The sequence below is a fragment of the Mycobacterium sp. Panama NTM2 genome (assembly GCF_054355555.1).
Genome location: NZ_CM135953.1, coordinates 3,931,971 through 4,045,296 on the forward strand (window position 1 = coordinate 3,931,971; position 113,326 = coordinate 4,045,296).

A 113,326-nucleotide genomic window follows, 5' to 3' on the forward strand; every position below is an offset into this window, starting at 1 on the left:
GGTGCGGGGCCGTCTCGTCGACGTCGACCACCAGTACATGACCCGGCTTCGGCTCGACGTCGTCGAAGTTGGTCACCTCGGGCGACCCCGAGTACCAGATGCGGCCGGACGACCCGACGTCGAACACAGAGTGCTTGTCGCCCAACGCCACATAGTGCACCGCACCGCGTGCGATCGCGCTCTCCACCGGTGCCAGCGCGATCAACGACGGCCGGTCTTTGTCCGGCACCAGGATGTCGACCGCGCCGTGCCCGACGACGATGCGTGTCACCCCGTCGGCGGGCAGCCCGTCGAGCACCTGGCCGACGAGGTCGGTGGTGGGGAACTTCGAGGACCACGGCGCGGCGACCAGCTCCAGACCCGGCCGCACCTCGTGCACCCCGGGGCGATCGAGCACGATGACGTTGTCGGGGCGTTCTGCGGTGAACAGCGCGCTGGTGTACACCGACGCCGCATCGAGCGGATCATGGTTGCCGGGAAGCAGATAGACCGGCACACCGATGCCGCGCATGGCCTCCAGCGACTGGCTGACCTCACGCGGCGCGAGCTGGTTGTGTTCGAACACGTCGCCGGCGACCACCACGAACTCGGCACCGGTCTCGGCCGCCAGCGGCCCCAGCGCGGTGACCGCTGCCCGGCGGGCCGCCGAGTAGCGGGGCTGCGCCTCACCGCTGAGGAAGTGCCGCGTCATGCCGAGCTGCCAGTCAGCGGTGTGCAGGAATCGCATGCGGATGACCGTCCTTTCCTCGTTTCCGGCGGGCTCGTGGCGAGTGCATCGGAAGTCTAGGGCGGGCCGCCGACAAGTCCGGGGATGCGCACCGAGATGGCCTACGGTTATCTCCCATGAGCGACAGAACGCGCACGCTGGTGCTGATGCGGCACGCCAAATCGGACTATCCCGACGGGGTGTCGGATCACCGGCGGCCGCTGGCGCCCCGCGGGCAACGCGAGGCGGAGCTGGCAGGGGAATGGCTCCGCGGCAACGTCGGAGCGGTCGACGCGGTGTTGTGTTCGTCGGCGACGAGGACTCGCCAGACGCTGGAGCGCAGCGGCATCACCGCGCCGGCGACGTTCTCCGATCGGCTCTACGAAGCGAGCCCGGGCATCGTCATCGAGGAGATCAACGGGGTCTCCGGCGACATCGCGACGCTGCTGGTGGTCGGACACGAGCCGGTGATGTCATCGCTGGCACTGAGCCTGGCCACCGAGGAGAGCGCCAACGGCGAAGCCGGGCAGAGGATCTCGGCGAAGTACCCTACGTCGGCGATCGCGGTGCTGCGCGTCGCCGGGCCGTGGGTGGAGCTCGAGGTGGGCGGCGCGGAGCTGGCCGACTTCCACATTCCGCGGTAGCCGCGCCGAGATGGACGAAATGGTTACGTCTACTCGCACTTTCCCGCCCGAACGTCGGTTTGGGCGTACTGAAAGTCAGGCGCGGGTGGCGAGTGTGAGCTCCATCAGCTTGATCGCCATGCCACACGCGTCGATGCCGGGCGCCTGCGGATTGATCCACCAGCCCACCACACCCGCGGCGTCACTGGCCACGCCGCAGGCGCCGTTGGGGTCGTTGGGCCGCATCACGAAGGACTGGATGCCCGCGATCGACCGGTTCTCGATCTGGTAGTTGAGCTGCTGGGCGGTCTTGCGTTCGTTCTCCAGATCACCCTGCTCGTACCAGAACCGCGTGATGTCCACCAGCCCTGCGGGATTGGCCGCCTGCCAGCGGCACACCGCGCCGACGAACGTGCTCTGGATGTCGAGCGGGTCGGCACCGACCGTCTGGGCCAGGATGTCCTGGGTCAGCACGTCGCACTCTTTGAGCAGGTTGGGGTACTGGCGCTCAGAGTTGTTGTTACGGGGCACATCGCCGGCACCCGACTTGGCCGCCGTGCCCTCGACCGTCTGCGTGCACCCGGTCAGCAACACCAGCGCTGTCATACCGGCTACGGCCGCTGTTCGTCCCCGTCGAACGCTCATTTGGAGTTCACAATCGATTGGCGGGTGAGTTCCTTGGCGACATCACACGGGTCCGGGAACGGCTTCTGCGCGTAGCTGATCGACCACTCGATGAAGTCGTCGTCGAAGCCGATGCCGATCTCGCACAGGTTGACACCCAGGATCGGATCCTCGTTGGAGGCGATGAACCCGTCGTGACCCTCGATGTTGATGTCCTCGACGCTGGTGCGCGAGAGCTCCTCGGTCTTGCGCTCGCGCCCGATCGGGCTGCCCCGGAACCACGTGAAGGAGAAGTGCGGGCCGACGATGCTGCCGTTCATCAACCACTGACAGCCCGCGGAGTTCGTCGCGGTGTTGACCAGACCGGGGACCTGTGTCTGCTTCATGATCTCTTCGTCGCTGATGCCTGCGCACTGCGGGAAGAACGGGCCGTGTTTGGCGGCCGCGGACGGCGCATCCGTCGACGGCACCGTCGGCGAGGTGGGCTGGTCTTGCGAACACCCGGCCAGCACCGGAAGCACGGCCGCGGCAGCAACGGCGAGCGCTTTCGCGGGCCGTCGGATTCTGCGGGGGCTGCGGGTCACGCCATGCACTGTAGCGGCAGGGTTTGGGGTCAACCACCGACAGGCCGACTGACCTGGGAATTCACAGTATTCTCAGGTACCGCGCCGGACAGGGGCCCCGATCGCGGGGTGTGCGACAGTAGCGGGATGCTCTGGGGCCTGCTCCGCCGGCACACCCGGCCGTACCGCCCGCTCCTCGCGGTGGTGGCAGCCCTCCAGCTCGTCAGCACCGTGGCCACGCTGTATCTGCCGACGATCAATGCCGCGATCATCGACGACGGGGTCGCCCGGGGGAACCTGCGTCGCATCGTCGAGCTGGGGATGGTGATGCTCGGGGTGACCGCCGGCCAGGTGGTGTGCGCCGTCGGCGCCGTCTACTTCGGGTCACGCGCGAGCATGGGCGTCGGCCGCGATCTGCGGTCGGTGGTCTTCGGCCACGTCACCGGGTTCTCCGCCGAGCAGACCGCGCGGTTCGGCGCACCGTCGCTGCTGACCCGCACCACCAACGACGTCCAGCAAATCCAGCTGTTGGTGCAGCTGACCGCGACGATGCTCATCACCGCGCCGATCATGTGCATCGGCGGCATCGCGATGGCCGTCCACCAGAACGCGGGGCTGTCCTGGCTGCTGCTCATCAGCGTCCCGGTGCTGGCGCTGGCCAACTATTGGATCGTCTCGCATTTGCTGCCCATCTTCCGCCGGCTGCAACGCCTCATCGACGGGATCAACCGGGTGATGCGGGAACAGCTGACGGGTCTGCGGGTGGTGCGCGCGTTCGCGCGCGAGCCCTACGAGCGCACCAGATTCGCCGCGGCCAACACGGCGCTGGCCGACGCCGCACTCGAAGCCGGCCGGTGGCAGGCGTTGATGCTGCCGGTCACCACGCTCGTGATCAACGTCTCGAGCGTGGCGTTGATCTGGTTCGGCGGCCATCGAATCGATGCCGGCCAGATGCAGGTCGGCTCTTTGATCGCGTTCCTGTCGTACTTCATGCAGATCCTCGTCGCGGTGTTGATGGCGACGTTCATCCTGGTGATCATCCCCCGCGCCTCCGCGTGTGCCGAACGCATCACCGAGGTGCTCGCGACACAGCCGACCATCGTCAGCCCGGCCCGGCCGGTGACGCCCGAGCGCATCCGCGGGGAGGTCCGTTTCGAAGGCGCCACCTTCTGCTACGACGGCGCCGACCGCCCGGTGCTGCAGGACATCTCGTTGACAGCCCGGCGGGGGGCGACGACCGCGATCGTCGGCTCGACGGGATCGGGAAAGTCGACGCTGATCTCCCTGGTCTGCCGGCTCTACGACGTGACCGACGGGGCGGTCCTGGTCGACGGTGTCGACGTTCGCGACATGGACATCGAAACACTGTGGGCGGCGATCGGATTGGTGCCGCAGCGCGGGTACCTGTTCGCCGGCACGATCGCCGAGAACCTGCGCTTCGGGCGCTCCGACGCGACCGACGACCAGATGTGGGCGGCGTTGCGCGTCGCGGCCGCCGAGGACTTCGTCGCCGCGCACCCCGACGGTCTGGAGCAGCGCGTCGCCCAGGGCGGCATGAACTTCTCCGGAGGCCAGCGTCAGAGGCTGGCGATCGCGCGCGCCGTCATCCGCGACCCGGCGATCTACCTGTTCGACGACGCGTTCTCTGCGCTCGACGTGCACACCGACGCCACGGTGCGCGCGCGGCTGCGCGAGGTGTCCGTCGACGCCACGGTGATCGTTGTCGCACAACGTATCTCGACGATCGCCGAAGCCGACCACATCGTCGTGGTCGACGACGGCCGCGTCGTCGGCGCCGGCACCCACGACGACCTGATCGCCGGGTGCACGGCCTACCGCGAGTTCGCGGATTCACAGTCGGTCGGGACGCCGTGAGCGGACCGCTGGGCCGCTCGATGCGGATGAACGAACCCCCGCAGGCCCGTTCGAGGAACTTCCGCGCGTCGGCCCTGCGGTTGCTCTCGAGGTTGACGCCTCAGCGGGGCCTGACCGTAGCGGTGATCCTGCTCGGGATCGGCGGCATCGCGGTCGGCGTCGTCGGGCCGCGCATCCTCGGCCACGCCACCGATCTGCTGTTCAACGGTGTGGTGGGCCGGGGGTTGCCCGCCGGGTCGACCAAGGAGCAGGCGATCGACGCGGCCCGCGCGCGTGGTGACACCACCTTCGCCGACCTGCTGTCCGGGATGAACGTGGTCCCGGGCCAGGGCGTCGATTTCGGTGCGGTGGCCCGCACTCTGGCGCTGGCTTTGAGCCTGTACCTGGTTGCGGCGCTGATGGTCTGGCTCCAGGCGCTGCTGCTCAACATCGTGGTGCAGAAGACGATGGTGGCGTTGCGCGCCGACGTGGAGGACAAGATCCACCGGCTGCCGCTGCGATACTTCGACACCCGGCAGCGCGGGGAAGTGCTCAGCCGGGTCACCAACGACATCGACAACCTCGCCCAGTCGTTGTCGATGTCGATCACCCAGTTGCTCACCTCGGTGCTGACCGTGTTCGCCGTGCTGGTAATGATGCTGACGATCTCACCGCTGCTGACGCTGTTCACGGTGGTGACCGTGCCGCTGTCGCTGTGGATCACCCGGTCGATCGCGGGGCGATCCCGGCGCCTGTTCATCGCTCAGTGGACCAACACCGGAAAGCTGAACGCCCACATCGAGGAGACCTACAGCGGCTTCACGGTCGTCACCACCTACGGCCACCGCGCCGCGGCTCAGAGGCAGTTCGCCGAGCTCAACGACGACGTCTACCACGCGAGCTTCGGGGCGCAGTTCCTCTCCGGCCTGGTGTCTCCTGCGACGGTTTTCGTCGGCAACCTCAGCTATGTGGCCGTCGCGGTGGTGGGCGGAATCCAGGTCGCCACCGGCCAGATCACTCTCGGCGGGATCCAGGCGTTCATCCAGTACGTGCGGCAGTTCAACCAGCCGCTGACCCAGATCGCCGGCATGTACAACACACTGCAGTCGGGGATCGCCAGCGCCGAGCGGGTTTTCGAGCTGCTCGACGCCGACGAGGAGCCGCAGGCGCCGGACCGGGAACTGCCGGCCGCGGGATCTCGTAGCGGCCGCGTCGAGTTCCGCGACGTCCGATTCGGTTACCGGCCCGACGCGCCGGTGATCGAGGACCTGAGTCTGGTCGTGGAGCCGGGCACCACGGTCGCGATCGTGGGACCCACCGGGGCCGGCAAGACCACGATGGTGAACCTGCTGATGCGGTTCTACGACGTCGACGCGGGACAGATCCTGCTCGACGGTGTCGACATCACCACCGTCAGCAGGTCCGCGTTGCGCGCCCGCATCGGCATGGTGCTGCAGGACACCTGGCTGTTCGCCGGCACGGTGTACGACAACATCGCCTACGGACGGCCCGATGCCGACCGCGACGAGGTGATCGAGGCCGCCACCGCGGCCTACGTGGACCGCTTTGTCCACACACTGCCCGACGGCTACGAGACCCGCATCGCCGACGGTGGCACGAACATCAGTGCCGGTGAGCGCCAACTGATCACGATCGCGCGGGCAGTCCTGGCCCAGCCTCGGCTCCTCATTCTCGACGAGGCGACGAGCTCGGTGGACACCCGCACCGAAGTGCTGATCCAGCACGCCATGACGTCACTACGCCGGGGTCGCACGAGTTTCCTGATCGCGCATCGACTGTCGACGATCCGTGACGCCGACCTGATCCTGGTGATAGACGCGGGCCGCATCGTCGAGCAGGGCACGCACGACGAGCTGATGGCTCGCCGCGGCGCCTACTGGACGATGATCTCGGCCTAGTCGGTCTGGGTGACCTGCGGCCCCTGCGCCCGCAGGTCGTCGACCTCACGCATCGCGTCGCGCAGCTTGCCGAGCCACTCGTCGGCGTGCTCGCCGACCAGGCGCACCGACCAGGCCAGCGCGTCGGAACGCGACCGTGCCACGCCCGCGTCGACCAGCGTGTCGAGCACCTGGCGCTCGCTTTGACGCAGCCGCGTCATCACCGGAACCGCCATGTGGGTGAAGAGGATTCGCTCGTCACCGACGGTCACACCCCAGGACACCTTGCGCGCGTAGCGCGCCTCGGCTTCGTCGGCGATGTGCATGCGTTCCGCGCGGGTCTGCTCGCGGAAACGTGCGGCCCGTCCGGAGGCGCGGGCCTCGCTCTCGGGGTTGTCGCCGTCGACGTCGGGAAGACGTCCGATGACGGTGATCTCTTCGCGGTCGACGATGACCTCGGGGTCACCGGCGAACCACTCCTCGGGCAGTCGTCCGGCGAACCATTCGGCGGCGTCGCGGGCATCGGGTTGATCGGCCTGTTGCCAGCCTCCGGAGCGGCCGGCTCTCTTGTGTGGATGGTGTCTCATGATTACATAATTACACCGTTACGACCTCACAGGAACGGGGTTCACCGTCGGCGAACGGCACTAGGGTGAGGCGCATGAGCGCACCCGGACCCGGCACGTGGCAGCCCGATCCCGAGGGTCGGTACGACTATCGGTGGCACGACGGGCAGCAGTGGACCGACCAGGTGTCGGCGGGCGGGCAGGTGATGCGGGCGCCGCTCGGCCAGCAGCCACCGCAGGCGCAGGCCCAGATGCAGGCCCAGCCCGTCGGTGACGGCGGATTCGCCGGCATCAGTGGCGATCTCGTCGACGGACGGTTCAGCGAGAAGGAAGCGAAGGCGATCGGCAACCAGAACGCCAAACTGTTGCGCGTTCGCCTGGGCGAGCCGTTCATGGCACGGCAAGGCTCGATGGTCGCCTATCAGGGCAACGTCGACTTCTCGTTCGAAGGCGGCGGCGCCTCCCGCTTCATCAAGAAGGCGCTGACCGGCGAGGGCCTGCCGCTGATGCGCTGCGCCGGGCAGGGCGATGTCTTCCTCGCCGAGCGCGCCTACGACGTCCACCTGCTGAACCTGACGAACTCGGGCCTGTCCATCAGCGGGAAGAATGTGTTGGCGTTCTCGTCGAGCCTCGACTGGAACATCGAACGCGTCAAAGGCGGCAGCATCGCGACCGGCGGCCTGTTCAACACCACGTTGCGCGGAACCGGGTGGGTCGCGCTGACCACCGACGGACCGCCGGTGGTGCTCAACGCCGCAGAAGCGCCCACGTTCGCCGACACCAACGCCGTCGTCGCCTGGTCGGCCAATCTGCAGACCCAGCTGAAGACGAGCTTCAAGGCCGGCGCGCTGATCGGGCGAGGCTCGGGCGAAGCCGTGCAGGTCTCGTTCTACGGCAACGGATTCGTGATCGTGCAGCCGTCGGAAGGGGTGCAGGTCACCACCGCGCAGTGACTGCTCTACAGCTCCAGCATCACGGTGACGGGGCCGTCGTTGACGAGTTCGACGGACATGTCGGCGCCGAACGCACCGGTCTGAACTTCTGCGCCTCCAGCGCGCAGCGCGTCGCAGAACGCATCGACCAGCGGCTCGGCGACCGCACCCGGTGCCGCCGCGTTCCACGTCGGCCGGCGGCCCTTGGTGGTGTTGCCGTACAGCGTGAATTGACTGACGACCAAGATCGGTGCGCCGATGTCGGCCGCAGATCTCTCGTCGTCGAGAATCCGCATTTGCCACAGCTTTTCGGCCAGTTTGACGGCGGTAGCGGCATCGTCGTCGTGGGTGATCCCGACCAGCGCGAGCAACCCCTGCGTCGCGGGTGTGATCTCGCCGACGACCTCCCCCGCGACCGTGACGCGCGCCGAGGTCACCCGCTGGACGAGCACACGCATGCCTAGAGCGATCCGAGGATTTGTTTCATCGTCGCGATCTCGCGCTGCTGGGTGTCGATGATGCTCTGTGCCAGCTGCTTGGCGTCTGCCGCCTCACCGTCGTCGAGTTCCGTCTGCGCCATCCGCACCGCGCCTTCGTGGTGGGCGATCATGCCGGTGAGGAACTGGCGCGCCGCATCGGTGCCCTGAGCCTGCCGCAGCTGGTCGAGCTGCTGGTCGGTCATCATGCCCATGCTGGTCATGTCGTGGCCCTCGTGGTTCATCGGCGGGGCACCCCACTGGGTGAGCCACTGCTGCATGGTCGCGATCTCGGGGCCCTGGGCGGCTTTGATCTGGTTGGCCAGCTCGACGACGCGGGCATCGATGCCCTGCTTACCCAGGATGATGTCGCTCATGACGATCGCCTGCTCGTGGTGGGGCACCATGCCGGCGGCGAAGGACACGTCGGCGTCGTTGTGGTCGGCGGCGGGATCGGCGGCGGGATCGGCGCTGTGCGTCATCGAGCCGTGGTCGTGGCCGTCGTCGCCGTGTGCGCTGGTCGTCGGGCCGGCACTGTCCTGGCCCGTATCGCTACATCCGCTCAGCAGCAGCATCAGCGCAGTCCCGGCGGCCGCCGCCGCGGCCCTGTAGGTCGACATCGTCATGGCTCCCATCAGCGTCGTTGAATACCCTAGGGGGGTATGGTACACATGTCGGGTAGGCGCGTCACACCGCCCCGGAAAGGATTCCCATGAGCACCACCACGATCACTGTCGAGGGTATGACGTGCAGCGGGTGCGCCTCCTCGGTGCGCGCCGAGCTCTCGCAGCTGCCCGGTGTGGCCGACGTCAGCATCGACCTCGCCGGTGGCACGGTGACCATCGCCAGCACCCGGCCCGTTGACCCCGACGCCGTGCGCGCCGCCGTGGAAGAGGCCGGCTACCAGCTGGCGAGCTGATTCGTCATGCCCCCAATGACCTCGCTGGAGCTGTCGATCGACGGCATGACGTGCGCCTCCTGCGCAGCCCGCGTAGAGAAGAAGCTGAACAAGCTCGACGGGGTCGCCGCGACGGTCAACTTCGCGACCGAGAAAGCGCGCGTCACCTACGACGGCCACATCACCACCGACCAACTCCTCGCCGCCGTGGAGGCCGCCGGCTATCACGCGTCGCTCCCCCAGCAGACGCCGGTCGACTCGCAGACGGCGGACCCCGCCGCCGAGCTGCGTCGCCGCCTGCTCATCTGCGTGGCACTCACGGTGCCGGTGATCGCGCTGGCGATGGTGCCGGCCTGGCAGTTCACGTACTGGCAGTGGCTCTCGCTGACGCTGGCCGCACCCGTGGTGATCTGGGGCGGCTGGCCGTTCCACGTCGCGACCTGGACGAATCTGCGGCACCGCGCCGCAACCATGGACACACTGATCTCGATCGGCACGCTCTCGGCGTTCGGGTGGTCGATCTACGCACTGTTCTGGGGCCACGCCGGCATGCCGGGGATGACCCACCCGTTCGAGCTCACGATCGCGCGCACCGACGGCTCGTCGAACATCTACCTGGAGGCGGCGGCCGGCGTGACCACCTTCCTGGTCGCGGGGCGCTACCTCGAGGCCAGAGCCAAACGACAGGCGGGTGCGGCGCTGCGCGCCCTACTCGACATGGGCGCCAAAGACGTGTCGGTCCGAAGAGACGGCGCCGAACAACGCATCCCGATCGAGCGACTCCGGGCGGGCGACGAGTTCGTGGTGCGGCCCGGCGAGAAGATCGCCGCGGATGGCGTGGTGCTGGAAGGTGATTCCGCCGTCGACGCCTCGATGCTGACCGGTGAATCGGTGCCGGTGGACGTTCATCCCGGTGACGAGGTGGTCGGGGCGACGGTCAACGTCGACGGGCTGCTGGTGGTACGGGCCCGACGAGTCGGCGCCGATACGCAGCTCGCGCAGATGGCCCGACTCGTCGAGAACGCACAGAACGGCAAGGCCTCGGCACAGCGGTTGGCCGACCGCATCTCCGCGGTGTTCGTGCCCGTCGTGATCGGATTGGCCGTCGCGACACTGGGATTCTGGCTGGCCGTGGGGGCGCCGGCCGCTGCCGCCTTCACCGCTGCGGTGTCCGTGCTGATCATCGCGTGCCCGTGCGCGCTGGGGTTGGCGACGCCGACCGCGCTGATGGTCGGCACGGGACGCGGTGCGCAGTTGGGCATCCTGATCAAGGGTCCCGAGGTGCTGGAGTCGACGCGGCGGGTCGACACGGTGATCGTCGACAAGACCGGGACGGTCACGACGGGGACGATGGCGATGACGGGTGTCATCGCTTTCGAGGGCGAGCAACCGGACGAGGTCTTGCTGACCGCCGGAGCCGTCGAAGCCGCATCGGAGCATCCGATCGCGCGGGCGATCAGCGGCGGTGCCCACGACAAACTGGGAGACCTGCCGCCGGTCACGTCCTTCGAGAATCTGCGCGGCCTCGGCGTGCGGGGCGTCGTCGGCGATCGGACCGTGCTGCTCGGCCGGCCGCGGCTCTTCGACGAGCAGGGCTTCGCGGTCGCGGCGGATGTCAGGGTTGCCGTCCAGCGGGCCGAGAGTGACGGCCACACCGCGGTGATCGTCGGATGGGATCGTCGGGCGCGTGGCGTGGTGACTGTGGCCGACACAGTGAAAGCAACGTCCGCTGAAGCGGTTTCGCTTCTCGAACAGCTCGGCCTGACGCCGATCATGGTGACCGGCGACAACGAAGCGGTCGCGCGCGCGGTGGCTGCCGAGGTCGGCATCGAGCAGGTGGTGGCGGGCGTCGTGCCGCAGGAGAAGGTCGACACCGTGATCCGGCTGCAGCGCGAGGGCAAGGTCGTCGCGATGGTGGGCGACGGCGTCAACGACGCGGCCGCACTGGCGCAGGCCGATCTCGGCTTGGCCATGGGTAGCGGCACCGACGTCGCGATCGAGGCCAGCGATCTGACGCTGGTGCGCGACGACCTGCGGGCCGTGCCCGACGCGATTCGCCTGTCCCGCCGCACTCTGAGCATCATCAAGGGCAACCTGTGCTGGGCATTCGCCTACAACGTCGCGGCGCTGCCGCTCGCCGCAGCCGGCCTGCTGAATCCGATGATCGCCGGGGCGGCAATGGCTTTCAGCTCGGTGTTCGTGGTGACCAACAGCCTGCGGCTGCGGGGGTTCACTCCCGCGCGCTGATCACGGCCCCTGGTCGTCTTCGGGCAGAAGGTAGCGCTCGGGGTGGTGGTAGCCGTTCACGCGCCGTCGGCCGGTGTCCAGGTCAGGTGGGGGAAGCCATTCGGTCCGGCCGCGATCGTTGATGCGGGTGGTCCAGCCGGTCTGCTCGATCATCCGATTATCCGGCCCACACGCGAGCGTGAGGTTCGTGATGTCGGTGGTGCCGCCGTCTTTCCAGTCCCGGACGTGATGCACCTGCGCCCAGTATCCGGGCACGGTACAGCCTGGCCGGGTGCAGCCCCGCGCTGAGGAATGCAGGATGATCCGCTGGGCTGCCGATGCGAGTCGTTTGGTGCGGCCGAGGTAGAGCGGCTTGTTGGTGTGCTGATCGAACACCGCCAGATAGTGGTGCGCGTGGGCGGCCATCCGGATCAGATCACCCATCGGCAACAACGAGCCGCCGCCGGTGACCGCCGCCCCAGCTGACTTCTCCAATTCCTGCAGTGTCGTCGACACGATCACCGTGACCGGTAACCCGTTGTGCGACCCCAGCTCTCCCGACGTCAACGCCATGCGGCCGACGGCCAGCCAGGCGTCGTGAGTGCGTTGCGCGGCGGTCCGCGTGTCGCGACGCTTCTGCTCGGGGTCGGGGTTGCCGTCGACGCAAGGTGTCTCGTCATCAGGGTTGCACATGCCCGGCGCGGCCAACTTGGCCTGGATCGCTTCGTAGTGGGCCCGGAACTCCGGGGTGATCCAGCCGGTCAACCGGCTCATGCCGTCGGGCTGCTGCTCACCCAGGCAGATGCCGCGCCGCCGCGCCCGATCGGCATCCGACGGTTCGGGCCCGTCAGCGTCGATCATCGCAGCCAACCGGTCCGCAGTCTTCTTCAACTCGTTCGGGGTCAACCCCGCACCCAGCTCAGCGAGCTGCCGATCCGCGGCAGCGCGGGTGTCGACATCCACCCACACCGGCAGCCCGTCATGAAACGCGCTGATGACCGCGACGTGCTCCCCATCCAACGCTCCCGCGGCCTGGGCAGCAGCAGTGGCTTCCCACTGCGGCGGCAACGGCTCCCCGGTCAGCGCTTGCCGCGGCCCCAACGCGGCGGCGTCAGCCAGGCGGCGCTTGGCGTCGCGCTCGGAGACCCGCAGCGCGGTGGTCAGCACCTTCTTCCACGATGCTTCCCCCAACCGGCGCGGCTCCGTCTCCGCGGTGAGCCGCGCGATGATGTGGTGCTCCAACGCCGGCACGCTACGGACCAGCGTCGTGACCTCCGACATCAGCGACACCAGCTCGCGATGGGTCAGCGTGTCGCAGGCGTCGTGCAGGATCGCGAGCCGAGCCCGCATCCCCTCCACTGCCTCCGCGACCACATCCATGTATCGAACACTAGTGCGAAGGTCTGACAAAAATGGCGCCGCTGACTACTCCCCGTCCGGCTCCGCCCGGCGGGCGCGGAACAACTTCACGTCGGCCTTGAAACCCTTCAGATGCCGCGCGCCCGCGAACGACCACGTGAACCGCTCGTCGTCGCCGATCGCCTCGCGGGCACTCTCGGATACCAACACCGATCCCGGTCGAGCCGCGCTGGTGACGCGGGCCGCGAGATTCACCGGACTGCCGAACCAGTCCCCCTCGCGACTCACCGCCATCCCTGTCGCCAGTCCGACGCGCAGGCGCGGGAAATCCCCGTCGTCGTCAGTTGCGTCGACCAGTCGGAGCACCGCCTCCAGCAGCGCTACCGGCTCCGGACTGACCAGCATCACCTCGTCACCGATTGTCTTGATGAAGCGGACCGGCGCGACCGCGACCTCACGCGTCATATCGGCCAGCCGCTGCGCCAACCTTTCGAGATCCTCTGGCGGTAGTGCCTCACCGAGCTTGGTGAATCCGACCAGATCGGCGAACGCGATCGTGACCTCCCGCGCCCCCGGAAGATGGTGCCCCTCCGCGCGTTCGGTGGCGTTGACGGCCTCGGTCTCGATCGCGTGCCGCAACTGCAGCAGCAGCACGTCCTGGATCAGCGGTCCGAGCAGCGGCGCCAACTCCGAGACGAGCTTCTCCGATGCCTGCGCGATCTCCAGTTCCGTTGCGGCCGGCCGCAACACGGCCGCCAACGCCGCATAGCGCATCGCCTCGGCCGCGCGCGCCACTCCGTCTCCGAGCAGCCGGGTGATCTGCACCAGTTCGTCGGGATCGATACCCGCGGCCAGAAAGTCCCGAGTGGATTTGGCCGCCTCGGCGTCGGCGCGCAACAGCACCGCCGCGTCCGCATCCTCAATGCGCGGCAGGCCCATCGCCCGCTGAATCCGCTCGAACAGCGCGAGGTCGACGTCGTACTTCTCGGCCGCTTCCCGCGCCGACACGTACACGCCGTCGTCGCCGATCACCCTCCGCGAGGCGAGCAGCATGGGCGACGAGCTGGCCCGGATCTGCTCCACGCTGACCCCACGCTTCAACAGCCACGGGATCAGCTCGGCCCGCTCGGCGCGCGCATCGCCCTCCAGCCCGTCGAGCAGCCCGCTCGCCTCCACATCGACGTCATCGGCCACGCGATAAACCTACCGTGCGCTACACAGGAACCATGGCGTCTCCGATCGTGCACAGCTTTCCACCGCTCGTCGGGGACCGTCCGAAGGTCGTCATCCTCGGAAACATGCCCGGTGCCGTATCTCTGGAACAGCACCGGTACTACGCCCATCCGCGCAACGCGTTCTGGCGAATCACCGCCGCCCTCTTCGGATTCGACGCACACGCACCCTACGACGAGCGCGTCCGTCGACTCACCGACGCCGGTGTGGCCGTGTGGGATGTACTCGCGTCGTGTCGCCGGCCCGGCAGCCTCGACGCGTCCGTCGAGCCGGCCAGCATGGTGCCCAACGATTTCGACGCGTTCTTCGCCGCACACCCCCGCATCGATCGCGTGTACTTCAACGGGGCGGCCGCGGCGAAGAACTACCAGCGCCTCGTCCGTACGACGAAGTCATTGCCCGCCGTGCGGCTGCCGTCCACCAGCCCCGCGCACACCGCACCGTTCGAGACCAAGCTGGCTGCCTGGCGCCAGATCATCGAGCCAAAGGCACAGTCGCTACCGTGAGGCAATGTCCTGCGTCTTCTGCGCCATCGTCGCCGGTGAGGCCCCGGCCATCACGATCCACGAGGACGACGACCTTCTAGCGATCCTCGACATCCGCCCGTTCACCCGTGGCCACACCCTGGTGATCCCGAAACGGCACACCGTCGACCTGACCGACACCCCGCCCGCGACGGTGGCCGCGATGGCGACGCTGGGTCAGCGCATCGCCAGGGCGGCGCGGGCGTCCGGCCTGCACGCCGACGGCAACAACATCGCGATCAACGACGGCAAGGCCGCCTTTCAGACGGTGTTTCACATCCATCTGCACGTGGTCCCGCGCCGCGACGGCGACAAGCTGTCGTTCGCGAAGGGCATGCTGGTGCGCCGCGACGGCGACCGGGAAGAGACCGGACGACTCCTGCGCGAGGCACTGGCGCAGATCGACGCCGCCGAGTTGGATTGACCAGATGAACATCTCCCAGTGGGTCGAGCAGAACGTCGGCATCCGGCTGTTGATGCTGCACGATTCCCTTTACAAGCGCACCAATGGTCGTATCGGCCATCGCATTCCGCTGCCCGGTGTCCCGCCGAGCCTGCTTCTGCACACCGTGGGCGCCAAGACCGGTAAGCACCGCACCAACACGCTGTCGTACTTCCCCGACGGAGGGCATTACTACGTCGTGGCTTCCAAGGGTGGCGATCCCCGCGCGCCCGGCTGGTATCACAACCTCAAAGCGAACCCCGACATCGAGATCAACCTCGGGCCGAAGAAGCTGGCCGTGACGGCGACACCGGTGCTCGCCGACGACCCGGACTACCCGCGACTGTGGGAACTGGTCAACCGCGACAACAGCAACCGCTACAACGGCTACCAGCGCCGCACCAGCCGCAAGATCCCCCTGGTCCGACTAACGCCGAAGAGCTAGAACAGCTCTTTGGCGAGCAGTTCCAGCGTGGCCTCCCGCGCCGGCGAGGTGGCTGGGTCCACGCCGCGGTGTGCGGAAGCGACGGGGTGAACCATCACCTCGTCGACGTCGAACGCGGACGCGAGCTCGCGGACCTGCGCGGCGGCCTCCGAAGGGCTTCCTACAACCGCTTGCCGTAGACCGTGGTCGATGACGGACTGGGCGCGCGGACCCAGATCGACCGCCTCGGCGTCCTCCACCAGATCGACGGCCGCCAGCGGTGCCCCGGTGCGCAACCGCGCCATCATCTGCAGGTTTGGCAACACCAATCGCAGTGCCTCATCGCGGGTTTCGGCCACCACCGCGTTGACGGTCAGGAACGTGACCGGCTCGGGCGTCAACTCGCTGGGCCGGAACTCGTCGCGATAGGTCTGCAGCGCCTCCGCGGTGCCCTGGCCGGAGAAGTGGTGCGCGAACACATAGGGCAGACCCTTCGCCGCGGCGAGGTGCGCCGAGTACATCGATGAGCCCAGCAGCCACAACCTGGGCTCCGATGCGGCCGCCGGCGTGGCTTTGAGGATGTAGTTGTCCCTCATCAGGTCGCGCGGCAGAGCGACGCGCACTCCCTTACGGCCCATCAGCGCGACGACATCGTCGAGGTACTCGGGGAATGCCTCGATGTCGCGGTCGTCGCGACCCGCGGCACCACGCAGCGCCATCGACGTGACGGGATCGGAGCCCGGGGCGCGGCCGATGCCCAGGTCGATGCGGCCGGGGTGAGCGGCCTCGAGCAGCGCGAACTGCTCGGCCACCGCCAGCGGCGCATGGTTGGGCAGCATCACCCCGCCCGAGCCCAGCCGCAGCGCCGACGTGTGCGCAGCCAGGTGTGCCAGCAGGACCGGGGGGCTGGTCGCCGCGACCGACGGCATGTTGTGGTGTTCGGCCACCCAGTACCGGGTGTAGCCGAGGCGATCGGCGGCCTGGGCCAGGCGCGTCGTCGCGGCCAGCGCATCCGAGGTGGTCTGGTCGGAGCGGACGGGGACGAGGTCGAGGACAGAGAGACGCATTGAACATGTAACGCCTCAGGGCCCCGCGACGTTCCCTTCTGTGCGGGCGCGGATGAAGATCTCGTCCATCATCGCCGGGGTCAACCGGCCGGTGAAGGTGTTCTGCTGGCTGGGGTGATAGCAGCCCAGCAGCACGATCTCGCCCTGCGGGGGGTGCAGGGCCGCCGTCAAGCCGTGCCCGAACTTGGGGGCGGGAGTTCCGACGGTGGCGCCCGCGCGACGGATCATCGCCAGCGCCGCCTGCCACGCGATGCCACCGAGTGCGACGATCACCCGGACGTAGGGGCCGACCAGGCGCCACTCCGCGTCCAGCCACGGCGCGCACGTGTTGCGCTCGACCGGGGTGGGCGCGTTGCCCGGGGGCGCGCACCGGACCGCAGCGGCGACGCGAATAGCGTTGAGCGACAGCCCGTCTCCGCTGTCGACGGCCACCGGCTGATTCGCCAGCCCGGTGCGGTGCATGGACGCGAACAGGAAGTCGCCGGATCGGTCACCGGTGAAGACGCGGCCGGTGCGGTTGGCGCCGTTGGCCGCGGGGGCGAGCCCCACGACCAGGATGGCCGGCCGCGTCGAACCGAACCCGGGCGCGGGCCTGCCCCAGTACGGCTCCTCGGCGAACGACTTCCGCTTGACCACCGCCACCTCTTCGCGCCACGCCACCAGGCGGGGGCACGCCCGACACACCGACACCCCGGCATCCACCTGCTTCACCGTCGTGGCTGCGGACGCGAGTGCGGCCACCTCCGCCGGCGACCCGGCCACCGGCGTGCCCGTTGTCGCGGGATCTCCCGGCCATCCCGAGCCAGGGCGCACCGGCGACTCGAACGGTCGGCCCGTGCGGGGGTGAGGCAACCTCACCGGTCGACCAGTTCGTTACCAGAAAGCACAGTTCATCGTTACCACGAAACACCGTTTACCTCATCTGTCCGGCGGGCAGTACGGCTCACCATGGATCGCCTAAGAACCCGAGCGAGGTGGGGAGAATCATGCGACGAGCGAAAGCGGCCGTCATCGGCATCTGCATCCTGGTGACGGGGTGCGGTGCGACCGTCAGCAACGCCGAGTCGCCCGCGCCCAGAACGATGATCCCGCGCCCGTTGACCGAACGGGAGCTCCCCAAATTGTTGCTGACCCCCGAACAGGTGGCGCACACAATGGCGTCGCCCCCGATGACGGTGACCGAGTCGCAGTCGGCGATGTCGGACAACAGCGCGATCATGGCACCGCCGGAGTGCCTCGCGCTCGACGGTGCCGCCGAGGCGGCCGTCTATTCGGCCAGCGGCTTCACCGCCGAGCGGGATCAGAGCCTCAACGACGGCGACGCGTTCAAGCACTACACCAAGCAGGCCGTGGTGCTGTTCCCCTACCTCGAGAAGGCCGCCGAGTTCTTCGACGCGTCGGTCCAGCAGTGGCCGGCCTGCCATCAGTACACGCACACCCAGAGCGGAACGACGTGGACGGTGGGCGAGATCCGCAACGCCGACCACGTCCTGAGCACGGTGTCGACCCTCCAGGAGGCCGCCGCGCCGGGCTGGGGATGCGGACGGGCGCTCGCCCAGGCCAACAACGTGATCGTCGACGTCAACACCTGCAGCGCGAATCCGGCCGATACCGCGGTCGCGATCGCCCAGCAGATCGCGGCCAACGTCGCCGCGACGTGGTAGCCGACGAGGAGCTTGCTACCGTGCGGCGATGAGCCGGCGCGGCCCCCTGCTGCTGATCTTGTTCGCCGCATTGATGGCGGGCGCAGGCAACGGCATCTCGCTGGTCGCGTTCCCGTGGCTGGTGCTGCAGCGCACCGGCTCCGCGCTGGACGCCTCGGTCGTCGCGATGGCGGGGACGCTGCCGCTGCTGGCCGCGACGCTGATCGCCGGCGCCGCCGTCGACTTCCTGGGCCGCCGCCGCGTGTCGATGATCTCCGACGCCCTGTCCGCGCTCTCGGTGGCCGCGGTCCCGGTGCTCGCTCTGCTCTTCGGGGTGCAATCGATCAGCGTTGCTGTTCTTGCGGGATTGGCCGCTCTCGGTGCGCTTTTCGACCCGGCGGGGATGACGGCGCGCGAGACCATGCTCCCCGAAGCGGCGCAGCGGGCCGGCTGGACCCTCGATCACGCCAACTCGTTCTACGAGGCGGTGTTCAACCTGGCCTACATCGTCGGGCCCGGCATCGGCGGTCTGCTCATCGCCACGCTGGGCGGGATCAACACGATGTGGGTGACCGCCGGCGCCTTCGTGCTGTCGATCGCCGCGATCGCGGTGCTGCGGCTGGAGGGGGCGGGCCCACCGGATCCGTCGGCGCGCGAAGGCGGAGTGTGGGCCGGCATCGTCGAGGGGCTGCGCTTCGTGTGGCGTCACCGGGTGCTGCGCACGCTGGCGTTCGTCGATCTCGCGGCGACGGGGCTCTACATGCCGATGGAGAGTGTGCTGTTCCCGAAGTACTTCACCGACCGCGACGAGCCCGCGCAGCTGGGCTGGGTGCTGATGGCGCTCAGTATCGGTGGACTGGTCGGGGCGCTGAGTTACGCGGTGCTGTCGCGGTTCACCCGGCGCCGCACCGTGATGATGGTCGCGGTGCTGACCCTGGGGGTCGCCATGACGATCATCGCGTTCCTGCCGCCGCTGCCGTTGATCCTGGCGCTGTGCGCCGTCGTGGGTTTCGTGTACGGCCCGATCGCCCCGATCTACAACTACGTCATGCAGACCCAGGCGCCGCCTCATCTGCGCGGGCGCGTCGTAGGCGTGATGGGGTCGCTCGCCTACGCCGCGGGCCCTGTCGGTCTGATCGTGGCCGGACCGCTGGCCGATTCGGCCGGGTTGCACGCCACGTTCCTGGCGCTGTCATTGCCGATGCTCGTGCTCGGCGTGGCCACGGTGTTTCTGCGGCCGTTACGTGAGCTCGATCGCGGGCCGCAGCCCGGGCGAAGCTCGTAGCATCGAGCAGGTGACTTCCGACGTGCTCGACGACCTGACCGCCTCGCTGCCCGAGGGCACCGTCGTCACCGACCCCGACATCGTGGCGTCGTACCGGCAGGACCGTGCCGCGGACCCGAGCGCCGGCACACCGATGGCCGTCGTGCGGCCGCAACGCACCGAGGAAGTGCAGACCGTACTGCGCTGGGCCAGCGCCCATCGGATCGCCGTCGTCCCCCGCGGCATGGGTACCGGATTGTCCGGCGGCGCAACGGCTCTCGACGGTGGCATCGTGCTGTCGACCGAGAAGATGCGCGACATCTCGATCGACCCGGTCACCCGCACTGCCGTCGTCCAGCCCGGGTTGCTCAACGCCGAGGTCAAGAAGGCCGTCGCCGAGTACGGCCTGTGGTATCCGCCCGACCCGTCGTCGTACGAGATCTGCAGCATCGGCGGGAACATCGCCACCAACGCCGGCGGCCTGTGCTGCGTCAAGTACGGCGTGACGACCGACTACGTGCTCGGGATGCAGGTGGTGCTGGCCGACGGGACCGCTGTGCGACTCGGCGGTCCGCGGTTGAAAGACGTTGCGGGACTGTCGTTGACGAAGCTCTTCGTGGGCAGCGAAGGCACCCTTGGCGTAGTCACCGAGGTGACGCTGAAGCTGCTGCCCGCCCAGCACGGCGCGTGCACGGTGGTGGCGACCTTCGATTCGGTCGAGGCTGCGGCGCGTGCCGTCGTCACGATCACCGGCACGATCCGGCCGTCCATGCTCGAGTTCATGGACGCCGTGGCGATCAACGCCGTGGAGGACAAACTGCGGATGGGCCTGGACCGCAACGCCGCCGCGATGATGGTCGCCGCGAGCGACGATCGCGGACCGGCGGGCGCGCGGGATGCCGAGTACATGGCCGAGGTGTTCACCGAACACGGTGCGACAGAGGTGTTCTCGACCTCCGACCCCGAGGAGGGCGAGGCCTTTGTCGCCGCCCGGCGGTTCGCGATCCCCGCGGTCGAAGCCCGGGGGTCGCTGCTGCTCGAAGACGTCGGCGTGCCGCTGCCCGCGCTGGCCGATCTGGTCGGCGGGGTGGAGAAGATCGCCGCCAATCACGACCTCATGATCTCGGTGATCGCCCACGCCGGCGACGGCAACACCCACCCGCTGATCGTCTTCGATCCCGCCGATGCGGCGATGGAGCAGCGCGCTCAGCAGGCGTTCGGCGAGATCATGGACCTCGCGGTCTCGCTGGGCGGCACGATCACCGGCGAGCACGGCGTGGGCCGACTCAAGCGGCCGTGGCTGGCGGGCCAGCTCGGGCCCGAGGTGATGGACCTGAATCGGCGGATCAAGACCGCGCTGGATCCTCACGGCATCCTCAATCCGGGCGCTGCGTTCTGAGCGTTAATTACATAAGCAGAGCTATATAGAACTACCTGTGTGCGAACTGAACGACCTACTCACCAGGCCAGTCTTCGCAACTACATAACAGTAGTGATATATATACCGAGTGCCCGACCGCGCCGCTCCCGCCGTCGTCGACAGCATCGGTCTTCTCGTCGACCATGCTGCCGACCTCTTGATCCGCCACCTCAGCGACCGTGCCGACATGACCGCGTCGGCGGCATTCCTCCTGAACCGGCTCCACCGTGAGGGTCCGTCGCGGCTGACCCGGCTGGCCGCCCAGGAGGGGGTGAGCCAACCGTCGATGACGCAGCTGGTGCAACGGCTCGAACGACGCGGGCTCGTGGCCAAGGTCGCCGATCCCGGCGACGGCCGCGCTGCGCTGATCGGGGTCACCGAGGACGGAATCGCGCTGATGGATCAGCGCGCGGCCGCCCGACGTGACCGACTGGGCCAACTCCTCGATGTACTCAGCGACGAGGACCGCGACGCACTGGCCCTGGCTGCCCGGGTCGCGCTGCCGGTCCTGCAAGCGATGGCGACGACGGCCGATTCCTTCTGCCCGGGCGCCGCACCCGACGAACGGGAGCTGCCGTGAGATTCGTGCGGCGAGGACTCAAGAAAGTGTGGATTCCGCTCGTGCTGATCGTGGTGCTCGCCGTGTCGGGGCTGGTGGTGTCGCGGCTGCACCGGCAGTTCGCGTCACAAGACCTGAACGCCAACGCCGGGGCGGGCATCGAGATCGTGCAGTTCAACCCGAAGGTGATGGTGTACGAGGTGTTCGGCGTGCCGGGGACGACGGCCTTGATCAGTTATTTCGATCCCGACGCCAACGTGCACACGCTGAACGCGACGCTGCCCTGGACCGTCACGCTGTCGACGACGCTGCCCACGGTCAGCGCCAACCTGATGGCCCGCGCCGACAGCGAATCGATCGGCTGCCGCGTCACCGTCAACGGTGTCGTCCGCGACGAACGTCAGTCCGACGGCGTCGACGCCCAGACCTACTGCCTGGTGAAGTCCGCATGAGCACGCACAGCAAGCGCTTCGCGCACCGCCCGGAAATGCACGCCAAGGGACACCCGGTGGCCCACGGACTACGCATCATGTCGGTCCCGATCATCCTGGCGTGGATCGCCATCGCCGTCCTGGTGAACGTCATCGCCCCTCAACTCGAGGTGGTGGGCGAAGAGCATTCGGCACCGATGACGCCCAACGATGCCCCATCGGTGCAGGCCATGAAGGAGATGGGGGCGAACTTCAAAGAGTTCGACTCCAACAGCACCGTCATGGTGGTCGTCGAGGGCCAGCAGCCGCTCGGACCCGACGCCCATCGGTACTACGACGACATCATCAAGAAGCTTCGGGAGGACCCGGAACACGTCCAGCACATCCAGGACTTCTGGGGTGACACGCTGACCGCAGCCGGCGCCCAGAGTGCCGATGGTAAAGCCGCCTACGTGATGCTCAACCTCGCCGGCGAGCAGGGGCAGACACTCTCCAACACGGGTGTCGAGCACGTCAGGGAAGCCATCGCGGACACCCCGGCACCGCCAGGCGTACAGGCCTACGTCGCCGGCCCGGCCGCCTTGACCGACGACATGCACGTCATCGGCAACGCGAGCCTCGGCCAGATCACTGCCTACACCCTGCTCGCGATCTTCTTCATGCTGCTCGTGGTGTACCGGTCGCTCGTCACCACGCTGGTGCAGCTGTTCCTCACCGCGATCGGGTTGCTCACCTCCCGCGGCGTGGTCTCGGTACTCGCCGACAACGGCGCCTTCGGACTCACCACCTTCGCCGGCAACATCCTGACCATGCTCGCGATCGCGGCGGCCACCGACTACGGCATCTTCCTGTTCGGCCGCTACCGTGAAGCACGCAGCGCGGGTGAAGATCGGGAAACGGCGTACCACACCACTTTCCGCTCCGTGACGCCCGTGATCATCGGCTCGGGCCTGACCATCGCCGGCGCCACCTACTGTCTGTCGTTCGCCCGGCTGCCGTACTTCTCCACCATGGGCGAGCCGGTGGCGATCGGCATGGTCGTCGTGGTCGCCTCCGCGGTGACGCTCGGCCCCGCCGTATTGTTCCTGGGTAGCAAAATCGGCCTGTTCGAGTCCAAACGCGATGCACGCAGCCGCTTTTGGCGCCGGGTCGGCACCGCGGTGGTGCGCTGGCCCGGTCCGATCCTGGTGGCCAGCTCGTTCATCGTTCTCATCGGACTGGTCGCGATACCCGGTTACAAGCCTGCCTACAACGATCGCTACTACCTGCCCGACAATGCGCCCACCAATGTTGGATTCGCCGCGGCCGACCGCCATTTCAGCCAGGCCCGGATGAACCCGGACATCATCATGGTCGAAGCCGACCACGACATGCGCAATCCCGGTGACATGCTCGTGTTGAACGCGATCGGCCGCAACGTGATGCAGGCGCGAGGGATCGCGATGGTGCAGAGCATCACCCGTCCGCTGGGCATCCCGATCCAGCACAGCTCGATTCCGTTCCAGACCAGCGTGTCCGGTCAGGTGCAGAACGAGAATCTGCCGTTTCAGCGCGCTCAACTCGACGACATGAAGAAGATGGCCGAGGCCACCCAGGCCAACATCGACATCATGGAGAAGCAGTACCAGCTCTCGCTCAAACAGACTCAGCTGACCCAGGATTCGGCGCAGAAGTCCAAGGAGCTCCTGCAGATCACCGAGCAGGTACGCGACAACATCGCCAATTTCGACGACCAGTTCCGGCCGCTGCGCAACTACTTCTACTGGGAACCGCACTGCTACGACATCCCGATGTGTGCGGCGATCAGGTCGCTGTTCGACTCCCTCGACGGCATCAACGAGCTGACCGACGCCCAGGGGGCGGTGCAGGGCAACACCGATCAGCTCGCCAGTCTGGCGCCGCAACTGACCGCGCTGCTGCCGCAGACCATCGCGACGATGAAGCAGACATTGGCACTGACGTGGGCGTCGTACAACTCGCAGAAGACGCTGCTGGATCAGATGGGCGCGATGAACGACACCGCGCTGGCAATGGGGGCGGCGTTCGACGACGCGAAGAACGACGACCTGTTCTTCCTGCCCCCAGAAGCGTTCAGCAATCCGGACTTTCAGCGTGGCCTGAAGATGTTCATGTCCCCCGACGGGAAATCGGCGCGCATGTTCATCACCCACGAGAGCGATCCCGCGACCGTGGAGGGCATCTCGCGCGTCGACTCCGAGCGTGAGGCCGCGCAGAACGCGATCAAGATGACCTCGCTGTCGAACGCGAAGATCCTCATCGGCGGAACCGCCGCCACGTACAAGGACATGTCCGACGGGGCGAAATACGATCTGCTGATCGCCGTCGTGTCCGCGCTCACGCTGATCTTCATGATCATGCTGATCCTGACCCGCAGCGTCGTGGCCGCTGCCACGATCGTCGGCACGGCAGGCAGTTCGATCGCCGCGTCGTTCGGCATCTCCGTGCTGATCTGGCAGGACCTGTTCGGCATCCAAATTCACTGGCTGGTGATGCTGATGTCGGTCATCATCCTGCTGGCCGTCGGCGCGGACTACAACCTGCTTCTGGTGCACCGGTTCCGCGAGGAGATCCACGCCGGCCTCAAGACCGGCATCATCCGGTCGATGGCGGGCACGGGCGGGGTCGTCACCTCGGCGGGCCTGGTGTTCGCGGCGACGATGGCGGCGATGCTGGGCAGCAGCCTGACAGTGTTGGCGCAGATGGGGTCGACGATCGCGATCGGCCTGCTGGTCGACACCCTGGTGGTGCGGTCGTTCCTGATGCCGTCCATTGCAACGCTGCTCGGCCGGTGGTTCTGGTGGCCGCAGGTGGTCTTTCCGCGCGGGGACAATCACTTCCTGCCGCCGAAGCCGCCCGCCCGGGACGCCGACACCGCTCCGGTACCGGTCGGAGGCTGATCTCCGCCCGCGTGGCACCACCGATATCAGGAGTCCCACGGTTAACATCACGCCGTGCCTGATCTGCCCGACGTGAGGCGCACCCGAGCGGTGTCGCGCCGCGACGCGGTGCGCTTCGCCGCTGCCGCATCCGCCGGCCTGGGCGCCGCCGCCCTCGGAGTCGGCGCGCCCACGGCGTCGGCGGCAGCCCCCACGTTGATCGACTTCGCCGCCGCGCAGATTCCCGCCGAGGCCATCCGCGCCGCCGGCCACGCCGGCGTCGTCAACTACGTGTCGCTGTCGCGGCCGGGATCGAACTTCGGCGCCAAGCCGATCACGTTGCCCTACGCGCGCTCGCTGAACGCTCAGGGCCTCGTCATCGTCAGCAACTATCAATACGGAAAGCCTGGCGGCACAGCACCATCGGACTTCACCCGCGGGTTCGCCGGCGGGGTCGCCGACGCCAAGACCGGCTGGGGACTGCACACCGCCGCCGGTGGCGGACGCAGCGCGCCGATCTTCTTCACGATCGACGAGGACATCAGCCGCGACGCCTGGAACACGGTGGCGCTGCCGTGGTTTCGCGGCATCAACTCGGTGATCGGGGTCCAGCGCACCGGCATCTACGGGGGCATCGACGCGTGCCAGTGGGCGATCGCCGACGGTGTGGTCGGGGCGTCCAGCGTGCCCGGCTATCGGTGGGCCTGGCAGACGAAGGCGTGGTCGGGCAATCGCATCCATCCGCAGGCCGTGCTCTACCAGCGCATCGTGGACACGGCGTCGAACCCGGGCCCGCTGGTCGGCGGCATGCGGGTGGACGTCAACGACGTGATGGCCCGCGATGTCGGGCAGTGGAATCTGCATCAGTGAGCCACGGGACGCTCTGACCCGACTCGTCGATCGGCAGTTGGTTGACGTATTGACACTGGATCGAATCTGTCGTATTTCTGAGACATGTCGGCTGATTTGTCTCACTCGTCCCCGGTGGCGTTCCACCTGCCCACCGCAGCCACCTGGGCCGCCCCCTGGCCGATGTACCGCGCACTGCGCGACCACGACCCCGTCCACCACGTCGTCCCCGTCGACCGGCCCGACCACGACTACTACGTGCTCTCCCGGCACGCCGACATCTGGTCTGCCGCGCGCGACCACCAGACGTTTTCGTCGGCACAGGGCCTGACCGTCAACTACGGCGAACTCGAGATGATCGGCCTGGCCGACAATCCGCCGATGGTGATGCAGGATCCCCCGACGCACACCGAGTTCCGCAAGCTCGTGTCTCGCGGTTTCACCCCGCGCCAGGTCGAGGCGATCGAGCCCACGGTGCGCCAATTCGTCGTCGAACGTATCGAGAGGTTGCGCACCAACGGCGGCGGGGACATCGTCGCCGAACTGTTCAAACCGCTGCCGTCGATGGTCGTCGCCCACTATCTCGGCGTACCCGAGGCCGACCGCGGCAAGTTCGACGGCTGGACCGAGGCGATCGTCGCGGCCAACACCGCCGACGGTGGCATCGGCGGAGCCCTCGACGGGCTCGGTGACGCACTCGGCGAGATGATGGCCTACTTCACCGCCCTGATCGAGCGCCGTCGCGTCGACCCGGCCGATGACACCGTCTCACACCTGGTGGCCGCCGGCGTCGGCGCCGACGGAGACATCGCCGGCGTGCTGTCGATCCTCGCGTTCACGTTCACGATGGTCACCGGCGGCAACGACACCACCACGGGCATGCTCGGCGGCTCGGTGCAGCTACTGCACCGACGCCCCGATCAACGCCGACTCCTGGTCGACGATCCCGCCCTGATCCCCGGCGCCGTCGACGAATTCCTGCGACTCACCTCCCCGGTACAGGGCCTGGCCCGCACCACCACCCGCGACGTCACGATCGGCGACCGCACCATCCCCGCAGGCCGTAAGGTCCTGTTCCTCTACGGCTCGGCCAATCGCGACGAACGCGAATACGGCTCCGATGCAGGGGAACTCGACGTAACCCGCAATCCGCGCAACATCCTCACGTTCAGCCACGGCGCGCACTTCTGCCTGGGCTCGGCTGCTGCCCGTATGCAGTCCCGGGTCGCGCTGTCCGAACTCCTGGCCCGGATCCCCGACTTCGACGTCGACGAAGACGGCATCGTCTGGGCCGGTGGCAGTTACGTGCGCAGGCCGCTGTCGGTGCCGATCACGGTGACCCGGTGAGCGGCAGGGATTGGCTGGCCGCCCAGCGGATCGAGGTCGCCGCCGAACGCATCCTCGACGCCGCAGGCGAGCTGTTCGCCGACAAGCCCGCCGCGACCATCGGAATGAACGACATCGCCGCGGCCGCGGGCTGTTCCAGAGCCACGCTGTACCGCTACTTCGAGAACCGCGATGCGCTGCACACCGCGTACGTCCACCGGGAGACCCACCGGATCTACCGCGAGCTGACCGATCAGATCGCCGCGATCACCGATCCGGAAGAGCGCCTCGTGCGGGGCATGCTCGGATGCCTGTGCATGGTCCGCGAGAATCCCGCGCTGGCATCCTGGTTCACGGCCACTGCCCGACCACTCGGCGGGGAGATGGCCGAGCAGTCACCGCTGATCGCCGCGGTGACCGAGACATTCGTCGGCTCGCTCGGAGACGACGGCCGCGTCGAAGCGCGGGCCCGTTGGCTGGTGCGGATCCTGACCTCGCTGCTGCTGTTTCCCGGCCGCGATGACGCCGACGAAGCCGAGATGCTCGCCGAATTCGTCGTGCCGCGCGTCATCGCACGCGGGTGAACCGGTGCAGCAGCCACGCCAGCGGCACCGTGACCACCATCGTGCCCAGGAACAGCAGCCACACCGAACCGTTGTAGATCGGATACCGCAGGATCTCGACCATCACGACTTCCATCGTCACCAGATGGATCAAGAAGATCTCGTAGGAGATCTCACCGAGGAACACCATCGGCCGGCTCGCGAGGAGCTTCGCGTAGAGGCCCGTGTTGCCCAGCGCCAACGGGGCCACGACCAGCGTGGCGATCACCGCGTAGAACGCGCTCTTGGCCAACGCTTCCCACAGCAGCGCCGGCGACGTCGTCGGCTCCCCGCCGATGGGTGTGGACACGATGAGGTAGCTGATCACCGCCACCGGCAGGCAGGCCATCGCATACGCTCGCACCCGCATCGCCGCCAGCACCGCGAGCACCATGCCGCCGACGAACCAGGACAGATACCCGGGCAGCCACAGGCGCGCTCCGTCGGGCAGGAACGCCGTGGTGTGAACCAGCGTGAGCCACGCCGGTGACAGCGCCGCGAACGCGGCCAGTCCGGCCAGCAGCAGCCACGGCCGCCAGCGCCGACGACACAGCACGACCAGCAGTAGGTAGGCCATCGGTGGCAGCGCGACGTAGAACGCTGCCTCCACCGCCAAGCTCCACATCTGCGTAAGGCCCTGGTGCAGATAGGAGTACAGATAGTTGTCGGTGTAGATCTGGGTCAGGGTCAGGTTGCGTACCAGGCCCTCCCAGGTGTGGCCGGGGTTCGGCCCGGCTGTCCGGAAGTGGTAGACCACGTAGGCCGCCAAGACGGTGACCACATACGCGGGCATGATGCGGCGCACCCGATGCCACGCATAGCGTGTCACCGATGGGGCAGCCGTACCTTCGGCGCAGGCGTTCACCCACGGCGCGAACAGCAGGAAGCCCGACAGCACGAAGAAGATCGGCACCCCGATCTCCATGCGGGAGAACACCAGCCCGACGTAACCCTGCCCGTAGTGGCCGGTGGTGTAGGCCGCGTGCGTCAGCACCACCAGAAGTGCCGCCACGGCGCGGATGCCGGTCAGCGAATCCACCCGGCCGGTCGGGGTCACCGACTCGAGGCCGCCCTGCGCGTCGGCGTCTCGTGACAGCGTCATGGGGCGCTAGTGCGTCTTGCGGCGTGCCTTCGGCCCGCGATCGGGTTCCAGATTGATCAGCTGACCCTGGATCCTGGTGTTCTCCAGCTTCTTCAGCGTCTCCCGCGAGAGGTTGGCCGGCAGCTCCACCAGCGAGTAGTCCAGCTTGATCGCGATGTGACCGAAATCGCTGCGATGCAGACCGCCCTCGTTGGCGATGGCGCCGACGATCGCACCCGGCATCGCCTTGTGCCGCTTGCCCACCGCGATGCGGTAGGTGGCCAGATCGCTGCGCCGCTCCCGCTGCTTGCGCGGGCCGCGATCGTCGCGGTCTGAACGGTCAGGTCGGTCCTTCTTGTCGCGGCGCTTCTCCGGCGGCGGCTCGGTCATCAGGAACGCTTCGCCGTCGCGGCTCTGCAGCGCCAGCGCGGCGGCGATGTCGGCCATCGGCACGTCGTGGTCACGTTCGTAGTTCTCGATCAGCGTCCGGAACAATTCGATGCCCGGCGCGGCGAGCGCCTCGGTGATCGAATCGCGGAACTTCTGCACCCGCCGCTCGTTGACGTCCTCGACCGACGGCAGCTCGATCTCGACCAGCTTCTGCCGCGTCACCCGCTCGATGGCACCGAGCAGGTGCCGTTCGCGCGGCGTCACGAACAGCAGCGCGGTGCCCGACCGGCCCGCCCGGCCGGTGCGCCCGATCCGGTGCACATAGGACTCGGGGTCGTGCGGGATGTCGAAGTTCACCACGTGCGAGATGCGCTCGACGTCCAAACCGCGGGCGGCGACGTCGGTGGCGACCAGGATGTCGATGGAGCCGTCCTTGAGGGCGTTGATCGTCCGCTCACGGACCGCCTGCGGGATGTCGCCGTTGATCGCGGCCGCCGCGAAGCCGCGGGCCTTGAGCTTCTCGGCGACCTCCTCGGTGGCCTGCTTGGTGCGGACGAAGACGATCATCGCGTCGCCCTGCTCGGTCTCGAGTAGCCGGGTCAGCGCGTCCATCTTGCGGGGGTAGGACACCTGCAGGTAGCGCTGGGTGATGTTCTCGGCGGTCTGGGTCTTCGACTTGACCGTGACCTCGACCGGGTCGTGCAGGTACTTGTTGGTGATCTTCTTGATCGCCGGCGGCATGGTCGCCGAGAACAGCGCGACCTGCTTGTACTCGGGGGTGTCGGCGAGGATTCGTTCGACGTCCTCGGCGAAGCCCATCTGCAGCATCTCGTCGGCCTCGTCGAGCACCATGTAGTCGAGGTGGCTGACGTCGAGGGTGCCCTTCTCCAGATGGTCGATCACCCGGCCCGGGGTGCCGACGACGATCTGGGCGCCCCGCTTGAGGCCGGCCAGCTGCGGTCCGTAGGAGCTGCCGCCGTACACGGGCAGCACGTTGACGTTCAGGTGGGCGCCGTACCGGCTGAACGCCTCGGCCACCTGCAGCGCGAGCTCGCGCGTCGGAGCCAGCACCAGCGCCTGCGTGGCGCGGCTCGAGGTGTCGATCTTGCTCAGGATCGGGATGGCGAACGCCGCGGTCTTGCCGGTTCCGGTCTGGGCCAGCCCGACGACGTCGGAGCCGGCCAGCATCGCCGGGATCGTCGCCGCCTGGATCGGCGACGGCGATTCGTAGCCGACGTCGTTGACCGCCTGCAGCACAGAGGGGTGGATGTGCAGGTCGGCGAAGGTCGTGTCGCCTGACACATCCGTGCTGGCGGGGGTCACATCCGAGGAGGTCATCGTGGTGGCAGTCTAGTGCCCTTTTGGGCTTCCTCCCGCCGCGCGCCTGATGGCCGGTGTCGAGGTGGGCCCGGTACGGTCGCCTGTTGTGAAGTGGGCAGCAGTGATGGGTGCCGCAGCCCTCGTCCTCACGGGCTGCGGTTCAGGTGATTCGACCGCGTCGAAAACGCCGGGCCCGACGGTCTCGGCGACTCCGCCCGCAGCGCCGGTGCCCACCGTGGCCCCGGTCGGGCCGCCTCCAGGTCCGCCCCCCGCCGCGGACCCGTGCGCGGTCGACCTGGCCGCTCCGGAGATCGCGCGAGCGGTCTCCGAACTCCCCCGCGATCCGCGCAGCAAGCAGGGGTGGCGCCCCGCGCCGGTGGCGGGCAACTACAACGAGTGCGCGCAACTCTCGGCGGTCATCGTCACGGCCAACACCAATTCGGAGAATCCGAACACCCGCGCCGTGCTGTTCCACCGCGGCAAGTTCATCCCCACCGGGGTGCCCGACACCTACGGCTTCAACGGTCTCGACAGCACCGGCACCACCGGCGACACCGTCGCGCTGAAGTACTCGGGCGGCATGCCCGGGCTGGACAGCATCGTGAAATTCCGCTGGAACGGCAGCGGGGTGGAGCTGATCGGCAACACGCCGCGGTGACGTCTGCCGGCGTGCTCGGTCGAACGGGTGGGGCGTCGGTGGGCTGTCCTACAGTGGCGGCGTGTTCGTCATCGACGGCCGAGTGGTCTACAGCGCCTCCGATCTCGCCGCGGCCGCCCGCTGCGAGTACGCGCTGCTACGCTCCTTCGACGTCAAGCTCGGCCGCGCCACGGCGGTCACCGGGGATGACGAGATGCTTGCCCGGACATCACAATTGGGCGACGAGCACGAACAGCGGCATCTCGATGATCTGCGCGCCGATGCAGAGATCACCGTCATCGGCCGGCCGGACCACACCCTCGCCGGCCTGACCGCGGCGGCGCAGCAGACGCTGCGGGCGATCGAGCGGCGGGCACCGGTGATCTACCAGGCCGCGATGTTCGACGGCAGATTCGTGGGGTTCGCCGACTTCCTGCTGCTGGAAGAGTCCGAGCACGGCCCGCGCTATCGCCTGCGCGACACCAAGCTGGCGCGCTCGGTGAAGGTCGAGGCCCTGCTGCAGCTGGCCGCCTACGTCGACACGCTGGCCGCAGCGGGCGTGCCCGTCGCATCGGAGGTCGACCTCGTCCTCGGTGACGGCGCCACCGTCAGCTACCCCGTCGACGAGCTGTTGCCGGTGTACCGGCCCCGCCGCGCCGCGCTCCAGCACCTGCTCGACCGGCACGAAGCCGGCGGCCTCCCGGCGGCGTGGGAAGACGAGTCCGTGCGCGCCTGTTTCCGCTGCGCGGACTGCGAGGAACAGGTCCGCGCACACGACGATCTGCTGCTGGTCGCGGGCATGCGAGTCAGCCAGCGTGCCCGGTTGCTCGATGCCGGTGTCGTCACGGTGCGCGAACTGGCCGCACATGAAGGCCCCGTCGCCGACCTGTCCCCCCGCACCGTCGACGCGCTGACTGCACAGGCCCGCCTGCAACTCGCCGACCGGATCGACGGCAAGCCGCCGTACCGCGTCGTCGATGCGCAACCGCTGATGGTGCTGCCCGACGCCGACAAGGGCGATCTGTTCTTCGACTTCGAGGGTGACCCGCTGTGGACCGCCGACGGCCACGAGTGGGGCCTGGAATACCTCTGGGGTGTGCTGACCGTCGCCGACGAGTTCTCTCCGCTGTGGGCGCACACCCGTGCCGATGAACGCGCGGCGCTGATCGCCTTCCTCGACATGGTGCGTAAGAGGCGGCGACGCTACCCGCGCATGCACATCTACCACTACGCGGCGTACGAGAAGAGCACGCTGCTGCGGTTGGCGGGCCGCTACGGAGTCGGCGAACGGGATGTCGACGAGCTGCTCCGCGAGGGCGTGCTGGTGGACCTGTATCCGTTGGTGCGCAAGAGCATTCGGGTCGGTACCGAGAACTACAGCATCAAGAGCCTGGAACCGCTGTACATGGGCAACGAGTTGCGCGACGGTGAGGTGACCACGGCCACCGCGTCCATCACCGAATACGCCCGCTACTGCGAGCTACGGGATGCCGGCGACGCCGACGACGCCGCGACGGTGCTCAAGGAGATCGAGGAGTACAACCGCTACGACTGCCGCTCGACGCGCCGGTTGCGCGACTGGTTGGTGGCACGCGCCATCGAGGCCGGCGTGCCGCCGCGCGGGCCCGTGCCGGTCGACGGCGCGAGCGCTCAGACAGCCGAACCCGACGCCGTAGAACGCCGACTGCGCACATTCGCCGGCGACGGTGTGGAACCGCGCACTCCGGAGCAGACGGCCGTCGCGATGATCGCTGCCGCCAAGGGATTTCACCAGCGCGAGGACAAACCGTTCTGGTGGGGCCACTTCGACCGGGTGAACAATCCCGTGGAGGAGTGGGCCGACGCCGGCGGGGTGTTCCTGGTCGACGGCCATGACATCGTCGAGGACTGGCACACACCGCCGCGGGCTCGTAAACCTCAGCGCCGCTTGACTCTTCGGGGCGAGATCGCTACCGGTGACCTGGACCGAGAGATGTACGCGCTCTACGACCCACCCGCACCGGCGGGCCTGGCCGACGACCCCGACCGGCGGGGTTTCGGCACGGTGTCGGTGGTCGAGTGCGACAACGTCGAGGCCCCCACCGAGGTGACCGTGATCGAGCGGCAACCCAAGGACGGCGACGTCTTCACACAGGTGCCGTTCGCGTTGACTCCCGGCCCGCCGATCAGCACCAAACCGTTGGCGGAATCCATCGCCGCCACCGCGAGCGACGTCGCCGATGCGTTACCGCGGCTCCGTCCCGGAGCGATGACCGACCTGCTGCTGCGCCGCGCCCCGCGCACCCGCAGCGGCGCCGCGCTGCCCGGCACCGGTGTCGTCGTCGACGACATCACCGCCGCGCTTCTCGACCTCGACGCGTCCTACCTGGCCGTGCACGGCCCGCCCGGGACCGGCAAGACGTTCACCGCCGCCCGGGTCATCGCCAGGCTCGTCGACGACCACGGCTGGCGGATCGGGGTGGTGGCGCAGGCCCACGCCGTCGTGGAGAACCTCTTCGCCGGCATCCTGCGGGCGGGGGTCGACGGTGCCCTGGTGGCCAAGAAGAAATCGGCGGGCGCACCATGGCGGGACCTCGACGAGAAGGACTACCCGGCGTTCATCGCCGACCATGACGGCTGCGTGATCGGTGGAACTGCATGGGATTTCACCAATGACCGGCGCGTGCCGGCGGCGTCGCTGGACCTGCTCGTCGTGGAGGAGGCCGGCCAATTCAGCCTCGCCAACACGATCGCGGTGGCCCGCGCGGCACGCAACCTGCTCCTGCTCGGCGATCCGCAGCAACTACCGCAGGTCAGCCAGGGCACCCACCCGGAGCCCGTGGACGGCTCGGCGCTGGCGTGGCTGGTCGACGGCCACCACACGCTCCCGCCCGAGCGCGGCTACTTCCTGCACTGCTCCTACCGGATGCATCCGCAGGTGTGCCGCGGAGTGTCCCGGCTGTCGTACGACAACCGGCTGCAGTCCCACGAACCGGTGACTGCTGCGCGCCGGCTCGCCGGCGTCGCCCCGGGCATCCGCACCCTGGCCGTCGAGCACCACGGCAACGTCACCGACAGCCCCGAGGAAGCCGCGGCGATCGTCGCCGCGATCGGTGACCTGCTCGGCGCGGCCTGGACCGACGAGGACGGCACCCGCCCGCTCACCCAGGACGACGTCCTCGTCGTCACCCCGTACAACGCTCAAGTCGTGCAGGTGCGCCGCCATCTCGACGCAGCCGGGTTCGCCGACGTCCGCGTCGGTACCGTCGACAAGTTCCAGGGTCAGCAGGCACCGGTGGTGTTCGTGTCGATGACAGCGTCCTCGATCGACGAAGCCCCCCGCGGAATCGCGTTCCTGCTCAACAGGAACCGGCTCAACGTTGCGGTCAGCCGGGCGAAGTACCTGGCGGTGGTCGTGCGCTCGCCGCAGCTCACCGAGTACCTGCCCGGCACCCCGGATCGGCTCTTGGAGCTCGGCGCGTTCCTGTCCCTGTCCTCGTGTGATACACCGGGCCCATGACCGAAGCGCTGACCGAACGGCTCACGGCGATCGTCGGCGCCTCGCAGGTGAGCACCGACGCCGACGTGCTCGACGGCCGCAGCACCGATTACACCGGCCGCTACCGAGGCCGGGCCACGGTCTTGGTGCGCCCCGGCTCCGCCGACGAGGTCGCCGCGGTACTGACGGCGTGCCGCGGCGCAGGAGTGAACGTGACCGTGCAGGGTGGTCGGACATCCCTGGTGGCGGGCACGGTGCCCGAGCACGACGACGTCCTTCTCTCCACGGAGCGGCTGCGCGAGATCGGCGAGGTCGACACCGTGGAGCGCCGGATGCACGTCGGCGCCGGTGTGACGCTGGCAGAGGTGCAGCGGGCCGCGACAGCGGCCGGCCTGGTCTTCGGTGTCGATCTGGCGGCACGTGATTCGGCGACCGTCGGTGGGATGGCATCCACCAATGCGGGCGGGCTGCGCACCGTCAGCTACGGCAACATGGGCGAACAGGTGCTGGGCATGGACGTGGTGCTGCCCGACGGGTCGATCGTGCACCGGCACAGCCAGGTACGAAGCGACAACACCGGATACGACCTGGCGTCGCTGTTCGTCGGCGCCGAGGGCACGCTGGGAGTCATCACCGGGCTGGACCTGCGGCTGCACCCGACGCCGCGCCACCGCGTGACCGCGATCTGCGGCTTCGCCGGTCTCGACACACTGCTCGCGACCGCGCGGGTGTTCCGCGACGTCGACGGGATCGCAGCACTGGAGCTCATCGACGCCAGGGCGACCACACTCACCGCCGAGCATGCGGGCGTCGCCGCCCCGGTCGTGGGCGACTGGTTGTTGCTGATCGAACTGGCCGGTGATACCGACCTCACCGACCGGCTGGCCGACGCCCTGGCCGACGCGGAGCTGTGCGGCGAGCCCGCCGTGGGCGTCGACGCAGCAGCCCAGCAGCGGCTCTGGCAGGTCCGCGAGGCAGTCGCCGATGTACTCGGCGTCTACGGTCCCCCGCTCAAATTCGATGTCTCGCTGCCACTCTCGTCGATCGCGGCGTTCGCCGCCGACGCCGTGGCGCTGGTCGCCGAGCATGCGCCCGACGCGATCCCGGTGCTGTTCGGGCATGTCGGCGAAGGCAACCTGCACCTCAACATCGTGCGGTGCGCACTGACCGGCGAGCGCGAGCACGCGCTCTACACGGCGATGATGGCGCTGATCGCGCGCCACGACGGCAACGTCAGCTCCGAGCACGGCGTGGGCACCCGCAAGCGCGACTACGTCGCGATGTCACGCACCGAGGCCGACATCGCCGCGATGCGGGCCGTCAAGGCAGCGTTCGATCCCACGGGGTACCTGAACCCCGCGGTGCTGTTCGGCCGAGAGTCCGGTGTCCCGTAGCGTGGCGGCGATGACGAGCATCGAGGCCGACTACCTGGTGATCGGCGCAGGCGCGATGGGGATGGCGTTCGTCGACACGATGCTCACCGAGACCGATGCGACGGTCGTGCTCGTCGACGAGAACCATCAGCCGGGTGGGCACTGGAACTGGGTGTATCCGTTCGTCCGACTGCACCAGCCCTCGTCCTACTACGGCGTGAATTCGCGGGCCCTGGGCAACGACGACTGGATCGACCAATCGGGCCCCAACGAAGGGTTCTTCGAGCTGGCGACCGGCCACGAGGTGTGCGCCTACTACGACCAGGTGATGCGCCACCAGATGCAGCCGACGGGCCGGCTGTCGTACTACCCGTCCTCGCACTATCTGGGCGACAACAGGTTTCGTACGCTCGACGGAACCGAACACCAGGTGACGGTGCGGCGCCGCATGGTCGACGCCACCTACCTGCTGACCGTGGTGCAATCGATGCGCTCGGCGCCCTTCTCGGTGGCCGACGGCCTCGACGTCGTCACCCCCAACGATCTGCCCCGCCGGGCCGCCGGCCGTGAGCACTACACGATCGTCGGCGGCGGCAAGACCGGCATGGATTGCTGCCTGTGGCTGCTGCGCTCCGGTGTCTCCCCGCAGCACATTCGCTGGATCATGCCGCGGGACTCCTGGCTGATGAACCGGGCCCACATCCAGCCCGGTGGGCAGTTCGTGAAGTCCTTCCGGGAATCGATCGCCTCGCGGATGAGCGCCATCGCCGAGGCGACGTCGCTGGACGACCTGTTCGAACGCCTCGAAGCCGACGGCAACCTGTTCCGGCTGGACCCCGCCGTCACGCCCACGATGTACCACTGCGCGATCGTGTCTTCTCGCGAGCTCGAGCAGTTGCGCCTCATCGACGACGTGGTGCGGCTGGGCCACCTCGAACGCGCCGAACACGACCGGATCGTGTTGCGTGACGGCAAGATCGAGGTCTCCACCCCGTCGTTGTACGTGGACTGCACGACACAGGGCCTGCCGCGTCCGCCGTCGGTACCGGTGTTCGACGGCGAGAAGATCACGCTGCAGAGCGTGCGGGGATGCCAGCAGGTGTTCAGCTCGGCGTTCATCGCCCACGTCGAGGCCGCGTACCCTGACGACGGCGTCCGCAACGATCTGTGCGCACCCATCACGCATCCCGACGCTCCGGTGGATTGGCTGCGAATCCTGCTGGCCGACAACACAGCTCAGGTGCGATGGCTGAAAGACCCCGAGCTGATGGACTGGCTGAAGGCCGCCCGGCTGAACGTGCTGCGCGACCTCTTCCCCGATTTCGGCGACAAGGTCCGGGTGCGGGATCGCGCGTTCAGCGCTCTGACCACGGCGCTGACCAAGACCAACGAACAGCTCAGCGCGCTGATGGAGCGCGGCTAACCGCGCGCGTGCCGGCCCCCACCGCCGTCGGTCATCCGCTCCAGCACATCGGTGTCGTCGGCGTCGGGATCGTGGCTCCAGTCGACGACGTACTCGACGTAGTCATCGTCATCGACCCAGTCCTCGGACCATTCCCGGCCGTCGTCGGCGGCACGGGCATCAGTGCCGGTGTCGGCTGCAGCAGGCGCCCAGCGGCGGCCCACCGCACCGGTCAGGAACAGCGCCGCCACCACCCCGAAGAGCGCGATGAACGCCGGCAACAGCATCGCCTGCGACATGGCCGCGGAGAACGGGGCGTGCAGGAACGCGGGCAGCTGCCCAACGCCGGCCTCCGGCGAGCCCGTACCGGCGGCCGCACCCGGCATCTCCGCCGACAGCCGCGACGACAGGAACGCGGCCATGCCTGCACTGCCCAGCACGGAGCCGACCTGCCGGGTGGTGTTGTACACCCCGGAGCCGGCACCGGCCACATGCGGTGGCAGGTTCCGGGTGGCCGTCGCGGCCAGCGGCGACCAGATGAACGCCATCCCCACACCCATCAGGGTCAGCGGCACGACCAGCCGCCAGATCGGAGTCGTCGGCGTCATGTCGATCGACAACCAGGTCAGCGCGATGGCCAACACCGAGAAACCGAAACCGATCACCGGGCGGGGGTGCGCGCGATCGACGATCTTGCCGACCATCGGGGCGAGCACGCCCGTGGCGACCGCCATAGGTGCGGTCAGCAGCGCCGCACGCGTCGGCGTGAGACCGCAGACGGCCTGGGCGTAGAACATCAGCGGCAGGATCATCGACGTCGCGACGAACCCGATCGTCGCGACCCCGAGGTTGGACATCGAGAAGTCGCGGTCGCCGAAGATCGCCAGCGGGATGAGCGGTTCGCCACGGGTGACCGACTGCCACACCACGAAACAGGCCATCACCGCGATCCCCACCCCGATCGCCGCCCAGATCCACGGCGCCCAGCGATGGGCCTGGCCCTCCTGCAGAGCGAACACGATCAGGAACAGACCGACCGCCGACAGCACCACACCCAGCACGTCGATCTGTTTGCTCTGCGTGGGCAGCGCGGGCACCAGCCGCAGCGCCAGCACCAGGCCGAGCACACCCACGGGCACGTTCACGAAGAAGATCCACTGCCAGCCCAGGTGGTCGACCAGCACGCCGCCGGCCAGCGGGCCCACCAGCGTGGCCACCCCCGCCGTCGCGCCCCACACGCTCATCGCTACACCTCGCCGATCAGCGGGGAACGTCCTGGTGATCACCGACAGCGTCTGCGGGGTGAGCAGTGCGGCACCGAGGCCCTGCAGCACCCGGGCGGCCACCAGCATGCCGATGCTGTCGGCCAGCCCGCACCACAGGGAGGCCAGCGTGAAGACCGACAGACCGACCAGGTAGACGTTGCGCGGGCCATAGCGATCCCCGAGTCGACCCGACACGAGCAGCGGCACGGCGTAAGCCAGCAGGTAGGCACTGGTCACCCAGATGACGGCGTCATATCCGACGTCGAGGGCCGTCATGATCGCCGGGTTCGCCACCGCGACGATCGTTGCGTCGACGAGGATCATGAAGAAGCCGACGAGAAGCGCCCACAGCGCGTGCCAGGGGTTGGCGCCGCCGGCACGCGGCGTCACGACATCGAGCATGGTGGAAGACAATCAGCCATCAGTGGGGGTGGGGACTCGAGGTGGGACATGACCGCGCCGACGCTACGCGATGATCACGACACGTCGGGTGCCGGCGAACGGTGCGCGCCCGTCAGCAGCAGAGCCACCAGCGCGATCACCACACCGGCGGCCATCACCGCGGCCATCGCGAGCTCGTCGTTGCCCAGCACGCCGACCACCGGCGCAACCGCTGCCCCCAGGCCGAACTGGACCGCGCCGAGCAGCGCCGCGGCCGTGCCCGAGGCGTCGGGGTGCCGCGTCAGAGCCACCGCCGGTGCGTTCGGGATAACCAGGCCCATCGCCGCCAGGATCGCCCACACCGGCACGACGAAGCCGACCAGCCCGCCCACATGCGCGGCCGCCAGCGCGATGAACACGACACCGAACAGCGAGGCCGCGGCCAGCGCCCACACCATGATCTGCTGGGGGGAGAACCGGCGCAGCAGCACGACGTTGAACTGCGTCGACCCGATCAACGCGATCGCGCCGGCGCCGAAGACCAGAGCGAATGCCGTCTGATCGATGCCGTAGCGGCCCTGCAGCACGAACGAGGCGCCCGCGATGTAGGCGAACAGGCCCGACATGCCCAGAGCGGCCACCAGGACCAGGATCACGAACCGGGTGTCGCGCAACAGTTCCACATAGGTGCGTGCGATGCCGCCGACCCTCAGGGGGCGGCGGTGCGCGATCGGCAGGGTCTCGGGCAGAGCCAGCACGGCCATCACCAGAATCGCGCCCGCCAGCACCACCAGCGCGGCGAACACCCAGTGCCAGGACGCGTTGAGCAGAACCGCCGCGCCCAACGACGGGGCGAGGACCGGCGCCACGCCCAGGACCAGCATCAACCGGGACATCACCGTGGCGGCCACGTTGTCCTTGTACAGATCACCGACCACCGCGATCGCGACCACCATGGCCGCCGCGGCACCGACACCCTGCAGACCCCGCGCGATGCCCAGTAGCGCGATGTTCGGTGCGAACAGGCACAGCAGCGAGGCCACCATGTGCAGCACGATGCCGCCGATCAACGGCCTGCGGCGGCCCAGCGAGTCCGACAGCGGTCCGATGATCAGCTGCCCCAGCGCCAGACCGGCCAGCGTGCCGGTCAGCGTCAACTGCGCCACCGACGACGACACCGACAGCTCGTCGGCGATCCTCGGCAGCGCGGGCAGGTACATGTCGATGGTCAGCGGGCCCAGCGCGACCAGCAGGCCCAGCACCACGATCATCCGCAGGCGGCTCGGGGCGGTCACCGTTCCCACCGCCGGATGACGAGCCGGCCCACGGCCCATCTCGGTCTCCAGCGGTGTCACGTCCACGTCTGGGGATACTGCCATGGAATTGATTAGCGCCGCTTTCCAGTTGTTTCTTCCCCGCACAGCGAACAGTGACCGCCGTCACCTCCGGGCACCCCGCTCGGGCGGTGATTCGTTTTCCGGGTGTTTCCAGGGCTTAACCTGGGAACAGGTCCACTCGACGAAAGGCCGTTCGATGAGTGCATGGTCCCGGGCCAAGAGCAAAGAGCCCGCAGTACGCGAGGACGATCCCAGCGCAGCCGCCAAGGCGCTGAGCAACATCATCGAGCGCGGCGCCCGGGTCCAGGCACCGGCCGTACGCGCGTATGTCGCGCGCCTGCGTGAGGGCAACCCCGGCGCCGGCCCCGCCGAGATCATCACGAAGCTGGAGAAGCACTACACGGCCGCGGTGATGGCCAGCGGGGCTGCCGTCGGCTCCGCGGCCGCCTTCCCCGGCATCGGCACGCTGGTCGCGATGTCCGCGGTCGCCGGGGAGACCGTGGTGTTCCTGGAAGCCACCGCGGTGTTCGTGCTGTCCGTCGCGGAAGTGCACGGCATCCCCGCCGAGGAACGCGAGCGTCGGCGCGCGCTGGTGCTCGCCGTGCTCGTCGGCGACGACAGCAAGGGCGCGATCGCCGACCTGCTCGGCCGCGGCCGCACCAGCGGTGGCTGGTTGTCCGACGGCGCCGCCTCCCTGCCGCTGCCCGCGGTGTCGCAGCTGAACAACCGCCTGCTCAAGTACTTCGTCAAGCGCTACACCCTCAAACGGGGTGCGATGATGTTCGGCAAGATGCTGCCCGTCGGCATCGGTGCCGTCGTCGGGGGCGTCGGCAATCGGATGATGAGCCGCAAGATCGTGGCGAACGCCCGCGACGCGTTCGGAGCGCCGCCGCCGCGCTGGCCGTCACCGCTGCATCTGCTTCCCGCGCCGCCCAACTGACGGTCGGCGTTCACCCCGTGGTCATGTCCGAAATGACCACAACGACCCATACAGACGTTGCCTGGTCGCCCCGCTCGCCGAAGCGCTAGCCTTGATGCGGCGGAATTGCGGGTGACCGCACACCGGGTTCATTAAGGGGTGGCCGGCTGCCGCGGAGCACTGGCCGGAAACGAAGAATTGAGGCGAACAGCAGCCGTGAATTCACCTTCACCATTCGGTCAGAACGAGTGGTTGGTCGAAGAGATGTACCGCAAGTTCCGCGAGGATCCCTCGTCGGTGGACCCGAGTTGGCACGAGTTCCTCGTCGACTACTCCCCCGAACCCACCACCGACGCCGCCGCCAGTGCCCCTGCGCGCGCGAACGGTTCGCCGGCTCGGTCCTCCGGTCCGATGAGCCCACCCGAACCCGCCAAGGCGCCACCGCCGAAGAGCAGCAACGGCACCGCGCAGGCCGCGCCGAAGCAGAAGGCTCCCGAGCAGAAGGCTCCCGAGAAGCCCGCCGACCCGGCGCCCCCGAAGACTCCGGAGAAGAAAAAAGAGTCCGCGCCGTCCGACAAAGCCCCGGAGAAGGCTGCGCAGAGCAAAGAACCGGCAGCCAAGACGGCCGATACGGCTGCCGGCAGCGACGAGACGCAGGTGCTGCGCGGCGCCGCAGCGGCCGTCGTCAAGAACATGTCCGCATCGCTCGATGTGCCGACCGCGACCAGCGTGCGGGCCATTCCGGCGAAGGCGATGATCGACAACCGCATCGTCATCAACAACCACCTCAAGCGCACCCGCGGCGGCAAGATTTCGTTCACCCACCTGCTGGGCTACGCGATCGTGCAGGCGGTCAAGAAGTTCCCGAACATGAACCGGCACTTCGCCGAGGTCGACGGCAAGCCCAACGCGGTGACACCCGCGCACACCAACCTGGGGCTCGCGATCGACCTGCAGGGCAAGGACGGCAAGCGCGCGCTGGTCGTCGCGTCCATCAAGAACTGCGAGAGCATGCGATTCGGTCAGTTCATCGCGGCCTACGAGGACATCGTGCGCCGGGCCCGCGAGGGCAAGCTGACCGCCGAAGACTTTGCCGGCGTGACGATTTCGCTGACCAACCCGGGCACCATCGGCACCGTGCACTCGGTGCCGCGCCTCATGCAGGGCCAGGGCGCGATCATCGGCGCCGGCGCGATGGAGTACCCGGCGGAGTTCCAGGGCGCCAGCGAGGAACGCATCAACGAGGTCGGCATCGGCAAGTTGATGACGCTCACGTCGACCTACGACCACCGCATCATCCAGGGTGCCGAGTCGGGTGACTTCCTGCGCACCATCCACCAGTTGCTGCTCGACGACGAGTTCTACGACGAGATCTTCCGGGAACTCGGTATCCCCTACGAGCCGGTGCGGTGGCGCATCGACAACCCGGACTCGATCGAGGACAAGAACGCCCGCGTCATCGAGCTGATCGCCGCCTACCGCAACCGCGGCCATCTGATGGCCGACATCGACCCGCTGCGGCTGGACAACACCCGCTTCCGGAGCCACCCGGATCTCGACGTCAACACTCACGGCCTGACGCTGTGGGACCTCGACCGCGAGTTCAAGGTCAACGGCTTCGCCGGCCAGACGCACAAGAAGCTGCGCGACATCCTCGGGCTGCTGCGCGACGCGTACTGCCGCCACGTCGGTGTGGAGTACACCCACATCCTCGAGCCCGAGCAGCAGCAGTGGCTGCAGGACCGCATCGAGATCAAGCACGAGAAGCCGACGGTCGCCGAGCAGAAGTACATCTTGAGCAAGCTCAACGCCGCCGAAGCATTCGAGACGTTCCTGCAGACCAAATACGTTGGCCAGAAACGCTTCTCGTTGGAAGGCGCGGAGACCGTCATCCCGATGATGGACGCCGCGATCGACCAGGCCGCCGAGCACGGGCTGCACGAGGTCGTCATCGGCATGCCGCACCGCGGCCGGCTCAATGTGCTGGCCAACATCGTCGGCAAGCCCTACAGCCAGATCTTCACCGAGTTCGAGGGCAACCTGAACCCGTCGCAGGCACACGGCTCCGGCGACGTGAAGTACCACCTCGGCGCCACCGGCACCTACATCCAGATGTTCGGCGACAACGACATCGCGGTGTCGCTGGTCGCCAACCCCAGCCACCTCGAGGCCGTCGACCCGGTGCTCGAAGGCATCGTCCGCGCCAAGCAGGACATGCTCGAGAGCGGCGAGGTCGCCGACGGCGGCGCCGGTGACTTCACCGTCGTGCCGATGATGCTGCACGGCGACGCCGCATTCGCCGGGCAAGGTGTGGTCGCCGAGACGCTGAACCTCGCGCTGCTGCGCGGGTACCGCACCGGCGGCACGATCCACATCATCGTCAACAATCAGATCGGCTTCACCACGTCGCCATACGACTCGCGCTCGTCGGAGTACTGCACCGACGTGGCGAAGATGATCGGTGCGCCGATCTTCCACGTCAACGGCGACGACCCCGAGGCCGCGGTCTGGGTCGCGAAGCTCGCCATGGACTTCCGCCAGAAGTTCAAGAAGGACGTCGTCATCGACATGCTGTGCTACCGCCGCCGCGGGCACAACGAGGGCGACGACCCGTCGATGACGCAGCCCAACATGTACGACGTCATCGACACCAAGCGCGGGGTCCGCAAGACCTACACCGAGGCGCTGATCGGCCGCGGCGACATCTCGATGAAAGAGGCCGAGGACGCGCTGCGCGACTACCAGGGCCAGCTCGAGCGGGTGTTCAACGAGGTCCGTGAGCTCGAGAAGCACGCGGTGGAGCCCAGCCACTCGGTGGAATCCGACCAGATGGTGCCTGCGGGCATGAAAACCGCGGTCGACAAGTCGTTGCTGCAGCGCATCGGCGACGCGCACCTGGCCTTCGACGAGGACTTCAACGTGCACCCGCGCGTCAAGCCGGTGCTCGAGAAGCGCCGCGAGATGGCCTACGAGGGCAAGGTCGACTGGGCGTTCGGTGAGCTGCTGGCCCTGGGCACGTTCCTGGCCGAGGGCAAGACGATCCGGATGACCGGACAGGACACCCGCCGCGGCACGTTCACCCAGCGGCACTCGGTGATCATCGACCGCAAGACCGGCAAGGAGTTCACCCCGCTGGACCTGCTGACCGTGGACTCCGACGGCAACCCGACCGGCGGCCGGTTCATGGTCTACGACTCGGCACTCTCCGAGTACGCCGCGGTCGGCTTCGAATACGGCTACTCGGTGGGCAACCCCGACGCGCTGGTGCTGTGGGAAGCCCAGTTCGGCGACTTCGTCAACGGCGCGCAGTCGATCATCGACGAGTTCATCAGCTCCGGTGAGGCCAAATGGGGTCAGCTCTCCGACGTGGTGCTGCTGCTGCCGCACGGTCACGAGGGTCAGGGCCCCGACCACACCTCGGGCCGCATCGAGCGGTTCCTGCTGCTGTGGGCCGAGGGATCGATGACGATCGCGATGCCGTCGACGCCGGCGAACTACTTCCACCTGCTGCGCCGTCACGGCCTCGACGGCATCCACCGGCCGCTGATCGTGTTCACGCCGAAGTCGATGCTGCGCAACAAGGCGGCGGTGAGCGATCTCAAGGAGTTCACCGAGCAGAAGTTCCGGTCGGTGCTCGAGGAGCCCACCTACGACGAGGGTGACGGCGACCGGTCCAAGGTCACCCGCATCTTGTTGACCAGCGGCAAGCTGTACTACGAGCTGGCGGCGCGCAAGACGAAGGACAAGCGCGAGGACGTCGCGATCGTGCGTGTGGAGCAGCTGGCGCCGCTGCCTCGGCGTCGGCTGGCCGAGACGCTGGACCGCTACCCGAACGCCAAGGAGAAGTTCTGGGTGCAGGAGGAGCCGGCCAACCAGGGTGCGTGGCCCACGATGGGCCTGACGCTGCCCGAGCTGCTGCCCGACCACCTGGCCGGGATCAAGCGCATCTCGCGGCGGGCGATGTCCGCGCCGTCCTCGGGCTCGTCGAAGGTGCACGCTGTCGAGCAGCAGGAGATCATCGACGAGGCGTTCAGTTAGGTCCGGTTCGGCGAGCGAGCTGGGGGCACCTCCCGCGAGCGAGCGCGTTTGTACACCGACGCGCCGCGGACCGCGTGCATCTGCGCGCGTTCGCGGCGCGCCGAGCGATCACCGGATGAACGAGAACGGCACCCCGTCGGTGAGCGCGCTAACGGCACGCGGGCACATGATCTGGATGGCCAGGCCGGTGAACATCGTCGCCGGGCCGAGCGGGCGACCGAGCTCGTCGGCGACCTTCGCCGCCACGTTCGCGGCGTTCTGACCCGGCTCGGCGAGCATGGGGCACACCTGCTCGCCCACGCGGACCGCGGTGGCCGGATCGATGTCGCCCAGCCGGTAATGGTCCAGCGCGGAGAGGAAGACATCGACGCCGGTATCGGCCTGGGCTGGGGCGGCGGCGATGGTGGCGGTGGCCGGTGCAGCGACGGCGAGGGCGGCGACCAATGCGGCGAGCACGGTATTGCGAGACTTCACCTTCTGATTGTCGCAGCCGACGCCTCGAGCATTACGCCGTGCGGCGCGCAGCCGCTGACAAGCCCGTATCTACCCGGAACCGGCGGTACCGCTAGGGTGGTCTGCAATTGCACCTCGGCATGTGATGGGAGTGGGCTATGCAAGGCTTTGCCGGAAAGGTGGCCGTCGTGACCGGCGCCGGCTCGGGCATCGGTCAGGCGCTGGCCATCGAACTGGGCCGCTCCGGCGCCAGCGTGGCGATCAGCGACGTCGACACCGAAGGCCTGGCTGCCACCGAGGAGCGGCTCAAGGCCATCGGTGCGCCCGTCAAGACCGACCGGCTCAACGTCACCGAACGGGAGAGCTTCCTGCTGTACGCCGACAGCGTCGTCGAGCACTTCGGCAAGGTCAACCAGATCTACAACAACGCGGGCATCGCGTTCACCGGCGACATCGAGATCAGCCAGTTCAAGGACATGGAACGGGTGATGGACGTCGACTACTGGGGCGTCGTCAACGGCACCAAGGCCTTCCTGCCGCACCTCATCGCCTCCGGCGACGGGCACGTCGTCAACGTCTCGAGCGTGTTCGGGCTCTTCTCCGTACCCGGCCAGGCCGCCTACAACGCGGCGAAGTTCGCGGTGCGCGGGTTCACCGAAGCTCTGCGCCAGGAGATGGCGCTGGCGGGTCATCCCGTCAAGGTCAGCTGCGTGCACCCCGGGGGCATCAAGACCGCGATCGCCCGCAACGCCACTGCCGCCGAGGGTCTCGACGCCGGGGAGCTGGCCAAGAAGTTCGACAAGAACCTGGCCAAGACCAGCCCCGAACGGGCAGCGCAGATCATTCTCGATGGCGTGCGAAAGAACAAGGCGCGCATCCTCGTCGGCAACGACGCGCGGATGTTCGAGTACGTCATCCGATTCGTCGGCGCGGGCTACCAGGGGATGTTCCCGCGCGTGGTGGCGCGCCTGACGAAATAGCTCACGTCCGGCCGCCCAGGTGCTCGGCCAGGAAGTCCGACACCTTCTCGTACATCTCGATCGTGCTCTCCGGGTTGACGGCGCCGTGGCCTTCGGTGGACTGGACCAGGTAGTCGACGTCGACGCCGCGGGCGCGCAGCGCGTCGACCAGGTTGTCGGACTCCGCCTGGACGACGCGAACGTCGTTGGCGCCCTGGATCACCAACAGCGGGGTGCGGACCTGATCGACCCGGGTGATCGGCGAGCGCGCCTTCATGTCGGCCAGTTGCTCGGGATCGTCGGGATCTCCCACGTAGGCGTGCCAGTTGTTGGCCAGGTGCGGACGCGCGATGGGTGGCAGGGTGCGCATGAAGTTCGCGAGATCCGAGATGCCGACGTAATCGATGGCTGCCGCGAAAACGTCGGGGGTGAAGGTGATTCCGACGAGCGCGGCATAGCCGCCATAGGAGCCGCCGAAGATCGCGACGCGGTCGGGGTCTGCGTAACCCTCGTCGACAGCCCAGGTGACGCCGTCGATCAGATCGTCGTGCATCTTGTGAGCGAACTCTCCGATCGCAGCCTTCAGGAAGGCCTTGCCGTACCCGGTGGAGCCGCGAAAGTTGACCTGCAGCACGGCATATCCGCGATTGGCCAGCAGTTGGACACCGGCGTCGAAACCCCAGGAGTCCCGGTACCAGGGTCCGCCGTGGACGACCAGAACCAGAGGCAGGCCCCGCGGCTCGACGCCGACGGGCAGCGTCAGATAGCCGTGCAGTGTCAGGCCGTCGCGGGCGGTGAGGGTGATCGGCCGCATCGGGGCCAGGGTGGCCGGGTCCAGGTGCGGTAACGGCCGGAACAGCAGCCTGCTGCCCCCTGTCTCGTGGTCGTACAGGTAGGTGGCGCCCGGGTCGCGATCGTGATTGAAGCTGACCACCCAACGCCGGCCGCCTTCATCCGAGGATAGACGTCCGAGATCGCCATCGGAAAGCTTCTCCAGATTGGCGAGCACCTCGCCGAAAGACGGATCGAGCGCGCGAATCAGTTGCCGCTCAGCGTAATACCGCACGGCCAACAGCTCGCCGGTACGCCGATCGCAGATGAGGGGTCCCGGCAGGACAGGGCTGACCGCCGAGCGCGGATCGAGGTCGTACTCCGGGTGGCTGTCGACCTCGGTCTCGACCCCGGTCTCGAGATCGACGCGAACGAGACGGGTGCGGTCGCTGCCGCGGTTCGACCCCATCCACACCCCCGTGCCGTCAGGTGTAATGGCCAAGGGGTGGATGCCGACCGGATAGTCGCTGCCGTCGAACGTCGCGATGCACTGCAGGGCCTGCCCGTCCCAGCGCGACAACTCGAGATCGCCGTCGGGGGTCAGTGACGTGGCGAACAGCTCGCCGCTGTCATTGCTCAGCCAGCTGTTCACGTGGCCGGGGTTTTCGGCGAGCAGCGTGAGCTCTCCGGTCGCGACGTCGAGTTCGTGCACGTCGAGCAGTGTCACGTCCCGGTTGTTCATCATCACCGTCGTCGCGCCGCCTTTGACTTCACGGACCGGGAGTGCCATGACGCCGGGGAACGGTGTCAGGTCGACGGGAGGTGACCCGGGATGGTCGAGATCGACCCGGAATATGTGCCAGTTCTCGTCGCCGTCGTCGTCCTGCAGATAGATCAGCCATCGGGGGTCGTCGGTCCACTCGTAGTGCAGGACGCTGCGGTTGTCGTCGGCGGTCACGCAGCGCGGCGCGTAGTCCCCGTCGAGATCTTCGACCCAGACGTTCAGGCGATTTCGCCACGGCGCGAGGAACGCGATCCTGGTGCCGTCGGGTGAGATCGTCGCGGCGGCTCGGGTGGGCGGGCTGAGGAGGTCGGCGACGGGGATCAGGTCTGGTGCAGACATGGCTTCTCTTCCTGGTTGCGGGCGCACGAGGTCGGCCCGTCGAAATGATGCATGTTCGACGGTCAATGATGTTGTGACAGAACTGTTCTCGAATGATCCAGGGTCAGTGCGGCACAGGTCCACCCAACTGACCGTTGGTGGCGTCTTTGATCGCACGGTCGATCATCGCCAGGGCTTGCTGCTGGGTGATCTTCTCCTTCTCGACGATGGCCCGGTGGCCGACGTCCTCGTCGATGACCCGAAAGGCCGCGGTGACCGCTGCTGAGAAGAGCCGGGCTTTCAGGTCGTTCTCGTCGAGACCGAGCCGGCCGGCGATGATCGGGACGAAGGCGTGCTCCATCTCGTCATGCACCATCAGGTACGCCGTGCGTAATGCCGGTTCGGTGAGCGACAGGGTCGTGATCCGCAGAGCACTGATCTCGTCGGCGACATCCTGCGGACTCAGCGGGTGCTCGTTGTAGGTGAGCGCCATGTGCTCGGCGAGCGACAGTTCGGGCGGCCACCGGCGGGCCAGATCGATGAAGCGTTGCGCCGACAACGCCAGCACGGGCTCCACGCAACTCTCCTTGGACCGGAAGTACCGCCAGATCGTCCGCGTCGACAGCCCTGCGGCAGCAGCGATGTCGTCACCGCTGGTGGCCGACACCCCGCGCTCCCAGAACAGAGCGCACGCATGCCGGGACACCGCGAGTCGGGCGCGAGCCTGCTTGTCGTTGGCCGCGCCCGCCGGGATAGTGGCGGTCACCATCGAGCTCCTGTCACTTAGTGTCACAGCCGAGTGTGTCACTTAGTGACAGAGCGGTCAAGGCGCGTGATCTCGATCGGCGCGAGCGCGCGCTGCGTGCCAGGGATTACGGCGTGTCGGTGTGCAGACCCGCGCGCTCGCCGAACGGACCGTCAGTTGCTGGTGCCGAGGGGGTGCGCCTCGAGCCACTGCGCGGCCACCCGGCCCGGCTCGGCGCCCTCGGCGATCTCGCGTCGCATGTCGGCCAGCGATCCCGTGTCCAGCACACCGGCGATCTCGTTGAGCGCCAACACCTGCGACTCGCTCAACACGTTGCGCCGGTACAGCGGCACCAGGTTCTCGGCCCGGATCAGCGAGGTCTTGTCCGACAGCACCACCACGTCAGACGGCACGCCCGGCGCAGCCGTCGACGTCCAGGCCAGGCTCACCTCGCCGGCCACAAGCGCCGCGAACATCGTTGCCGCGTCGTCGAATTGACGTGCCCGCGGCAGCGTGCACGTACCGATCGACGTCGGCCACGACGAGCCCTTCACTGCGCCGACCGCGAGATCGGGACACCGCCGGGCCAGTGCCGAGACATCCTCACCGGCTGTTCGCGCACCCGAGGAGGTCATCGCCACGGCGGGCTTGTCCTCCGCTGCGACGGTGTAGTCACCGGCAGCCACCCCCTCCGGCAGCGCGGCCAGCAACGATCGGTACACCTGAACGTCCGAGCGCGCCGGCGCATCCGGGTCGAACCGTGCGAGGAGCCGACCGGTCCAGCCCGGCACCACGGTGGCCTCGCCGGAATCCAGGCCCGCGAGCGGATCGTCGACGACACGCACCTGGGCTGCGCTGCCGTAGAAACCCAGCGCCGAGGCATACAGGTGCGCGACGAGCTCGGCCTCGGGTCCCGCGGTGGTCGCCACCGGGATCGGCGGCGGCGCCGGTCGCCCGGCGCAGGCGGCGACGCACCACACCAGGGTCAGTGCGGCGATCAACCGCCTCGTCCTGCGCAGCAGTATCAGTCCTCGGATGCCGCGGCGACGGCTGCTGCGACCGCCGGACCCACTCGCGGATCCAGTGCGCTCGGCACGATGTGGTCGACGGCCAGATCGTCACCGACGACGGAGAAGATCGCCTCCGCAGCGGCCATCTTCATCTTCTCGGTGATCCGGCGAGCGCCCGCGTCCAGCGCGCCGCGGAACACGCCGGGGAAGGCCAACACGTTGTTGATCTGGTTGGGGAAGTCACTGCGGCCGGTGGCCACGACGGCGGCGTACCTGCGCGCCACGTCAGGGTGGATCTCCGGATCGGGGTTGGACATCGCGAACACGATGCCGCCCGGCGCCATCGTCGCGATCAGCTCTTCGGGCACCAGACCGGCCGAGACGCCCATGAACACGTCGGCACCCGCGAGCGCTTCGGCCATTCCGCCGCGTAGCTCCCGCGGGTTGGTCCGCGTCGCGAGATCGGCCTTGAACGGGTTGAGATCGTCGCGTCCGGAGGACACGATGCCTTTGCTGTCGAGCACGGTGATGTCCCGAATACCGCTGGCGAGCAGGATGTTCGCGCACGCGATGCCCGCGGCGCCCGCCCCGGAGATCACCACCTTCATGGTGTGCATGTCGCGGTCGAGCACCTTGGTCGCGCCGAACAGTGCCGCCAGCACGACGATCGCCGTGCCGTGCTGGTCGTCGTGCATCACCGGGCAGTCCAGTGCCTCGATCACCCGCTGCTCGATCTCGAAACACCGGGGCGCCGAGATGTCCTCCAGGTTCACCGCACCGAAGGTGGGCCGCAGCCGGATCAACGTCTCGACGATCTCGTCGGGGTCGTTCGTGTCGAGCACGATCGGGATCGAATCCAGCCCGCCGAAGGCCTTGAACAGCGCGCTCTTGCCCTCCATCACCGGCAGCGAGGCCGCAGGTCCGATGTCGCCGAGCCCGAGCACCGCGCTGCCGTCGCTGACCACGGCGACCAGGCGGTGCGCCCAGGTGTACCGCGCCGCCAGCGTCGCGTCGGTGGCGATGGCGCGACTGACCTGGGCCACTCCCGGGGTGTAGGCGATCGACAGGGCACGCTGGGTGTCCAGCGGCGAGCTCAGCGCCACCGAGAGTTTGCCGCCCTCGTGCGCATCGAAGATGTCGGCGTCGTCGACCACCACCTGCGGGGTGCGCGCCGGGGCGTCACGTTCTGGGGAAACCGCACTGTCCACCACGGGCGTCAGGGTAACCGACCACCGGGGCCTCACAGGAGGGAGCTGTGCGCCGGTGCGCAGAATCAATCAGCTTCTGCGCGTAGCATCCGTTGAGCCGAGCCAGGCTGATGTGCGGAGGGAGGTCGGCCGATGCCATCGTTTCGCGCGCTACCGCCGTCACTGATGCGACAGGGCGGCCGCCCGCGTCCCGATCACCCCGATGCGCGCAGTATCCATGTGCCGGTCGCTCGGGCGATGGTCGACTGCGGCGTGTACTGCGAGGGAAATCGCTTGCCCGGCAAGTACACTCACGCGGCAGCCTTGAACAAGGTGCACGAGATCGAAGCCGAGGGCCGACCGGCGTTCGTGTGGATCGGGTTGCACGAACCCGACGAGCATCAGATGCAGGCGGTGGCCGACGTCTTCGGGCTGCACGAGCTCGCGGTCGAAGACGCCGTGCACGCCCACCAGCGACCGAAACTCGAACGTTACGATGCCACGCTGTTCCTGGTGCTCAAGACGGTGACGTACGTCGACCACGAGTCCATCGCCAACGCGCGCGAGATCGTCGAAACCGGAGAGGTGATGATCTTCGTCGGTTCGGACTTCGTGGTGACGGTGCGCCACGGCGAACACGGCGGCCTGGCCGGGGTGCGCAAGCGCCTGGAGGCCTCACCTGCCGCGCTGAAGCTGGGGCCGTATGCGGTGATGCACGCGATCGCCGACAGCGTGGTCGACACCTATCTCGACGTCACCGACCTGATCGAGACCGACATCGACGCGATGGAAGAGGACATCTTCTCGCCGCGCCCGCTGACCGACATCGAGTCCATCTATCTGCTCAAACGCGAAGTCGTCGAGCTGCGTCGCGCCGTCAGCCCGTTGGTCACCGACCTGGAACGCATCGGCACCAACCACGACGATCTGGTCAACGTCGAGATCCGCCGCTACATGCGCGACGTTCTCGACCACACCATCAAGGCCGCCGACCGGATCGCCAGCTTCGACGAACTGCTCAGCTCGCTGGTGCAGGCCGCGCTGGGCAAGGTGGCGATGCAGCAGAACGTCGACATGCGAAAGATCTCGGCTTGGGTGGCCATCGCGGCAGTACCCACCGCGCTGGCGGGGATCTACGGGATGAACTTCGACCACATGCCCGAATTGCATTGGACCTGGGGCTATCCCGCTGTCCTGCTGCTGATGGCCGTGGTGTGCCTGGGGCTGCATCGCACCTTCCGGCGCAACAACTGGCTCTAGATCTCAGGCCGGGCTCGCCGCGCGGCGGCGAGGATCGGTCACATCCACCCCGTCCTGCTGCCACGCCTCCCGCATCGCGCCGGCCCCCTTCAACCGCACCCAGGCGGCCTCCGTCGGCGTGATCGGCACCGCGGACAGCATTGCCACCGGCGACGCCGGCTCGGCCAGCTCCACGTCGTCGACATCGCTGCGCCCCAGCAGAAATGCGGTGAACGGCGCCCCTTCCCATAGCGGCGTCTCCAAGTCGACCAGCGCGTCGGGCTCGAGCACCAGCCCCTCGACGGCGGGCGCCGCGGCGACCACCGCGACGGACCGGGCCAGCCCCGTGGGTGCCGGCCCCCGCAGGGCCACCACCACCTCGGCGCGGGGCCCGCGCACCGGATCGACCATCGCCGCGGCCGGATCCACCATCGGATGCGACGAACACCCCAGCGACACGTAGTGAGCAGCGCCGTCACCGCCGGCATCGAAGCGCAGCACGGCGATGCGATCGGCACCGAGAAAGGTCACCGAGGCCTCCGCCGGCTCGCCGGAGCTCGCGAAGTGTTCCAGCACCCGCGCCCGAACCGCGGCGGTGACGTCGATCATCGTCAGATCTTCAGGCGGGCGAGCAGATCTCGGCCCTGCTCGGCGTTCTGCGGGTCACACAGCACGTCGTAACGGCCCGCCACCAACTGCATCGTCGAGCTGAAGTCGCGGGTGCCGCGCGCCATCGCGTAGGGCACCGCGGAGGTGATCAGACCGAAGAACACACCGGCGATCAGACCGGTGATGAGGGATCCCCATGGGCTCGGGCTGAAGAACCCGAGGATCAGACCGATGAACAGGCCCAGCCACGCGCCGCTGAGCACGCCGCCGCCGAGCACCTTGGGCCAGGACAACCGGCCGGTGACGCGCTCGACCTGCATCAGATCCACCCCGACGATCGTGACCTGCTCGACCGGGAACTGCTGATCCGACAGGTAGTCCACGGCGCGCTGCGCCTCGGCGTAGGTGGGATAGGAACCGATCGGCCACCCCTTCGGCGGGGTGGGCAGCCCGACCGGGCGGCCACGTCCGGCAGGCGACGCGCCCGGGGTCTGGCCTGGCTGAAAAGGGCTGGTCATGTCCTTGCACTCCTGAGTCTGGCAATTCGGTCAGGGTATAACCCCGTCGCTCGATCAACGTGCCGGAGCGGGCAAAGGTGCCCGGTTCCGATGGTCCGGTCCGCCGGCGTCCCCTTAGGCTAGGTTGATTCCCATGACAAGTCAGGACGACGACGAACGCCGGTCCGACCGTTCCGACTCAGCCGGATCCGAGCCCGCGTCGGGGAGCTACGAGGCGCCGCCGATCGAGCAGTCGGGGACGCCGACGGACTATCCGCCCGCGTACAACCCGCCGCCGTCGTACCCCGCCCCGACGGACTATCCGCCGCCCCCGCCCGGTTACGGCGCGCCCTACCCGGACCCGAATGCCGGTGGCACCTATCCGGGCCAGGGCTACGGTGCGGCGGGACCTGCGTATCCACCCCCACCGCCACCTCAGTACGGCACCGCACCCGGTGGATATCCCCCGCCTCCGATGGGCTACCCCGGCGCCGACTACGGCTACGGGCCGCCCGCCCCGCAGGGCACCAACACGATGGCGATCGCCTCGCTGGTCGCCTCGATCCTCGGGGTGTGCTGCGGTATCGGGTCGATCGTCGGCATCGTCCTCGGCATCCTGGCGATCAACCAGATCAAGGAGACCCGCCAGGCCGGGCACGGGCTGGCCGTCGCCGGTATCGCCGTCGGCGCCGTCACGTTGGTGATCAACGTGGTCGTGGGCATCACCGCGCTCAACGTCTGAGCCGGCGGCCGAGCGGTCTAGCTGGCAGTGCCGGCGGGCGGGACGAACCGCTCGCCGGTGCGCCGCATTCCCGCCGCCCGACCCTTCCCGGCGATCACCAAGGCCATCTTGCGGCTGGCCTCGTCGATCATCTCCTCCCCGAGCATCACCGCGCCGCGGGCACCGCCCGCCCGAGAGGTGTGCCACTCGTAGGCCTCGAGGATCAGCTCGGCATGGTCGTAGGCCTCCTGGCGCGGGCTGAAGATCTCGTTGCCCGCGGCGATCTGGTCGGGATGCAACACCCACTTGCCGTCGAAACCCAGCGCGGCGGCGCGTCCGGCGACCCGGCGGAACGCCTCGACGTCACGGACCTTCAGATAGGGGCCGTCGATCGCGTTGATCCCGTTGGCCCGCGCGGCAATCAGAATGCGCATCAGGACGTGGTGGTAGGCGTCGCCGACGTCGTAGCCCTCGGGCTGCTCGCCCACCTCGAGCGTGCGCATGTTCAGGCTCGCCATCAGATCGGCAGGCCCGAGGACCAGTGCGTGCATCCGCGGTCCGGCGGCGATCGCATCGACGTTGGTCAGCCCGCGCGCGTCCTCGATCTGCGCCTCGATACCGATGCGCCCCACCGGCAACCCGTGTGAGGCTTCCACTTGGGACAGCAGCAGATCCAGCGCGTGCACGTGGGCGACGTCGGTCACTTTCGGCAGCACCACGACGTCCACGGCCGCGCCGGCCCTGCCGATGACCTCGATCACATCCGTGTGCGTCCACGGGGTGGTCCAGTCGTTGACCCGAACTCCGCGCAGTTGATCGCCCCACCCCGGCTCGGCCAGCGCGGCCGCTACAGCCTCGCGCGCTTGCGCTTTCGCGTCCGCGGCCACCGCGTCCTCGAGGTCGAGGAACACCTCGTCGGCGGGCAGCGTCTTGGCCTTGGCGATCATCTTCGCGCTGCTGCCCGGCACGGACAGGCATGTTCGGCGGGGTCGATACCGGTTTTGCACAACCACACTCTCTACTCTGACACTCATGGTGTCGGTCAACAGGGTCTACGCGGCCCGGCTCGCGGGAATGGTGGTGCTGGGTCCCGACGGCGAATCGATCGGCCGCGTGCGCGACGTGGTGATCAGCATCAGCCTGGTCCGCCAACAGCCCCGTGTGCTCGGACTCGTCATCGAATTGCTCTCGCGCCGAAGAATTTTCGTGCCGATTCTGCGGGTCACCGCGATCGAGCCTGGTGCGGTGACCCTGGCGACGGGCAGCGTGTCGCTACGCCGCTTCTCCCAGCGACCGGGCGAAGTGCTGGTACTCGGGCAGGTCATCGAGACCCGGGTCCGCGTCGATGACCCCGACCTGACCGAACTCGCCGGGATCGATGTCGTCGTCGTCGATCTCGGCATCGAACAGACCCGGTCGCGGGATTGGATGGTCACCAAGGTCGCGGTTCGTCCACAGCGGCGGCTCGGCCGGCGCAGCAACGTGCACACCGTGGACTGGATGCACGTGCAGGGCCTCACGCCCTCGGGGTTGGCCATGCCGGATCAGGGCGTCGCGCAGCTACTCGAGCAGTTCGTCGGGCAGCGTCCCATCGAGGTGGCCGACGCGATCCGTGAGCTGCCGGCCAAGCGCCGCTACGAGGTCGTCAACGCGCTCGACGACGAGCGACTCGCCGACGTCCTGCAGGAGCTGCCCGAAGACGAGCAGGTTTCCGTGTTGCGGCAGCTGAAGACCGATCGCGCCGCCGACGTGCTGGAGGCGATGGATCCCGACGACGCGGCCGACCTGCTGGGCACCATGACCCCGGCTGACGCCGAACAGTTCCTGCGGCGGATGGACCCCGAGGATTCCGAGGACGTGCGCCGTCTGCTCAGCCACTCCCCCAACACCGCGGGTGGCCTGATGACCTCCGAACCGGTGGTGCTCGCACCCGATACCACCGTCGCCGAAGCCCTTGCGCGCGTGCGCGATCCGGACCTCACGCCGGCGCTGGCGTCCCTGGTGTTCGTCGCTCGCCCGCCGACCGCGACGCCGACGGGCCGCTACCTGGGGTGTGTGCATCTGCAACGGCTGCTGCGCGAGCCGCCCGCGGCCTTGGTCAGCGGCATCGTCGACACCGACCTGCCCAGCCTGGGCCCGGAGGACTCCCTCGGTGCGCTCACCCGGTATTTCGCCGCCTACAACCTGGTGTGCGGACCCGTCGTCGACGACGAGAATCACCTCTTGGGTGCGGTGTCGGTCGACGACGTGCTCGACCACCTCCTGCCCGATGACTGGCGCGAGCGTGAGGCCGAACCCGTGATCATGACCGCGGAGAAGGCGACATGAGCGACTCGTCGGCACGTCAGCGGCTGGACACGCCGCGCGTCTCCCGGTCCCTGACGCCCCGACTCGACGTCGAGGCCGTCGGTCGCGTCAGCGAAAGCATCGCGCGGTTCCTCGGCACCGGGCGGTACCTGGCGATCCAGACGATCGTCGTGATCGTCTGGATCCTGCTCAACGCCGGCATGTTCGCCTGGCAGTGGGATCCGTACCCGTTCATCCTGCTGAACCTCGCGTTCTCCACCCAGGCGGCCTACGCCGCGCCCCTGATCCTGCTGGCACAGAACCGGCAGGAGAACCGGGACCGGGTGGCGCTCGAGGAGGACCGGCGACGCGCCGAGCAGACCAAGGCCGACACCGAATACCTGGCCCGCGAACTGGCCGCGCTGCGTCTGGCCGTCGGCGAAGTCGCCACCCGTGACTACCTGCGCCGCGAACTCGAGGAGATCCGCGACCTGATCGCCGAGTTGCGGCCCGCGGACGGCGTTGCCGAGCCGGAATCGAGCAAAGCCGAAGCGGGCGAGAGGCGATCCCGCAGATCCTGACGACACGGCTGTGGCCAATGCTGTAACACAGTCGTGGCCCAACCGATATGGTGACTGGGTTCACAGGCCCCCACACAGCAAGGACGGTTGCGTGCACATAGGCGGACGAGCGGCTCTCGGAGCGGCGAGATGCCGGGCGGGGCGCCTGGTCCGCATGCCGGCGTTCGGCGTTGCGGCAGTGCTGACGCCGCTCGTGCTGGCCGGCGCCGTCGGCGCCTCGGCGCCCTCTCCGACCCGCGACACCGCGGTGCTGCCGATGGCGGCGGTCGCCTCCTCGTCGAGCTCCTCGGGCGTTTCCGTCGTGGCGGTCGCGAAGACCCCGACCCCGATGAAGATCGCCGCGGCCACCGTGTCGGCCCCGCCGCCGGCAGTCGTCGTGAGCGCCCCCGGCACGCTTCGGATTCCGTCGATGGCCCTGGCGGCCTACCGCAACGCCGAAGCCAAGATGGCTGCGACCGCGCCCGGCTGCGGGGTGAGCTGGAACCTGCTGGCCGGCATCGGCCGCATCGAATCGATGCACGCCAACGGTGGCGCGACCGACGCCCGCGGCACCGCGGTGCGACCGATCTACGGCCCCAGTCTGGACGGCACACTGCCCGGCAACGAGGTGATCGTGCAGAGCCGCAGCTCCGAGCGTGTGGTCTATGCCCGCGCGCTGGGTCCGATGCAGTTCCTGCCCGGCACCTGGTCGCGCTACGCCGCCGACGGTGACGGCGACGGCAAGGCCGATGTCCAGAACGTCTTCGACGCCTCGCTGGCTGCGGCGCGCTATCTGTGCAGCGGCGGCCTCAACCTGCGTAACCAGCCCGACGTGCTGGCGGCGATCCTGCGCTACAACAATTCGATGGCCTATGCGCGCAACGTGCTGGGTTGGGCCGCGGCGTACGCGACCGGCGTGGTGCCGGTCGACCTTCCGCCGATCACGGGCGAGGTGCCTGCCCTCGGTGACAGCCATCTGGACCGTCCCGAAGGACTGGGGCCCGGGTTGCCGCTCAACGCCGCGGGTCTGCCGGCCAACGACCCGCTGGCGCTGCTGCAGCTGGGGCAACGCACCGATGTCGCCGCACTGATCAACACCAACGTCCCCGGGTTCGCCCCCGGACAGTCGCTGGGACCGCTGCCCGGTCCGGCGCCCGTGGCCGCACCGCAGCCGGTGCCCGCACCGCCGCCGGCGTGGGTACCGCCGTGGGTGACCCCGCCGCCGGCCCAGCAGCCGCAGTGCGCGGTGTTCTGCATCAATGACACTCCCGCGCCGCCGCTGATGCCGGCAGCCCAGCCCGCGCCGCCGCTGATGCCGGCCCAGCCTGCTCCCCCGCCCGCTCCCGGTCTGCCGCCGGGCCTGGGGCCGGCCCCGGGACCGGCGCCCGGGCCGGTCGGCTGACAGCTGGGATGGGCCCGCGGCCTACACTCGCGGGTGATGTCTGCCCACACCCCTGACGCGACCGGCCCCGATCTCACGAAGGCCGTACGCGCCGCCCTGACCAAGGTCGTCGACCCCGAACTCCGGCGCCCGATCACCGACGTCGGCATGGTCAAGGACGTCACCGTCGACGCCGACGCGTCCGTGCACGTCGAGATCTACCTGACCACGTCGGCGTGTCCGAAGAAGACGGAGATCTCCGAGCAGGTCACCCGAGCGGTCAGCGATGTGCCCGGCACCGGATCGGTCCGGGTGAGCCTCGACGTGATGAACGACGAGCAGCGCGCCGAGCTGCGCAAGCAGCTGCGCGGTGACTCCCGCGAACCGGTGATCCCGTTCGCCCAGCCCGGCTCGCTGACCCGGGTCTACGCGGTGGCCTCCGGCAAAGGCGGCGTCGGCAAGTCCAGCGTCACCGTGAACCTGGCAGCCGCGATGGCGGCGAAAGGGTTGTCGGTCGGGTTGCTCGACGCCGACATCTACGGCCACTCCGTCCCCCGGATGATGGGCACCACCGATCGCCCCACCCAGGTCGACTCGATGATTCTGCCGCCGGTGGCCCACGACGTGCGGGTCATCTCGATCGCGATGTTCACCCAGGGCAACACGCCCGTGGTCTGGCGCGGGCCGATGCTGCATCGGGCGCTGCAGCAGTTCCTCGCCGACGTCTACTGGGGTGATCTGGACGTGCTGCTGCTGGACCTGCCGCCCGGCACCGGCGACATCGCGATCTCGGTCTCCCAGCTGATCCCGGGTGCGGAGATCCTGGTGGTGACCACCCCGCAGCTCGCCGCGGCCGAGGTCGCCGAGCGCGCCGGCGCGATCGCCCTGCAGACCCGTCAGCGCATCGCGGGCGTCGTCGAGAACATGTCGGGACTGCTGATGCCGGACGGGTCGACGATGCAGCTGTTCGGGGAGGGCGGCGGTCGTCAGGTCGCCGAGAGCCTGACCCGATCGGTGGGGGCCGACGTGCCGCTGCTGGGTCAGGTGCCGCTGGATCCGGCCCTGGTGTCCGCAGGCGACACCGGCACGCCGCTGGTGTTGAGTGCACCGGAATCGCCGGCAGGGATCGCGTTGCGCACGATCGCCGACGCGCTGTCGAGCCGCAAACGCGGACTGGCGGGGATGTCGCTGGGCCTCGACCCGGCGGGCCGCTGACCGTCTAGGTCGCGTCCGGGTCGAACCGGGTGGCGCCGGGCTGCTGCCCGAAGGCGCCCGGGCCCGGCCCGGACTGCGGCTTCTCCGGCGGAGGCTGCGGTGTGTCAGGCGTGGTGGGCGAGTCGAATCGCCCGGTGAAGATCGAGTCGTCGCCGTCGAGCAGGTGTTTGGTGAGCGCGGCGCGCGGCGTCATCCCACGCAGCTTCTGCAGTTCCGACAGGGGCTCGCGCAGGTCGTCGAACTCGGGTCCGAGATCCTCACGCAGCTGGCTGGTCGCGCCGGAGATGTAGTCCCGCGCCTGCCGCACCGCGCCGGAGGTCCAGCGGATGGCGCCGGGCAGCCGCTCGGGCCCCAGGATCACCAGGCCGGCGATCACCAGGACCAGCATCTCGCCCCAACCCACGTTGGCGAACATCGCTGCCTAGGTGCTGTTGTCGGGGCCGGGGGTGACGGTCAGCGTGACCCGCCGTCCGTCGCGCATGACCTCGATCGGCGCGGGTTGCCCGATCGTGAGTTGCCGGACGGCGACGACGAACTCGTCGGCGTCGGCGACGTCGCGGTCACCGACCTTGACGACGACGTCGTTCTCCAGGATGCCGGCCCGCTCGGCGGGACCACCGGCGGCCACGTTGGCGATCTGGGCGCCCTTGGCGGCGTCGTTGCTGACCGAACGTGCGGTCAGGCCGAGCGTCGGATGGGCGATCTTGCCGTTCTGGATCAGGGTCTCGACGACCTGCTTGACCTCGTTCACCGGGATGGCGAAGCCGAGCCCGCTGGCACTGTCCGACAAGGACTTTCCGGCGGTGTTGATGCCGATGACCTCGGCGTTCATGTTGATCAGCGGTCCGCCGGAGTTGCCGTGGTTGATGGACGCGTCGGTCTGTACGCCGTCGATCACGGTGTCGGTGTCCGAACCGTCGCCGGAGAGCGGCACGGGCCGGTGCAGTGCGCTGATGATGCCGTGGGTGACCGTGCTCCGCAGGCCCAGAGGAGCGCCCGCGGCGATCACCTCATCGCCGACGCGCAGCTTCTCCGAGTCGCCGAGGCGGGCCACCACGAGGTTGTCGACGTTGTCGACCTTGAGGACCGCGAGGTCGGTCTTGGGGTCGCGGCCGACGAGGTTGGCCGGCACCTCCTTGCCGTCGTTGAAGACGACGGACATCTTGAACTTGCTCGGATTGGTCGCCGCCTCGGAGATCACGTGATTGTTGGTGACGATGTAGCCGCGACCGTCGACGATGACGCCGGAGCCTTGCGCGCCCTCGGTGTCGCTCTTCGCCTCGATCGTCACCACCGAGTCCGCGACCGCTGCGGCCACCCTCGCGAACTCGCCCTGCGGCGGCTCACCGTTGTTGCTGGTCTCCAGCGTCACCTTGGACGTGGTGAACGCCTCGACGACCTCGGCGGTCTTACGACCGACAACCCCGCCGGCGATACCGATCACCAGGGCCACGATCCCGAGCACGACGAGTGCGATCCAGGACACCTTGCCGCCGAAGAGAACGTCGCGCACGCCGAGCTTGCCCGCGGGAGGGCTCGCCACGGCCGGGGCGGTCTGCGTGACGGCCGGGGTGCCCAATGCGACCGGGGCGCCGGGATTGCGCCACGGATCATCGGCGTCGTCGCCCGCGCCGTCCCGCTCGGCGTCCAGTGCGCCCGCGTCGGTCGGGTGGCGCTGCAGCGAGTCACCGCCCGGGTAGGGGCGGCCGAAGGCTTCGGCCAGCACGGGGTCCGGCGGCTGATCCTTCGGGGCGTATTCGCCCTGGTCGCGGCTCTGCCCGCGACCGAGGAACGATCCGTTCACTCCGTCGGGCCGGCCGAAGGCGCGCTTGGCGGCCGGATCGACCGGAGGCCGCGACACCGGGCGCGGCTCGAGGCGCCCCCGACCGCTCTGGTCCAGATTGGTCACGCGTAGATAGCCCTTCTCGTCACCGTGTTCAGCACCTGCACATCTGCGACGCCAGCAATCACCGACGCCCGTGCCGGGACGGCGTCGTCCTCACCCTACCGACGCTTCCGGCGGGTACGCGGTACGCCGTCGGCCAGCTGCGGGGTGTCGACGGGCGCGGAATCCGGCTCGGAGTGTTGCACCGGTGCGTGCTGGGGAATCTGGGAGAGCAGGCTCAGCAAAGAGCTCGGCATCGCCACCGGGCAGGCGTCGCGCAGAACTTCCCTGGCCTGGCGTTGACTGTCGACCTCCATGGCGCATTCCGGGCACATCGACATGTGATGCGCAGCGCGCAGATGCGCGCTCATCCTCAGTTCGCCGTCGACGTAGGCAGCGACGGCCTCGGTGGACAGGTGCTCGGTGCTGCCGAATTGACGGGGCCCCACGGGTGCGTCACTCTGCGACGCCAGTTGCGTGGGAAGCCAGGAGAAGGCGCGACGGAACGCATGTCCGGGATCGAACACCACCCGACTCCTCTCCGGTCATGGACGCAGGTCTGCTTCGAATGTAGCGCGGGTTCCTGTGCATCCGCGCGCAGCGCCAGCCGACATCAGGCTGATCTGGCCGAACCCCGCATGCTCGTGGTGTCGGCCGTGACGTCGCTGTGCCGGGCCAGGTACTCGCGCAGCGCCTGGCGGCCACGGTGGATGCGGCTACGGACGGTGCCGAGCTTGACGCCCAACGTCGCACCGATCTCCTCGTAGGACAGACCCTCGATGTCGCACAGCACCACCGCGGCGCGGAACTCCGGAGCCAGCGAGTCGAGCGCAGCCTGCAGGTCGGGGCCGAGCCGCGAGTCGTGGTAGATCTGTTCCGGGTTCGGCTCGTCGGCCGGCACCCGCTCGTAGTCCTCGGGCAGCGCCTCCATGCGGATGCGGCCGCGCCGGCGGACCATGTCGAGGAACAGGTTCGTGGTGATGCGGTGCAGCCACCCCTCGAACGTGCCGGGCTGATAGTTCTGCACGGACCGGAAGACCCGGATGAACGTCTCCTGGGTCAGGTCCTCGGCGTCGTGCTGATTGCCCGACAGACGGTAGGCCAGCCGGTACACCCGATCGGCGTGCTGACGGACGAGCTCGTCCCAGCTCGGCATCGCGGCGTGGTCGCCGGTGGCGTCGAACACGGCGGTGCCGGTGAGCTCGTCGCTCGGCTCCACCCACTCGGCCTCGGTGAACTGTTCCAGGTGGGCCATGGACACCGGTGCGGAGACGGGTGCGGGGTGAGTGGTCGTCGGATCCTCCAGGTCGTGCTGATCGATGCGCGGAACGGGCCGGGGCTCGTAGCGCTCGGACGAGACAACGCGGCGCGCAGAGACATTCTTCCCGCGGTCGGCGATCCCGTCGCGGTGCGCGGCGTCTGTCATGCGAACACGTTCTCCCGTCGTGGTGAGCCAGGCATATGAGCAAACTGAACATTTCCTGAGAAACCTCGCTACCCGTTTTCGACCAGCAGAAACGCCGACGCCGCCCATGGCCGGCGGCCGTCGCGCGCGGCGGGCGTGTCGGGGTTCCCGCACCGCAGCCGACGCTCTACGCTGCGGGCATGTCGAGCACCGACGAGCCCACCGCCGGCGCCGGCGATTCCCCGGCCGCGCCGAGTGCCGCCGAGGCGATCGTCAATCACGCCGAGCACTCCATCTCCGAGGACGCGATCGTCGCTGCCGCGCGGGAAAGGGCAGTCGACATCGGAGCGGGTGCGGTCACCCCTGCCGTCGGTGCGTTGTTGTGCGTTCTCGCGAAGCTGACCAGCGCCAGGGCCGTCGTCGAGGTCGGCACCGGTGCCGGCGTCAGCGGGCTGTGGCTGCTCTCCGGCATGCGCGATGACGGCGTGCTGACCACGATCGACGTCGAACCGGAGCATCAGCGGATCGCCAAGCAGGCGTTCACCGAGGCCGGCGTCGGCCCGGGCCGCACCCGGTTGATCAGCGGGCGTGCCCAGGAGGTGCTCACCCGCCTGGCCGATGAGTCCTATGACCTGGTGTTCATCGACGCTGCTCCGAGCGACCAACCTCAGTTCGTGGCCGAGGGCGTCCGCCTGCTGCGGCCCGGCGGTGCGATCGTGCTCCACCGCGCCGCCCTCGGCGGACGGGCCGGCGACGCCACCGCCAAGGACGCCGAGGTCAGCGCCGTGCGGGAGGCGGCCCGGCTGATCGCCGAGGACGAACGGCTGACGCCGGTGCTGATCCCCCTCGGCGACGGCTTGCTCGCGGCCGCCCGCGACTGAGACGCCCCTTTTTCAGGGCGAGCAGACGCGAACTCGAGTGATTCCTCGGCGTGTCCGCTCGAGTTCACGTCTGCTCGCGGGAAAAGCCTTGACCCTCGACTAAACATGCGTTTAGCATGTTGAACATGCGTTCAGCCGATGATCTGACCGCGGTGGCCCGCATACGTGCTGCCGCCATCGACCTGTTCGGCCGCGACGGATTCCGCGTCAGCGTGCGAGCGATCGCAGCGGCCGCCGGCGTGAGCCCCGGTTTGGTCATCCACCATTTCGGGAGCAAGGACAACCTGCACCGCGCCTGCGACGACCACGTCGCCGAGACCATCCGAACCGCCAAGTCCGAGACCATCCAGGCCTCCGACCCGGCGACGTGGCTCGCCCAGATGGCCGAGATCGAGCACTACGCGCCGATGATGGCCTACCTGGTACGCAGTCTGCAGTCCGGCGGAGATCTGGCGAAGTCGTTGTGGCGCACGATGATCGACAACACCGAGCTGTACATCGAAGAGGGCGTGCGTGCGGGCACGATCAAGCCGAGCGTCGACCCCCACGCGCGCGCCCGGTTCCTGGGGATGGCCGGCGGCGGCGCGTTCCTGCTCTACCTGCAGCTCCACCCCGACCCCTCCGATCTGCGTGCGGTGCTACGCGACTACAGCGAGGAGATGGTGCTGCCGGCGCTGGAGCTCTACACCCACGGCCTGATGACCGAGTCCACGATGTACGACGCCTTCCTCGCCAGGCGCCGACAAGGCCTACCGTTGACGCAAGGAGACGCTGATGAGTGAGCATGCTGCGATCGAGGTGCGGTCCCTGACCAAGACGTTCGGTACGGTTCGAGCCCTCGACGGTCTCGACCTCTCCGTCGCCGAGGGCGAGGTGCACGGCTTCCTCGGCCCCAACGGGGCCGGCAAGTCCACCACCCTTCGCGTCCTGCTCGGCCTCGCCCGCGCCGACGCAGGAACGGTGCGCGTTCTGGGCGCTGACCCCTGGACCGACGCGGTCGACCTCCACCGCCAATTGGCCTATGTGCCGGGCGATGTCACCCTGTGGCCGACGCTCACCGGCGGCGAGACGATCGACCTGCTGGCCCGCATGCGGGGCGGCCTCGACACGAAGCGCCGCGATGAGCTCATCGAGCGGTTCAGCCTCGACCCCACGAAGAAGGCGCGGACCTATTCCAAGGGCAATCGCCAGAAGGTCTCGCTGGTCTCGGCGTTCTCCTCGCATGCGCGACTGCTGCTGCTCGACGAACCGAGCACCGGGCTGGACCCGTTGATGGAGAACGTCTTCCAGCAGTGTGTCGGCGAGGCCCGCGATCGCGGCGCCACCGTGCTGCTGTCCAGTCACATCCTCGCCGAGACCGAAGCACTGTGCGACCGCGTGACCATCATCCGAGCCGGCCGCACCGTCGAGAGCGGCACCCTGAACTCGATGCGACACCTGTCGCGCACCTCGATCACGGCTGAACTATTGCGTGCCCCAGTCGGTCTGGACTCGATCCAGGGTGTCGACGACGTCTCCATCGACGGCACGACCGTGCGGGCGCACGTCGACGGCGAGAGCCTGGCGCAGGTGATGAAAGTACTCGGCGAGGCAGGGGTGCGCAGCCTGGTGAGCCAGCCACCCACGCTCGAAGAGCTGTTCCTGCGCCACTACGACACGGACGACACCGCAGATCGGGTGCACGCATGACCACGCTGCTCGAGCGTCCCCATCCGGCGCACCAGGCACCCAGCAGGGGCACGGGCCTGACCGGCACCCTGGCCCTTCTGCGGCTCTATGCCCGCCGCGACCGAATCGTGTTGCCGCTGTGGGTGTTACTGCTCTCGCTCCCACTGTCGACGGTGTACATCGGCGCGACCGAGGCCGTGTATCCCACCGCCGCGGACCGCGCGACGCTGGCAGCGTCGATCATGGCCAGCCCCGCACAGCGCGCGCTCTACGGGCAGGTGTTCAACGACAGCCTCGGCGCAGTCGGCATCTGGAAGGCCGGCATGTTCCACACGTTGACCGCGGTCGCGGTGATCCTCACCGTGATCCGGCACACCCGCGCCGACGAGGAAGCAGGCCGCGCCGAATTGCTCGATTCCACGGCCGTCGGCCGCTACGCCGGGCTGACGGCGGCGGTGCTGCTCGCCGCGGGCGCGTCGATCGCGACCGGGGCCATCGGCGCCGCCGGCCTGCTCACCCAGAACGTACCGGCGACCGGGTCGCTGGCGTTCGGCGCGGCTCTGGCCTGCTCGGGTCTGGTGTTCACCGCGGTGGCCGCCGTGACGGCCCAGCTCTCGCCGAACGCCCGCGTCGCGCGCGGCGCCGCACTCGCCGTCCTCGGTGCAGCGTTCACGCTGCGAGCGGTGGGGGATGCCGGCAGCAGAGCGTCGCTGCTGACGTGGCTCTCGCCGGTGGGCTGGTCGCTGGAGGTCCGACCGTATGCCGGTGACAGATTCGCGGTCCTGGCACTGCACCTCACCCTGACCGTCGCGCTGCTCGCACTGGCCTACCTGCTCCTGTCCCGGCGCGACGTCGGCGCGGGCTTGCCCGCCGAACGCGCGGGGCCGCCCCGGGCATCCCGAGCGCTGGGTGGCGTGTACGGGCTGGCGTGGCGTCTCGACCGCGGAGCGCTGCTGGTGTGGACCGTGGGCTTGAGTCTCTACGGCCTGCTGATCGGCAGCATCGTGCACGGTATCGGCGAGGAGATGGGCGGCAGCCAGACCGCCCGCGACATCGTGGCACGCCTCGGCGGATCCAGCGCGATCGAACAGGCATTCCTCTCCGTGGCGTTCAGCATGCTCGGCATGATCGCCGCGGCCTTCGCGGTCTCTCTGGCCCTGCGGGCACACCAGGAGGAGGGCAGTCAGCGCGCAGAAGCGGTGCTCGCTGGTGCCGTGAGCCGAACGCGTTGGCTGACAAGCCATGTGGTGTTCGCCATCGGCGGCCCGGCCGTCGCGCTGCTGGTGGCCGGGCTCGTCACCGGGGTGACCTACGGAGCCGCCGTCGGCGACATCGGCGCCACGCTTCCCACCGTGCTCGGCACCGCGGCCGCCCAGCTACCCGCCGCGTGGCTACCCGCTACGATCGCCGTCGCGCTGTTCGGACTCGCGCCCCGCTGGGCGCCGGTCGCCTGGGGGCTGCTCGTGGCGTTCGTCGCGGTGTTCATGATGGGCTCGCTGGCCAACGCCCCGCACTGGCTGCTCGACCTCGAACCGTTCAGCCACGTCCCCCACGTCGGCACCGGGGAGTTCACCATCGTGCCGCTGGTGTGGCTTCTGTGCCTCGACGCCGCAGCGCTTGCATTGGGAGTCATCGGGTTTCGCCGACGCGACCTCCGCTGACCGTGAAGCTCGTCCTGCAGGCCCTCGCATCGGCGGTCGTCGGGATCCTGTGTCTGGGGCTGGCCCTGTTCCTGCCGGCCGGCACCGTGCACTACTGGCCCGGTTGGGGGTTCATCGCGGTGTTCACCGCGTGCTCGGTGCTCTCCGGTGCGTACCTCGCGGTGCGACAGCCCGACGCGTTGGCCCGTCGCGTCAAGGCCGGACCGACCGCCGAAACCCGCCCCGCACAGCGGATCATCATCAGCCTGATGCTGGTGGCGGTCATCGCGACACTCGTCGTCGGTGCGCTGGACTGGCGGTTCGGCTGGTCCACGGTTCCCGTCGGGCTCGTCGTCCTCGGCGACATCATGGTCGCGGCCGGGCTGCTCGGCGCGCAACTGGTTGTCGTACAGAACAATTGGGCCGGAGCCAGTATCACCGTCGAGCAAGGCCAACCGCTGGTGTCGACCGGGCTCTACGGTCTGGTCCGCCATCCGATGTACAGCGCGACGCTGGTGATGATGGCCGGTACTCCGCTCGCGCTCGGATCACTCTGGGGGTTGGCGGTCGTGGCGCTGACCGTGCCGCTGCTGGCGGCGCGAATCCTCGACGAGGAGAAGGCGTTGCGCGCGGGCTTGGCCGGCTACGCCGAGTACACGCAGCAGGTGCGCTTTCGGCTGATCCCCCACCTCTGGTGAGCCCATACTGAGCTCATGGAGCTGCTGACCGGGTTCGGGCTGGCGAGCGCAGCGGGGCTCAACGCCTACATCCCGCTGCTGGCATTAGGACTGCTGGCCCGGTTCACCGATCTGGTCACGCTGCCGCCGGCCTGGGCATGGCTCGAGAACGGTTGGGTGATGGCCATCGTGGCTGTGCTCCTGGCCGTGGAGATCGTCGCCGACAAGGTGCCTGCGCTCGACAGCGTCAACGACACCATCCAGACCCTGGTCCGGCCGACCGCGGGGGGCATCGTGTTCGGCTCCGGCACGGCCGCACAGACCGCCGCCGTCACCGACCCTGGCGCCTTCGCGCAGTCCGGTCAGTGGATTCCCGTGGCCGCCGGGGTCGTCGTCGCGCTGGTGGTGTCGCTGACGAAGTCGACGGTGAGGCCCGCGGCCAACGTCGCGACGGCGGGCATGGCAGCACCGGTGCTCAGCACGATCGAAGACATCGTCAGCGTGCTGCTCGTGGTGCTGGCGATCCTGGTCCCGGTGCTGGTGCTGCTCGCCCTCGTCGGCATGGCCTGGGCAGCGGTCCGGCTGATCCGGCGCCGGCGGCGTGCGACGAAAGTCGGTACTCGCTGAGGGGCCTGGGTACCCGGCCCGTCATGCAGACCTTCCTGCCGTACCCGGACTTCGCGGCGTCGGCGCGGGCTCTCGACGCCCGCCGCCTCGGTAAGCAGCGCGCGGAGACCATCCAGGTGCTGCGCGCGCTGACGGTTCCGGGCTACGGCTGGCGCAACCACCCGGCCGCGACGATGTGGGCGGGCTACGAGGAAGCCGTCGTGCGCTACGGCATGGAGGTCTGCGCGGCCTGGTGCGCGCTCGGCCGGGCCGACACGTGCGCGGCCACGCTGCTCACCGATCTGACCGCGGCCACCGGCGTGACGGCGATCCGCAGTCAAGACGAGCTGGCCACGGCCGGCGAGGTACCGCCGTGGCTCGGCGACGCTGCGGTGCACCGCAGCCATCAGTCGGCACTGGTACGCAAGGACCCCGCCCACTACCGTCCGCTGTTCCCGGACGTGCCCGACGACCTGCCGTACGTGTGGCCGGCCTCAGACCGACCCCGTCGCCGATCGGACGGCTAGACCCAGACGCCCTTGCCGACGGCCACGACGCCGCCCGCGCTGACCGAGAACCGCTCCCGGTCCTTGTCGAGGTCGACGCCCACCATCTCCCCCGGACCGACCACGACGTTCTTGTCGAGGATGGCGTGCCGCACCACCGCGCCGCGACCGATCCGCGCGCCCGGCATGATCACGCTGCCCTCGACGATCGCACCGTCGTCGACGGCGACGTTCGACGACAGCACCGAGTTACGCACCGACGCCGCAGAGATGATGCTGCCGGCGCCGACGACGGACTCCTGCGCCGAACCGCCGTTGACGAACTTGGCCGGCGCCAGGTTCTCCGAGCTGCCGCGAATGGGCCACCGCTTGTTGTAGAGGTTGAAGATCGGGTGCACCGAGACGAGGTCCATATGGGCGTCGTAGAACGCGTCCAGCGTCCCGACGTCGCGCCAGTAGCCGTGATCACGCTCCGTCGCCCCGGGCACCTCGTTGTTGTTGAAGTCGTACACCGAGGCCATGCCGTCGGAGACCAGGCGCGGGATGATGTCGCCACCCATGTCGTGGTCGGAGTCGTCGTCTTCGGCGTCAGCGCGGATCGCATCGATCAGCACCTTGGTGGTGAAGATGTAGTTGCCCATCGAGACGAACGTCTGCTCCGGATCGTCGGGCGTGCCCGGTGGATCAGCCGGCTTCTCGATGAACCCGCGGATACGTCCCGAATCGTCGGAGTCGATGCAGCCGAACGCGCTGGCTTCCGCGCGCGGCACGCGGATCCCGGCGACCGTCGCACCTGCGCCACTCTCGATGTGCTGCTGCACCATCTGCTCCGGATCCATCCGGTACACGTGATCGGCGCCGAAGATCACGATGTAGTCGGGGTCTTCGTCGTAGATCAAATTCATCGACTGGTAGATCGCATCGGCCGAGCCGGTGTACCACCGCGGACCGAGACGCTGCTGCGCCGGCACCGGGGTGATGTACTCGCCGGCAAGCCCCGAGAGCCGCCAGTTCTGCGAGATGTGGCGATCCAGCGAATGCGACTTGTATTGGGTGAGAACACAGATCCGCAGGTATCGAGCGTTGACCAGATTCGAGAGCACGAAGTCGATCAGCCGGTAGGCGCCTCCGAACGGAACCGCGGGCTTGGCCCGGTCGGCTGTCAACGGATACAGCCGTTTACCTTCTCCGCCGGCGAGGACGATGCCCAGCACGTGTGGCGCTTCCCTCATGAAACCAACCTATCGGCAGGTGGTGACGGGGGCCAGCTATTGGCAGGCATTGGCGAGTTCTCGTTTCTCGACCGAGTCTGGTGGATCAGGACATGTGCATCAAGACAATTGAGGATGCGGCGCGAGCCGTCGGCCGATCTGGGTACGGTCAATCCATGCGAGTGGCGATGATGACGCGGGAGTACCCACCGGAGGTCTACGGCGGCGCCGGAGTCCACGTCACCGAACTGGTCGCGCAACTGCGACATCTCTGTGAGGTCGACGTGCACTGCATGGGAGCACCGCGCCCGGGGGTGACCGTCGCCGCCCCCGATCCGGCGCTGGCAGGCGCCAATCCCGCCCTGGCCACGCTGTCGGCCGATCTCACCATGGTCGACAGCAGCTCCGAGGCCACCGTGGTCCACTCGCACACGTGGTACACCGGCATGGCCGGGCATCTGGCCGCGCTGCTCTACGGCGTGCCGCACGTGTTGACCGCGCACTCGCTGGAGCCGATGCGGCCGTGGAAGGCCGAGCAGCTCGGCGGCGGATACCGGATCTCGTCGTGGGTGGAGAAGACGGCAGTGGAGGCCGCGGATGCGGTGATCGCCGTCAGCTCCGGGATGCGCGAAGACGTGCTGCGCACCTACCCGGCGTTGGACCCCGACCGGGTGCATGTGGTGCGCAACGGCATCGACACCGACGTCTGGTATCCCGCTCAACCCGACCCGGCGGAGTCGGTGCTCGCCGACCTGGGGGTGGACCCGACCCGCCCAATCGTCGCATTCGTCGGCAGGATCACCCGGCAGAAGGGCGTCGCGCACCTGGTGGCCGCCGCGCATCACTTCGCGCCGGAGGTGCAGCTCATCCTGTGCGCCGGGGCGCCCGACACCCCGGAGATCGCCGAGGAGGTGGCGTCGGCAGTTCAGCAGCTGTCCAGCGCCCGCACCGGGGTGTTCTGGGTGCGCGAGATGCTGCCGACCGCGAAGATCCGCGAAATTCTTTCCGCGGCAACGGCATTCGTGTGTCCGTCAGTCTACGAGCCACTGGGCATCGTCAATCTCGAGGCGATGGCGTGCGGGACCGCGGTGGTCGCGTCCGACGTCGGCGGCATCCCCGAGGTGGTCGACGACGGACGTACGGGACTGTTGGTGCACTACGACCCCGCCGATGCGGCGGCCTTCGAGCGCGACCTCGCCGAGGGCGTCAACTCCTTGGTGGCCGACCCGCAGCGCGCCGCGACGTATGGCGCCGCGGGCCGGGCCCGATGCATCGAGGAGTTCTCGTGGGCACAGATCGCCGAGCAGACCCTGGAGATCTACCGCAAGGTCTGCGCAGCGTCCGGCGGCTAGCTGGTGACGCCCTTGAGTTCGTCTCCGAGGGCGGCTGCCTCATCGGGAGTCAGCTCGACGACCAATCGTCCGCCGCCTTCCAGTGGTACCCGCATCACGATGCCGCGCCCCTCCTTGGTTGCTTCCAGTGGACCGTCTCCGGTCCGGGGCTTCATCGCCGCCATCGAGTGCCTCCTCCACATGGGCGTGCCCGTCAGGGCCCGATTGGTCGTGCAAACTCCGATGACGTCGAACACTGACAGCATCGGCTCTGAACTGCTTCAGACGTCCATTGTTCCCTATCCACGCCATCTCGTGTGCAAAGACCCGCTATAGCTGCGCCTGCGGCTCGGTTCGCGGCACCCAGCAGTCGGCGACGTGGTCGTCCACCATGCCGGTCGCCTGCATCAGTGCATAGGCCGTCGTCGGGCCGACGAACCGGAACCCACGCCGTTTGAGTTCCTTGGCCATCGCGGTGGATTCAGGCGACGTGGCCGCTACCCCCGACAGGTCGACCGGCCGGGGTCGGGTGGCCCGGTCTGCCGGGGCGAAGGACCACAGCAGCTGCGCCAGGTCGCCGCCCGCATCGGTGAGATCGGCAACGGCTCGCGCGTTGGCGATGGTGGCCTCGATCTTGGACCGGTTGCGCACGATGCCGACATCGGACAGCAACCGCTCGACGTCGCGCTCGGTGTAGCGGGCCACCCGCTCCACGTCGAAGCCGTCGAACGCGGCGCGGAAATTCTCCCGCTTGCGCAGGATGATCAACCACGACAGACCGCTCTGGAACGCCTCGAGGCTGACCCGCTCGAACAGCGCACCCGAATCGTGCACCGGTTGCCCCCACTCGGTGTCGTGGTAGTCGCGGTAGAGCACGAAGTCGTCGTCGGAGAGGCGCGCCTGGTCGATCCAGCCGCACCGGACCCGACCGTCGGAGGCGACCGTCATGTGCCGTGCTGTGGAACGTCGCGCACCGCAGCGAGTTCGCCGCGCAGCTGATCGATCTCGCGGGCCAGGCGCTCGAGCGCCCAGTCGACCTCACTGGCCTTGTAGCCGCGCAACGTCTGGGTGAACTTCAGCGCCTCGACATCGGCCCCGGTGATCTCGGTGGCCGGCAACGAGGTGGCCGTGGTGGCCTTCGGCAGCGGCGGCAGCACCTCACCCCGGCCGAACAACACACTGCCGATCGCGAACAACACGATGCCGACGAGCACCAGCACGACGAGGTAGAGCAGAACGAGCGTCACACGTCGATAGTGCCTGAGTGCTCCGACAGAGTCAGCGGGGACGCAGCGTGATCATCGGGGGCCGGTCGTCCAACGACACCGAGGACGTGCGAGGTGTGTAGTCCTCGCCGTCGGCGAAGAACTGTGTCAGCCCGACGCCGGAGTCCGGGATGCCGCAGCGCTGCAGCAGCGTCGCGATGACCTGGCGGCTCATCGAGGCCAGCTCGGTCAGCGGGCGGTTGCGGTGCGTGCGGACGCCGAGGTTGACCTGTGCGATCCCGTCGAGGCCCAGCCGGTCGTAGGCGTCGACCAGCAGCCCGATCTCCACGCCGTAGCCCGGGGCGAACGGCACAGCGGTCAGCAGTTCCCGGGTGCCGGCGTACTCGCCGCCCAGCGGCTGATACAGGCACGACAGCTCCGGGCGCAGCGCTGCGAGCAGAGGCCGGGCCACCAGCTCGGTCACGCGACCGCCGCCGTTGGCGTCCTCGCGTCCGCTGACCTTCAGCGGGCGCCGGTAGAAGCCCTTGACCAGGTGCACGCCGTCAGCGGTGAGCAGCGGGCCGAGCAGCTTGGGCACGAACATCGGGTCCGGGTCGAGCAGATCGGAGTCGACGAATGCGATCAGGTCACCGGTCGTCGCGGCCAGCGAACGCCACAGCACCTCACCCTTGCCGGGCGCGGGCGCCACCTCAGGCAACGCGGCCTCGCGGCTGATCACCCGAGCGCCCGCGGCCAGCGCGCGGATCTCGGTGTCGTCGGTGGATCCGGAGTCGAGCACCACGAGCTCGTCGACCAGTCCGCCCAGCAGCGGCGTGATCGTCTCGACCACACCGGCGACGGTCTCTTCCTCGTTCAGCGCAGGCAGGACCACCGAGACGGTGCGCCCCTTCTTCGCGGCTTCCAGCTCGGCAACCGTCCAGGTCGGACGGCTCCAGCTGTGGTCGGTCAGCCAGCGGTGCTCGGCCATTCCCGCAGGGCCCGTTCCCGTGATGCGCTCACTCAAGACCGTCATGCCAGTCCCCTCACCGTGCGTTGTGGCGGACGGACGCCGTTGATCGACGCCACCATGTCCAGTACCCGACGTGTGGGGCCCACCTCGTGCACACGGAACATGGCGGCTCCCTCGGCGGCCGCGAGTGCGGTCGCGGCCAGGGTGCCTTCCAGGCGCTCGGTGAGTCCCACACCGAGAGTCTCCCCGACGAAATCTTTGTTGCTCAGGGCCATCAGGACGGGCCATCCAGTGTTAACAAGCTCTTTTACGTGCCGCAACAAAGTAAGACCGTGGTAAGTGTTCTTGCCGAAATCATGGGTCGGATCGATCACGATGCCGTCCCGTCGGACGCCGTGGGACAGGGCCCGCTCGGCGGCGGCGGTCACCTCGGCGAGCACGTCGTCGACCACGCCGCGCTCGGTGATCCCGTAGTTGACCCGGAACGGCCGGGTCCGCGGGACCGCCCCGCCGGTGTGTGAGCACACCAGGCCCGCGTTGAACTCCGCGGCGACGGCCGGCAGGTCGGGGTCCGCACCGCCCCAGGTGTCGTTGATCAGGTCCGCGCCGGCCGCGCAGGCCTGCTTGGCGACCTCGGCGCGCCACGTGTCGACACTGATCAACTGGTCGGGAAAGGTGCCGCGCAGCCATTCGATGAACGGCACGACGCGGGCGATCTCCTCGTCGACGTCCACGGTCTGACCCGGCCCGGCCTTGACCCCGCCCACGTCGACGATGTCGGCGCCGTCGGCGACGACGCGGTGCGCAGCCTCCTTGGCGGCGTCGTCGGTGAACGTGGCGCCCCGGTCGTAGAAGGAATCCGGCGTCCGGTTGACGATCGCCATGATCAGCGCACGACCACCGGCCACCGGCCGCCCGAGAAACGTCGACTGCACGCCCTTCAGGCTACGGATCCGGCGGTTTCGGCGTGTTCACCGCCGCTCAGCGATTACTTCGGCTTCTTGCCCGCGGCGACCTCGTCGGGGTACTCGTCGTAGAACTCCACGTACCCCTCCTCCTTGCCCGAGAGCACGTAGATCGGATCCTCGATCTCCACGTCCTCGGTGTCGTCGTCGTCGCCGGAGGCCTTGCCGTAGCCCTCCTTGCGCAAATCACCCTTCTGCGACTTGAACGTCGAGGTGTGCGCCAGCTCCTCGACCACGCGGACGAACAGCGGCACCGCGTAACCGGGCAATTTGTCGTAGGCGGCCTTGGCCAGCGACTTGCCGTCGAACTCCTGGCCTTCTTTGAGTTGCACGGCGGCCATCCCCGCGCGGCCGCTCGCGCCGGGCACCTCGACCCCGAACACCGTGGCCTCCTCGACCTGCGGATCCGTCGAGATCGCGGCCTCGACCTCGGTGGTCGCAACGTTCTCGCCCTTCCACCGGAACGTGTCGCCGAGGCGGTCGGTGAACGCGGCGTGCCCGAAGCCCTGCGCGCGCATCAGATCGCCGGTGTTGAACCAGACGTCGCCCTCCTTGAAGGCGTCGCGCACCAGCTTCTTCTCGGTGGCCTCTTTGTCGGTGTAGCCGTCGAAGGGCTGGAAGTTGCTGACCTTGGACAGCAGCAGACCCGGCTGGCCGTTCTTGACCTTGCGCAGCCGGCCGTTCTCGTCGCGCTTGGGGTCGCCGGTCTCCTCGTCGTATTCGACGAACGCCACCGGGGTGGGGCAGATGCCGGTCGTCTTGTCGATGTTGAGCACGTTGACGAACGCGGTGTTGCCTTCGCTGGCCGCGTAGAACTCGCAGACCCGCTTGATGCCGAACCGTTCGGTGAACTCGTCCCAAATCGCCGGCCGCAGTCCGTTGCCGGCGATCACGCGGACGTTGTGCTGGCGATCGGTCGGCTTCTCCTCCTTGCCGAGCAGATAGGTGCAGATCTCGCCGATGTAGACGAACGCGGTGGCCTCGTAGCGGATGACGTCGTCCCAGAACTTCGACGCCGAGAACGACTTGCCCAGCGCCAGCGTCGCGCCGGAGTTCAGCACCGAGGACAGTGCGACCGTCAGCGCGTTGTTGTGGTAGAGCGGCAGGCAGCAGTACAGGGTGTCGCTGCTGTTGAGCCTCATGCCCAGGCCGCCGAAGCCGGCCAGCGCCCGCAGCCAGCGGTAGTGCGTCATCACGCTGGCCTTCGGCATGCCCGTGGTGCCGGAGGTGAAGATGTAGAACGCCTTGTCCTTGGCGAGCACCGCGGATGTGGTCGCGGGGTTGGTGGTCGGCGCGCCCTGCGCCTTCTCCTTCATCTCGTCGACGGTGACCAGCCCGGAGGTGTCGGCGCCGCTCTCGGTGATCGGATCGACCAGGTCGACCTCGGCGACCACGACCTTGGCTTCGAGCAGCCCCAGGCTGTGGGCGAGCACGTCGCCGCGCTGGTGGTAGTTGATCATCCCGGCGATGGCGCCGCACTTGACTGCGGCGAGCATCAGCAACACCGAGTCCGGGGAGTTGCGCAGCATGACGCCGACGACGTCGCCGTGGCCGACGCCGCGCGCGGCGAGAACCGCCGCGTAGCGGTTGACCGTCTCGTTGGCCTCGCCGTAGGTGAGCTCGGTGTCCTCGAACTTGATGAACACCTTGTCGGCGTAGCGGCCGGCGCGGTCCTGGAACACCTTGCCGATCGAGGTCTTCGCCGTCGGGCGGGCCAGGAACCCGGTGACGACGCCCTGCACGATCGTCGGCGTGTCCATCAGCAATCCCGGTACCTGGCTCGCGATGTCGAGGACCCCGACACTGCTCCGCTTCCCGGATTTACCGCTCATTCCCGCTCCCCTTGTTCCTCGGTGGTCGTGTGTCGGTCACCCTGGCCCGGTGCGCATGCGGCCAGAGCAGCCTCGATGTCGTCGACGACTTCCAGTCGCGCCAGCGCGCCGTCGGCGACATAGCCGCTCTGGACCAGCCCGCGTAGCCAGTCCAGAAGCCCCTCGTAGTGCCCCCAAGTGTCGAGCATCACGATCGGCTTGGTGTGCATACCCAAATAGCCCGCTGTCCAGGCTTCGAAGAATTCTTCGAGGGTGCCGATGCCCCCGGGCAGCGCGATGAACGCATCGGCGCGGTCCTCCATGACCTGTTTGCGTTCCCGCATCGTGTCGGTCACGACCAGCTCGTCGGCCTCGGTGTCGGCCACTTCCCTGTGCACCAGCGCCTTGGGGATCACGCCCACCGTGCTGCCGCCGTGCGAGCGGGCCGCCGCGGCCACCTCTCCCATCGCCGAGACGTTCCCGCCGCCGGAGACCAGCGTCCAGCCGCGGTCGGCGATGGCGGCGCCGAGACGCCGGGCGAGGTCCAGCAGGCGGGGTTCCGTGGGGCCCGAGGCGCAGTACACGCAGACGGCCCATCGGCGATCGGGTTCTGGGGACACGACCTAAAACTTAGCCGCAGACGAATAGGCTGGGCCGGTGCCCGTGCCTGTGCCGCTCACCTGGGTGACCGCACCCGACGAGCCCGCGCTGACACAGCTGGAGGCCGGCGTGCGCGACCGCTCGGGGGCGGCGTTGATCGGGCCGGCCGGCGTCGGCAAGACGTGGCTGTTGCGCCGGGCGGCGGAGCGCCTCGGACCTGACGTCCCACGGGTCGACTGGATACGGGCGACGGCGACGCGCACGGCGATCCCGTTCGCCGCCGTGGAGCATCTCGTCGACATCCCGGACACCGGGAAGACGGCAGCGGTCCTGCGGGCGGCGCGCGACCGTCTCGGTGACGGTCGGTTGCTCGTGGTCGACGACGCGCACCTGCTCGATCCGTTGTCGGCCGCGCTGTTCTACCAGCTGGCGGTCGGCGCCACAGTGCGCCTGCTGCTCTCGGCCAGCGTCTCGGCGAACCCGGTACCCGCCGAGGTCAGTGCACTGTGGCGCGACGGCCTGGTGTCCCGCATCGACCTCGACCCGCCCGGACACGACGACGACCGTTTGATGGCCCATGTGGCCGACTTCGTCGACGCGGCGACGCCGCAGGTGCGCCGGGTGCTGGAGTACCTCGCGGTCTGCGATCCCCTGGGGCTCGAGGACCTGGCGGTGCTGACCAGCGCCGGCGCCGTCGACGAGGCCGTGTCGGCGGGCGCGATCTCGGTGGACGACGACGGGGTTCACCCGGCTCACCCGCTGTTCTGTGACGCCGTGCGTGCGGCGCTGGGCGGTCCGGAGATCCGGCGGCTGCGCACCGCGGTGGTGGGACGCCTGTCGACGGCGGGCCCGCGGGGTGTGGTCGCTCGGCTGCGCCTGGCGGCGCTGGCCGTGGGCAGCGACGAGCCGCCGCCGGTCGCGCAGGTGTGCGCCGCGGCCAGCGATGCCCTGCGGCTCGGTGATCTGGAACTGTCCGAGCGGCTGGGGCAGGCGGCGCTGGCCCAAGCGCCCGATCTGGGCGCGCGTCTGACGGTCGGCTACGCGTTGGCCTGGCAGGGCCGCGGTCGCGACGCCGACGCAGTGCTCGCCGAGGTGGATCCCGCCGACTTGACCGAGGACGAGTTGCTGGCGTGGGCGCTGCCGACGGCGGCGAATCAGTTCTGGATGTTGTCCGAGCCCGAGCGGGCGACGGCGTTCCTGCAGACCACCCGGGGCAAGGCCGGCTCACCCGCAGCCCGCACCACGCTGGATGCGCTGTCGGCGACGTTCGCGATGAACGCCGGCAATCTCGGCAAGGCTGTCGAGCTGGCGGGTCAGGTGCTCGCCTCCTCCGACGCCGACGAGACCGCGGTCGGTTGGGCGGGTTCGGCGGCGGCGTTGTGCGCGGCCCGGATGGGCCGGTTCGCCGAGGTCGACGCGGTGGCGAAGCGCGCGATGTCGGCCGGCCAGCCTGGCCTGCTGCGGTTCACCAGCGGCTTCGGCCAGACCACCGCGCTGCTGATGGCCGGGGAGCCCGAACGCGCGTTGGAACTGGCGCGGCACCTGACCGATTTCGCGCAGCGCCGCCAGCCCGGCCGCGCGATCGGCGAGGTGCTGGTGGCCGACGTGCTGATCGCGACCGGCGAGACGGCGCAAGCGGTGGCGCTGTTGCGACAGTCCGCCGCCACGCTGGCCCCGACGGGATACTCCTGGGGGCCGCTGGCCTGGATGCTGTTGGCGCAGGCACTCGGTCGGCTCGGCGAGACCGTGGAGGCAGGAAAAGCGTTGTCGCGGGCGGAGTCTCGGCACGGCCTCAAGTCAATGCTGTTCGCGCCCGAGCTGGCGCTGGCACGGGCGTGGACGATGTCGGCGCGCCGGGACACCCACGGCGCGGTCGCGGCGGCCCGGGATGCGGTCAAGGCCGCCGAGCGGGGCGGCCAGCAGGCGGTGGCGCTGCGCGCGGCGGCCGACGCGGTGGCCCTCGGTGATCCGCGCGGCGGTGAGACGCTGACCCGGCTCGCGCGGGAGGTGCCGTGCGCCTTCGGGCGTGACGCGGTGGCCTCATCCGCCTGAACCGGCGTCAGCGCAGACCGCCTGCCCGCAGGTGCAGCACCCGGTCGACGCCGATCGCATCCAGGAACATCTCGTCGTGGCTCACGACGACGAAGGCACCGCGGTAGGCCTGCAGGGCCTGTTCGAGTTGGGCGACGCTGACCAGATCGAGATTGTTGGTCGGCTCGTCGAGCAGCAGCAGCTCCGGCGCGGGTTCGGCGAACAGCACGCACGCCAGCGTGGCCCGCAACCGCTCACCACCCGAGAGTGTCGACACCGTCCGGTCGACCGCCTCGTCGCCGAACAGCAGCTGCGCCAGCAGATGCCGTCGTCGCGTGACCGACAGGCCGGGTGCGTGGGCGGCGAGATTGTCGGCAAGCGTGGCGTCGTCGTCGAGCAGATCGAGCCGCTGCGACAGGTACGCAACGCGGCCACCCGAGCGTTCCACGGTGCCGCGATCGGGTGCGAGATCGCCGAGCAGGACCCGAAGCAGCGTGGTCTTGCCGCTGCCATTGGGACCGGTGAGTGCGATCCGCTCGGGGCCACGGATCGAGAAATCGACGCCCGAGAGCACCTCACGATCTGCGCGGGTCACCGCGATAGCGTTGCAACGCAACACCATACGTCCCGCGGGCACTGCCGTGTCCGGCAGATCTAGGGTGAGCGCGTCGTCGTCGCGCAGCAGCGTTTCGGCCTCGTTCAGCCGCGTCCGCGCGTCGTCGATGCGTCGCGCATGCACGTCGTCGGCGCGTCCGGCGGTCTCCTGTGCGCGGCGCTTCATGGCTCCCGCAACGATTTTCGGTATGCCCGCGTCGGGCAGGGAGCGCTTGGCGGCACCGCTGCGCCGGTCGGCACGTTCGCGGGCCTGCTGACGATCACGCTTCTGCCGCTTGAGGTGCTGTTCAGCCTGGCGCACCGCGCTGCGCGCAGCGCTGTCTGCGGCGTCGACCGCGGCCCGATAGGCCGTGAAGTTCCCGCCGTAGGACGTGATCTCGCCGCCGCGCAGCTCGTCGATGCGGTCCATCCGGTCGAGCAGCATCCGGTCGTGGCTGACCAGCAGCAGGCAGCCGGGGACGTCGTCCAAGGCCTCGTAGAGCCGGCCGCGGGCATCGACGTCGAGATTGTTGGTCGGCTCGTCGAGCAACAAAATGTCACTGCGCTGCAACAGTTCTCGTGCCAGCCCCAGCGTCACGACCTCACCGCCGGACAGGGTGCCCAACGACCTGTGCAAGCCGATGTGATCGAGCCCGAGACGGTCGAGCTGAGCGCGGGCACGCTCCTCGACGTCCCAGTCGTCGCCGATGGCGGTGAACACCTCGTCGCGAGAATTTCCGGCCGCCAATGCGTCCAGCGCGGCCAGCACGTCGGCGATGCCGAGCAGCTCGGCCACGGTCCCGTCGGTTCGGTCGTGGAGCAGCGGCAGGGTCTGGGGCAGGTAGCCGACGGTGCCGACGGTGCTCACCGACCCGGCGGCGGGGTGGAGTTCACCGGCGGCAAGGCGCAGCACCGTGCTCTTGCCGGCGCCGTTGGGTGCGACAAGCGCGGTGCGGCCGGGGCCGACGGTGAAGGCCAGGTCTGTGAACAGCGGGGTCTCGTCGGGCCAGGCGAACGAGACGTGGGAGAAGATGATCGATGGCATGAGCGAACTCTCGAGACAGTGCGGACGAAGGGCACGTGAGTCGTCAGCGCGAGAGCATGGGTCCAGGGTAACCAGACCCGTCAACCGATTAAGTACCGCCGCAACGTCTCGGTGACCGCGCTGATCTGCGCGACGTCGACGTGTTCGTCGACGCGGTGCGCGGTGTTCGGGTCTCCCGGACCGTAATTCACCGCGGGCACTCCCAGCGCGGCGAATCGGGACACGTCGGTCCAGCCGTATTTCGCACGTACCGCTCCCCCGGCGGCCTGCACCAGCGCCGCGGCGGCCGGGCGCGTCAACCCGGGCAGCGCGCCGGCCGCCGAATCGGTCATCTCGATCGCCACGTCCAGTCCGTCGAACACGTCGAGCACGTGGGCGTATGCGGCATCCACGGTGCGGTCGGGGGCGAACCGGAAGTTCACCGTGACCGAGGCGGCGTCGGGGATCACGTTGCCGGCGACACCGCCGTCGATGCGTACCGCCGACAACCCCTCGCGGTACACGCAGCCGTCGATGTCGACGCTGCGGGCCTGGTAGTGCTGCAGCCGGGTCAGGACCGGCGCCAGTTTGTGAATCGCGTTGTCGCCCAACCATGATCGCGCAGAATGTGCGCGGGTTCCGGCCGTCTGGATTACCACCCGCAACGTGCCCTGGCAGCCGGCTTCGATGAGTCCGCCCGACGGCTCACCCAGGATCGCCACGTCGGCGGTCAGCCAGTCCGGCAGTTCGCGTTCAATGCGGCCGAGCCCGTTGGCCGACGCCTCGATCTCCTCGCAGTCGTAGAACACCAGCGTGATGTCGTGTGCGGGTTCGGTGACCGTGGCGGCGAGATGCAGGAACACCGCATCGCCGGACTTCATGTCGGAGGTCCCGCAGCCGTAGAGGAGGTCGCCCTCGCGGCGGCTCGGCACGTTGTCCGCGGCGGGCACGGTGTCGGTGTGCCCGGCCAACAGCACCCGCGACGGCTTCCCGTACTGCGTGCGCGCCAGTACCGCGTCGCCGTGGCGGACGATCTCGAACCCGGTGGTCTGCGCGCGCAGTGCGGCCTCGATCTCGTCGGCGATGCGCGTCTCGTGGCGGGACTCACTGGGGATGTCCACCAGCGCCGCGGTCAACGCGATCGAGTCACCGTGAAGGTCGAGCACGAGACATCAGGTTAGTCGGTTCGCTAGCGTGAGACCGCGCTGGGAAGGAGCTCGATGCCACCATCGGAGCAGGAACCCGACTATCGGTTCACGCTGGCCAACGAACGTACTTTCCTGGCGTGGATCCGCACCGCGTTGGCGCTGATCGCCGGCGGGGTGGCCGTCGTGCAGTTCGCGCCGGCGTTCGGGATCGCCGGGGTGCGACATCTGCTCAGCGTGGTGCTGACCGCGGGCGGCGGCGTACTGGCCGTGCTCGCCGTGCGCCGGTGGCGGGTGGTGCAGGACGCGATGCGCCGCGGCGTCGACCTGCCGCCCACACGCGTTCCCGCGGCGCTGGCCGCCGGCATCGTTGCTGTCACGCTCGGCGTGCTGGTGGTGTTGGTGATCTGGCCCCCGACCGGGCACTGAGGGCGCTGACGTGGCGGAGAAGCCGGGCTTGCAGACCGAGCGGACCCTGCTGTCCTGGGAGCGCAGTTCCCTGGGCCTGATGGTCGGCGGCGCGCTGATGCTGATTCGCCACCACGGCCCGCCGATCGCGGGCGGGCCGTGGCTGGCGACACTGGCCGGACTGTTGGCCATCGCCGTGCTGGTGCTGGGTTACCGGCGGTCGCGCCGCATCCGGACTCCCCACGCCGTCGAGGTGGCGGAGCTGGAAGTCCGGGTGCTCGGCTACGGGACCGCGGTGTTCGCGGTGACCGCTGCGGTGGCGCTGGCCTTCTCGATGTGAGCGGTCAGTACTGGATGGCCTCGATCAGTGGCGACGGCTCGTCCATCAGCGCCCAGAAGCGGTCCCGGATGGCGACGGTCATCGGGCCCGGCTCGCCCGAGCCGATCGGCTCACCGTCGAGGGTGTTGATCGGGGTGACGCCACCTGCGGTGGTGACCGCCATGATCTCGTCGGCCTCGTAGAGCTCGTGGCTGGTGACGTCGCGCAGGCTCGCCTCGATGCCCATCGCGTCGGCGATCTCGAACACGGTCTTGCGGGTGATGCCCGGCAGCGCATTACGTGACGGGGACGCGAGGACGCCGTCTTTGACGATGCACACGTTGAACCCGGGCCCTTCGGCTACGCAGTTGTCGGAGTCCAGCAGGATCGCCGTCCGCGCGCCACGGTCCTTGGCCTCGAAGCTGGCCGCGGTGAGATCGCCCCACTGGTAGTTCTTGATCGTCGGGTCGACGGTGTTGCGGCCTGCGCGGCGCACGTGGCGCGGGACGACGGCGGTGGTGCCGAAGATTTGCTCGTACGGGGGGAACGCCCACAGGTAGGGAATCGCGTAGATGTACACCTGGTGGGTGAGCTTGGTCAGGTCCTTCTCGCCCTTGCGGCGTCCGTAGCCACGGGTGACCGTGAGGTTCACGAACGACTCGCGCAGCTGAGACATGCTCACGCACTTCTTGGTGATCTCGGCGAGTTCGTCTTTGCTCATTCCGGCGTCCAGGCGCAGCTTGCGGGCGCCGTCGAGCAGCCGGTCCAGGTGGTCGCCGAGCCGGAAGATGTTGCCGTGCCAGACATGGGCGACGGTGTAGGTCAGATCGGAGTGCCCGAACCCGGTGTCGAAGATCGAGATTCGCGCGTCCTCGGCGGGAATGAACTCGCCTTCGATCCAGGCCACGCCGCCGGCGTAGGGGCTCGAGGTGTCCAGTTCGTAATCGCTGTACTGGATCACCGAGCCGGGCGGGGTGTCCTCGCGGATGGCACCGGGCTCGACGGCGACCAGGTTGGACGTTCCTGTATCGGTAACAGTCATGGGAGACAATGCCTTTCGGTTCTAGGTATGGCGCTCAGAGGTTGTGGGTCTTGGCGTACGTCGCGCCGGCGTCACCGCGCGCCAGGCGCGACTTCAGCCCGGTGGCCCACCACAGCGCCGCGACGGCGACGATGCCGAGGAACACCCACTTGTTGGTGGTGAACTGCGGGAGGAAGAGCAGGGCGACCGCGACGCCGAGGAACACGACCAACGCCGTGACGTAGAGCGGGAGCCGGAACCGGCCCAGGTCGAAGGTGCCGGGTTCGCCGCGCGGAATGGTGCCGCGCCGGTAGCCGACGATCAGCCCGATGGTCTGCAGGATGTAGACGAAGAAGAACAGCAGCGACGCGATACCGATGATGTAGTTGAACGCCTTCTCGTTGACCAGCGCGGAGAGGAGCAGCAGCGCCGACAGGCAACCCAGCCCGAGCACCGCGTACGTCGGCGCCTTGGACTTGGGCGACACGTGGCGCCACACGTGCGAGAACGGCAGCATGTTGTCGCGGGCCATCGAGTACGTCAGCCGGGTGGCCACCAGGATGTTGGCCAGCAGGCAGGCCAGGATGTTCGTCAATGCCACGGCCACAACGATTTTCGTGACCACCGGGCCGGCCTGCTGGGTGATGATCTCCTCGATCGGTGCGGCCGAATTGGCCTCGACCGCGGCGGCATCCTTGATGGCCAGCACGTACACCACGTACATCAGGAACTCGATGACGATCGAGGTGACGAGCGCATAGAACATGGTCTTGGGCACCACGCGGCGGGCGTTCTTGGTCTCCTCGGCGACGTCGGCCCCGGACTCGACGCCGATCAGGCCGAAGAACGGTCCCAGCGCGGCAGCGAGCCAGGCCAGCATGTAGGAGTCCTTGTCGCCGGACTGCCCACCGGTGAACAGCGTCGAGATCGGCTGGTGGTTCTCCGGTGACGAGAACGCGATGATCGCGATCAGCGCGGTGGCGCCGACGGTGATGACCAGTTCGAGGCTGACGCCGATGTTGTTGACCATCGTCGCGAACCGCACGCCGTAGATGTTGATGAGCACGCAGACGAACACCACGCCGATCGCGAGCAGGATCTGCGCACTCTGGCTCATGCTCCAGCCGAACAGTCCGCCGAGGTAGCCGGACAGGATGAAGCCGACTCCTGTCATGCCGCAGACCCAGCCCAGCAGCGCGATGACGCCGGTGAACCAGGCCAGATTGGGTCCGTTGATCCGGCTGATCCACTGGTAGGAGTAGCCGGCCAGCGGCAGCTTGGCGGTCAGTTCGGCGGCGATGAACGTCCACAGCGCGAACACGGCGCCGGCCAGCAGCAGCGTCCACACGAACGGCGCACCGGCGGTGAAGTAGCCGGCGCCGAAACCGGTGAACACCGCGGTGGTCGCACTGATCGTCGCGAACCCGATGGCGAACGAGGCCAGGGTGCCGACCGAACGGTCCAGCTTCTGGGAGTAGCCGAGCTCGGCGAGCACGGCGTCTTCGTCGTTCGCGGGTGATGCGGATGAATGAGTCGGGCGGATGTCTGCGTCGGTCATGGTCACTCCAGGTCACGCTGGGGGGATGGACACTCCTGGACAGAATTCCGCCATCTCGGCGTCACCGGAAGTTCGATGTTTTGATCTACTCATAAACTCCGGTTATCAATCGGGCTCGGGCTCACCGGTGCTCCACTGCTCGGCCACCAACCGGACGAGGGCGTCGGCTTGAGGCGTCAGGCTGCCCGGGTTCCACGCGAGCGCGGTGTGGCTGGGCGGCCGGTCGCTGATCGGGACGTACGCGATGCCGGGCCGGTCGTAGAACCGGGCGACAGATGAGGTGGTGAAGCTGATCCCGAGCCCGCGCGCGATCGCCGTGGTCTCGGCCTCGTAGGTGGCGGCCACGGCCGCGATGGTCGGCGGCCGGTTACCGCGCACGTCCATCGCCAGCCAGTAATCGCGCCACGTGCCTGCCGTCAACGGAGCGCACACGATCGGATCGTCGAGCAGCTCGATGATCGAGATCTCGGCGCGCCCCGAGAGACGGTGATCCCGAGGCAGACAGGCCACCCACGACTCGGAGTCCAAGATCAGCATGCGGTGCTCGGGCAGGTCGACCGGCGGCCGGATGATCGCCACCTCGGTGGTCCCGTCGGCGAGACCTGCGGTCGGATCGGCGAAGTCGAACTCGATCGGCTCGACCGTGACGTCGGGGTAGGCGGCCTCGAAGTGGCGCACCAGCCGGAAGAGCAGGTCGGCTCCGGTGCCGATGAGGTAGCCGACCCGGAGAACGCCGCGGCGGGTACCGGAGAGCATGACGAGGTTGTCGACGACGGCGTCGACGCCGGCCAGCGCCTGCTGCACCTGGGGCAACCAGGCCGCGCCGAGGTCGGTGAGCGCGACCTCGCGGGTGTTGCGCCGGAACAGCACGACGCCGAAGTGCTGCTCGAGTTGCTTGATCGCGGTGGACAGTGCCGGCTGGGTGATGAACAGCTTCTCGGCGGCGCGGCGATAGTTCAGCTCCTCGCCGAGCACGGCGAAGTAACGCAGTTGGCGCAACGTCACGTCGGTACTCGTGGCACGCCTCCCGTCCGATCGGGGCCCGGGTCGGGACCTGTCACGCGATGCTAGGCCCACCGGTAGCCTGAGGCACCGTGACAACAGGTGCATCAGGTATCGGAGTGGCGACGATCGCGGCCGACGGATCCGTTCTCGACGTGTGGTTCCCGGCACCGGAGCTGTCAGAGGAGGGCGAGACCGGCGGGCAGGAGCGCAGCGACTCGGGGAATGTCTCCGGCACGGTGCGGTTGTCGGTGGCCGAGGTGCCCGCGGAGCTCGCCGAGCTCGCCGTCCCCGACGAGGACCGTGGGGTCGACGTCGTGGTGGTCCGCACCGCGATCGCGTCGCTGGACGACAAGGCCGTCGACGCCTACGACGCCTACCTGCGTCTGCATCTGCTCTCCCACCGGCTGGTGGCGCCGCACGGGCTCAACGCGGACGGGTTCTTCGGCGTGCTGACCAATGTGGCGTGGACCAACTACGGGCCCTGTGCTATCGACGGTTTTGAGACGGTGCGCGCCCGGTTGCGCCGCCGCGGCCCCGTCACCGTCTACGGCGTCGACAAGTTCCCGCGCATGGTCGACTACGTGATGCCGGCCGGGGTGCGCATCGCCGACGCGGACCGGGTGCGCCTGGGTGCACACCTGGCGCCGGGTACGACCGTCATGCACGAGGGCTTCGTGAACTACAACGCCGGCACCCTGGGCAGTTCGATGGTCGAGGGCCGCATCTCAGCCGGTGTCGTCGTCGGCGACGGATCCGATGTCGGGGGTGGCGCGTCGATCATGGGCACGCTCTCCGGCGGTGGCACGCAGGTGATCTCGATCGGTAAGCGGTGCCTGCTGGGCGCCAACGCAGGGCTCGGAATCTCGCTGGGCGACGACTGCGTGATCGAGGCCGGGCTGTACGTCACCGCGGGCACCAAGGTGACGACCTCTGACGGGCAGACGGTCAAGGCGCGTGAGCTCTCCGGGACGAACAATCTGTTGTTCCGCCGCAACTCGGTGACCGGCGCGGTCGAGGTGGTCAAGCGCGACGGTACCGGCATCACGCTGAACGAGGCCCTGCACGCCAACTAGCCCGGCGCGTTTCGGCGAGCGCGCGCGTTTGTACGTCGACACGCCGCGCGAGCCGGTAGTTTGCGCGCGTTCGGCGGTCCCGAACGCGCGCCGGGCGCCCGGGGCAGCCGTGACCGAACTCTGACGAACACCCCTGACGCGGCGGAATCCGTTTGCCGGACCACAGCACGCGGGGATTGACAGGGAAACCTGTCGACAGGAGTACAGCCATGGCGGCGAGTGCCGAGCACCCCACAGCGCTTCCCCCCGACCCGGACCCCAGCGATACCACGGGTCTCTCGCAGGGCGGAAGTGTGCAACCGGGTGACACCCCACCCGATTCGGGCTCACTGTCGGCGTCGGCAAACCAGAACCCGCCGCCGAAACACCGCTTCACACCGGTGGCGATCGCCGGCATGATCGGCGCCGGGATCGTCGTGGTTCTGTTCCTGACCGTCGCCATCGTCTACGGCTTGCAGGTGTTCGGCCTGATGGACCGGTGGTGATCTCCGGCGCGTACCAGGTCAGGCACCCTGCCGTGCCACCCACGCAGCCAGTGCGTCCGGCGACGTCGCACGGTCGAGCCCCGCGATCACGGCACCCTGCAGCGGCCCGTCCGCACCATGCTGCGCATCGCGCACCGGCGGCGGTGACGCCTTCCGGAACGCCATCAGCGCGTCACGGAAGGCGGCGGCGAAATCGTCGCTCGCCTGCGCCCGCAGCAGCGCGGCCACCCCGCCGAGCGTCACGACCTGCGGGTCGTGCAGGTTGACCAACGCACCGATGCCGCGGCCCAGGGAGACCGCCACCTGTCGAAAAGCTCTGCGAGAGAAGTCATCCCGCCGCGCCATCACGTCATGGACGTAGCGGGTCGGGTCGGACGGTTCCGGTTCGCCGAGATGACGCGCGAGTGCCCGACCGTCCACGGTCATATCCCAGCAAGCCATTGCGCCACATGGGCATTCGCGCCCCGGCTCACCGAAGGGGACGTGCCCGTACTCCCCCGCGGCGCCGTGCGCGCCCGCGACCGGTTCACCGCCCACGACCAATGCTCCGCCGATGCCCTGGGCGACCATCAGATGCAGCGCCGTCGTCACACCGCGAGCGGCGCCGGTGCGGGCCTCGGCCAGGCCGGCGAGGGTGGCGTCGTTGCCGAGGAGCACGGGCACCCGCCGCGGGATCTTCGCGGCCAGCACGGCCAAATCGACATCTCGTGAGCCACGGGCGGTGAACTGGACCAACTTGTTCTCGCTCACGGTTCCCGCGACCGAAATCGACAGCGCTGCACAGCGATCGGCGTGACGCCGGTACATCGCGCCGATCGCGCGCGACATCGTCGTCAGCGCGCCGGCGAGGTCATCGCCCGCATAGCCCTCGTGCGCCACGACGGCGAGCCGGCCGTCCACGCCGGCGACGGCCAGCCGCCAGTCGGCGGCTCCCAGTTCAGCCGCCAGGATCAGTGGACCCCCGTCGTGCGCGGCCAGCACCGCGGTAGGTCGGCCCCGGCCCTGCGCTGCCGCGGGGGCCTCGTCGAGCAGGCGGGCCTTGCGCAGCCGCGCCGCCAGCTCGCTGGCACTGCCGCTACCGATGCCGAGTCGGGACGCCGCCGCGGCGCGTGTGATGCCGGGTTCGTCCCGCATCACCGCGAGCAGCTGCGCGGCGGTGTGCCAACGCAACCGTTCGGCATGTGCAGAGACCATGCGCGATACTCCTTTTGAATAAACTCGCCGACTGAGTATATTAGGGACACGTGACTCTGACAGCCGACCAGGCGACGACGCGCGGTGTGCGTGACGCCCTGCCCGCCCTGCTCTCGCTGGCGCTGGCATCGGCGCTGGCGGTCACCACGGAAATGCTGCCCGTGGGGCTGCTGCCCGATCTGGGCGCGGCGTTCGGTGTCTCCGACTCGACCACAGGGCTGCTCGTCGGACTCTATGCCGTGATGGTGGCCATATGCGCCGTACCGCTGACGATCGCCACCTCGCGCTTCGCCCGTAAACCGCTGCTGATGGCCACAGTGGCCGGCTACGTGCTGAGCAACACCGTGGTCGCGCTCGCGCCCACCTTCGCCGTCGTCGCCGCCGGACGCGCGATCGGCGGACTCACCCACGCACTGTTCTTCGCGTTGCTCATCGGCTACTCGCCGCGGTTGGTGTCTCGCGCGCACGTGGGCCGGGCATTGGCGATCGCCGGCAGCGGGGTGTCCGCGGGCCTGGTGCTGGGTGTGCCGCTGCTGACCTCGCTCGGGGCCGCGGCCGGATGGCGCGCCGCGTTCATCACGCTGGCGGTGGCGTCGGTCGCGACGTTCGTGCTCGTCGGCGCCGTCCTCCCCCCGGTGGCCAACAGCCGACCGACCAGCAGGCCCGAGCGCGGACGGCGGGGCATGCTCGTCGCGGTCTCCGCGTCCAACCTCGTCGTCTTCATCGGTCACTTCAGCGCCTACACCTTCATCAGCCTGCTGCTGCTGTCCAGCGGCGTCGGTCCGGCGTTCATCGGCCCGATCCTGCTCGGCTGCGGTGCGTGCGGCCTGCTCGGCCTCTGGTACGCCGGCAAGGGCCTCGATCGCAATCCTCGCCGCACCACGCTGATCCTGCTGCTGGCCACCGTGGCGGCCGTGGCACTGCTGGGCCTGGGTTGGCCCGCGCAGGTCGCGGTGCTGTGCGCGACGGCGCTGTGGTGCGCCGCGTTCGGCGGGGTGCCGTCGGTGTATCAGGCCTGCGCGGTGCGCACGCACGCGGTGTCCCCGGAACGCGCCGGGGCGTGGGTCAACGCCACGGCCAACGTCGGGATCGCGGGCGGATCAGCGCTCGGGGCGATGCTGCTCGACAGGCAGGGGCTGGGTGTGCTGCCCTGGGTCGCGGGCGCACTGATCTTCGGCGGGACGGCCATTGCTGCGTTGTCGCGCAGGGCCTTTCCGGCCCAGCCCTAGGCTCAGCCCGCGGCGTCGGGTCGTAGTGGCGGACAGTTGCCCGCAGCGTCGACCGCCAGTTCGTAGTGCCAGATCTCGTTCGCGTAGATCTGACAGAGCCCGAACTGCTTGCCGTTGGCCATCATCCACTCGTCGGCGGCCGTCGGACCGATGTCGACGGCTTCGCCCAGGACGTGTTTGGACACCTCCGGCGTGGCCACGAATTGCGCGGCGGCCGCCACGCTGCCGTAGTTGCGCACGGCGTCGTCGAACAACCGCTGTTGGAAGCCTTTCGAGCGCCACCCCGAGGTGATCCGGACATCGACACCCGCCGGTTGGGCAGCCCGGGCGGCGTTCTGCACAGCCTGCAGCAACGCCGGATTCATCTGCGAAAGGATCGGATTGGCGGAGTCGAACGGGGACAGCGTGGTGCCGTCGGGCAGCCAGCCGCCGGTGGTGTCGACGGCCGCGGATCCGATCGAGAGCGGTTCGACGGGCGGTGCCGGCGCGGCGGGCTCGGGCGGCGGGGGCAGCACGATGCTGGTCTGGACGAGCATCACCTGCGGCGGGGCTGGCATCGCCTGGGTGGCGTGACCGCAGGCTGCGACAGTGAGCGCGCTGCCGATCGCCGCGAGCGCGCGCGTTCTGCCAGAGGGGCGCGGCGTGTTGCGTACAGACCCGCGCGCTCGCGGGAGCATCAGAACTCCTGGAGCAGGAGCTTTTTCTGCACCTTGCCCATGCCGTTGCGGGGCAGCGCCTCGACGATGCGCACCTCCCGCGGTCGCTTGTGTACCGAGAGTTCCTGTGCGACATACTCGATCAGCTCGTCAGGCGCCGCGTCACCGACAACGAACGCGACGATCCGCTGTCCTAGGTCGGCGTCCGGAGCCCCGACGACCGCGACCTCGTTCACCCCGGCGTGCGCCAGCAACACCGTCTCGATCTCGCCGGCACCGATGCGGAAGCCACCGCTCTTGATCAGGTCGACCGATTCGCGCCCGACGATGCGGTGCATACCGCCCGCATCGATCACCGCGACGTCACCGGTGTGATACCAGCCGTCAGCGCTGAGCACGGCGGCGGTGGCGTCGGGCCGGTTCAGATAACCGTCGAACAGCGTGGGACTCTGCAGGTGCAGGGCGCCGATCGTCTCGCCATCGTGCGGCGCGACCGTGCCGTCCTCGGCGAGCAGCCTCGTCGCCACCCCCTCGAGCGGCAAGCCCACCCAGCCGGGCCTGCGTTCACCGGATGCCAACGTGCTCAACGTGATCAGTGACTCGGTACTGCCGTAACGCTCGACCGGCTGGTGGCCGCTGAGCCCGGCCAACCCGTCGAACACCGGCACCGGCAGCGGCGCGCTTCCCGACACCAGCAGCCGCGCCGGCGCCATGGCCCGAGCGGCATCGCCGTCGTCGACGATGCGCGACCACACCGTGGGCACCCCGAACACCAGCGAGCCACCCTCGGACACGGCCTGCGCATAGTTCGGCGGCGACGGCTTGCCGGTGTGGACGAAGCGATTGCCGATGCGCAACGAACCCAGCAGTCCCAACACCAGACCGTGGACGTGGTACAGCGGCAGGCCGTGCACCAGCGTGTCCTCGGCGGTCCACTGCCAGGCGGCGGCGAGCATGTCGATGTCGGCCGCGATCGCGCGGCGGCTCAGCACCACGCCTTTGGGCGGGCCGGTGGTGCCGGAGGTGTAGATGATCAGCGCCGTCGCGTCCTGGGCGGGCTCGGCGTAGCGGTGCCAGGACCGCGCGTGCAGCCGCACCGGAATGTGCGGCAGCCCCCCGGTGTCCTCAGGGAGCTCGCCCAACCAGGCCAGCGCCCCTGAGTCGGTGAGGATGTGGCGGCGCTCGGCGGCACCCACGTCGGCGGGTACGGGAACGACGGGCACTCCGGCGATCAGCGCGCCGACGACGGCCAGCACGGTGGCGGCGGTCGGCCGGGCCAGCACGGCGACCGTGGCGGCGCCGGCGACCCGCTCGGCCACCGACGTGGCCGCGCCGACCAGGTCGCTGCGGCTCAGCGTCACGCCGTCGATCCGGACCGCGTCGTCGATGTCGGCGCCGGCGGCCACCGCCGCGGGGTTGAGAGAGGCCAGCAGCACGCACTGAGGCTACCCGGCCGGCCTGGGCGCGCTCGGCGATACTGGGGCGATGGATTCGATCCGGGCGCTCGCGTCCCGCCAGATCTATCAGAACAACTGGCTGACCATCCGCGAGGACGACATCCAGCGCCCCGACGGCAGCCACGGCATCTACGCCGTCGTCGACAAGCCCACCTACGCGCTGGTGATCCCGCGAGACGGGCACCGGTTCCACCTCGTCGAACAGTTCCGCTATCCACTGGGGTTGCGGCGCTGGGAGTTTCCCCAAGGCACCGCCCCGGACCGCGCGCACCTCGAACCGGCCGCCCTTGCCGCGCGCGAGCTGCGAGAGGAGACCGGACTGACCGCCGCGACACTGACCGAGCTGGGCCTGCTCGACGTCGCGCCGGGAATGAGCAGCCAGCGCGGCCGGGTGTTCCTCGCCACCGACATCACCGAGGGTGCGCACGACCGTGAGCACGAGGAACAGGACATGCGCAGCGCGTGGTTCGAGCGCGCGGAGATCGAGCAGATGATGCGCGACGGCGTCATCACCGACGCGCAGTCGATGGCCGCGTGGACGTTGATGCTGCTGGCCGGCCATTGACGTCTCAGTGAGGTGCGGGCGCGTGCGAGATCAACCCGTGACGCAACCGTGCCCGTGTCGGCGGGGATGGGTGTCGGTCAGCGGAGATACCGTGCACAGATAACTGGAAGAACACTGTGTGTTCGCAACCCACTGTGTGATCGGAACTACGGCGAGGACCATGTCTGCCAGACGGAGCGCGTGCGCGTCAGCAATGCTCGTCGCGGCCGCGTGCGTTCATCCGACCGCCACGGCGACGGCAGTCCTGCCCGACTGGTCGGGGCGCTACACCGTGATCACGTTCGCGTCGAACAAGCTGGGCACCAGTATCGCCGCCCGCCAGCCCGAGCCCGACTTCCGGGCCCAGTACACGTTCACCACGTCGTGCGCGGGGACGTGCGTGGCGACGGCGACCGACGGTCCGGCCCCCAGCAATCCGACGGTCCCCCAGCCGAGCCGCTACACCTGGGACGGCAAACAGTGGGTGTTCAACTACAACTGGCAGTGGGAGTGCTACCGCGGCGACGACGTCCCCCGCGAATCCGTGCCCGCCCGCTCGCTGGTGTTCTACGCACCGACGTTGGACGGCTCGATGTACGGCAGCTGGCGCACCGAGATCCTCGAAGGTGTCTGCAGGGGCACCGTCATCATGCCGGTTGCCGCCTATCCCGCCTGAGCGCTAGTCGAAGAGACCCTCGACGAGTGCCGTGGGCGAGCCGAACCGGTGCGCGGTGACCGACACCGCTTGTTCGCGCAGGAAGGTGAGCATCTCGATCCGCCCCGCCTCGACCACCGGTTGTGCATACAGAGCTATGTCGGCCCTGCCGTCACTGGCCTCAGCGAACGCCTCACGCGAACCCCCGAGGAGACGGACACGTTCAGGAGTGTTGTCACGCAGGGTCTTTCGCCACGCGTTGGTGTCCTCGACACGACAGGCCACGCCATGGGCGTGCAGCAGCGCGGCGGTCGCCGACTCCAGGGGCACGGGAGTCGAGACGGTGACGTGGCTGCGCGCCAGCACCCCCGCGGCGACGACCCGCAGCAGCGCGACGGTCGAATCACCTTCGGCGCGCACCGTGACGGGCACGGGCCGATAGCGCAGGACGTTCTTCTCCGCCGCGAGACCCGTCACGTCGCGGGTCACCCCGAATTCCTGCTCCCACGCGAGCGCGTCGGAGGCCAGGGATCTCTGCAACAACTCCGTGTCCACTTCGAGTTCACCTGCCGCACTGAGGAAGTCGGCCATCACGGGCGTCAGGGAGGCACCGCGGGTCGCCGGTGTGCTGCGCCAGTCGGTGAGACCGACGAGGTAGTTCGGTCCGCCGGCCTTCGTGCCGGCACCCACCGCCGACTTCTTCCACCCGCCGAAGGGTTGGCGCCGCACGATCGCGCCGACCGTCGATCGATTCACGTAGGCGTTCCCGGCCTCCACGGTGTCGATCCAGCGTTCGATCTCGGCTCGGTCCAGGGAGTGCAACCCGGCAGTCAGGCCGTAATCCACCTCGTTCTGGATCGCGATCGCCTCGTCCAGGTCGGCGGCTTCCATGAGGCCCAGTACGGGTCCGAAGTATTCGGTCAGGTGATACTCGGAGCCCCGGCGGACACCCGTCTTCACGCCGGGCGACCACAGCCGACCGGTGTCGTCCAGCCGGCGCGGTTCGACCAGCCACTTCTCCCCCGGCCCCAGCGTGGTCAAGGCCCGCAACAGCTTTCCGTCAGCGGGCTCGATCACCGGCCCCATCTGTGCGGTCGCGTCCGACGGATAGCCGACCGTCAGCGAGGTCACCGCGTCCATGAGCTGATTGCGCAGGCGTGCGGAGTGCGCGGCCGAACCGACCAGGATCGCCAGCGAAGCGGCCGAGCATTTCTGGCCGGCATGCCCGAACGCCGAAGCGACCAGATCCTTGACAGCCAGGTCGATGTCGGCGTGCGGGGTGATCACCATGGCGTTCTTGCCGCTGGTCTCGGCGAGCAACGGAAGGTCCGGCCGCAGCCTGCGGAACAGGGCCGCCGTGTCGAACGCACCGGTGAGGATCAGGCGCCCGACCCTCGGATCGGAGATCAGCTGCGAGCCGAGGTCACCCTCGTCGACGTGGACGAGCTGGAGCACGTCGCGCGGGACGCCGGCATCCCACAGCGCCTGGACCATCACCGAGCCGCACCGGCGGGCCTGCGTGGCCGGCTTGATGATGACCGCACTCCCCGCCGCCAGTGCCGCCAATGTCGAACCCGCCGGGATCGCGACCGGGAAGTTCCATGGCGGCGTCACGACGGTCAGCCCCACCGGGACAGCGACGGCACCGTCGACGTCGTCGAGGTTCTCGGCGAGGTGGGCATAGTAATTGGCGAAGTCGATGGCCTCGGAGACCTCCGGATCGCCCTGGTCGAGGGTCTTGCCGGTCTCGGCGGCCATCACCTCGAGCAGTTCCGCGCGGGCGGCTTCCAGGGCGCCGGCGGCGCGGCGCAGGATCGCCGCGCGCTGCGCGCCCGAGCGGGCTGACCACGAGTCCCCCGCGGCGACGCCGGCGGCGATCACCGTCTCCAGGCGATCGGCGCCGGTGACCGTGTGCTCCTCCACCAACGCAAGCCCCACCTGCGACCGGGCGATGCGGTCGGTGATGGCCCGGCCCCAGGCCCGGTTGCCTGGCAGCGACGGATCGGTGTCGGCGACGTTGGCGAACTCCGGCCGCACCGAATCGGCCGGGTCGTCGGCGCGTCGGTCCTGACGGCGATTCGGCTGCGGCACATGGGTGTCCAGCGCGGCCAGCGACGCGACGAAGCGATCTCTCTCCCGCTCGTAGAGGGACTGTTCGTCGTGCAGGTCGAACACCGCGGACATGAAGTTGTCCTGGCTCGCCCCCTCTTCGAGCCGTCGCACCAGATAGGCGATCGCCGCGTCGAAGTCTTTCGGATGCACCACGGGCACGTACAGCAGCAGGCCTCCGACGGTGCGGCGCACGGCTTCGGCCTGGGCCTCGGCCATCCCCAGCAGCATCTCGAAGTCGACGCGGTCGCGCACACCGCGGCGACCGGCCAGCACCCACGCGTACGCGATGTCGAACAGGTTGTGGCCGGCCACCCCGATGCGCACATTCGCCGTGCGGTCGGGGTGCAGCGCGTAGTCGAGCACGCGCTTGTAGTTGGTGTCGGTGTCCTGCTTCGTCGGCCACGTCGCCACTGGCCAACCGTGCAGATCGGCTTCCACGTGCTCCATCGGCAGATTGGCGCCCTTGACCAAGCGCACCTTGATGCCGGCGCCGCCGCGCCCTCTGCGAGCAGACGCCCACTCCTGCAGGCGCATCATCGCCGAGAGCGCATCCGGCAGGTACGCCTGCAGCACGATGCCGGCCTCCAGATGGACCAATTCGGGGCGATCCAACAGCCGGGTGAACACCGCGATCGTCATCTCGAGGTCGCGGTACTCCTCCATGTCGAGGTTGATGAACTTCTTGGTCGGCGAGGTGGCCGCGAGCGTGAACAGCGGCAGGAGGCTGCGCTCGACATGGTCGACCGCCTCGTCGAACGCCCATGGCGAATGCGGAGGCACGGTCGCCGAGACCTTGATCGAGACGTAATCGACGTCCGGGCGCGCGAGCAGGCGTTCAGTTCCGTCGAGGCGCCGTTGCGCTTCCCCGCGCCCCAGCACGGCCTCGCCCAGCAGGTTGATGTTGAGCCCCACCCCGCGCTTGCGGATGCGGGCGATGGACGGGCCGAGGCGCCGGTCGGTGGCGTCGACCAAAAGATGTCCGACCATGCCGCGCAACGCCTTTCGCGCGATCGGGATGACCAGACCGGGAATCACCAGCGACAGGGTCGCGCCCAGCGAGATCAGGCGGCGCAGGTGCCACGGCAGGAACCCGGGCGCGGTGCGGGCGAGCTCGCGCAGGTTGGCGGCAGCGACGCGGTGGTCGTCGGGACGGATCACGCGGTCGACGAATCCGACGGTGAAGTCGAGCCCCGCCGGATCGCGAAGAACATCGGCCAGCCGGCGAGCGGCTGCGGTGTCCCGTCGGCCCGCGGCGTCGTCGAGCCACTCGCGGACCAGGGTCTCGACGTCGGTGAGCACGTCAACATCGCGGTCGATCAGTGTCATGTCTTCCATGATCCGCGGCCAAGAACCCTAAAATAAAGCGATGTTTTGTGAAGGAAATACGTAAGTAGACGTGATGGTTCGTCGCCCCGACCTGCTGGACACCCGCCGGTTGCGCCTACTGCGCGAACTCAGCGTGCGCGGCACCATCGCCGGCGTGGCGGAGGCGCTGCACCAGAGTCCGTCGTCGGTGTCGCAGGCTCTGGCCCGACTCGAGCACGACGTCGGGGGTGCCGCTGCTCGAGAAGGTCGGACGCCGCGTGCGACTCACTCCGGCCGCCGAAGTCCTCGTCGAGCACACCGCGGTCATCCTGGACCGGCTCGAACTGGCCGCCAGCGACGTCGCGGCCCGCAGCACCGAGGCATCGGGAACGGTGCGAATCGCGGTGTTCCAGTCCGCCGCATCGGCGTTCATGCCGCAGATGCTCACCGCACTGGCGACGCGTCACCCCAGGCTGCGCGTGACGATGTCGCAGCGGGAACCGGAACAGGCGCTCTACGAGACGTGGATGCGGGAGTTCGACCTGGTGATCGCCGAGGAGTACCCCGGCCACGCCGCCCGCGTGTACCCCGACCTCGACCGCGAACCGCTGACCTCTGATCTGCTGCGCCTCGCCGTGCCCGCGAGCGGCGAGCCGTGGGATCAGGTGCGAACCGTGACCGACGCCGCGCTGCTGCCCTGGACCATGGAGCCCGTCGGCACCGCCTCTCGGCACTGGGCCGAACAGCTGTGCCGCCGAGCAGGGTTCGAGCCCGACGTCCGTTTCGAGACCGACGACCTGGAAGCGCAGATCGCCCTCATCGAAAGCGGCAACGCGGTGGCGATCCTGCCGGACTTGATGCGGGTGCGGCGCCGCCCCGACGTCCGCGTCGTCGACGTCGACGCACGCCGCCGCACCGTCTTCACCGCCACCAGGACCGCACTCAGCCGCACACCCGCGATCCGCGCCTGTCGCGCAGCGCTCGCATCCGTCGCGCCGGCGGAACTCACGTTGCCCTGAGCGCACCTTCTCTCCCGCGAGCAGACACGAACTCGAGCTCTTCGGGGCATGTCGAGCTCGAGGTCGCGTCTGCTCGCGGAGTTTCGCGGCCCTCATCTCGGGGCAATGGGGAGGCGGTCCGCACTCTGGCGAGGAGAGCTCATGACGACGATCGACGACACGACCCCGGTGCAGGATCTGACCGGGATCGTCGGACACCGCTTCATCTACACCTACGCCAACGGCTGGCGCTACGAGATGTACGTGAAGAACGACCACACGATCGACTACCGCATCCATTCCGGGATGGTCGGCGGCCGCTGGGTGAAAGACCAGCAGGTCGATCTCGTGGCGCTCGACGACGACCACTACAAGATCTCGTGGACCGAGCCGACGGGCACATCGGTGGCCGTCAACGTGATCCCCGGCAAGCGCCGACTGCACGGCGTCATTTTCTTCCCGCAATGGGTCGAACAGCACGGCGAACGTACGGTGTGTTTCCAGAACGACCATCTCGACCAGATGGCGGCCTACCGCGATCAGGGCCCGACGTATCCGATCTACGTGGTTCCGGAGTTCGCGACGATCACGCTGTTCGAGTACGTGGGGGCCGACGACGAGACGGTCATCGCGGTCGCGCCCGGGGACCTTCCGCCGGGCTGGGCAGACCGCACCAACTGAGCGCGACCAGACACAGTCTCGAGCTGTTTGCGGCGTGTCGCGCTCGAGTTCGCGTCTGCTCGCGCAAGAGAACTCAGGCCAGCCGGGCCACCGCGGCGGCGATCCGCTCGTCGGTCGCGGTCAGCGCCACGCGCACGTGCCGGGCACCGCGCGGTCCGTAGAACTCGCCGGGAGCCACAAGGATGCCCCGCTCGGCGAGCCAGGCGAGTGTCTCGCGGCCCGGCTCGTCGCGGGTGGCCCACAGGTAGAGGCCGGCCTCCGAGTGGTCGACCGTGAATCCGGCCGCACGCAACGCCGGCAGCAGCAGGTCCCGCCGGCGCTGATACCGCGCCCGCTGCTCTTGCTCGTGTGCGTCGTCGTCCAGCGCGGCCACCATCGCGGATTGCACCGGCGTCGGGACCATCATGCCGGCGTGTTTACGCACCGCGAGCAGTTCGGCGACCACTGCGGCGTCGCCGGCGACGAAGCCGGCGCGGTAGCTCGCCAGCGACGACGTCTTCGACAAGGAGTGCATGGCCAGGAGCCCGGTGTGGTCACCGTCGCAGACATCGGGATGCAGCACCGACAGCGGTTCGGCGTCCCAGGCCAACCCCAGATAGCACTCGTCGGAGGCGATCAGCACTCCGCGCTCGCGTGCCCAGCCGACGACCTTGCGCAGATGCTCGACTCCCAGCACCTTGCCCGTCGGGTTGCTCGGTGAGTTGAGGAACACCAGTGCAGGTACCGCGGGTCCCAGCTGGGTCAGCGAGTCGGCGCGCACGACGGCCGAACCGGCGAGTAGCGCGCCCACCTCGTAGGTGGGATAGGCCAACTCGGGGACGACGACGGTGTCGGCGGCGCCGAGGCCGAGCAGGGTCGGCAACCAGGCGATCACCTCTTTCGTACCGATCACCGGGAGTACCGCCGACGGCGTGAGCCCGGTGACGCCGTACCGCCTGCCGAGCGCGGCGACCGCCGCGTTCCGCAGCGCGGGGGTGCCGGCGGTGGTCGGATAGCCGGGCGCCGCGCCGGCTGCCGCGAGTGCGTCTCGGATCAGCGGCGCGACCGGGTCGACGGGGGTGCCCACCGACAGGTCGACGATGCCGTCCGGATGGGCCCGTGCGGCGGCGGTGACGTCGGCCAGGGTGTCCCACGGGAAGACGGGGAGCGACGCCGACCGGCGACGGGCGGCGAAGTCAGGCACGGGACCGTGTCCCGTCGATGCGGTCAGTCCTCACCCTGCGGGGGCAGGTCCTTGACCGCCTGCGGATCGTTGTCGGTCTGGCCGACCTTCGATGCGCCGCCGGGCGAGCCCAGCTCGCTGAAGAAGTCGGCGTTGATCTGCGTGTAGCTGGCCCACTGGTCCGGCACATCGTCTTCGTAGTAGATGGCCTCGACCGGGCACACCGGCTCGCAGGCGCCGCAGTCGACGCACTCATCGGGGTGGATGTACAGCATCCGGGCGCCCTCGTAGATGCAGTCGACCGGGCATTCCTCGATGCATGCCTTGTCTTTGACGTCGACGCAGGGCTCGGCAATCGTGTACGTCACGAACTTCTCCTAAGTCCTCTCGAACTACCTGTCCGGTGGGCTGTTCCCGGTAGGCGCGCTGGTCGGCGCGACCGGCTCAGCAAGTATCCCTGCCGCTGGATGGCCGCGCGTGTCAGTGTGCCCTAACTCCGCGAATCCCCGGTAGGGGTTCCGCGTGGTTACTGATACTAAACGTCGCAGATACCACGCGCGTCGCACCTCGGGGGAAGACGATCGGGAGTGTCGGGAATGGATTCGGACCGCGGTCCGTTTCAGCCGGTGCCAGCGTCGGATCGTCCGACACACGTCCGGAAGGAATCCTCATGACCAGTTCTGTTGCCACTGCCCTGCCGACCGGCACCTGGGCGATCGACCCCGTCCACTCCTCGGTCAACTTCTCCGTACGCCACCTCGTGGTGAGCAAGGTCCGCGGCGGATTCGACACGTTCAGCGGGACCATCACCGTCGCCGAGGACGGCACGCCGTCCGTGCAGGCCGAGATCGCGGTCGACTCGATCGACACCCGCAACGAGCAACGGGACGCGCACCTGAAGGCCGCCGACTTCTTCGACGTCGAGAACCACCCCGTCGCCACCTTCGCCTCCACCTCGGTGCGTGAAGCCGGCGATCATTACGTGCTCGAGGGAGACTTCACCCTCAAGGGCGTCACCAAGGCGATCTCACTGGAGCTCGAGTTCAACGGGGTGAACCCCGGCATGGGACACGGCGAGGTGGCCGGCTTCGAGGCGTCAGTCGTACTGAACCGCAAGGACTTCGGCATCGACATCGACATGCCGCTGGAGACGGGCGGCGCCGTGGTGGGCGACAAGGTCACGATCACGCTGGAGATCGAAGCACTGAAGCAGGCCTGACGTTCACGGGCCGCATCGCCCTGCGGCGATGCGGCCCGCTTCATCATCGGGTGATGGCTTCCTTGAGCCCGGCCGAAACCGCCTTCGTGGCGACCTTCCGGCCCTTGTGACGCTTACCCGATGCGGTGCTCCGGCGGCGCAGCAGCAGCACCGCGACGACGACGGCACCGACGGCTGCCGCGAGCACGACGCCCGACGTCTGCGGCGCGTTCTCGGCAACGGCGTTCTTCACCTCACCGGCCTTGTCCTGGACGGAATCGACGACCTGCGAGGCCTTTTCGTTGGCCGCCTGCGTGACGTCCTCGGCCTTGTGCTTGACCTCGTCGACCTTCTGCTTCGCTTCGGCCTCGACCCGGTCGGCCGCGCCGTCTGCGCGCAGATCGTCGTTGCCGGTGGCGTCACCGACCGCTTCCTGTGCGCGGCCGGCCATCTCCTGAGCCTTGTCGGACAGCTCTCCCATGATCACTCCTTCGATTTTCCGTTGCTGTCCTTGAGACGGCGGCGAACGCGAGATCCGAACGGCGGGGGCCCGTGATGTCGGACACAACGGGTCATTCGCCAACGAGGCCCCACGTGGCTTCGGTGCCGACATGACCGATGCGGGCCACCTAGGAAGCGAACGCCATGCGCGGAAAATCCGAAAACCGTGGTCATCGAGAGTCGTCAGGTGGTCACGATCGGATGGCTTATCTCACCGATCTGGTCGATGCTCAACGTCAGCTGGTCACCGGGTCGCAACCAGTGGCCCATCTCCATGCCGGAACCACCTGGCAAGGTTCCCATGGCGAACAGCTCTCCGGGAAACAGTCTTTCGTCCCGAGATGCGTGGGCGAGCATCTCGCCGAGCGTCCATTGCATCCCCCTGCTGAACACTGTCCCCACGGTCGCGCCGTTGATGGTCACCGATCCGGTCAGATCGCCGATGTGAGGCAGGATCTCATCGGCACTCACCGCGAGCACCGACATCGACGAGGTGAAGTGCTTGGCCTTCTGCGGGCCCAGTCCGGTCGCCATCTCCCCCCGCTGTACGTCGCGGGCGCTGAAATCGTTGACGACCACGAACGCGCCGATGGCCTCGACCGCTTCGGCAGGGTCGGCATTGAACAGCGGTGCGCGCAGGACGAACCCGACTTCCAACTCGAAATCCAATGCACGCGAATAGGACGGAACATCGATCGGTGTGCCGCTGGGCACGAACGTCAGATGATTGGACATGTAGTAGATCGGCTGACGGTAGAACAGCGGCTTGGGCTTGAACGCGGGGAACGGGCGGCGCGTCAGTCTCTCCACCATCCCGGCGGCGCGCGATTGGCCCGGATGGAAACGCCGCACCAGACCGCGCGCTGCATCGATGGCGTGCCGCTCGTAGAGCATGAAGTCGCGAAACGACGCGGGCTGGACGGGCAGCAGGTGGCCCGAGAGCCGGTGGTGGTGACGGGCCATCGAGAGTTCCCACTCGCGGTCGAAAACCCGGCCACCGAGCGCATCGCTGTCAGGCGCGGCCTGCCAGCTGCCGTCGGCAGCGAGCGTTTGCACCGCGATGTGTCCGTCGACCAGAGCCCGTCGCAGCTTCACAGTGAAGGTGATACCAGCTCGGGCTGTGACGCGCGGGAGGACGTGCGCGGTCCCCACGATCGAGCGCGCGCACAGTGCCCGCCTGTCGCGGCGTGTCGACGTGCAGACGCTCCCCCGCAAGCGGGAGGTGCCCCCAGCGCTCGCGGAGAAGAGCTAGGCCGCCAGCGGGGTGTAGTCCGTCGAGCGTTGCCGGGCGGGACGCCCGATGCCGGCGGCGATCGCGACGAGTTCGGCGACGGTCTTGGCGCTGCCGTTCTCCGAGCCCGCCATCCGCGAGATCGTTTCCTCCATCAGCGTGCCGCCGAGGTCGTTGGCCCCGCCGCTGAGCATCACCTGGGTGCGCTCGACCCCGAGCTTCACCCACGAGGTCTGGATGTTGGAGATCCTGCCGTGCAACATGATCCGCGCCAACGCGTGCACCGCCCGATTGTCCCGGTGCGTGGGACCCGGCCGCGAGCCGCCCGCCAGATACAGCGGCGAGGACTGGTGCACGAACGGCAGCGGCACGAACTCGGTGAAACCGCCGGTGCGGTCCTGGATCTCGCGCAGCACGTTGAGATGCCCCACCCAGTGCCGTGGCTGCTCGACGTGGCCGTACATCATCGTCGAGGACGACCGCAGCCCGACCTCGTGGGCGGTGGTGATGACCTCGATCCACATCGGGGTCGGCAGCTTGCCCTTGGTCAGCACCCAGCGCACCTCGTCGTCGAGGATCTCGGCCGCCGTGCCCGGGATCGTGTCGAGGCCGGCCTCGCGCAGCGCGGTCAGCCAGTCCCGAATCGAGGTGCCCGCCCGCGTCACGCCGTTGGCGATCTCCATCGGTGAGAACGCGTGCACATGCATCGACGGCACCCGCGCCTTGACCGCCCGGACCAGGTCGGCATATCCGGTGACCGGCAGCTCGGGGTCGATGCCACCCTGCATGCACACCTCGGTCGCGCCCGCCACATGCGCTTCCCACGCCCGGTCGGCCACCTCGGCCGTCGACAGCGAGAACGCATCGGCATCGCCCTTGCGCTGGGCGAACGCGCAGAACCGGCAGCCGGTGTAGCAGATGTTGGTGAAGTTGATGTTCCGGTTCACGACGAACGTGACGTCGTCACCGACGACGTCACGGCGCAGCGCGTCGGCGAATGCGGTGACCGCCTCCAGAGCCGGGCCGTCGGCCGTGGCCAGCGCCAGGTACTCGTCGTCCGAGCAGCCCGCCGGGTCCGCCTCGGCCGAGCGCAGCGCGGCCAGCACATCGGTGTCGATGCGTTCGGGCGCGCGGGCGGCCAACTCCGACACCTTGGCGCGGATCGCGTCCCAGTCGCCGAACGCCGACCCCAGATCGCTGCGGGTCTCGGTGCGACGGCCCTCGCTGTCGATGGCAGCGTGCAGGTCGACCCGGCCCAGTGATTCGGCGGCTTCGTCGGGCTCCTGCCAGGGCCGCCCGACCGGGTTCACGTCGCGTGCGTAGCCCGTGTCGGGGTCGGCCAGCGCGGCGACATGCCCGCCCACGCGTGGATCGATCCACGCCGCACCGGCGGTGACGTACTGCGGCTGCGCGGTCAACCGCTGCACCAGGTCGTAGCCGGCGTCGGCGGTGACCGCGGCCAACTCGTCGAGTGCAGGCCAGGGCCGTTCGGGGTTCACGTGATCGGGGGTCAGCGGGGAGACACCACCCCAGTCGTCGACCCCGGCCCCGATCAACGACAGGCACTCGGCCCGCGACACCAGATTCGGTGGCGCCTGGATGCGCATCTTCGGACCCATCACCAGACGCGTCACCGCGATCGTGGCCAGGAAGTCGTCGATCCCCGCATCCGGCGTCGCCGCCATCGCGGTGTGGTCCTTGGCGCGGAAGTTCTGCACGATCACTTCCTGCACGTGCCCGAACTCCCGGTGTGAGCGGCGGATCGCGTGGATCGTCTCCGCCCGCTCGGTCAGCGTCTCCCCGATGCCGACCAGCAGCCCGGTGGTGAACGGGATCGACAACCGGCCCGCATCGTCGAGCGTGCGCAACCGCACCGCCGGGTCCTTGTCGGGGCTGCCGTAGTGGGCCAGCCCCTTCGTCTCGAACAACCGTCGCGACGTCGTCTCGAGCATCATCCCCATCGACGGCGCCACCGGCTTGAGCCGGGAGAGCTCCGACCAGCTCATCACCCCGGGATTGAGGTGGGGCAGCAGGCCGGTCTCCTCCAGCACCCGGATGGCCATGGCCCGCACGTAGTCCAGGGTCGAGTCGTAACCGCGTTCGTCGAGCCACTGCCGCGCCTCGTCCCAGCGCGCCTCCGGCCGATCCCCCAGCGTGAAAAGGGCTTCCTTGCATCCCATCTCGGCACCCTGGCGGGCCACCTCGAGGATCTCGTCGGGCTCCATGAACATGCCCTTGCCCTGCGCGCGCAGCCGGCCCGGCACCGTGACGAACGTGCAGTAATGGCAGGTGTCACGGCACAGGTGCGTCACGGGGATGAACACCTTGCGCGAGTACGACACCGGCAGCCGGCCCTGCGCGCCCCGCCTGCCCGCGGCCTCCAGGCCGGCGTGGCGCACCCGCGCCGCGCTGGCACACAGGTCGGCGAGATCGTCGCCACGGGCCGTCATCGCGACCGCGGCTTCCTCCACGTTCAGCGCCACTCCGTCGCGCGCGCGTCGCAACACTCGTCGCATCGCCGCCGCCGAGGGCGGTACGGACGCAGGGGGCAGGCTGGGAGTGGGCAGATCGGTGCCGCGCTGGGAATTCAGAGCCACTTCCCCATAACCCCGGCGTCGACGCGGATCATCCGCGCGTCTCACATTCTGAAACAACAGCGCCTGGCATACCGGCCACAGTAGTCAACGGCGGTTCGGGACGGGGCGCGCCCCGCTGCGTTCCGCCGCCGCCCGTCGCCGGGTCAGCAGCCAGCCCGCGGGCAGCGCGCCGACGGCGATGAGCAGGATCGACGCGTACTCCATCAGCCCGACTCCGCCGAAGACGATGTCGTCGCCCGGACCACCGAAAGTGCACAGCAGCACGGTCGCGAGCCACGCCCACAGCGGCGCGGCCGCCAGCCGTGTCGACGTTGTCCACTGCAGGGCGACCCACACCAGCGCCACGTTGATCGCCCCACTGACGACGGCACTGATCGGGACGGGCACACCGCCTAGCCGCAGCGGAAGGAAGAAGACGGCCATCAACGCCGAGAGCACGCCGTCGAACGACAGGACGGCGAGCACGAAAAAGCGCAGCCGGTCGGAGGCCGGCGGTGCGGGAGAACTCAGGTCGGGATGCTGTCGAGCACGGAAACCAGGGAGCCCACGACCCACTGGAAGTTGTCGAGGCGATCCTGCCAGTGCTGCAGGTTGGGATCGAGATCCGGATCCATGGGCTTCCCTTCCGCGCGTCGGGCAGACCAGGGCAGCGTACCCCGTCCGGCCCCACCTCACCCTCGGCTCACCCGAGGCTCAACCCGGCGAGCAGATCCGTCTCCCATCCCCGCTCATCGCGCTCCCCCGCCTCACCGGAGACCAGCACGTAGTGTTCCACCGCCGGCACCGGCAGGGCGATGTCGTTGGACAGCGCCATCGCCGCCCCGTCCGGGGCCACCTGCACCTGGGTCGCGTGCGCGCGCAACGCGGCAACCTTGGCGGGCAGGTGGGCACTGATGTCGAGGGCGGCGTCGATCGTGTCGTCGGCGAATCCGATGAGCGGCAGCTCCTCGGGCTCGAGGGTGATCCAGTGCGCCGGGAGCCCCGAGAGCCCGGCGAGGCCGTCGCGAAGTGCGTTCTGCGACATGACGTTCCAGTAGAACTTCGGCACCTGCCACTGTGCTGCGGCGACGCCGGCCGTCGCGATGCGATGGGCATGGATGTGGTCGGGGTGGCCGTAACCGCCCTGCGGGTCGTAGGTGACGACGACGTGCGGGCGAAGGTCGTCGATCACCGCCGCGAGTGCGGCGGTCTGCTCGTCGAGGTCACCGTCGACGAACCGTTGCCGGTGCCGGGCGGGCGTGCCCGCCATCCCGGAATCCCGCCACCGGCCGGCGCCGCCGAGATAGCGGGGCCGGTCGACCCCGAGCGCGGCGAGCGCGGCGGTCAGTTCGCCGATCCGGTAACCACCCAGCTGATCGGCCGCGTCGACGGCCAGCTGCGCCCACTGCTCCCCGATCACCTCACCCTCCTCGCCCAGCGTGCACGTCAGCACCTGCACCTGCGCGCCGCGGGCGCAGTAGTGCGCGATCGTGCCGCCGGTGGTGAGGGTCTCGTCGTCGGGGTGGGCGTGGACGAACAGCAGGCGCGGCGTCTCCATGCGCCCAGCTTGCCCGCTTGCCTGCCGCTCATCGACTCCAGGTGTGGCTTACATTCGCCTGGTGTCCCGCCGCAGGTTGGAGTTCGGCTGCGCGATCGTCGTGATCGGTCTTCTCGCCGGCGTCGCCGGGGCCGCGACGACGCTGCTGCTGCACGCCGTCGAGCACCTCACCTACCGCTACAGCTTCGGCACGCTGCTCACCGGTGTCGAGGACAGCGGCCCCTGGCGCCGCGCGCTCGGTCCGATGGTCGGCGGTGCGCTGGCCGGGGCCGGCTGGTGGCTGCTGCGGCGCCGCGGTTCCGTGCCCACGCTGTCCGCGGTTCTGGCCGGCGAGCAACCAGTGCGGCGGCTCGCGCTCACCGGTGACGCCGCCCTGCAGGTGCTGCTCGTCGGATCGGGTGCCTCGCTGGGTCGCGAAGGCGCACCCCGCCAACTCGCCGTGGCATGGGGCGATCTCGGCACGTCGCGGTGGGCACTCACCGCCGCCGACCGTCGCATCCTGCTCGCCTGCGCGGCCGGCGCCGGCCTGGGCGCGGTGTACAGCGTGCCGCTGGGCGGTGCGCTGTTCGCGACGCGAATCCTGTTGGGCACCTGGCACCCTCGCGCGCTGGGCACGGCGCTGATCACCTCCAGCCTGGCGGTCGCCGTCGCAGCCCCGGTGACGCACCTGGAGCATCCGCTGACCTGGCCTGCCGCCGACCTCTCGCCGCTGTTCGCCGTGCTCGCCGTGGCATTGGCACCGCTCGCGCTCGTCGTCGGAGTGGCGTTCACCCGCATCACCGCCTCCCGACCGGTGGCGGCGTCCCCGGCCCTCATCCCGGCGATCGCCGCTGCGGGGCTGCTCACGGGGGTGTGCTCGATCTGGCTGCCGGAGCTGCCCGGCAACGGTCGCAGCGTGCTCGAGGTCAGCGTCGGCAGCGGTCTCACCCTCGGCGCCGCGGCGGCGATCTTGGTGCTCAAACCTCTTCTGTCGGCCGCGTTTCTGCGCGCCGGGGCCGTCGGCGGTCTGCTGACCCCCGCTTTGGCGACGGGTGCGGCGGCCGGTTCGGTGGTGGCGCTGGGCCTCGACGCGGTGACCGGTGTCGCTCTCGACGTGCCCGCGGTGTCGCTGACGTGTGCGGCCGGGGTACTGGCGATCACTCAACGCTCGCCGCTGTTCGCCGCACTGTTCGTGTGGGAGCTGGCGCGCCCGCCGGTGTGGCTGCTCGCCGTGTTCGCGTTGGCGGCGTTCACCGCCTACGGCCTGTCGCGGTTGCGCCGCACGACTGCCTCCTAGCGACCTCCCGGCTACTGGGGCAGCTTGACCCACCGGCCGGCGTCGCCGACGATCCCGACCGGCACAGCACCGGTCAGGCTGACGCCGCCGACGCTGGGGCCGGCGGCGACGATCGTCGTGTCCTGCAGGATCGGCAGCACGGTGGCCATGTCCCACAGGCGCGGCTCGACGTCGTCGATCACGTCGCCCACGTCGGCGGTGCCCTGCAGCGCGGCATCGATCCGGGGCTGGATCGCCCGATCGCAGATGCCGGTGATGTTGCTCGGCGCCTGCACGAGCTCGCCGGTCTCCGGCGCGGGTACGGGCGTGGACGTCGCGATGGTCGCCGGCGGCGCGGGCCGGGAGGTGGCCGTCGTCGTGGTCCTGGGCGACGGCGCGGGGGCGGTCGTGGTCGGCGTGGGCGTAGCGGGTGTGGTCGGGGTGCTCGGCGCCGTGGTCGGGATGGCCGTCGCCTCCAGGGCCGGACATCCGAACCGCGACGCCAGTGCGGTCGCGAGATCGCCCCCGGCCTGGTGCCAACCGACGACGGCGTCGACCGTGTTGTCCGTCAGCGCCTCTCCGTAGAGCGTGACCGGGTCGAGTGCCGACACCGACGCCGCGATGCCGACGCTGCGCAGCTGGTCTGCGGCGGTGTTGGCGACCGCGACCGACGTCGGGTCGTTGGCCGCCACGCCCAACACCAAGGTGAGCGGCTCACCGTCCTTGACCAACTGGCCACGGTCGTTCTCCGGTGTCACGGACGGCGACGGGCGGGGGGTGGGCGTCGGAGTGGAGGTGGGGGTCGGGGCCTCGATCTGGTACCCGGCCGCTTCGAGAAGGTCCATCGCCTCGTCCCGCGTCATCGCCGGCGGAGCCGTGGGCGTGTAGCCCGGGTCCGACGGCGAACGGACCTGCGCCTGCGCCAGTGTCACGGTGTTGTCGTCACCGGCTCCGACGGCGGCCAGCAGGTCGACGTCGAGCAGGCCGAGGACGGCCTTGCGCACCTGGGCGTCGCTGAGGGCGGGCCGTTGCGCCCGCAGCGTCAGCTGCATCACCCGCGGCGTGACGATGCGGGCGGTTCGCACGTCGGGGATCGCCGAGAGTTGTGCGAACACCGCGGACCCGCCGTGCACCTGCGCCACCTGGGTGTCGCCGTTGCGGATCGAATCCGCCAGCGCGGCCGGCGCCCCACCCCGGCGGAACAGGATGAGGTCCGGGACGGCCGGTGTGCCCCAGTAGCGGTCGTTGCGCGCCAGCAGGATCTCGTCGCGCTGCGGGTCGATGCTCTCCACGCGGAACTGCCCACCCGTCACCGGCAACGCCTGTGCGAGCCCCGCCGAGAACCCGCCCGGCACGTCCTTGACGATGTGCGCGGGCAGCAGGTTGTGGAACAGCTCGCGCCACGCCGGATAGGGCTGGGAGAACGTGACCACCGCGGTCTTGCCGCCTTCGACCGACTGCACCCCGGTGATGAGGTCGTAGCCCGCCGGATCGACGGTGCCCGGCTCGCTGACCATCTGCCGCCACAGGTACCAGAAGTCGTCGGCGCCGATCGGCGCGTTGTCCGTCCACTGCGCCTCGGGGCGGATCTTGTAGGTGACGGTGAACGGGTCCTGGCTCGTCACCTCGGCGGACTCCAACAGCGTCGGATCCATTTCCCAGCGGGATCCGGTCGGGGTGCGGGAGTCGGGGATCGGCCGGAACGCGCTCGGCAGCACCAGCGAGCTGATCGCCGCGTTGACCGGGGACTGGTCGGAGACCAGGTGGGCGTTGAAGCCGGGACCGATCGAATCGATCGCCATGATGATCTGCGTCGCCTTCGTCGGCGGCGGGGCCGTGGCCTTCGTGGTGTCGGTGCTCTGCGGCGCCGGCGGCGGGCTCACCGTGCACCCCGAGGCGGCCACCATCACCGCGACCGCGCAGCAGAGAACTCGGCGGGCGGTCGGCACGCTGTACAGGGTAGCGACGGGCGTCCCCTAGACCCCGGCCTGCTGGTTGGCCTGCTGCTTGGCCCGCGCCTTGGCACGCGCCCGCAGCGAGCCGGTCAGCTCCACCTTGCGCACCCGCACGATCTCCGGGGTCACCTCCACGCACTCGTCCTCGGCGCAGAACTCCATCGCCTTCTCCAGATCGAGCTCCAGCGGGCGGGCCAGCGTCTCCATCACGTCGGCCGTCGACGACCGCATGTTGGTGAGCTTCTTCTCCCTGGTGATGTTGATGTCGAGGTCTTCGGCGCGCGGGTTGATGCCGACGACCTGACCCTCGTAGGTCTCCTGGCCGGGCTCGACGAAGAACTGCCCGCGGTCGGCGAGCTGGATCATCGCGAACGGGGTGATCTGGCCGGACCGGTCGGACACCAGCGAACCGGTGTGGCGGGCGCGGATCTCCCCGGCCCAGGGCCGGTAGCCGTCGAAGACGGCGTTGGCGATGCCGGTACCGCGGGTCAGCGTCAGGAAGTCGGTGCGGAACCCGATCAGGCCGCGGCTGGGCACGATGAAATCCATCCGCACCCATCCGGCGGCGTGGTTGGTCATCTCCTCCATGCGGCCCTTGCGGGCGGCCATCAGCTGGGTGATCGCACCGACGAACTCCTCGGGGCAGTCGATCGTCATGGCCTCGAACGGCTCGTGCAGCTTGCCGTCCACCATGCGGGTGACCACCTGCGGCTTGCCGACGGTCAGCTCGAAGCCCTCCCGGCGCATCTGCTCGACCAGCACGGCGAGCGCGAGCTCACCACGGCCCTGGACCTCCCAGGCGTCGGGGCGGCCGATGTCGACGACCTTGATGGAGACGTTGCCGACGAGCTCGGAGTCCAGCCGGTTCTTGACCATGCGCGCGGTCAGCTTGTGCCCCGACACCTTGCCCGCGATCGGCGAGGTGTTGGTGCCGATCGTCACCGAGATGGCGGGCTCGTCGACGCTGATGCGGGGCAGTGCGTGCGCGTGGTCGGGGTCGGCGAGCGTGTCGCCGATCATGATCTCCGGGATACCGGCGACGGCGACGATGTCGCCGGCGACGGCCTCGTCGGTCGCGGTGCGCTCGACGCCGACGGTGACCAACAGCTCGGTGATCTTGGCGGTCGTGATCACCGGGTGGCCGTCGACCTCGCGCATCCACGCGACCTGCTGACCCTTCTTGATCCGGCCCTTGTAGATGCGGATCAGCGCGAGCCGGCCCAGGAACGCCGACGCGTCGAGGTTGGTGACGAGTGCCTGCAGCGGTGCTTCCGGGTCGCCCTGCGGCGGCGGGATGTGCTCGAGCAGCACGTCGAACAGCGGGTCGAGGTTCTCGCCGTCGGGGTTCTCGCCGTTGGCGGGAGCGGTGGTGCTGGCGATGCCGGCGCGACCCGAGGCGTACAGCGTCGGCAGGTCGAGCGCTTTCTCGGCGGCGGCCTGGGCGTCCTCGTCGAGATCCGAGGCGACGTCGAGCAGCAGGTCGTGGCTCTCCTCGACGACCTCGGCGATGCGGGCGTCGGGCCGGTCGGTCTTGTTGACCACCAGGATGACGGGCAGATGCGCGGCAAGGGCCTTGCGCAACACGAACCGGGTCTGCGGCAGCGGACCCTCGGATGCGTCGACGAGCAGCACCACGCCGTCGACCATCGACAAGCCGCGTTCCACCTCGCCACCGAAGTCGGCGTGGCCGGGGGTGTCGATCACGTTGATGACGGTCATCGAGCCGTCCGGGTGATGCCGGTGCACCGCGGTGTTCTTGGCCAGGATGGTGATGCCCTTTTCCTTCTCCAGGTCACCGGAGTCCATCAGCCGTTCGATCGCGTCGTCGCCGCGGTGGGTCAGCGCCCCGGATTGACGCAGCATCGCGTCGACCAGGGTGGTCTTGCCGTGGTCGACGTGGGCCACAATGGCGACGTTGCGGAAGTCGGGGCGTGCAGTCACGTCGCTGATTGTCGCAGTGTGGTGCACCGATCGCGAAAACGAGAGATACCCGTCACGTGGCCAGCAAGCTGACCGACCTCACCCCGAAGAAGAAATGTTGCCGCAGCAAGCCGCGCTGCAAGAAATGTCCTGTGGTGCTGCACAAGGTGCACAGAGCCGAGCGCACCGGGCTGCGCGGCAAGGAGCTCGAGAAGGTCTACAAGCGGGCCAGAAAGGCCTGATCGCGGGCGGTCGACGGGCGTACCGTGGAGGTACCCGTCACTTTCGTGGAGGTTGGCCATCATGACGGTTTTCGAGGTGCTCACCGTGGCCCTGATCATCGCGCTGGCGACACTGACCGCGCTGGCGATCTATCTGGGTCTGATGAACTGGATCGGCGCGCTGTACCTGGTGCGGTGCTCGGCCTGTCACCATCTGGCGTTCAGTTCACGGCGAGATCCGCGGGTGTCGTGCCCGCACTGCGAACATCCCACGCTGCTGCACCCGATCTACGCGGCACGCCACCGTGACGCCCCGGTGCGCGTGCTCGACGACCGGCTGCGGTTCTAGCGCGGCACGTCTGGCGGGGTGATGCCGCGCGGCGTCAGCCCCAGCGATCGCACGTGCGTCGCGATCTCACCCAGGCTGGTGGTCCACACCTCTGCATGCCCGGCGACGTAGCCGATGAGGTGGTCGAGTTCTTCTGCGCGCGAGGGTCTTCCGCTGAGGAAGGGGTGGTTGGTCAGCACCCAGCACCCCCCGACCCGGCGCATGGCGTCGAACTCGAGCTGCCACAACTCCCGTGCCTTGCGGGGTGATTCGATGAGTCCGCTGCCGGACACGTCGGGCAGATAGCAGTACTGCTCCCAGTCGTCGAGCGCCCACTGGATCGGAATCTCGACCAGATGCCCGTCGTCCCCCACCGCGAGTTCGTAGGGCTGGTCGGCGTCCATCAGGCTGGAGTCATAGAGGAAGCCACGTTCGACGAGCAGGGCCGGGGTGCGCCACGACAGGTCCCACATCGGCGCCCGGTACCCCACCGGCCTGACCCCTGCCACGTCGGCCAGCGCGGCCAATCCGCGGTCCAGCGCGTCGATCTCGCCCTCGAGCGAGAGCCGGGTGGGCTGCTCGTGCAGATAGCCGTGGTGGGCGATCTCGTGACCGGCGGCGACGATCGCGCGGACCGCGTCCGGATAACGGTCGGCGGTGTGACCGGGCACGAAGAAGGTCGACGCGATCTGGTGGCGCTCCAGCAGCGACAGGATTCGTGGCAGACCCACGAGCGGACCGTAGGCCTGGTGGCTCATCACACTCATCCGCGCACCCACCGACTGCCAGTCACCGGAGGGCTCC

General features: G+C 68.9%; 106 protein-coding genes and 1 pseudogene (2 of these 107 only partly in view). 54 read left to right on the forward strand and 53 right to left on the reverse strand.

Going from position 1 to position 113,326, the window contains the following annotated elements; all coding sequences use genetic code 11:
* On the reverse strand, positions 1-727 hold the 5' portion of the coding sequence (locus tag ACXYX3_RS18640) for a metallophosphoesterase family protein (RefSeq protein WP_458608562.1). It extends 422 nt beyond the left edge of the window; only the first 727 of its 1,149 coding nucleotides appear in the window; it begins with the start codon at positions 725-727; its stop codon lies off the left edge, out of view.
* Positions 728-843: 116 nt separating this feature from the next.
* Between ACXYX3_RS18640 and ACXYX3_RS18645 the strand changes: the two genes are divergently transcribed.
* A complete protein-coding gene (locus ACXYX3_RS18645; protein ID WP_458608563.1) occupies positions 844-1,350 on the forward strand; it encodes a SixA phosphatase family protein in 507 nt (168 codons plus the stop codon).
* 75 nt (positions 1,351-1,425) lie between these two features.
* Here ACXYX3_RS18645 and ACXYX3_RS18650 read toward each other — a convergent pair whose 3' ends face one another.
* Both ACXYX3_RS18650 and ACXYX3_RS18655 read right to left on the reverse strand, forming a co-directional pair.
* A complete protein-coding gene (locus ACXYX3_RS18650) occupies positions 1,426-1,974 on the reverse strand; it encodes a DUF3558 domain-containing protein (protein WP_458608564.1) in 549 nt (182 codons plus the stop codon).
* The gene (locus ACXYX3_RS18655; RefSeq protein ID WP_458608565.1) at positions 1,971-2,546 is read right to left on the reverse strand and encodes a DUF3558 domain-containing protein; all 576 of its coding nucleotides are present in this window, start codon (positions 2,544-2,546) and stop codon (positions 1,971-1,973) included. The genes ACXYX3_RS18650 and ACXYX3_RS18655 overlap by 4 nt, the downstream gene beginning before the upstream one ends.
* A gap of 117 nt (positions 2,547-2,663) precedes the next feature.
* Here ACXYX3_RS18655 and ACXYX3_RS18660 point away from each other — a divergent pair, with 117 nt between their 5' ends.
* Both ACXYX3_RS18660 and ACXYX3_RS18665 read left to right on the forward strand, forming a co-directional pair.
* Positions 2,664-4,391, forward strand: coding sequence for an ABC transporter ATP-binding protein (locus ACXYX3_RS18660; RefSeq protein ID WP_458608566.1), 1,728 nt, complete (start codon positions 2,664-2,666; stop codon positions 4,389-4,391).
* Complete coding sequence (locus tag ACXYX3_RS18665) at positions 4,388-6,289, forward strand: ABC transporter ATP-binding protein (RefSeq protein ID WP_458608567.1); 1,902 nt, start codon at positions 4,388-4,390, stop codon at positions 6,287-6,289. Before ACXYX3_RS18660 ends, ACXYX3_RS18665 begins: the two co-directional genes overlap by 4 nt.
* Here the strand turns inward: ACXYX3_RS18665 and ACXYX3_RS18670 are convergent.
* Positions 6,286-6,855 (reverse strand): hypothetical protein, encoded by a 570-nt coding sequence (locus ACXYX3_RS18670; protein WP_458608568.1) that lies wholly within the window; start codon positions 6,853-6,855, stop codon positions 6,286-6,288. The genes ACXYX3_RS18665 and ACXYX3_RS18670 overlap by 4 nt on opposite strands.
* A gap of 74 nt (positions 6,856-6,929) precedes the next feature.
* On the opposite strand from ACXYX3_RS18670, the gene ACXYX3_RS18675 reads away from it, so the two are divergent.
* Positions 6,930-7,787: an AIM24 family protein gene (locus ACXYX3_RS18675; RefSeq protein WP_458608569.1), complete on the forward strand. Its 858-nt coding sequence runs from the start codon at positions 6,930-6,932 to the stop codon at positions 7,785-7,787.
* 5 nt (positions 7,788-7,792) lie between these two features.
* Here the strand turns inward: ACXYX3_RS18675 and dtd are convergent, their stop codons facing one another.
* On the reverse strand, positions 7,793-8,224 hold the full coding sequence (gene dtd, locus ACXYX3_RS18680; RefSeq protein WP_458608570.1) for a D-aminoacyl-tRNA deacylase: 432 nt from the start codon (positions 8,222-8,224) through the stop codon (positions 7,793-7,795).
* 2 nt (positions 8,225-8,226) lie between these two features.
* Complete coding sequence (locus tag ACXYX3_RS18685) at positions 8,227-8,868, reverse strand: DUF305 domain-containing protein (RefSeq protein WP_458608571.1); 642 nt, start codon at positions 8,866-8,868, stop codon at positions 8,227-8,229.
* A gap of 86 nt (positions 8,869-8,954) precedes the next feature.
* On the opposite strand from ACXYX3_RS18685, the gene ACXYX3_RS18690 reads away from it, so the two are divergent.
* Both ACXYX3_RS18690 and ACXYX3_RS18695 read left to right on the forward strand, forming a co-directional pair.
* Entirely contained in the window at positions 8,955-9,161 is a 207-nt protein-coding gene (locus ACXYX3_RS18690) for a heavy-metal-associated domain-containing protein (protein WP_458608572.1), read from the forward strand.
* Between the two features lie 15 nt (positions 9,162-9,176).
* A complete protein-coding gene (locus ACXYX3_RS18695) occupies positions 9,177-11,387 on the forward strand; it encodes a heavy metal translocating P-type ATPase (protein WP_458608573.1) in 2,211 nt (736 codons plus the stop codon).
* On the opposite strand, the gene ACXYX3_RS18700 is transcribed toward ACXYX3_RS18695, so the two are convergent.
* Both ACXYX3_RS18700 and ACXYX3_RS18705 read right to left on the reverse strand, forming a co-directional pair.
* The gene (locus ACXYX3_RS18700) at positions 11,388-12,746 is read right to left on the reverse strand and encodes an HNH endonuclease signature motif containing protein (protein ID WP_458608574.1); all 1,359 of its coding nucleotides are present in this window, start codon (positions 12,744-12,746) and stop codon (positions 11,388-11,390) included.
* 45 nt (positions 12,747-12,791) lie between these two features.
* On the reverse strand, positions 12,792-13,919 hold the full coding sequence (locus tag ACXYX3_RS18705) for an adenylate/guanylate cyclase domain-containing protein (protein WP_241206998.1): 1,128 nt from the start codon (positions 13,917-13,919) through the stop codon (positions 12,792-12,794).
* Positions 13,920-13,951: 32 nt separating this feature from the next.
* Here ACXYX3_RS18705 and ACXYX3_RS18710 point away from each other — a divergent pair, with 32 nt between their 5' ends.
* The 3 genes from ACXYX3_RS18710 to ACXYX3_RS18720 are packed head-to-tail and all read left to right on the forward strand — an operon-like array spanning position 13,952 to position 15,369.
* The gene (locus ACXYX3_RS18710) at positions 13,952-14,464 is read left to right on the forward strand and encodes a DNA-deoxyinosine glycosylase (protein WP_458608575.1); all 513 of its coding nucleotides are present in this window, start codon (positions 13,952-13,954) and stop codon (positions 14,462-14,464) included.
* Between the two features lie 4 nt (positions 14,465-14,468).
* Positions 14,469-14,906 carry an HIT family protein gene (locus tag ACXYX3_RS18715; protein ID WP_241206996.1) on the forward strand — a complete coding sequence of 146 codons (438 nt, stop codon included), beginning with the start codon at positions 14,469-14,471 and terminating at the stop codon, positions 14,904-14,906.
* A 4-nt stretch (positions 14,907-14,910) separates the two neighbouring features.
* Complete coding sequence (locus ACXYX3_RS18720; protein WP_458608576.1) at positions 14,911-15,369, forward strand: nitroreductase family deazaflavin-dependent oxidoreductase; 459 nt, start codon at positions 14,911-14,913, stop codon at positions 15,367-15,369.
* Here the strand turns inward: ACXYX3_RS18720 and ACXYX3_RS18725 are convergent.
* Both ACXYX3_RS18725 and ACXYX3_RS18730 read right to left on the reverse strand, forming a co-directional pair.
* Positions 15,366-16,415: an LLM class flavin-dependent oxidoreductase gene (locus ACXYX3_RS18725; protein ID WP_241206994.1), complete on the reverse strand. Its 1,050-nt coding sequence runs from the start codon at positions 16,413-16,415 to the stop codon at positions 15,366-15,368. The genes ACXYX3_RS18720 and ACXYX3_RS18725 overlap by 4 nt on opposite strands.
* A 15-nt stretch (positions 16,416-16,430) precedes the next feature.
* Positions 16,431-17,273 (reverse strand): uracil-DNA glycosylase, encoded by an 843-nt coding sequence (locus ACXYX3_RS18730; RefSeq protein WP_458608577.1) that lies wholly within the window; start codon positions 17,271-17,273, stop codon positions 16,431-16,433.
* A 128-nt stretch (positions 17,274-17,401) separates the two neighbouring features.
* Here ACXYX3_RS18730 and ACXYX3_RS18735 point away from each other — a divergent pair, with 128 nt between their 5' ends.
* From ACXYX3_RS18735 to ACXYX3_RS18775, 9 genes are all read left to right on the forward strand, one after another.
* Positions 17,402-18,079 carry a sensor domain-containing protein gene (locus ACXYX3_RS18735; protein WP_241206993.1) on the forward strand — a complete coding sequence of 226 codons (678 nt, stop codon included), beginning with the start codon at positions 17,402-17,404 and terminating at the stop codon, positions 18,077-18,079.
* Positions 18,080-18,107: 28 nt separating this feature from the next.
* A complete protein-coding gene (gene tap, locus ACXYX3_RS18740; protein ID WP_458608578.1) occupies positions 18,108-19,343 on the forward strand; it encodes a multidrug efflux MFS transporter Tap in 1,236 nt (411 codons plus the stop codon).
* 10 nt (positions 19,344-19,353) lie between these two features.
* Entirely contained in the window at positions 19,354-20,721 is a 1,368-nt protein-coding gene (locus ACXYX3_RS18745) for an FAD-binding oxidoreductase (RefSeq protein ID WP_458608579.1), read from the forward strand.
* A gap of 109 nt (positions 20,722-20,830) precedes the next feature.
* Positions 20,831-21,322 (forward strand): MarR family winged helix-turn-helix transcriptional regulator, encoded by a 492-nt coding sequence (locus ACXYX3_RS18750; RefSeq protein WP_458608580.1) that lies wholly within the window; start codon positions 20,831-20,833, stop codon positions 21,320-21,322.
* Between the two features lie 5 nt (positions 21,323-21,327).
* A complete protein-coding gene (locus tag ACXYX3_RS18755) occupies positions 21,328-21,753 on the forward strand; it encodes an MmpS family transport accessory protein (protein ID WP_458612140.1) in 426 nt (141 codons plus the stop codon).
* Positions 21,750-24,650, forward strand: a complete 2,901-nt coding sequence (locus tag ACXYX3_RS18760; protein WP_458608581.1) for an MMPL/RND family transporter — start codon at positions 21,750-21,752, stop codon at positions 24,648-24,650. The genes ACXYX3_RS18755 and ACXYX3_RS18760 overlap by 4 nt, the downstream gene beginning before the upstream one ends.
* A gap of 54 nt (positions 24,651-24,704) precedes the next feature.
* Positions 24,705-25,499, forward strand: a complete 795-nt coding sequence (locus ACXYX3_RS18765; protein WP_458608582.1) for a DUF1906 domain-containing protein — start codon at positions 24,705-24,707, stop codon at positions 25,497-25,499.
* An 84-nt stretch (positions 25,500-25,583) separates the two neighbouring features.
* Positions 25,584-26,825 (forward strand): cytochrome P450, encoded by a 1,242-nt coding sequence (locus tag ACXYX3_RS18770; RefSeq protein WP_458608583.1) that lies wholly within the window; start codon positions 25,584-25,586, stop codon positions 26,823-26,825.
* Entirely contained in the window at positions 26,822-27,388 is a 567-nt protein-coding gene (locus tag ACXYX3_RS18775; RefSeq protein ID WP_458608584.1) for a TetR/AcrR family transcriptional regulator, read from the forward strand. The genes ACXYX3_RS18770 and ACXYX3_RS18775 overlap by 4 nt, the downstream gene beginning before the upstream one ends.
* Here the strand turns inward: ACXYX3_RS18775 and ACXYX3_RS18780 are convergent.
* Together ACXYX3_RS18780 and ACXYX3_RS18785 are read right to left on the reverse strand one after the other, a co-directional pair.
* On the reverse strand, positions 27,372-28,508 hold the full coding sequence (locus ACXYX3_RS18780; RefSeq protein WP_458608585.1) for an acyltransferase family protein: 1,137 nt from the start codon (positions 28,506-28,508) through the stop codon (positions 27,372-27,374). The genes ACXYX3_RS18775 and ACXYX3_RS18780 overlap by 17 nt on opposite strands.
* Before the next feature lie 6 nt (positions 28,509-28,514).
* A complete protein-coding gene (locus tag ACXYX3_RS18785) occupies positions 28,515-30,215 on the reverse strand; it encodes a DEAD/DEAH box helicase (RefSeq protein ID WP_458608586.1) in 1,701 nt (566 codons plus the stop codon).
* Between the two features lie 106 nt (positions 30,216-30,321).
* Between ACXYX3_RS18785 and ACXYX3_RS18790 the strand changes: the two genes are divergently transcribed.
* From ACXYX3_RS18790 to ACXYX3_RS18805, 4 genes are all read left to right on the forward strand, one after another.
* On the forward strand, positions 30,322-30,855 hold the full coding sequence (locus tag ACXYX3_RS18790) for an LppP/LprE family lipoprotein (RefSeq protein WP_458612141.1): 534 nt from the start codon (positions 30,322-30,324) through the stop codon (positions 30,853-30,855).
* Between the two features lie 61 nt (positions 30,856-30,916).
* Positions 30,917-34,333, forward strand: coding sequence for a TM0106 family RecB-like putative nuclease (locus ACXYX3_RS18795; protein ID WP_458608587.1), 3,417 nt, complete (start codon positions 30,917-30,919; stop codon positions 34,331-34,333).
* Positions 34,330-35,706, forward strand: coding sequence for an FAD-binding oxidoreductase (locus ACXYX3_RS18800; protein WP_458608588.1), 1,377 nt, complete (start codon positions 34,330-34,332; stop codon positions 35,704-35,706). Before ACXYX3_RS18795 ends, ACXYX3_RS18800 begins: the two co-directional genes overlap by 4 nt.
* A 10-nt stretch (positions 35,707-35,716) precedes the next feature.
* Positions 35,717-37,108: an NAD(P)/FAD-dependent oxidoreductase gene (locus ACXYX3_RS18805; protein WP_458608589.1), complete on the forward strand. Its 1,392-nt coding sequence runs from the start codon at positions 35,717-35,719 to the stop codon at positions 37,106-37,108.
* Here ACXYX3_RS18805 and ACXYX3_RS18810 read toward each other — a convergent pair.
* Both ACXYX3_RS18810 and ACXYX3_RS18815 read right to left on the reverse strand, forming a co-directional pair.
* Complete coding sequence (locus ACXYX3_RS18810) at positions 37,105-38,754, reverse strand: MFS transporter (protein WP_458608590.1); 1,650 nt, start codon at positions 38,752-38,754, stop codon at positions 37,105-37,107. The two genes, ACXYX3_RS18805 and ACXYX3_RS18810, sit on opposite strands and share 4 nt — an antisense overlap.
* Before the next feature lie 74 nt (positions 38,755-38,828).
* Positions 38,829-40,112 (reverse strand): multidrug effflux MFS transporter, encoded by a 1,284-nt coding sequence (locus ACXYX3_RS18815; protein ID WP_458608591.1) that lies wholly within the window; start codon positions 40,110-40,112, stop codon positions 38,829-38,831.
* 154 nt (positions 40,113-40,266) lie between these two features.
* Here ACXYX3_RS18815 and ACXYX3_RS18820 point away from each other — a divergent pair, with 154 nt between their 5' ends.
* Together ACXYX3_RS18820 and ACXYX3_RS18825 are read left to right on the forward strand one after the other, a co-directional pair.
* A complete protein-coding gene (locus ACXYX3_RS18820) occupies positions 40,267-41,010 on the forward strand; it encodes a hypothetical protein (RefSeq protein ID WP_241206976.1) in 744 nt (247 codons plus the stop codon).
* A gap of 243 nt (positions 41,011-41,253) precedes the next feature.
* Positions 41,254-45,027 carry a multifunctional oxoglutarate decarboxylase/oxoglutarate dehydrogenase thiamine pyrophosphate-binding subunit/dihydrolipoyllysine-residue succinyltransferase subunit gene (locus tag ACXYX3_RS18825; protein WP_458612142.1) on the forward strand — a complete coding sequence of 1,258 codons (3,774 nt, stop codon included), beginning with the start codon at positions 41,254-41,256 and terminating at the stop codon, positions 45,025-45,027.
* A gap of 108 nt (positions 45,028-45,135) precedes the next feature.
* Here ACXYX3_RS18825 and ACXYX3_RS18830 read toward each other — a convergent pair whose 3' ends face one another.
* Positions 45,136-45,501 carry a DUF732 domain-containing protein gene (locus ACXYX3_RS18830; protein WP_458608592.1) on the reverse strand — a complete coding sequence of 122 codons (366 nt, stop codon included), beginning with the start codon at positions 45,499-45,501 and terminating at the stop codon, positions 45,136-45,138.
* 137 nt (positions 45,502-45,638) lie between these two features.
* Here ACXYX3_RS18830 and ACXYX3_RS18835 point away from each other — a divergent pair, with 137 nt between their 5' ends.
* A complete protein-coding gene (locus ACXYX3_RS18835) occupies positions 45,639-46,460 on the forward strand; it encodes an SDR family NAD(P)-dependent oxidoreductase (protein ID WP_458608593.1) in 822 nt (273 codons plus the stop codon).
* A 1-nt stretch (position 46,461) separates the two neighbouring features.
* On the opposite strand, the gene ACXYX3_RS18840 is transcribed toward ACXYX3_RS18835, so the two are convergent.
* The 4 genes from ACXYX3_RS18840 to ACXYX3_RS18855 all read right to left on the reverse strand — a co-directional run bounded on the left by ACXYX3_RS18840 (position 46,462) and on the right by ACXYX3_RS18855 (position 51,224).
* Entirely contained in the window at positions 46,462-48,333 is a 1,872-nt protein-coding gene (locus tag ACXYX3_RS18840) for a S9 family peptidase (protein ID WP_458608594.1), read from the reverse strand.
* A 103-nt stretch (positions 48,334-48,436) separates the two neighbouring features.
* Complete coding sequence (locus ACXYX3_RS18845; RefSeq protein WP_458608595.1) at positions 48,437-49,081, reverse strand: TetR/AcrR family transcriptional regulator; 645 nt, start codon at positions 49,079-49,081, stop codon at positions 48,437-48,439.
* Between the two features lie 149 nt (positions 49,082-49,230).
* Entirely contained in the window at positions 49,231-50,058 is an 828-nt protein-coding gene (locus ACXYX3_RS18850; protein ID WP_241206972.1) for a glycine betaine ABC transporter substrate-binding protein, read from the reverse strand.
* A gap of 23 nt (positions 50,059-50,081) precedes the next feature.
* On the reverse strand, positions 50,082-51,224 hold the full coding sequence (locus tag ACXYX3_RS18855; RefSeq protein ID WP_241207006.1) for an NAD(P)-dependent malic enzyme: 1,143 nt from the start codon (positions 51,222-51,224) through the stop codon (positions 50,082-50,084).
* Between the two features lie 183 nt (positions 51,225-51,407).
* Here ACXYX3_RS18855 and corA point away from each other — a divergent pair, with 183 nt between their 5' ends.
* On the forward strand, positions 51,408-52,514 hold the full coding sequence (gene corA / locus ACXYX3_RS18860) for a magnesium/cobalt transporter CorA (protein WP_241206971.1): 1,107 nt from the start codon (positions 51,408-51,410) through the stop codon (positions 52,512-52,514).
* Positions 52,515-52,517: 3 nt separating this feature from the next.
* On the opposite strand, the gene ACXYX3_RS18865 is transcribed toward corA, so the two are convergent.
* Together ACXYX3_RS18865 and ACXYX3_RS18870 are read right to left on the reverse strand one after the other, a co-directional pair.
* Positions 52,518-53,102 (reverse strand): suppressor of fused domain protein, encoded by a 585-nt coding sequence (locus tag ACXYX3_RS18865; protein WP_458608596.1) that lies wholly within the window; start codon positions 53,100-53,102, stop codon positions 52,518-52,520.
* Between the two features lie 2 nt (positions 53,103-53,104).
* Positions 53,105-53,620 (reverse strand): YflT domain-containing protein, encoded by a 516-nt coding sequence (locus ACXYX3_RS18870; protein ID WP_241206969.1) that lies wholly within the window; start codon positions 53,618-53,620, stop codon positions 53,105-53,107.
* 133 nt (positions 53,621-53,753) lie between these two features.
* On the opposite strand from ACXYX3_RS18870, the gene ACXYX3_RS18875 reads away from it, so the two are divergent.
* Positions 53,754-54,341: a DUF4190 domain-containing protein gene (locus tag ACXYX3_RS18875; protein WP_458608597.1), complete on the forward strand. Its 588-nt coding sequence runs from the start codon at positions 53,754-53,756 to the stop codon at positions 54,339-54,341.
* Positions 54,342-54,358: 17 nt separating this feature from the next.
* Here ACXYX3_RS18875 and ACXYX3_RS18880 read toward each other — a convergent pair whose 3' ends face one another.
* Positions 54,359-55,327 carry an HpcH/HpaI aldolase/citrate lyase family protein gene (locus tag ACXYX3_RS18880; protein ID WP_458612143.1) on the reverse strand — a complete coding sequence of 323 codons (969 nt, stop codon included), beginning with the start codon at positions 55,325-55,327 and terminating at the stop codon, positions 54,359-54,361.
* A 25-nt stretch (positions 55,328-55,352) separates the two neighbouring features.
* On the opposite strand from ACXYX3_RS18880, the gene ACXYX3_RS18885 reads away from it, so the two are divergent.
* The 4 genes from ACXYX3_RS18885 to ACXYX3_RS18900 all read left to right on the forward strand — a co-directional run bounded on the left by ACXYX3_RS18885 (position 55,353) and on the right by ACXYX3_RS18900 (position 59,762).
* Complete coding sequence (locus ACXYX3_RS18885; RefSeq protein ID WP_458608598.1) at positions 55,353-56,648, forward strand: magnesium transporter MgtE N-terminal domain-containing protein; 1,296 nt, start codon at positions 55,353-55,355, stop codon at positions 56,646-56,648.
* On the forward strand, positions 56,645-57,187 hold the full coding sequence (locus tag ACXYX3_RS18890; protein ID WP_241206966.1) for a DUF1003 domain-containing protein: 543 nt from the start codon (positions 56,645-56,647) through the stop codon (positions 57,185-57,187). Before ACXYX3_RS18885 ends, ACXYX3_RS18890 begins: the two co-directional genes overlap by 4 nt.
* 91 nt (positions 57,188-57,278) lie before the next feature.
* Positions 57,279-58,568 carry a lytic transglycosylase domain-containing protein gene (locus ACXYX3_RS18895; RefSeq protein WP_241206965.1) on the forward strand — a complete coding sequence of 430 codons (1,290 nt, stop codon included), beginning with the start codon at positions 57,279-57,281 and terminating at the stop codon, positions 58,566-58,568.
* 36 nt (positions 58,569-58,604) lie between these two features.
* Positions 58,605-59,762, forward strand: a complete 1,158-nt coding sequence (locus ACXYX3_RS18900; protein WP_458608599.1) for an Mrp/NBP35 family ATP-binding protein — start codon at positions 58,605-58,607, stop codon at positions 59,760-59,762.
* Positions 59,763-59,766: 4 nt separating this feature from the next.
* On the opposite strand, the gene tatB is transcribed toward ACXYX3_RS18900, so the two are convergent.
* The 4 genes from tatB to sigE all read right to left on the reverse strand — a co-directional run bounded on the left by tatB (position 59,767) and on the right by sigE (position 63,073).
* On the reverse strand, positions 59,767-60,177 hold the full coding sequence (tatB, locus tag ACXYX3_RS18905; RefSeq protein WP_458608600.1) for a Sec-independent protein translocase protein TatB: 411 nt from the start codon (positions 60,175-60,177) through the stop codon (positions 59,767-59,769).
* Between the two features lie 6 nt (positions 60,178-60,183).
* Positions 60,184-61,671 (reverse strand): serine protease HtrA, encoded by a 1,488-nt coding sequence (htrA, locus tag ACXYX3_RS18910; protein WP_241206962.1) that lies wholly within the window; start codon positions 61,669-61,671, stop codon positions 60,184-60,186.
* 95 nt (positions 61,672-61,766) lie between these two features.
* The gene (gene rseA / locus ACXYX3_RS18915) at positions 61,767-62,174 is read right to left on the reverse strand and encodes an anti-sigma E factor RseA (protein ID WP_458608601.1); all 408 of its coding nucleotides are present in this window, start codon (positions 62,172-62,174) and stop codon (positions 61,767-61,769) included.
* An 86-nt stretch (positions 62,175-62,260) separates the two neighbouring features.
* Positions 62,261-63,073: an RNA polymerase sigma factor SigE gene (gene sigE / locus ACXYX3_RS18920; RefSeq protein ID WP_458608602.1), complete on the reverse strand. Its 813-nt coding sequence runs from the start codon at positions 63,071-63,073 to the stop codon at positions 62,261-62,263.
* A gap of 179 nt (positions 63,074-63,252) precedes the next feature.
* Between sigE and ACXYX3_RS18925 the strand changes: the two genes are divergently transcribed.
* From ACXYX3_RS18925 to ACXYX3_RS18955, 7 genes are all read left to right on the forward strand, one after another.
* Positions 63,253-63,933 carry an O-methyltransferase gene (locus ACXYX3_RS18925; protein WP_458608603.1) on the forward strand — a complete coding sequence of 227 codons (681 nt, stop codon included), beginning with the start codon at positions 63,253-63,255 and terminating at the stop codon, positions 63,931-63,933.
* A gap of 125 nt (positions 63,934-64,058) precedes the next feature.
* A complete protein-coding gene (locus tag ACXYX3_RS18930) occupies positions 64,059-64,715 on the forward strand; it encodes a TetR/AcrR family transcriptional regulator (protein WP_458608604.1) in 657 nt (218 codons plus the stop codon).
* The gene (locus ACXYX3_RS18935) at positions 64,708-65,622 is read left to right on the forward strand and encodes an ABC transporter ATP-binding protein (protein WP_458608605.1); all 915 of its coding nucleotides are present in this window, start codon (positions 64,708-64,710) and stop codon (positions 65,620-65,622) included. The genes ACXYX3_RS18930 and ACXYX3_RS18935 overlap by 8 nt, the downstream gene beginning before the upstream one ends.
* Positions 65,619-67,262, forward strand: coding sequence for an ABC transporter permease (locus ACXYX3_RS18940; RefSeq protein WP_458608606.1), 1,644 nt, complete (start codon positions 65,619-65,621; stop codon positions 67,260-67,262). Before ACXYX3_RS18935 ends, ACXYX3_RS18940 begins: the two co-directional genes overlap by 4 nt.
* Before the next feature lie 2 nt (positions 67,263-67,264).
* Complete coding sequence (locus tag ACXYX3_RS18945) at positions 67,265-67,939, forward strand: methyltransferase family protein (protein ID WP_241206956.1); 675 nt, start codon at positions 67,265-67,267, stop codon at positions 67,937-67,939.
* A gap of 15 nt (positions 67,940-67,954) precedes the next feature.
* A complete protein-coding gene (locus ACXYX3_RS18950) occupies positions 67,955-68,545 on the forward strand; it encodes a DUF4126 domain-containing protein (RefSeq protein ID WP_458608608.1) in 591 nt (196 codons plus the stop codon).
* 23 nt (positions 68,546-68,568) lie between these two features.
* Positions 68,569-69,051: an MSMEG_6728 family protein gene (locus ACXYX3_RS18955; protein ID WP_458608609.1), complete on the forward strand. Its 483-nt coding sequence runs from the start codon at positions 68,569-68,571 to the stop codon at positions 69,049-69,051.
* On the opposite strand, the gene glgC is transcribed toward ACXYX3_RS18955, so the two are convergent.
* Positions 69,048-70,262 (reverse strand): glucose-1-phosphate adenylyltransferase, encoded by a 1,215-nt coding sequence (gene glgC / locus ACXYX3_RS18960; RefSeq protein ID WP_241206953.1) that lies wholly within the window; start codon positions 70,260-70,262, stop codon positions 69,048-69,050. The two genes, ACXYX3_RS18955 and glgC, sit on opposite strands and share 4 nt — an antisense overlap.
* 155 nt (positions 70,263-70,417) lie before the next feature.
* On the opposite strand from glgC, the gene glgA reads away from it, so the two are divergent.
* The gene (gene glgA / locus ACXYX3_RS18965) at positions 70,418-71,593 is read left to right on the forward strand and encodes a glycogen synthase (protein WP_458608610.1); all 1,176 of its coding nucleotides are present in this window, start codon (positions 70,418-70,420) and stop codon (positions 71,591-71,593) included.
* Here the strand turns inward: glgA and ACXYX3_RS18970 are convergent.
* From ACXYX3_RS18970 to ACXYX3_RS19000, 7 genes are all read right to left on the reverse strand, one after another.
* Positions 71,590-71,757, reverse strand: coding sequence for a DUF3117 domain-containing protein (locus ACXYX3_RS18970; protein ID WP_003406247.1), 168 nt, complete (start codon positions 71,755-71,757; stop codon positions 71,590-71,592). The two genes, glgA and ACXYX3_RS18970, sit on opposite strands and share 4 nt — an antisense overlap.
* A gap of 145 nt (positions 71,758-71,902) precedes the next feature.
* Positions 71,903-72,520, reverse strand: a complete 618-nt coding sequence (locus tag ACXYX3_RS18975) for a DNA-3-methyladenine glycosylase I (protein ID WP_241206951.1) — start codon at positions 72,518-72,520, stop codon at positions 71,903-71,905.
* The gene (locus tag ACXYX3_RS18980) at positions 72,517-72,819 is read right to left on the reverse strand and encodes a DivIVA domain-containing protein (protein WP_241206950.1); all 303 of its coding nucleotides are present in this window, start codon (positions 72,817-72,819) and stop codon (positions 72,517-72,519) included. Before ACXYX3_RS18980 ends, ACXYX3_RS18975 begins: the two co-directional genes overlap by 4 nt.
* 31 nt (positions 72,820-72,850) lie before the next feature.
* Positions 72,851-73,810, reverse strand: coding sequence for a glucosyl-3-phosphoglycerate synthase (locus ACXYX3_RS18985; protein ID WP_374238410.1), 960 nt, complete (start codon positions 73,808-73,810; stop codon positions 72,851-72,853).
* Complete coding sequence (gene folP / locus ACXYX3_RS18990) at positions 73,807-74,631, reverse strand: dihydropteroate synthase (RefSeq protein WP_458612144.1); 825 nt, start codon at positions 74,629-74,631, stop codon at positions 73,807-73,809. The genes ACXYX3_RS18985 and folP overlap by 4 nt, the downstream gene beginning before the upstream one ends.
* Positions 74,632-74,735: 104 nt before the next feature.
* Complete coding sequence (fadD6, locus tag ACXYX3_RS18995; RefSeq protein WP_458608612.1) at positions 74,736-76,544, reverse strand: long-chain-acyl-CoA synthetase FadD6; 1,809 nt, start codon at positions 76,542-76,544, stop codon at positions 74,736-74,738.
* A complete protein-coding gene (locus ACXYX3_RS19000; protein WP_458608613.1) occupies positions 76,541-77,143 on the reverse strand; it encodes an LOG family protein in 603 nt (200 codons plus the stop codon). The genes fadD6 and ACXYX3_RS19000 overlap by 4 nt, the downstream gene beginning before the upstream one ends.
* 49 nt (positions 77,144-77,192) lie before the next feature.
* On the opposite strand from ACXYX3_RS19000, the gene ACXYX3_RS19005 reads away from it, so the two are divergent.
* Positions 77,193-79,175, forward strand: coding sequence for an AAA family ATPase (locus ACXYX3_RS19005; RefSeq protein WP_458612145.1), 1,983 nt, complete (start codon positions 77,193-77,195; stop codon positions 79,173-79,175).
* 7 nt (positions 79,176-79,182) lie between these two features.
* Here the strand turns inward: ACXYX3_RS19005 and ACXYX3_RS19010 are convergent, their stop codons facing one another.
* Together ACXYX3_RS19010 and dapE are read right to left on the reverse strand one after the other, a co-directional pair.
* The gene (locus tag ACXYX3_RS19010) at positions 79,183-80,793 is read right to left on the reverse strand and encodes an ABC-F family ATP-binding cassette domain-containing protein (protein ID WP_458608614.1); all 1,611 of its coding nucleotides are present in this window, start codon (positions 80,791-80,793) and stop codon (positions 79,183-79,185) included.
* Positions 80,794-80,873: 80 nt separating this feature from the next.
* Positions 80,874-81,938: a succinyl-diaminopimelate desuccinylase gene (gene dapE, locus ACXYX3_RS19015; protein WP_458608615.1), complete on the reverse strand. Its 1,065-nt coding sequence runs from the start codon at positions 81,936-81,938 to the stop codon at positions 80,874-80,876.
* Between the two features lie 54 nt (positions 81,939-81,992).
* On the opposite strand from dapE, the gene ACXYX3_RS19020 reads away from it, so the two are divergent.
* Both ACXYX3_RS19020 and ACXYX3_RS19025 read left to right on the forward strand, forming a co-directional pair.
* Complete coding sequence (locus ACXYX3_RS19020; RefSeq protein ID WP_458608616.1) at positions 81,993-82,346, forward strand: YidH family protein; 354 nt, start codon at positions 81,993-81,995, stop codon at positions 82,344-82,346.
* 10 nt (positions 82,347-82,356) lie between these two features.
* A complete protein-coding gene (locus tag ACXYX3_RS19025; RefSeq protein ID WP_458608617.1) occupies positions 82,357-82,665 on the forward strand; it encodes a DUF202 domain-containing protein in 309 nt (102 codons plus the stop codon).
* A gap of 4 nt (positions 82,666-82,669) precedes the next feature.
* On the opposite strand, the gene ACXYX3_RS19030 is transcribed toward ACXYX3_RS19025, so the two are convergent.
* The 3 genes from ACXYX3_RS19030 to ACXYX3_RS19040 all read right to left on the reverse strand — a co-directional run bounded on the left by ACXYX3_RS19030 (position 82,670) and on the right by ACXYX3_RS19040 (position 86,228).
* Positions 82,670-83,686, reverse strand: coding sequence for an aminotransferase class IV (locus ACXYX3_RS19030; RefSeq protein ID WP_241206943.1), 1,017 nt, complete (start codon positions 83,684-83,686; stop codon positions 82,670-82,672).
* Between the two features lie 34 nt (positions 83,687-83,720).
* A complete protein-coding gene (locus ACXYX3_RS19035; protein WP_458608619.1) occupies positions 83,721-85,223 on the reverse strand; it encodes an APC family permease in 1,503 nt (500 codons plus the stop codon).
* A 105-nt stretch (positions 85,224-85,328) separates the two neighbouring features.
* On the reverse strand, positions 85,329-86,228 hold the full coding sequence (locus ACXYX3_RS19040; RefSeq protein WP_458608620.1) for a LysR family transcriptional regulator: 900 nt from the start codon (positions 86,226-86,228) through the stop codon (positions 85,329-85,331).
* Positions 86,229-86,317: 89 nt separating this feature from the next.
* Between ACXYX3_RS19040 and dapD the strand changes: the two genes are divergently transcribed.
* Together dapD and ACXYX3_RS19050 are read left to right on the forward strand one after the other, a co-directional pair.
* A complete protein-coding gene (dapD, locus tag ACXYX3_RS19045; RefSeq protein WP_241206940.1) occupies positions 86,318-87,301 on the forward strand; it encodes a 2,3,4,5-tetrahydropyridine-2,6-dicarboxylate N-succinyltransferase in 984 nt (327 codons plus the stop codon).
* Between the two features lie 209 nt (positions 87,302-87,510).
* On the forward strand, positions 87,511-87,786 hold the full coding sequence (locus ACXYX3_RS19050) for a DUF6480 family protein (protein WP_241206939.1): 276 nt from the start codon (positions 87,511-87,513) through the stop codon (positions 87,784-87,786).
* An 18-nt stretch (positions 87,787-87,804) separates the two neighbouring features.
* Here the strand turns inward: ACXYX3_RS19050 and ACXYX3_RS19055 are convergent, their stop codons facing one another.
* On the reverse strand, positions 87,805-88,980 hold the full coding sequence (locus ACXYX3_RS19055) for an ROK family transcriptional regulator (protein WP_241206938.1): 1,176 nt from the start codon (positions 88,978-88,980) through the stop codon (positions 87,805-87,807).
* 50 nt (positions 88,981-89,030) lie between these two features.
* Between ACXYX3_RS19055 and ACXYX3_RS19060 the strand changes: the two genes are divergently transcribed.
* A complete protein-coding gene (locus ACXYX3_RS19060) occupies positions 89,031-90,209 on the forward strand; it encodes an MFS transporter (protein ID WP_241206937.1) in 1,179 nt (392 codons plus the stop codon).
* Positions 90,210-90,211: 2 nt separating this feature from the next.
* On the opposite strand, the gene ACXYX3_RS19065 is transcribed toward ACXYX3_RS19060, so the two are convergent.
* Positions 90,212-90,766: a M15 family metallopeptidase gene (locus ACXYX3_RS19065; RefSeq protein ID WP_458608621.1), complete on the reverse strand. Its 555-nt coding sequence runs from the start codon at positions 90,764-90,766 to the stop codon at positions 90,212-90,214.
* A 119-nt stretch (positions 90,767-90,885) separates the two neighbouring features.
* Complete coding sequence (locus ACXYX3_RS19070) at positions 90,886-92,301, reverse strand: acyl-CoA synthetase (protein ID WP_458608622.1); 1,416 nt, start codon at positions 92,299-92,301, stop codon at positions 90,886-90,888.
* A 49-nt stretch (positions 92,302-92,350) separates the two neighbouring features.
* Here ACXYX3_RS19070 and ACXYX3_RS19075 point away from each other — a divergent pair, with 49 nt between their 5' ends.
* Together ACXYX3_RS19075 and ACXYX3_RS19080 are read left to right on the forward strand one after the other, a co-directional pair.
* Positions 92,351-92,887: an NUDIX domain-containing protein gene (locus ACXYX3_RS19075; RefSeq protein WP_241206934.1), complete on the forward strand. Its 537-nt coding sequence runs from the start codon at positions 92,351-92,353 to the stop codon at positions 92,885-92,887.
* A gap of 160 nt (positions 92,888-93,047) precedes the next feature.
* The gene (locus ACXYX3_RS19080) at positions 93,048-93,542 is read left to right on the forward strand and encodes an Rv2253 family sensor-like surface protein (RefSeq protein WP_241206933.1); all 495 of its coding nucleotides are present in this window, start codon (positions 93,048-93,050) and stop codon (positions 93,540-93,542) included.
* 3 nt (positions 93,543-93,545) lie between these two features.
* Here the strand turns inward: ACXYX3_RS19080 and ACXYX3_RS19085 are convergent, their stop codons facing one another.
* A complete protein-coding gene (locus ACXYX3_RS19085; RefSeq protein WP_458608623.1) occupies positions 93,546-96,959 on the reverse strand; it encodes a bifunctional proline dehydrogenase/L-glutamate gamma-semialdehyde dehydrogenase in 3,414 nt (1,137 codons plus the stop codon).
* 73 nt (positions 96,960-97,032) lie between these two features.
* Here ACXYX3_RS19085 and ACXYX3_RS19090 point away from each other — a divergent pair.
* The 3 genes and pseudogenes from ACXYX3_RS19090 to ACXYX3_RS19100 form a co-directional block, all read left to right on the forward strand.
* Positions 97,033-97,131 (forward strand): annotated as a pseudogene (locus ACXYX3_RS19090) (hypothetical protein); the annotation flags it as partial.
* A gap of 85 nt (positions 97,132-97,216) precedes the next feature.
* Positions 97,217-97,957: a LysR substrate-binding domain-containing protein gene (locus ACXYX3_RS19095; protein WP_458608624.1), complete on the forward strand. Its 741-nt coding sequence runs from the start codon at positions 97,217-97,219 to the stop codon at positions 97,955-97,957.
* 141 nt (positions 97,958-98,098) lie between these two features.
* Positions 98,099-98,617 carry a phenolic acid decarboxylase gene (locus ACXYX3_RS19100; protein ID WP_241206930.1) on the forward strand — a complete coding sequence of 173 codons (519 nt, stop codon included), beginning with the start codon at positions 98,099-98,101 and terminating at the stop codon, positions 98,615-98,617.
* 73 nt (positions 98,618-98,690) lie between these two features.
* On the opposite strand, the gene dapC is transcribed toward ACXYX3_RS19100, so the two are convergent.
* Together dapC and fdxA are read right to left on the reverse strand one after the other, a co-directional pair.
* Positions 98,691-99,800 carry a succinyldiaminopimelate transaminase gene (dapC, locus tag ACXYX3_RS19105; protein ID WP_241206929.1) on the reverse strand — a complete coding sequence of 370 codons (1,110 nt, stop codon included), beginning with the start codon at positions 99,798-99,800 and terminating at the stop codon, positions 98,691-98,693.
* Between the two features lie 23 nt (positions 99,801-99,823).
* Entirely contained in the window at positions 99,824-100,147 is a 324-nt protein-coding gene (gene fdxA, locus ACXYX3_RS19110) for a ferredoxin (protein ID WP_241206928.1), read from the reverse strand.
* A gap of 302 nt (positions 100,148-100,449) precedes the next feature.
* Here fdxA and ACXYX3_RS19115 point away from each other — a divergent pair, with 302 nt between their 5' ends.
* A complete protein-coding gene (locus ACXYX3_RS19115; protein WP_241206927.1) occupies positions 100,450-100,998 on the forward strand; it encodes a YceI family protein in 549 nt (182 codons plus the stop codon).
* Between the two features lie 43 nt (positions 100,999-101,041).
* Here the strand turns inward: ACXYX3_RS19115 and ACXYX3_RS19120 are convergent, their stop codons facing one another.
* From ACXYX3_RS19120 to mshB, 5 genes are all read right to left on the reverse strand, one after another.
* Positions 101,042-101,458, reverse strand: a complete 417-nt coding sequence (locus ACXYX3_RS19120; RefSeq protein WP_458608625.1) for a CsbD family protein — start codon at positions 101,456-101,458, stop codon at positions 101,042-101,044.
* A 203-nt stretch (positions 101,459-101,661) separates the two neighbouring features.
* A complete protein-coding gene (locus ACXYX3_RS19125) occupies positions 101,662-102,573 on the reverse strand; it encodes a fumarylacetoacetate hydrolase family protein (RefSeq protein ID WP_241206925.1) in 912 nt (303 codons plus the stop codon).
* 153 nt (positions 102,574-102,726) lie between these two features.
* Positions 102,727-105,306: a bifunctional FO biosynthesis protein CofGH gene (locus ACXYX3_RS19130; protein ID WP_458608626.1), complete on the reverse strand. Its 2,580-nt coding sequence runs from the start codon at positions 105,304-105,306 to the stop codon at positions 102,727-102,729.
* 84 nt (positions 105,307-105,390) lie between these two features.
* Positions 105,391-105,771, reverse strand: a complete 381-nt coding sequence (locus tag ACXYX3_RS19135) for a hypothetical protein (RefSeq protein WP_241206923.1) — start codon at positions 105,769-105,771, stop codon at positions 105,391-105,393.
* A gap of 217 nt (positions 105,772-105,988) precedes the next feature.
* Positions 105,989-106,843: an N-acetyl-1-D-myo-inositol-2-amino-2-deoxy-alpha-D-glucopyranoside deacetylase gene (gene mshB, locus ACXYX3_RS19140; protein WP_241206922.1), complete on the reverse strand. Its 855-nt coding sequence runs from the start codon at positions 106,841-106,843 to the stop codon at positions 105,989-105,991.
* A gap of 61 nt (positions 106,844-106,904) precedes the next feature.
* Here mshB and ACXYX3_RS19145 point away from each other — a divergent pair, with 61 nt between their 5' ends.
* Positions 106,905-108,119 (forward strand): chloride channel protein, encoded by a 1,215-nt coding sequence (locus tag ACXYX3_RS19145; protein WP_241207001.1) that lies wholly within the window; start codon positions 106,905-106,907, stop codon positions 108,117-108,119.
* Between the two features lie 11 nt (positions 108,120-108,130).
* Here ACXYX3_RS19145 and ACXYX3_RS19150 read toward each other — a convergent pair whose 3' ends face one another.
* The gene (locus ACXYX3_RS19150; protein WP_241207000.1) at positions 108,131-110,005 is read right to left on the reverse strand and encodes an ABC transporter family substrate-binding protein; all 1,875 of its coding nucleotides are present in this window, start codon (positions 110,003-110,005) and stop codon (positions 108,131-108,133) included.
* 69 nt (positions 110,006-110,074) lie between these two features.
* Positions 110,075-111,994 carry a translational GTPase TypA gene (gene typA / locus ACXYX3_RS19155; protein WP_458608627.1) on the reverse strand — a complete coding sequence of 640 codons (1,920 nt, stop codon included), beginning with the start codon at positions 111,992-111,994 and terminating at the stop codon, positions 110,075-110,077.
* Between the two features lie 56 nt (positions 111,995-112,050).
* Between typA and ACXYX3_RS19160 the strand changes: the two genes are divergently transcribed.
* Together ACXYX3_RS19160 and ACXYX3_RS19165 are read left to right on the forward strand one after the other, a co-directional pair.
* Positions 112,051-112,215 carry a hypothetical protein gene (locus tag ACXYX3_RS19160; protein WP_458608628.1) on the forward strand — a complete coding sequence of 55 codons (165 nt, stop codon included), beginning with the start codon at positions 112,051-112,053 and terminating at the stop codon, positions 112,213-112,215.
* 61 nt (positions 112,216-112,276) lie between these two features.
* On the forward strand, positions 112,277-112,543 hold the full coding sequence (locus ACXYX3_RS19165) for a PhlB family protein (protein ID WP_241206919.1): 267 nt from the start codon (positions 112,277-112,279) through the stop codon (positions 112,541-112,543).
* On the opposite strand, the gene ACXYX3_RS19170 is transcribed toward ACXYX3_RS19165, so the two are convergent.
* A protein-coding gene (locus tag ACXYX3_RS19170; RefSeq protein WP_458608629.1) for a polysaccharide deacetylase family protein crosses the window boundary here: on the reverse strand, positions 112,540-113,326 show its 3' portion. It continues 83 nt past the right edge of the window; only the last 787 of its 870 coding nucleotides appear in the window; its start codon lies beyond the right edge, outside the window; its stop codon occupies positions 112,540-112,542. The two genes, ACXYX3_RS19165 and ACXYX3_RS19170, sit on opposite strands and share 4 nt — an antisense overlap.

What these genes read in the sequence shown, in the direction of transcription:
- ACXYX3_RS18660 (WP_458608566.1), top strand. Translation starts at nt 2,664, where the DNA reads ATGCTCTGGGGCCTGCTCCGCCGGCACACCCGGCCGTACCGCCCGCTC.
- ACXYX3_RS18930 (WP_458608604.1), top strand. Translation starts at nt 64,059, where the DNA reads ATGCGTTCAGCCGATGATCTGACCGCGGTGGCCCGCATACGTGCTGCC.
- ACXYX3_RS19035 (WP_458608619.1), bottom strand. Translation starts at nt 85,223, where the DNA reads ATGACCGACGCAGACATCCGCCCGACTCATTCATCCGCATCACCCGCG.
- ACXYX3_RS18985 (WP_374238410.1), bottom strand. Translation starts at nt 73,810, where the DNA reads ATGACGGTCTTGAGTGAGCGCATCACGGGAACGGGCCCTGCGGGAATG.
- ACXYX3_RS19030 (WP_241206943.1), bottom strand. Translation starts at nt 83,686, where the DNA reads ATGACTGTTACCGATACAGGAACGTCCAACCTGGTCGCCGTCGAGCCC.
- ACXYX3_RS18700 (WP_458608574.1), bottom strand. Translation starts at nt 12,746, where the DNA reads ATGGATGTGGTCGCGGAGGCAGTGGAGGGGATGCGGGCTCGGCTCGCG.
- ACXYX3_RS18940 (WP_458608606.1), top strand. Translation starts at nt 65,619, where the DNA reads ATGACCACGCTGCTCGAGCGTCCCCATCCGGCGCACCAGGCACCCAGC.
- glgA (WP_458608610.1), top strand. Translation starts at nt 70,418, where the DNA reads ATGCGAGTGGCGATGATGACGCGGGAGTACCCACCGGAGGTCTACGGC.
- tatB (WP_458608600.1), bottom strand. Translation starts at nt 60,177, where the DNA reads ATGTTCGCCAACGTGGGTTGGGGCGAGATGCTGGTCCTGGTGATCGCC.
- ACXYX3_RS18865 (WP_458608596.1), bottom strand. Translation starts at nt 53,102, where the DNA reads ATGATCGACGTCACCGCCGCGGTTCGGGCGCGGGTGCTGGAACACTTC.
- ACXYX3_RS18790 (WP_458612141.1), top strand. Translation starts at nt 30,322, where the DNA reads ATGGGTGCCGCAGCCCTCGTCCTCACGGGCTGCGGTTCAGGTGATTCG.
- folP (WP_458612144.1), bottom strand. Translation starts at nt 74,631, where the DNA reads ATGGCGATCGTCAACCGGACGCCGGATTCCTTCTACGACCGGGGCGCC.
- ACXYX3_RS18950 (WP_458608608.1), top strand. Translation starts at nt 67,955, where the DNA reads ATGGAGCTGCTGACCGGGTTCGGGCTGGCGAGCGCAGCGGGGCTCAAC.
- ACXYX3_RS18715 (WP_241206996.1), top strand. Translation starts at nt 14,469, where the DNA reads ATGTCCTGCGTCTTCTGCGCCATCGTCGCCGGTGAGGCCCCGGCCATC.
- fadD6 (WP_458608612.1), bottom strand. Translation starts at nt 76,544, where the DNA reads ATGAGCGGTAAATCCGGGAAGCGGAGCAGTGTCGGGGTCCTCGACATC.
- ACXYX3_RS18890 (WP_241206966.1), top strand. Translation starts at nt 56,645, where the DNA reads ATGAGCGACTCGTCGGCACGTCAGCGGCTGGACACGCCGCGCGTCTCC.
- ACXYX3_RS18815 (WP_458608591.1), bottom strand. Translation starts at nt 40,112, where the DNA reads ATGGCAGTATCCCCAGACGTGGACGTGACACCGCTGGAGACCGAGATG.
- ACXYX3_RS18820 (WP_241206976.1), top strand. Translation starts at nt 40,267, where the DNA reads ATGAGTGCATGGTCCCGGGCCAAGAGCAAAGAGCCCGCAGTACGCGAG.
- ACXYX3_RS18925 (WP_458608603.1), top strand. Translation starts at nt 63,253, where the DNA reads ATGTCGAGCACCGACGAGCCCACCGCCGGCGCCGGCGATTCCCCGGCC.
- ACXYX3_RS18840 (WP_458608594.1), bottom strand. Translation starts at nt 48,333, where the DNA reads ATGTCTGCACCAGACCTGATCCCCGTCGCCGACCTCCTCAGCCCGCCC.
- ACXYX3_RS18760 (WP_458608581.1), top strand. Translation starts at nt 21,750, where the DNA reads ATGAGCACGCACAGCAAGCGCTTCGCGCACCGCCCGGAAATGCACGCC.
- ACXYX3_RS18685 (WP_458608571.1), bottom strand. Translation starts at nt 8,868, where the DNA reads ATGACGATGTCGACCTACAGGGCCGCGGCGGCGGCCGCCGGGACTGCG.
- ACXYX3_RS18645 (WP_458608563.1), top strand. Translation starts at nt 844, where the DNA reads ATGAGCGACAGAACGCGCACGCTGGTGCTGATGCGGCACGCCAAATCG.
- ACXYX3_RS19150 (WP_241207000.1), bottom strand. Translation starts at nt 110,005, where the DNA reads ATGGTGGCCGCCTCGGGGTGCACGGTGAGCCCGCCGCCGGCGCCGCAG.
- glgC (WP_241206953.1), bottom strand. Translation starts at nt 70,262, where the DNA reads ATGAGGGAAGCGCCACACGTGCTGGGCATCGTCCTCGCCGGCGGAGAA.
- ACXYX3_RS19120 (WP_458608625.1), bottom strand. Translation starts at nt 101,458, where the DNA reads ATGGGAGAGCTGTCCGACAAGGCTCAGGAGATGGCCGGCCGCGCACAG.
- ACXYX3_RS18770 (WP_458608583.1), top strand. Translation starts at nt 25,584, where the DNA reads ATGTCGGCTGATTTGTCTCACTCGTCCCCGGTGGCGTTCCACCTGCCC.
- tap (WP_458608578.1), top strand. Translation starts at nt 18,108, where the DNA reads ATGAGCCGGCGCGGCCCCCTGCTGCTGATCTTGTTCGCCGCATTGATG.
- ACXYX3_RS18870 (WP_241206969.1), bottom strand. Translation starts at nt 53,620, where the DNA reads ATGACCAGCCCTTTTCAGCCAGGCCAGACCCCGGGCGCGTCGCCTGCC.
- ACXYX3_RS19080 (WP_241206933.1), top strand. Translation starts at nt 93,048, where the DNA reads ATGTCTGCCAGACGGAGCGCGTGCGCGTCAGCAATGCTCGTCGCGGCC.
- ACXYX3_RS19165 (WP_241206919.1), top strand. Translation starts at nt 112,277, where the DNA reads ATGACGGTTTTCGAGGTGCTCACCGTGGCCCTGATCATCGCGCTGGCG.
- ACXYX3_RS18875 (WP_458608597.1), top strand. Translation starts at nt 53,754, where the DNA reads ATGACAAGTCAGGACGACGACGAACGCCGGTCCGACCGTTCCGACTCA.
- ACXYX3_RS19100 (WP_241206930.1), top strand. Translation starts at nt 98,099, where the DNA reads ATGACGACGATCGACGACACGACCCCGGTGCAGGATCTGACCGGGATC.
- ACXYX3_RS18935 (WP_458608605.1), top strand. Translation starts at nt 64,708, where the DNA reads ATGAGTGAGCATGCTGCGATCGAGGTGCGGTCCCTGACCAAGACGTTC.
- ACXYX3_RS18805 (WP_458608589.1), top strand. Translation starts at nt 35,717, where the DNA reads ATGACGAGCATCGAGGCCGACTACCTGGTGATCGGCGCAGGCGCGATG.
- ACXYX3_RS19075 (WP_241206934.1), top strand. Translation starts at nt 92,351, where the DNA reads ATGGATTCGATCCGGGCGCTCGCGTCCCGCCAGATCTATCAGAACAAC.
- ACXYX3_RS18690 (WP_458608572.1), top strand. Translation starts at nt 8,955, where the DNA reads ATGAGCACCACCACGATCACTGTCGAGGGTATGACGTGCAGCGGGTGC.
- ACXYX3_RS18900 (WP_458608599.1), top strand. Translation starts at nt 58,605, where the DNA reads ATGTCTGCCCACACCCCTGACGCGACCGGCCCCGATCTCACGAAGGCC.
- ACXYX3_RS18695 (WP_458608573.1), top strand. Translation starts at nt 9,177, where the DNA reads ATGACCTCGCTGGAGCTGTCGATCGACGGCATGACGTGCGCCTCCTGC.
- corA (WP_241206971.1), top strand. Translation starts at nt 51,408, where the DNA reads ATGCCATCGTTTCGCGCGCTACCGCCGTCACTGATGCGACAGGGCGGC.
- ACXYX3_RS18845 (WP_458608595.1), bottom strand. Translation starts at nt 49,081, where the DNA reads ATGGTGACCGCCACTATCCCGGCGGGCGCGGCCAACGACAAGCAGGCT.
- ACXYX3_RS18785 (WP_458608586.1), bottom strand. Translation starts at nt 30,215, where the DNA reads ATGACCTCCTCGGATGTGACCCCCGCCAGCACGGATGTGTCAGGCGAC.
- ACXYX3_RS18955 (WP_458608609.1), top strand. Translation starts at nt 68,569, where the DNA reads ATGCAGACCTTCCTGCCGTACCCGGACTTCGCGGCGTCGGCGCGGGCT.
- ACXYX3_RS18835 (WP_458608593.1), top strand. Translation starts at nt 45,639, where the DNA reads ATGCAAGGCTTTGCCGGAAAGGTGGCCGTCGTGACCGGCGCCGGCTCG.
- sigE (WP_458608602.1), bottom strand. Translation starts at nt 63,073, where the DNA reads ATGACAGACGCCGCGCACCGCGACGGGATCGCCGACCGCGGGAAGAAT.
- dtd (WP_458608570.1), bottom strand. Translation starts at nt 8,224, where the DNA reads ATGCGTGTGCTCGTCCAGCGGGTGACCTCGGCGCGCGTCACGGTCGCG.
- ACXYX3_RS19055 (WP_241206938.1), bottom strand. Translation starts at nt 88,980, where the DNA reads ATGGTCTCTGCACATGCCGAACGGTTGCGTTGGCACACCGCCGCGCAG.
- ACXYX3_RS18735 (WP_241206993.1), top strand. Translation starts at nt 17,402, where the DNA reads ATGCGACGAGCGAAAGCGGCCGTCATCGGCATCTGCATCCTGGTGACG.
- ACXYX3_RS18725 (WP_241206994.1), bottom strand. Translation starts at nt 16,415, where the DNA reads ATGCGTCTCTCTGTCCTCGACCTCGTCCCCGTCCGCTCCGACCAGACC.
- ACXYX3_RS18650 (WP_458608564.1), bottom strand. Translation starts at nt 1,974, where the DNA reads ATGAGCGTTCGACGGGGACGAACAGCGGCCGTAGCCGGTATGACAGCG.
- ACXYX3_RS19065 (WP_458608621.1), bottom strand. Translation starts at nt 90,766, where the DNA reads ATGCCAGCCCCGCCGCAGGTGATGCTCGTCCAGACCAGCATCGTGCTG.
- ACXYX3_RS18710 (WP_458608575.1), top strand. Translation starts at nt 13,952, where the DNA reads ATGGCGTCTCCGATCGTGCACAGCTTTCCACCGCTCGTCGGGGACCGT.
- mshB (WP_241206922.1), bottom strand. Translation starts at nt 106,843, where the DNA reads ATGGAGACGCCGCGCCTGCTGTTCGTCCACGCCCACCCCGACGACGAG.
- ACXYX3_RS18670 (WP_458608568.1), bottom strand. Translation starts at nt 6,855, where the DNA reads ATGAGACACCATCCACACAAGAGAGCCGGCCGCTCCGGAGGCTGGCAA.
- ACXYX3_RS18800 (WP_458608588.1), top strand. Translation starts at nt 34,330, where the DNA reads ATGACCGAAGCGCTGACCGAACGGCTCACGGCGATCGTCGGCGCCTCG.
- ACXYX3_RS18675 (WP_458608569.1), top strand. Translation starts at nt 6,930, where the DNA reads ATGAGCGCACCCGGACCCGGCACGTGGCAGCCCGATCCCGAGGGTCGG.
- ACXYX3_RS19050 (WP_241206939.1), top strand. Translation starts at nt 87,511, where the DNA reads ATGGCGGCGAGTGCCGAGCACCCCACAGCGCTTCCCCCCGACCCGGAC.
- ACXYX3_RS18780 (WP_458608585.1), bottom strand. Translation starts at nt 28,508, where the DNA reads ATGACGCTGTCACGAGACGCCGACGCGCAGGGCGGCCTCGAGTCGGTG.
- ACXYX3_RS18885 (WP_458608598.1), top strand. Translation starts at nt 55,353, where the DNA reads ATGGTGTCGGTCAACAGGGTCTACGCGGCCCGGCTCGCGGGAATGGTG.
- ACXYX3_RS19010 (WP_458608614.1), bottom strand. Translation starts at nt 80,793, where the DNA reads ATGCCATCGATCATCTTCTCCCACGTCTCGTTCGCCTGGCCCGACGAG.
- ACXYX3_RS19085 (WP_458608623.1), bottom strand. Translation starts at nt 96,959, where the DNA reads ATGACACTGATCGACCGCGATGTTGACGTGCTCACCGACGTCGAGACC.
- ACXYX3_RS18975 (WP_241206951.1), bottom strand. Translation starts at nt 72,520, where the DNA reads ATGACGGTCGCCTCCGACGGTCGGGTCCGGTGCGGCTGGATCGACCAG.
- ACXYX3_RS18720 (WP_458608576.1), top strand. Translation starts at nt 14,911, where the DNA reads ATGAACATCTCCCAGTGGGTCGAGCAGAACGTCGGCATCCGGCTGTTG.
- ACXYX3_RS19020 (WP_458608616.1), top strand. Translation starts at nt 81,993, where the DNA reads ATGCCACCATCGGAGCAGGAACCCGACTATCGGTTCACGCTGGCCAAC.
- ACXYX3_RS18825 (WP_458612142.1), top strand. Translation starts at nt 41,254, where the DNA reads ATGTACCGCAAGTTCCGCGAGGATCCCTCGTCGGTGGACCCGAGTTGG.
- ACXYX3_RS18810 (WP_458608590.1), bottom strand. Translation starts at nt 38,754, where the DNA reads ATGCTCGATGTCGTGACGCCGCGTGCCGGCGGCGCCAACCCCTGGCAC.
- ACXYX3_RS19115 (WP_241206927.1), top strand. Translation starts at nt 100,450, where the DNA reads ATGACCAGTTCTGTTGCCACTGCCCTGCCGACCGGCACCTGGGCGATC.
- ACXYX3_RS18970 (WP_003406247.1), bottom strand. Translation starts at nt 71,757, where the DNA reads ATGGCGGCGATGAAGCCCCGGACCGGAGACGGTCCACTGGAAGCAACC.